The sequence below is a fragment of the Bradyrhizobium sp. CCGUVB1N3 genome (assembly GCF_024199925.1).
GTDB lineage: Bacteria > Pseudomonadota > Alphaproteobacteria > Rhizobiales > Xanthobacteraceae > Bradyrhizobium.
Window position 1 is genome coordinate 2,207,678 of sequence record NZ_JANADR010000001.1, and the last position, 114,835, is coordinate 2,322,512.

The 114,835-nt window shown below is 64.5% G+C and carries 106 protein-coding genes and 2 riboswitches (1 of these 108 only partly in view); of the genes, 45 read left to right on the forward strand and 61 right to left on the reverse strand.

Annotated elements, in window-relative coordinates:
* Positions 1-21: 21 nt before the first annotated feature.
* A complete protein-coding gene (locus NLM33_RS10560; RefSeq protein WP_254095987.1) occupies positions 22-654 on the reverse strand; it encodes a response regulator transcription factor in 633 nt (210 codons plus the stop codon).
* 321 nt (positions 655-975) lie between these two features.
* Here NLM33_RS10560 and NLM33_RS10565 point away from each other — a divergent pair, with 321 nt between their 5' ends.
* A complete protein-coding gene (locus NLM33_RS10565) occupies positions 976-1,659 on the forward strand; it encodes a helix-turn-helix domain-containing protein (protein WP_254095988.1) in 684 nt (227 codons plus the stop codon).
* On the opposite strand, the gene NLM33_RS10570 is transcribed toward NLM33_RS10565, so the two are convergent.
* The gene (locus NLM33_RS10570; protein WP_254095989.1) at positions 1,637-2,095 is read right to left on the reverse strand and encodes a potassium channel family protein; all 459 of its coding nucleotides are present in this window, start codon (positions 2,093-2,095) and stop codon (positions 1,637-1,639) included. The two genes, NLM33_RS10565 and NLM33_RS10570, sit on opposite strands and share 23 nt — an antisense overlap.
* Before the next feature lie 41 nt (positions 2,096-2,136).
* On the reverse strand, positions 2,137-2,484 hold the full coding sequence (locus NLM33_RS10575) for a phasin (protein ID WP_254095990.1): 348 nt from the start codon (positions 2,482-2,484) through the stop codon (positions 2,137-2,139).
* Between the two features lie 202 nt (positions 2,485-2,686).
* On the opposite strand from NLM33_RS10575, the gene NLM33_RS10580 reads away from it, so the two are divergent.
* The 8 genes from NLM33_RS10580 to NLM33_RS10615 all read left to right on the forward strand — a co-directional run bounded on the left by NLM33_RS10580 (position 2,687) and on the right by NLM33_RS10615 (position 14,542).
* The gene (locus NLM33_RS10580; RefSeq protein WP_254095991.1) at positions 2,687-3,259 is read left to right on the forward strand and encodes an alpha/beta fold hydrolase; all 573 of its coding nucleotides are present in this window, start codon (positions 2,687-2,689) and stop codon (positions 3,257-3,259) included.
* Positions 3,256-3,870 carry a hypothetical protein gene (locus tag NLM33_RS10585; RefSeq protein ID WP_254095992.1) on the forward strand — a complete coding sequence of 205 codons (615 nt, stop codon included), beginning with the start codon at positions 3,256-3,258 and terminating at the stop codon, positions 3,868-3,870. The genes NLM33_RS10580 and NLM33_RS10585 overlap by 4 nt, the downstream gene beginning before the upstream one ends.
* Before the next feature lie 77 nt (positions 3,871-3,947).
* A complete protein-coding gene (locus NLM33_RS10590; RefSeq protein WP_254095993.1) occupies positions 3,948-4,595 on the forward strand; it encodes a CoA transferase subunit A in 648 nt (215 codons plus the stop codon).
* Positions 4,596-4,599: 4 nt separating this feature from the next.
* Complete coding sequence (locus NLM33_RS10595) at positions 4,600-5,250, forward strand: 3-oxoacid CoA-transferase subunit B (RefSeq protein ID WP_254095994.1); 651 nt, start codon at positions 4,600-4,602, stop codon at positions 5,248-5,250.
* Positions 5,251-5,262: 12 nt separating this feature from the next.
* Entirely contained in the window at positions 5,263-5,721 is a 459-nt protein-coding gene (locus NLM33_RS10600; protein ID WP_254095995.1) for a MaoC family dehydratase, read from the forward strand.
* 464 nt (positions 5,722-6,185) lie between these two features.
* On the forward strand, positions 6,186-6,848 hold the full coding sequence (locus NLM33_RS10605; RefSeq protein ID WP_254095996.1) for a VIT1/CCC1 transporter family protein: 663 nt from the start codon (positions 6,186-6,188) through the stop codon (positions 6,846-6,848).
* A gap of 6 nt (positions 6,849-6,854) precedes the next feature.
* Positions 6,855-7,796 carry a TorF family putative porin gene (locus tag NLM33_RS10610; RefSeq protein ID WP_254095997.1) on the forward strand — a complete coding sequence of 314 codons (942 nt, stop codon included), beginning with the start codon at positions 6,855-6,857 and terminating at the stop codon, positions 7,794-7,796.
* A gap of 341 nt (positions 7,797-8,137) precedes the next feature.
* Entirely contained in the window at positions 8,138-14,542 is a 6,405-nt protein-coding gene (locus tag NLM33_RS10615) for an AAA family ATPase (RefSeq protein ID WP_254095998.1), read from the forward strand.
* Between the two features lie 234 nt (positions 14,543-14,776).
* Here NLM33_RS10615 and fabI read toward each other — a convergent pair whose 3' ends face one another.
* The 4 genes from fabI to NLM33_RS10635 are packed head-to-tail and all read right to left on the reverse strand — an operon-like array spanning position 14,777 to position 19,969.
* Entirely contained in the window at positions 14,777-15,565 is a 789-nt protein-coding gene (gene fabI / locus NLM33_RS10620; RefSeq protein WP_254095999.1) for an enoyl-ACP reductase FabI, read from the reverse strand.
* Positions 15,562-16,776: an acetate/propionate family kinase gene (locus NLM33_RS10625; protein ID WP_254096000.1), complete on the reverse strand. Its 1,215-nt coding sequence runs from the start codon at positions 16,774-16,776 to the stop codon at positions 15,562-15,564. Before NLM33_RS10625 ends, fabI begins: the two co-directional genes overlap by 4 nt.
* Before the next feature lie 5 nt (positions 16,777-16,781).
* The gene (locus NLM33_RS10630) at positions 16,782-17,759 is read right to left on the reverse strand and encodes a phosphate acetyltransferase (protein WP_254105725.1); all 978 of its coding nucleotides are present in this window, start codon (positions 17,757-17,759) and stop codon (positions 16,782-16,784) included.
* Between the two features lie 29 nt (positions 17,760-17,788).
* The gene (locus NLM33_RS10635) at positions 17,789-19,969 is read right to left on the reverse strand and encodes a DUF3141 domain-containing protein (protein WP_254096001.1); all 2,181 of its coding nucleotides are present in this window, start codon (positions 19,967-19,969) and stop codon (positions 17,789-17,791) included.
* Positions 19,970-20,184: 215 nt separating this feature from the next.
* Between NLM33_RS10635 and NLM33_RS10640 the strand changes: the two genes are divergently transcribed.
* A complete protein-coding gene (locus NLM33_RS10640) occupies positions 20,185-20,706 on the forward strand; it encodes a GNAT family N-acetyltransferase (protein ID WP_254096002.1) in 522 nt (173 codons plus the stop codon).
* Between the two features lie 3 nt (positions 20,707-20,709).
* On the opposite strand, the gene NLM33_RS10645 is transcribed toward NLM33_RS10640, so the two are convergent.
* From NLM33_RS10645 to NLM33_RS10705, 13 genes are all read right to left on the reverse strand, one after another.
* Positions 20,710-21,798, reverse strand: coding sequence for an AI-2E family transporter (locus NLM33_RS10645; protein ID WP_254096003.1), 1,089 nt, complete (start codon positions 21,796-21,798; stop codon positions 20,710-20,712).
* A 116-nt stretch (positions 21,799-21,914) separates the two neighbouring features.
* The gene (locus tag NLM33_RS10650) at positions 21,915-24,242 is read right to left on the reverse strand and encodes a TonB-dependent receptor (RefSeq protein ID WP_371929926.1); all 2,328 of its coding nucleotides are present in this window, start codon (positions 24,240-24,242) and stop codon (positions 21,915-21,917) included.
* On the reverse strand, positions 24,223-25,266 hold the full coding sequence (locus tag NLM33_RS10655; RefSeq protein WP_254096004.1) for a HoxN/HupN/NixA family nickel/cobalt transporter: 1,044 nt from the start codon (positions 25,264-25,266) through the stop codon (positions 24,223-24,225). The genes NLM33_RS10650 and NLM33_RS10655 overlap by 20 nt, the downstream gene beginning before the upstream one ends.
* A 68-nt stretch (positions 25,267-25,334) precedes the next feature.
* Entirely contained in the window at positions 25,335-26,843 is a 1,509-nt protein-coding gene (locus NLM33_RS10660; RefSeq protein WP_254096005.1) for a glycerol-3-phosphate dehydrogenase, read from the reverse strand.
* A complete protein-coding gene (locus NLM33_RS10665) occupies positions 26,840-27,598 on the reverse strand; it encodes a class II aldolase/adducin family protein (RefSeq protein WP_254096006.1) in 759 nt (252 codons plus the stop codon). Before NLM33_RS10665 ends, NLM33_RS10660 begins: the two co-directional genes overlap by 4 nt.
* Positions 27,599-27,617: 19 nt before the next feature.
* Positions 27,618-28,658 (reverse strand): 2-hydroxyacid dehydrogenase, encoded by a 1,041-nt coding sequence (locus NLM33_RS10670; RefSeq protein WP_254096007.1) that lies wholly within the window; start codon positions 28,656-28,658, stop codon positions 27,618-27,620.
* Entirely contained in the window at positions 28,651-30,231 is a 1,581-nt protein-coding gene (locus tag NLM33_RS10675; RefSeq protein ID WP_254096008.1) for an FGGY-family carbohydrate kinase, read from the reverse strand. Before NLM33_RS10675 ends, NLM33_RS10670 begins: the two co-directional genes overlap by 8 nt.
* Before the next feature lie 2 nt (positions 30,232-30,233).
* Positions 30,234-31,343, reverse strand: a complete 1,110-nt coding sequence (locus tag NLM33_RS10680) for an ABC transporter ATP-binding protein (RefSeq protein ID WP_254105729.1) — start codon at positions 31,341-31,343, stop codon at positions 30,234-30,236.
* 19 nt (positions 31,344-31,362) lie between these two features.
* Complete coding sequence (locus NLM33_RS10685; protein WP_254096009.1) at positions 31,363-32,469, reverse strand: ABC transporter ATP-binding protein; 1,107 nt, start codon at positions 32,467-32,469, stop codon at positions 31,363-31,365.
* A gap of 3 nt (positions 32,470-32,472) precedes the next feature.
* Positions 32,473-33,330, reverse strand: coding sequence for a carbohydrate ABC transporter permease (locus NLM33_RS10690; RefSeq protein ID WP_254096010.1), 858 nt, complete (start codon positions 33,328-33,330; stop codon positions 32,473-32,475).
* Between the two features lie 14 nt (positions 33,331-33,344).
* Entirely contained in the window at positions 33,345-34,271 is a 927-nt protein-coding gene (locus NLM33_RS10695; protein WP_371930113.1) for a carbohydrate ABC transporter permease, read from the reverse strand.
* 130 nt (positions 34,272-34,401) lie between these two features.
* Entirely contained in the window at positions 34,402-35,841 is a 1,440-nt protein-coding gene (locus tag NLM33_RS10700; protein ID WP_254096012.1) for an extracellular solute-binding protein, read from the reverse strand.
* A gap of 22 nt (positions 35,842-35,863) precedes the next feature.
* Positions 35,864-36,874: a sugar-binding transcriptional regulator gene (locus NLM33_RS10705; protein ID WP_254105731.1), complete on the reverse strand. Its 1,011-nt coding sequence runs from the start codon at positions 36,872-36,874 to the stop codon at positions 35,864-35,866.
* A gap of 161 nt (positions 36,875-37,035) precedes the next feature.
* On the opposite strand from NLM33_RS10705, the gene NLM33_RS10710 reads away from it, so the two are divergent.
* Genes NLM33_RS10710 through NLM33_RS10720 form a run of 3 tightly spaced genes read left to right on the forward strand, consistent with a single transcriptional unit; the run spans position 37,036 to position 40,219 of the window.
* Positions 37,036-38,316: an FGGY-family carbohydrate kinase gene (locus NLM33_RS10710; protein WP_254096013.1), complete on the forward strand. Its 1,281-nt coding sequence runs from the start codon at positions 37,036-37,038 to the stop codon at positions 38,314-38,316.
* Positions 38,313-39,182, forward strand: a complete 870-nt coding sequence (locus tag NLM33_RS10715) for a TIGR01459 family HAD-type hydrolase (protein WP_254096014.1) — start codon at positions 38,313-38,315, stop codon at positions 39,180-39,182. The genes NLM33_RS10710 and NLM33_RS10715 overlap by 4 nt, the downstream gene beginning before the upstream one ends.
* Before the next feature lie 8 nt (positions 39,183-39,190).
* On the forward strand, positions 39,191-40,219 hold the full coding sequence (locus NLM33_RS10720) for a class II aldolase/adducin family protein (protein WP_254096015.1): 1,029 nt from the start codon (positions 39,191-39,193) through the stop codon (positions 40,217-40,219).
* A 5-nt stretch (positions 40,220-40,224) separates the two neighbouring features.
* On the opposite strand, the gene NLM33_RS10725 is transcribed toward NLM33_RS10720, so the two are convergent.
* From NLM33_RS10725 to NLM33_RS10740, 4 genes are all read right to left on the reverse strand, one after another.
* Positions 40,225-41,181: an ornithine cyclodeaminase family protein gene (locus NLM33_RS10725; RefSeq protein WP_371929927.1), complete on the reverse strand. Its 957-nt coding sequence runs from the start codon at positions 41,179-41,181 to the stop codon at positions 40,225-40,227.
* A gap of 32 nt (positions 41,182-41,213) precedes the next feature.
* Positions 41,214-42,497, reverse strand: coding sequence for an FAD-binding oxidoreductase (locus NLM33_RS10730; protein WP_254096016.1), 1,284 nt, complete (start codon positions 42,495-42,497; stop codon positions 41,214-41,216).
* Between the two features lie 6 nt (positions 42,498-42,503).
* Positions 42,504-44,069, reverse strand: a complete 1,566-nt coding sequence (locus NLM33_RS10735; RefSeq protein WP_254096017.1) for an aldehyde dehydrogenase family protein — start codon at positions 44,067-44,069, stop codon at positions 42,504-42,506.
* 106 nt (positions 44,070-44,175) lie between these two features.
* A complete protein-coding gene (locus NLM33_RS10740; protein WP_254096018.1) occupies positions 44,176-44,322 on the reverse strand; it encodes a hypothetical protein in 147 nt (48 codons plus the stop codon).
* Between the two features lie 242 nt (positions 44,323-44,564).
* Here NLM33_RS10740 and NLM33_RS10745 point away from each other — a divergent pair, with 242 nt between their 5' ends.
* On the forward strand, positions 44,565-44,846 hold the full coding sequence (locus NLM33_RS10745) for a hypothetical protein (protein WP_254096019.1): 282 nt from the start codon (positions 44,565-44,567) through the stop codon (positions 44,844-44,846).
* Positions 44,847-44,896: 50 nt separating this feature from the next.
* Here the strand turns inward: NLM33_RS10745 and NLM33_RS10750 are convergent, their stop codons facing one another.
* The 9 genes from NLM33_RS10750 to NLM33_RS10790 all read right to left on the reverse strand — a co-directional run bounded on the left by NLM33_RS10750 (position 44,897) and on the right by NLM33_RS10790 (position 55,899).
* The gene (locus tag NLM33_RS10750) at positions 44,897-45,532 is read right to left on the reverse strand and encodes a response regulator transcription factor (RefSeq protein WP_027521051.1); all 636 of its coding nucleotides are present in this window, start codon (positions 45,530-45,532) and stop codon (positions 44,897-44,899) included.
* Positions 45,533-45,678: 146 nt separating this feature from the next.
* Positions 45,679-46,308, reverse strand: a complete 630-nt coding sequence (locus NLM33_RS10755) for a response regulator (protein ID WP_254096020.1) — start codon at positions 46,306-46,308, stop codon at positions 45,679-45,681.
* A 94-nt stretch (positions 46,309-46,402) separates the two neighbouring features.
* Complete coding sequence (locus NLM33_RS10760; RefSeq protein WP_254096021.1) at positions 46,403-47,212, reverse strand: sensor histidine kinase; 810 nt, start codon at positions 47,210-47,212, stop codon at positions 46,403-46,405.
* Positions 47,213-47,585: 373 nt separating this feature from the next.
* Positions 47,586-47,807: a hypothetical protein gene (locus NLM33_RS10765; RefSeq protein ID WP_254096022.1), complete on the reverse strand. Its 222-nt coding sequence runs from the start codon at positions 47,805-47,807 to the stop codon at positions 47,586-47,588.
* Between the two features lie 27 nt (positions 47,808-47,834).
* Positions 47,835-48,656, reverse strand: a complete 822-nt coding sequence (locus tag NLM33_RS10770; RefSeq protein ID WP_254096023.1) for an outer membrane beta-barrel protein — start codon at positions 48,654-48,656, stop codon at positions 47,835-47,837.
* A 208-nt stretch (positions 48,657-48,864) separates the two neighbouring features.
* The gene (gene arcA / locus NLM33_RS10775) at positions 48,865-50,127 is read right to left on the reverse strand and encodes an arginine deiminase (protein WP_254096024.1); all 1,263 of its coding nucleotides are present in this window, start codon (positions 50,125-50,127) and stop codon (positions 48,865-48,867) included.
* A gap of 56 nt (positions 50,128-50,183) precedes the next feature.
* Positions 50,184-51,617: a basic amino acid/polyamine antiporter gene (locus NLM33_RS10780; RefSeq protein WP_254096025.1), complete on the reverse strand. Its 1,434-nt coding sequence runs from the start codon at positions 51,615-51,617 to the stop codon at positions 50,184-50,186.
* Positions 51,618-51,760: 143 nt separating this feature from the next.
* A complete protein-coding gene (locus NLM33_RS10785; protein ID WP_254096026.1) occupies positions 51,761-54,799 on the reverse strand; it encodes an efflux RND transporter permease subunit in 3,039 nt (1,012 codons plus the stop codon).
* Positions 54,796-55,899 (reverse strand): efflux RND transporter periplasmic adaptor subunit, encoded by a 1,104-nt coding sequence (locus NLM33_RS10790; protein ID WP_254096027.1) that lies wholly within the window; start codon positions 55,897-55,899, stop codon positions 54,796-54,798. The genes NLM33_RS10785 and NLM33_RS10790 overlap by 4 nt, the downstream gene beginning before the upstream one ends.
* Positions 55,900-56,224: 325 nt before the next feature.
* Between NLM33_RS10790 and NLM33_RS10795 the strand changes: the two genes are divergently transcribed.
* The 7 genes from NLM33_RS10795 to NLM33_RS10825 all read left to right on the forward strand — a co-directional run bounded on the left by NLM33_RS10795 (position 56,225) and on the right by NLM33_RS10825 (position 61,120).
* Entirely contained in the window at positions 56,225-56,746 is a 522-nt protein-coding gene (locus NLM33_RS10795; RefSeq protein WP_254096028.1) for a Na+/H+ antiporter subunit E, read from the forward strand.
* Positions 56,747-56,756: 10 nt separating this feature from the next.
* Positions 56,757-57,020, forward strand: a complete 264-nt coding sequence (locus tag NLM33_RS10800) for a monovalent cation/H+ antiporter complex subunit F (protein WP_254096029.1) — start codon at positions 56,757-56,759, stop codon at positions 57,018-57,020.
* Positions 57,017-57,310: a monovalent cation/H(+) antiporter subunit G gene (locus tag NLM33_RS10805; RefSeq protein WP_254096030.1), complete on the forward strand. Its 294-nt coding sequence runs from the start codon at positions 57,017-57,019 to the stop codon at positions 57,308-57,310. Before NLM33_RS10800 ends, NLM33_RS10805 begins: the two co-directional genes overlap by 4 nt.
* On the forward strand, positions 57,307-58,251 hold the full coding sequence (locus NLM33_RS10810) for an MnhB domain-containing protein (protein ID WP_254096031.1): 945 nt from the start codon (positions 57,307-57,309) through the stop codon (positions 58,249-58,251). The genes NLM33_RS10805 and NLM33_RS10810 overlap by 4 nt, the downstream gene beginning before the upstream one ends.
* On the forward strand, positions 58,248-58,592 hold the full coding sequence (locus tag NLM33_RS10815; protein WP_254096032.1) for an NADH-quinone oxidoreductase subunit K: 345 nt from the start codon (positions 58,248-58,250) through the stop codon (positions 58,590-58,592). Before NLM33_RS10810 ends, NLM33_RS10815 begins: the two co-directional genes overlap by 4 nt.
* Positions 58,593-58,741: 149 nt before the next feature.
* Positions 58,742-60,358: a complex I subunit 5 family protein gene (locus NLM33_RS10820; protein WP_254096033.1), complete on the forward strand. Its 1,617-nt coding sequence runs from the start codon at positions 58,742-58,744 to the stop codon at positions 60,356-60,358.
* 258 nt (positions 60,359-60,616) lie between these two features.
* Entirely contained in the window at positions 60,617-61,120 is a 504-nt protein-coding gene (locus NLM33_RS10825; protein WP_254096034.1) for a DUF1269 domain-containing protein, read from the forward strand.
* Between the two features lie 17 nt (positions 61,121-61,137).
* Here NLM33_RS10825 and NLM33_RS10830 read toward each other — a convergent pair whose 3' ends face one another.
* Positions 61,138-61,848, reverse strand: a complete 711-nt coding sequence (locus NLM33_RS10830; RefSeq protein ID WP_254096035.1) for a Bax inhibitor-1/YccA family protein — start codon at positions 61,846-61,848, stop codon at positions 61,138-61,140.
* 235 nt (positions 61,849-62,083) lie between these two features.
* Here NLM33_RS10830 and NLM33_RS49595 point away from each other — a divergent pair, with 235 nt between their 5' ends.
* From NLM33_RS49595 to NLM33_RS10895, 14 genes are all read left to right on the forward strand, one after another.
* Positions 62,084-62,314, forward strand: coding sequence for a hypothetical protein (locus tag NLM33_RS49595; protein ID WP_371929928.1), 231 nt, complete (start codon positions 62,084-62,086; stop codon positions 62,312-62,314).
* A 183-nt stretch (positions 62,315-62,497) separates the two neighbouring features.
* Positions 62,498-63,937, forward strand: a complete 1,440-nt coding sequence (locus NLM33_RS10835; RefSeq protein WP_254096036.1) for a basic amino acid/polyamine antiporter — start codon at positions 62,498-62,500, stop codon at positions 63,935-63,937.
* A 33-nt stretch (positions 63,938-63,970) separates the two neighbouring features.
* Positions 63,971-64,207 (forward strand): hypothetical protein, encoded by a 237-nt coding sequence (locus tag NLM33_RS10840; protein ID WP_254096037.1) that lies wholly within the window; start codon positions 63,971-63,973, stop codon positions 64,205-64,207.
* Positions 64,208-64,240: 33 nt separating this feature from the next.
* Positions 64,241-65,377 carry an AI-2E family transporter gene (locus tag NLM33_RS10845; protein WP_254096038.1) on the forward strand — a complete coding sequence of 379 codons (1,137 nt, stop codon included), beginning with the start codon at positions 64,241-64,243 and terminating at the stop codon, positions 65,375-65,377.
* Positions 65,374-65,976, forward strand: coding sequence for a hypothetical protein (locus NLM33_RS10850; protein WP_371929929.1), 603 nt, complete (start codon positions 65,374-65,376; stop codon positions 65,974-65,976). The genes NLM33_RS10845 and NLM33_RS10850 overlap by 4 nt, the downstream gene beginning before the upstream one ends.
* A 1-nt stretch (position 65,977) precedes the next feature.
* The gene (locus NLM33_RS10855) at positions 65,978-66,463 is read left to right on the forward strand and encodes a DUF992 domain-containing protein (protein WP_254096039.1); all 486 of its coding nucleotides are present in this window, start codon (positions 65,978-65,980) and stop codon (positions 66,461-66,463) included.
* A 160-nt stretch (positions 66,464-66,623) separates the two neighbouring features.
* Positions 66,624-67,181, forward strand: a complete 558-nt coding sequence (locus NLM33_RS10860) for an HdeD family acid-resistance protein (protein ID WP_254096040.1) — start codon at positions 66,624-66,626, stop codon at positions 67,179-67,181.
* A gap of 18 nt (positions 67,182-67,199) precedes the next feature.
* A complete protein-coding gene (locus tag NLM33_RS10865; RefSeq protein ID WP_254096041.1) occupies positions 67,200-67,502 on the forward strand; it encodes a twin-arginine translocation signal domain-containing protein in 303 nt (100 codons plus the stop codon).
* 43 nt (positions 67,503-67,545) lie between these two features.
* On the forward strand, positions 67,546-67,785 hold the full coding sequence (locus NLM33_RS10870; protein WP_254096042.1) for a hypothetical protein: 240 nt from the start codon (positions 67,546-67,548) through the stop codon (positions 67,783-67,785).
* 45 nt (positions 67,786-67,830) lie between these two features.
* The gene (locus NLM33_RS10875) at positions 67,831-69,054 is read left to right on the forward strand and encodes an efflux RND transporter periplasmic adaptor subunit (protein ID WP_254096043.1); all 1,224 of its coding nucleotides are present in this window, start codon (positions 67,831-67,833) and stop codon (positions 69,052-69,054) included.
* Positions 69,051-72,203: an efflux RND transporter permease subunit gene (locus tag NLM33_RS10880; RefSeq protein WP_254096044.1), complete on the forward strand. Its 3,153-nt coding sequence runs from the start codon at positions 69,051-69,053 to the stop codon at positions 72,201-72,203. Before NLM33_RS10875 ends, NLM33_RS10880 begins: the two co-directional genes overlap by 4 nt.
* A gap of 3 nt (positions 72,204-72,206) precedes the next feature.
* On the forward strand, positions 72,207-73,277 hold the full coding sequence (locus NLM33_RS10885) for an HlyD family secretion protein (RefSeq protein ID WP_254096045.1): 1,071 nt from the start codon (positions 72,207-72,209) through the stop codon (positions 73,275-73,277).
* On the forward strand, positions 73,274-76,057 hold the full coding sequence (gene rbbA / locus NLM33_RS10890) for a ribosome-associated ATPase/putative transporter RbbA (RefSeq protein ID WP_254096046.1): 2,784 nt from the start codon (positions 73,274-73,276) through the stop codon (positions 76,055-76,057). Before NLM33_RS10885 ends, rbbA begins: the two co-directional genes overlap by 4 nt.
* Before the next feature lie 2 nt (positions 76,058-76,059).
* The gene (locus tag NLM33_RS10895; RefSeq protein WP_254096047.1) at positions 76,060-77,172 is read left to right on the forward strand and encodes an ABC transporter permease; all 1,113 of its coding nucleotides are present in this window, start codon (positions 76,060-76,062) and stop codon (positions 77,170-77,172) included.
* Between the two features lie 12 nt (positions 77,173-77,184).
* Here NLM33_RS10895 and NLM33_RS10900 read toward each other — a convergent pair whose 3' ends face one another.
* The 10 genes from NLM33_RS10900 to NLM33_RS10945 all read right to left on the reverse strand — a co-directional run bounded on the left by NLM33_RS10900 (position 77,185) and on the right by NLM33_RS10945 (position 87,700).
* Positions 77,185-77,952 carry an SDR family NAD(P)-dependent oxidoreductase gene (locus tag NLM33_RS10900; protein WP_254096048.1) on the reverse strand — a complete coding sequence of 256 codons (768 nt, stop codon included), beginning with the start codon at positions 77,950-77,952 and terminating at the stop codon, positions 77,185-77,187.
* Entirely contained in the window at positions 77,949-79,064 is a 1,116-nt protein-coding gene (locus tag NLM33_RS10905; RefSeq protein ID WP_254096049.1) for an ABC transporter ATP-binding protein, read from the reverse strand. Before NLM33_RS10905 ends, NLM33_RS10900 begins: the two co-directional genes overlap by 4 nt.
* Before the next feature lie 10 nt (positions 79,065-79,074).
* The gene (locus NLM33_RS10910) at positions 79,075-79,932 is read right to left on the reverse strand and encodes a carbohydrate ABC transporter permease (protein ID WP_254096050.1); all 858 of its coding nucleotides are present in this window, start codon (positions 79,930-79,932) and stop codon (positions 79,075-79,077) included.
* Positions 79,925-80,773, reverse strand: coding sequence for a carbohydrate ABC transporter permease (locus NLM33_RS10915; protein WP_254105737.1), 849 nt, complete (start codon positions 80,771-80,773; stop codon positions 79,925-79,927). Before NLM33_RS10915 ends, NLM33_RS10910 begins: the two co-directional genes overlap by 8 nt.
* A gap of 77 nt (positions 80,774-80,850) precedes the next feature.
* Entirely contained in the window at positions 80,851-82,137 is a 1,287-nt protein-coding gene (locus NLM33_RS10920) for an ABC transporter substrate-binding protein (protein ID WP_371930114.1), read from the reverse strand.
* Positions 82,138-82,196: 59 nt separating this feature from the next.
* Positions 82,197-83,363, reverse strand: coding sequence for an ROK family protein (locus tag NLM33_RS10925; protein ID WP_254096051.1), 1,167 nt, complete (start codon positions 83,361-83,363; stop codon positions 82,197-82,199).
* Between the two features lie 147 nt (positions 83,364-83,510).
* Positions 83,511-84,641 (reverse strand): iron-containing alcohol dehydrogenase, encoded by a 1,131-nt coding sequence (locus NLM33_RS10930; protein ID WP_254096052.1) that lies wholly within the window; start codon positions 84,639-84,641, stop codon positions 83,511-83,513.
* A gap of 16 nt (positions 84,642-84,657) precedes the next feature.
* Positions 84,658-85,689 (reverse strand): 4-hydroxythreonine-4-phosphate dehydrogenase PdxA, encoded by a 1,032-nt coding sequence (pdxA, locus tag NLM33_RS10935; RefSeq protein WP_254096053.1) that lies wholly within the window; start codon positions 85,687-85,689, stop codon positions 84,658-84,660.
* Positions 85,686-86,801 carry a four-carbon acid sugar kinase family protein gene (locus NLM33_RS10940; RefSeq protein ID WP_254096054.1) on the reverse strand — a complete coding sequence of 372 codons (1,116 nt, stop codon included), beginning with the start codon at positions 86,799-86,801 and terminating at the stop codon, positions 85,686-85,688. Before NLM33_RS10940 ends, pdxA begins: the two co-directional genes overlap by 4 nt.
* Positions 86,798-87,700: a dihydrodipicolinate synthase family protein gene (locus tag NLM33_RS10945; protein ID WP_254096055.1), complete on the reverse strand. Its 903-nt coding sequence runs from the start codon at positions 87,698-87,700 to the stop codon at positions 86,798-86,800. Before NLM33_RS10945 ends, NLM33_RS10940 begins: the two co-directional genes overlap by 4 nt.
* 230 nt (positions 87,701-87,930) lie before the next feature.
* On the opposite strand from NLM33_RS10945, the gene NLM33_RS10950 reads away from it, so the two are divergent.
* The 6 genes from NLM33_RS10950 to NLM33_RS10975 all read left to right on the forward strand — a co-directional run bounded on the left by NLM33_RS10950 (position 87,931) and on the right by NLM33_RS10975 (position 94,974).
* A complete protein-coding gene (locus NLM33_RS10950) occupies positions 87,931-88,728 on the forward strand; it encodes an IclR family transcriptional regulator (RefSeq protein ID WP_254096056.1) in 798 nt (265 codons plus the stop codon).
* Between the two features lie 224 nt (positions 88,729-88,952).
* Complete coding sequence (locus NLM33_RS10955; protein WP_254096057.1) at positions 88,953-90,389, forward strand: sodium:solute symporter family protein; 1,437 nt, start codon at positions 88,953-88,955, stop codon at positions 90,387-90,389.
* The gene (locus NLM33_RS10960) at positions 90,386-91,579 is read left to right on the forward strand and encodes an exo-alpha-sialidase (protein ID WP_254096058.1); all 1,194 of its coding nucleotides are present in this window, start codon (positions 90,386-90,388) and stop codon (positions 91,577-91,579) included. Before NLM33_RS10955 ends, NLM33_RS10960 begins: the two co-directional genes overlap by 4 nt.
* Position 91,580: 1 nt before the next feature.
* Positions 91,581-92,264 carry an SDR family NAD(P)-dependent oxidoreductase gene (locus tag NLM33_RS10965; protein WP_371929930.1) on the forward strand — a complete coding sequence of 228 codons (684 nt, stop codon included), beginning with the start codon at positions 91,581-91,583 and terminating at the stop codon, positions 92,262-92,264.
* Between the two features lie 81 nt (positions 92,265-92,345).
* The gene (locus NLM33_RS10970; protein ID WP_254096060.1) at positions 92,346-94,298 is read left to right on the forward strand and encodes an alpha/beta hydrolase domain-containing protein; all 1,953 of its coding nucleotides are present in this window, start codon (positions 92,346-92,348) and stop codon (positions 94,296-94,298) included.
* 301 nt (positions 94,299-94,599) lie between these two features.
* Positions 94,600-94,974 (forward strand): response regulator transcription factor, encoded by a 375-nt coding sequence (locus NLM33_RS10975; protein ID WP_254096061.1) that lies wholly within the window; start codon positions 94,600-94,602, stop codon positions 94,972-94,974.
* 29 nt (positions 94,975-95,003) lie between these two features.
* On the opposite strand, the gene NLM33_RS10980 is transcribed toward NLM33_RS10975, so the two are convergent.
* Both NLM33_RS10980 and NLM33_RS10985 read right to left on the reverse strand, forming a co-directional pair.
* On the reverse strand, positions 95,004-95,666 hold the full coding sequence (locus tag NLM33_RS10980) for a response regulator transcription factor (RefSeq protein ID WP_254096062.1): 663 nt from the start codon (positions 95,664-95,666) through the stop codon (positions 95,004-95,006).
* A 408-nt stretch (positions 95,667-96,074) separates the two neighbouring features.
* Positions 96,075-96,959, reverse strand: a complete 885-nt coding sequence (locus NLM33_RS10985; protein ID WP_254096063.1) for a LysR family transcriptional regulator — start codon at positions 96,957-96,959, stop codon at positions 96,075-96,077.
* Between the two features lie 131 nt (positions 96,960-97,090).
* On the opposite strand from NLM33_RS10985, the gene NLM33_RS10990 reads away from it, so the two are divergent.
* Both NLM33_RS10990 and NLM33_RS10995 read left to right on the forward strand, forming a co-directional pair.
* The gene (locus NLM33_RS10990) at positions 97,091-98,029 is read left to right on the forward strand and encodes a ring-cleaving dioxygenase (RefSeq protein WP_254096064.1); all 939 of its coding nucleotides are present in this window, start codon (positions 97,091-97,093) and stop codon (positions 98,027-98,029) included.
* Positions 98,029-98,682 (forward strand): alpha/beta hydrolase, encoded by a 654-nt coding sequence (locus NLM33_RS10995; RefSeq protein WP_254096065.1) that lies wholly within the window; start codon positions 98,029-98,031, stop codon positions 98,680-98,682. Before NLM33_RS10990 ends, NLM33_RS10995 begins: the two co-directional genes overlap by 1 nt.
* Positions 98,683-98,688: 6 nt before the next feature.
* On the opposite strand, the gene NLM33_RS11000 is transcribed toward NLM33_RS10995, so the two are convergent.
* Positions 98,689-100,137 carry a PepSY domain-containing protein gene (locus tag NLM33_RS11000; protein ID WP_254096066.1) on the reverse strand — a complete coding sequence of 483 codons (1,449 nt, stop codon included), beginning with the start codon at positions 100,135-100,137 and terminating at the stop codon, positions 98,689-98,691.
* A gap of 12 nt (positions 100,138-100,149) precedes the next feature.
* Positions 100,150-102,513, reverse strand: a complete 2,364-nt coding sequence (locus NLM33_RS11005) for a TonB-dependent siderophore receptor (protein ID WP_254096067.1) — start codon at positions 102,511-102,513, stop codon at positions 100,150-100,152.
* A gap of 116 nt (positions 102,514-102,629) precedes the next feature.
* Positions 102,630-102,830: riboswitch (cobalamin riboswitch) on the reverse strand.
* A gap of 76 nt (positions 102,831-102,906) precedes the next feature.
* On the opposite strand from NLM33_RS11005, the gene NLM33_RS11010 reads away from it, so the two are divergent.
* Positions 102,907-103,479: a histidine phosphatase family protein gene (locus NLM33_RS11010; protein WP_254096068.1), complete on the forward strand. Its 573-nt coding sequence runs from the start codon at positions 102,907-102,909 to the stop codon at positions 103,477-103,479.
* 6 nt (positions 103,480-103,485) lie between these two features.
* Here NLM33_RS11010 and cobT read toward each other — a convergent pair whose 3' ends face one another.
* The 8 genes from cobT to cbiE all read right to left on the reverse strand — a co-directional run bounded on the left by cobT (position 103,486) and on the right by cbiE (position 110,714).
* Positions 103,486-104,544: a nicotinate-nucleotide--dimethylbenzimidazole phosphoribosyltransferase gene (gene cobT / locus NLM33_RS11015; RefSeq protein WP_254096069.1), complete on the reverse strand. Its 1,059-nt coding sequence runs from the start codon at positions 104,542-104,544 to the stop codon at positions 103,486-103,488.
* A 31-nt stretch (positions 104,545-104,575) separates the two neighbouring features.
* On the reverse strand, positions 104,576-105,325 hold the full coding sequence (gene cobF / locus NLM33_RS11020; RefSeq protein ID WP_254096070.1) for a precorrin-6A synthase (deacetylating): 750 nt from the start codon (positions 105,323-105,325) through the stop codon (positions 104,576-104,578).
* Positions 105,326-105,364: 39 nt separating this feature from the next.
* A complete protein-coding gene (locus NLM33_RS11025) occupies positions 105,365-106,048 on the reverse strand; it encodes an energy-coupling factor ABC transporter permease (protein ID WP_254096071.1) in 684 nt (227 codons plus the stop codon).
* A 36-nt stretch (positions 106,049-106,084) separates the two neighbouring features.
* A riboswitch (cobalamin riboswitch) is annotated at positions 106,085-106,305 on the reverse strand.
* 48 nt (positions 106,306-106,353) lie between these two features.
* Positions 106,354-107,082: a uroporphyrinogen-III C-methyltransferase gene (gene cobA / locus NLM33_RS11030; RefSeq protein ID WP_254096072.1), complete on the reverse strand. Its 729-nt coding sequence runs from the start codon at positions 107,080-107,082 to the stop codon at positions 106,354-106,356.
* Positions 107,079-108,389 carry a cobyrinate a,c-diamide synthase gene (locus NLM33_RS11035; RefSeq protein WP_254096073.1) on the reverse strand — a complete coding sequence of 437 codons (1,311 nt, stop codon included), beginning with the start codon at positions 108,387-108,389 and terminating at the stop codon, positions 107,079-107,081. The genes cobA and NLM33_RS11035 overlap by 4 nt, the downstream gene beginning before the upstream one ends.
* The gene (gene cobM, locus NLM33_RS11040) at positions 108,389-109,171 is read right to left on the reverse strand and encodes a precorrin-4 C(11)-methyltransferase (protein WP_254096074.1); all 783 of its coding nucleotides are present in this window, start codon (positions 109,169-109,171) and stop codon (positions 108,389-108,391) included. The genes NLM33_RS11035 and cobM overlap by 1 nt, the downstream gene beginning before the upstream one ends.
* Positions 109,168-109,536: a cobalamin biosynthesis protein gene (locus NLM33_RS11045; protein ID WP_254096075.1), complete on the reverse strand. Its 369-nt coding sequence runs from the start codon at positions 109,534-109,536 to the stop codon at positions 109,168-109,170. The genes cobM and NLM33_RS11045 overlap by 4 nt, the downstream gene beginning before the upstream one ends.
* The gene (gene cbiE / locus NLM33_RS11050; RefSeq protein WP_254096076.1) at positions 109,533-110,714 is read right to left on the reverse strand and encodes a precorrin-6y C5,15-methyltransferase (decarboxylating) subunit CbiE; all 1,182 of its coding nucleotides are present in this window, start codon (positions 110,712-110,714) and stop codon (positions 109,533-109,535) included. The genes NLM33_RS11045 and cbiE overlap by 4 nt, the downstream gene beginning before the upstream one ends.
* Between cbiE and NLM33_RS11055 the strand changes: the two genes are divergently transcribed.
* The gene (locus NLM33_RS11055; protein WP_254096077.1) at positions 110,713-111,459 is read left to right on the forward strand and encodes a cobalt-precorrin-6A reductase; all 747 of its coding nucleotides are present in this window, start codon (positions 110,713-110,715) and stop codon (positions 111,457-111,459) included. The genes cbiE and NLM33_RS11055 overlap by 2 nt on opposite strands.
* Here NLM33_RS11055 and cobJ read toward each other — a convergent pair.
* The 5 genes in view from cobJ to cobN are tightly spaced (at most 2 nt apart) and all read right to left on the reverse strand, a layout consistent with a single transcriptional unit that may run on beyond the window.
* Positions 111,435-112,169, reverse strand: a complete 735-nt coding sequence (gene cobJ, locus NLM33_RS11060; RefSeq protein ID WP_254096078.1) for a precorrin-3B C(17)-methyltransferase — start codon at positions 112,167-112,169, stop codon at positions 111,435-111,437. The two genes, NLM33_RS11055 and cobJ, sit on opposite strands and share 25 nt — an antisense overlap.
* Positions 112,166-112,897 (reverse strand): precorrin-2 C(20)-methyltransferase, encoded by a 732-nt coding sequence (locus tag NLM33_RS11065; protein ID WP_254096079.1) that lies wholly within the window; start codon positions 112,895-112,897, stop codon positions 112,166-112,168. The genes cobJ and NLM33_RS11065 overlap by 4 nt, the downstream gene beginning before the upstream one ends.
* Positions 112,898-112,899: 2 nt before the next feature.
* The gene (locus NLM33_RS11070; RefSeq protein ID WP_254096080.1) at positions 112,900-113,529 is read right to left on the reverse strand and encodes a precorrin-8X methylmutase; all 630 of its coding nucleotides are present in this window, start codon (positions 113,527-113,529) and stop codon (positions 112,900-112,902) included.
* On the reverse strand, positions 113,529-114,692 hold the full coding sequence (cobG, locus tag NLM33_RS11075; protein ID WP_254096081.1) for a precorrin-3B synthase: 1,164 nt from the start codon (positions 114,690-114,692) through the stop codon (positions 113,529-113,531). Before cobG ends, NLM33_RS11070 begins: the two co-directional genes overlap by 1 nt.
* Positions 114,689-114,835, reverse strand: partial view of a cobaltochelatase subunit CobN gene (cobN, locus tag NLM33_RS11080; protein ID WP_254096082.1) — the final stretch only. 3,102 nt of this gene lie beyond the right edge of the window; 147 of the gene's 3,249 nt are visible here — the last part of the coding sequence; the start codon falls outside the window, past its right edge — the gene reads right to left on this strand; the stop codon is at positions 114,689-114,691. Before cobN ends, cobG begins: the two co-directional genes overlap by 4 nt.

Consider the following 114,835-nt stretch of genomic DNA (forward strand, 5'->3'; position numbering starts at 1 on the left):
CCTGCCTAAAATGCCGAGCGATCAACCGCGCCTATCGCCCCTGGGATCAAGCATGCCAAGGCGCTCCGCGATCGATACCAGTTCCGCGAGCGAATGAACCTGCATCTTTTCCATCACCTGGTGGCGATGCGCCTTTACGGTGCGCTCGGTGGTTCCGAGCTCGTGAGCAACCTGCTTGTTGATCTTGCCGCGCACGATCAGATCGAACACCTGCCGCTCGCGCGGAGTCAGTGCGGCCGCCAGCCCCATGAGCGAATCGAGCTTGCTGCGCTCGCTGCGTGCGACTTCGTGCCGGGCCATGGCGCGCTCGATCGCGTCGATCAACTGCTCCGACGAGACCGGCTTGGTCAGAAAATCCTCGGCGCCCGCCTTGATGGCGCGCACGGTCGTTGCCGTGTCGGCGTGCCCGGTGAGGAAGACGATCGGCAGCGTCGAGCCCAGCTCGATCAGACGGCGTTGCAGCTCCGGGCCGCTCAGCCCCGGTATTTGCACGTCGAGCAGAATGCATCCCAGCCTGTCGGGGCCAGGCAATCGATCGAGCAGCTCCTGCGCCGCTGCGTACGTTGCAACATCATAGCCGGCAAGCTTCAACCGGCGTTCGATCGCCGTCCGAAACGAAGCGTCGTCGTCGACCACGTGCACCAGCCCTGGCAAGCTCACCTCTCAAAGCAACGAGCGACATTGGAGACGCAAAGTCAGTCGGCGATCAAGTAACCCATATGGATGATACCGGGCACAGCGGGCAATCCATCGATAGAACCGCGAATCTCAAAATGATATTCTGCGACGATCGTGATTTCTCATTTTATGCAAGAGATATTCCAGCGCCTGTCCTTTGGTACAATGGCCCTGGAGACAATGGCTGGAAATACCGCCTTCGTCGTAAGTCAACCCAAGCGGGAATGGGATAGCGCGGCACATTCCTCGCCATGAATTGCCTGAGACCAATTCAGCGATGGATTGAGGAGTTGGCCCATGTTCGTACGCATCACGACCGACCCGCTGCCCCGCCCCAATTCACTGCAGGATCTCGGAATGAGCAGTGACTCAAATCCGATCGTCAGTTTAAGCGAATTTACCTACAAGAAAGGCAACGAGATCTACGGCGAGAAGGAGCCCGCCGAGTACATCTACCAGGTCAAGACGGGCGCGGTGCGAAGCTACAAGCTGCTGTCGGACGGGCGCCGTCAGATCGGCGCGTTTCACCTCGCCGGTGATATCTTCGGGCTCGAGAACGGCCGCACGCATCGCTTCACCGCAGAAGCTGTCGTCGATACCACCGTGCGCCTGATCAAGCGGCACAGCCTGGAGACCGTGGCAGAGAGCGACGCCGTGGTTGCCAGGAACCTGCTCCGCATGACCACGACCAATCTGCAGCACGCGGAAGATCACATGCTGCTGCTCGGCCGCAAGACGTCGCTGGAACGGGTCGCGGCCTTCCTGATCGAGATGGATACGCGGCTAACTGCCGCAGGGGTCCTGGCGCTGCCGATGTCGCGGCGCGACATCGCCGACTATCTCGGCCTCACCCTTGAGACGGTCTCGCGGGCGATATCGCACCTGCACGAGCTCGGCATCCTCGGCTTCGTCGGCAATACCCAGCGCCAGATCGTGCTGCTGGACCGCCGGCAGCTCGCTAACCTCGATCTTCAGAACTGAAACCTTCGGCCTTGATCGCCGCGAGGTGCTGCAGCGTCTTGCGCAGCACCTCGAACAGCACGGCGGTCGACCAGCCGAACAGCAGGATGCCGTTCATCGCGGTCATCGGGCCGACCAGCCGCCAGTCCGGCACCGGCGTGATATCGCCGTAGCCGAGCGTGGTGTAATTGACGAAGGCGAAATAGAGCAGATCGCTGCCCTCTGGCGCTGCGCCGACGATTCGGTAAGCGATCGCCCAGACGAGAATTTCGAGCGTATGAGCCACCATCAGAACAGCCGCGGTCGCGACCATCACGGCCATCAGATGCGATCGCGGCCAGATCGTGTGGCGTAAGCCGGCAGAGCGCGCGATACCGATGGCGCCGACGGTCACCAATGCGTGGATCATGATATTGGCGAGGCTGACGATGGTGCCGATCAGGAATTGAAGCGCCATCGTCCTCTCTCGTGTCGGGGGATGCCGTTTCTGTACGGTGCCTAGCTCTTCGGCGTGAACATGCCGCTCGCCGCCTTCATCGCGGACTCGCCCATGTTGCGCGTCTGGTCGGTCAGCGAGCGCATCTGGTCCTGGAAGAACTCGGACTGGATCCTGAGCGCCTCCTGCATGTCTTTGGCCTGGACGAGCTTGTCACCCAAGTCGAAGGTCGCGGAGACGTTGCGCTGCATATGGCTGCAGAACTCCTTGGCTTGATTCGCGATCGGCAGCGGCGAGGAGCTCAGGCCTCTCTCCAGCAGCTCAAAATACTCGGTGTTGGCCTTGCGCAGACGGCCAAGCGCTTCGCTCAGCATCGCACGCATATTCTCGGTCGATGGGATGTCCGCCATGATGTTGCTCCTTGAGGGTTATGCCGCAAGCCCGCCGAACTAAGCCCCAAAATAGCCGGCGTACAAGGCCGGCAGTTCGCCTCGGGGTGCTTTGATTTAGCTCAATGGAATCCCCGACCAGAGATCGAAGATCGCAGCGATCAGACACGGGAGCCGGTCGTCGCAATGCCCTTCCTCAATCACGGCTCACATCGGAGCGGCGATGAGCTGTTTTGCGGAGCTCTCGCCACAACTGCTCCTGATCGGCAACGCCTTGCGCACCGGGCTGATCCTTGGCGGCACCGGCTATCTTCAGGATCTGCTGCTGCCGATCAACCTGTCCGACCAGTGGCTGAAGCCGCTTTTGGACAGGCTCGATAGCGTCAAGCGGCAGGGCTGGCTCGTCAACGACGTCTACGCGCTCCAGAACCTGATGGAGTCCTTTCTCGACTTCCGACCGCTGACGCGGCAGCTCTCGTCCATCGCGGTCCCGACCATGATCCTCAACGGCGAGTTCGACTTCCTGACGCCGCGGGCGCTGCACGAAACCCTGCGGGTCGAAATCCCCAACAGCTCGCTGGTCATCATCCCAAAGGCCTATCACGCCTTCACGCTCGAGAAAGGAACCCTCACCGCCGATCTGCTCGCGCGCTTCGCCGAAGACGTGCTCGCCGGACGCTGGCAAGGCAACAAGGCGATCTGGGTCGCGCCAGAAGAGCCGGGTGGCGAGCTCGCGCCGTTTCCGGCAGACTACGACCATCTGCGTGCAATTCCCGTGAAGAGGACGCCGACATGAGCGGATTTTTCGGACCACTCGATGCCGAGAGCCGCGTACCACCGCACCAGCAGACGCGCGTTGCGGCATTCCTCATCTCCGCCCACGGCGCGCTGGCGCGACAGTCGGCATTCACCTTGCCCACAAAGCTCGATTCCGCATGGCAGACCGAGCTGAACACGCAGCTCTTCCGGGAGACCGAGATCGTCTCTCTTCTGATGCGCGCAACGAGTTGGGCGCCTGACCCTGGCCTGGGCTATATGACCGTGGCCTGGGAAAGCGCGTGGTTTCCGGCGCCGGTCTACGAGATTTCGGACTGGCCCCTGGCAGTGGCAGCCGGCCTTGCGACGCTCGCCCACGCTGTCCACGCGGCTATTCGGCCGGCAGCACTGTTACCGGCCGAAGCAAATCCCGAGGATCCGTTCGCAATGGCGCTGCGCCACATCGAGTTCGAAAGCGGCCGCCTGCTCCAGGCACAAATCCTGTCGCTGAAGGGTCCCGACCTCGTGCCATTTCGCGACGCCGTCAACTCCTCCCTCGAACGGCGTCACACCGAGGTGCGCAAGCTTTGGCACGACATGCTGCAAAGCATCGGCATCGCCGTCGGCAATTCAAATGATGGGGAGGCTTGATGCAAATCAAAGGCGCGCGGTGACAGCCGGAAAACATCCGCTCGCTGCTACCCACGCGCCGCATCGGAGTTGCCGCCATGAAGGCCGTTTCCGTCGAAGAAGCTGTTGCAATGATCCCGGCAGGCGCGAGTGTCATGGTCGGCGGGTTCATGGGGGTCGGAACTCCGGAGCGCCTGCTCGATGAAGTCGTCCGGCAGCAGAAGACCGGGCTGTCGCTCATCTGCAATGACGCAGCCATACCCGGCAAAGGCGTCGGCAAGCTGTTCGATGCCGCGCTGGTCTCACGGCTGACCGCGACCCATATTGGTCTCAATCCGAAGGCGCAGCAGCAGATGCTGGCAAACCAGGTCGCTGTCGATCTCGTTCCCCAGGGCACGTTCGTCGAGCGCATTCGCGCGGGCGGATGCGGCCTCGGCGGCGTTCTGACCCCGACCGGCGTCGGCACGCTGGTCGCCGAAGGCAAGCGCCAGATCGAGGTCGACGGCAAGCCGTTCCTGCTCGAGACTGCGCTACGGGCGCAGTTCGCGCTGGTGCATGCCTTTCTCGCCGATTATCTCGGCAACCTCGCTTATGCCCTCACCTCCCGCAACTTCAATCCCGTGATGGCGATGGCCGCCGACACCGTCATCGTCACGGCTGACAACATCGTGCCGGTCGGTGTCATCGCGCCCGATCACGTCGTGACGCCGGCGCCCCTCGTCGATTTCCTCATCACGAACGGGTGAGATCATGGATGCACAGACCATCATCGCCCGGCGCGTCGCCAAGGAACTGAAGAGCGGCAACCTCGTCAATCTCGGTATCGGCATTCCGACGCTGGTCGCGAACTACGTTCCGCCTGATCTGAAAGTGTTCTTTCAATCGGAGAACGGCCTCATCGGCACCGGACCGATCCCGGAGCAAGGCATGGCCCATCCGACGCTGACGGACGCCGGCGGGCGCCCGATCAGCGCCCTGCCCGGCGCCAGCACCTTCGACAGCGCGATGTCGTTCGGACTGATCCGCGGCGGCCACGTCGACATCACCGTGCTCGGTGGCCTCCAGGTCGACGCGCACGGCCACCTCGCCAACTGGATGATCCCCGGCAAGATGGTGCCGGGCATGGGCGGGGCGATGGATCTCGTCAGCGGCGCCAAACGCGTCATCGTCGCCATGCAGCACGCGGCCAAGGGCAAATCGAAGATCGTGGCCAAATGCACCCTGCCGCTGACGTCGGCACGGCCGGTGAGCTTGGTCGTCACCGACATGGCCGTGATCGGCTTTCCCGACGGCAGGGCGACGCTGCTTGAAACCGCACCGGGCGTCAGCATCGGCGAGGTAATGGCGGTGACCGATGCCGAGCTGACCGTTCCCGACAGCGTCCCGGAAATGAAGATCTGACGAGGTCGGGCCATGCGGGTATTCAGTGACTTCAAGGAGATCAAAGCCGCGGTTGGCACCGAAATCGGCGCCAGCGACTGGGTCGAGATCAGCCAGGATCGCATCAACCGGTTCGCCGAGGCGACCTGCGACGAGCAGTGGATCCATGTTGACCAGGAGCGCGCGAGCAAGGAGATGCCGGGCGGCAAGACCATCGCGCACGGGCTGTTGTCACTGGCGCTCGCGCCGCTCTTCATCCGCTCGGTGATCGGCCTGAAGGGCCTGCGTAACACCCTCAACTACGGCGCGGACCGGATACGCTACCTGGCCCCAGTCCCCGCCGGCTCAAAGCTGCGCGGCCGCGTCACGGTCGCCGAGGCCGAGGACGTGCCGCCGGATGGCCTGCGCGTGAACTATCATCTCGTGATCGAAATCGAAGGCGGCAAGAAACCGGCCTGCGTCGCCGAGCTGATCGCCCTGCACTACCGCTGAAAACAAAAACTGAAAAACAACCCCATGCAAAGTAGACCTGGGGGCTAGCGCGCTACGGAATTACCGAAAATAACTTGACGCGTCGGGCAAATCACCGGTACGATGCCATGATCAGCCCCAAATGTCCCGACCGGGCGTCCCAGGCCGTCCACCGACCCATAAATGGGTTGGTTGTGTCCAGTGGCACGCCTGATGTCCGCTGACAGCGGCTCAGCAGCGGTCGTTGCTGGAGGTCGCCGAAGGGGCCAGAAGAAGACATGCCAACGAGCATCAATCAGACTTCTTAGGTTGAGTAAGGCTGGCCGGCAGCTCAACCCTCAACACCATCGTGTAGCAATGCCCGATACTGTGCTTTGAGCCAACGTTGTGAAGGAAGGCCGACCTCCGCTGGCCGGGATCAGCCAGCGAGACGGCCCCTGAAGATTAAGCCTCTTCGAAGATAAGCCATGGGGTGTTTGACCACGATGTCAGAGGCTTCCGCTTCTCCGTTCCGTAACGTGCTGGATCCGATGGAGCGGATCTCAGAGACCTTGTTCGGCCTGATCATGGCTCTCACCTTCATCTGCTCGCTCGGTATCGCAACGGGAGCTAACATCAATATTCAAACGATGCTGATCGGAGCGCTCGGCTGCAATTTGGCTTGGGGTATTGTTGACGGCGGTCTCTATCTTCTGGCTCGCATCAACGACCGAGGAGACAAGATTTTGACACTCCGCGCGATACGGCAGGCGCCGGATCCCGAAACAGCGCGGCGCGTCATCGCCGGCGCACTGCCGCCAGAATTAGCGGCGATCTTACCTCTGGAGCAATTGGAATTGATGCGGCAAAAATTGCAACACTTGCCCGAGCCGCCTCCCGGTCCAGGACTGACGAAGGAAGACTGGACCGGAGCGCTGGGTCTATGCTTGTTGAGCTTTCTTTCGACTTTCCCGGTGGTAACCCCGTTCCTATTCCTGAGCGACGCCAGACTGGCGCTGCGCGTCTCCTACGCCGTCACTATCGTTATGCTGTTCTGCTGTGGTTACGTGTTCGGAATTCACAGCGGGCTGCGGTCCTGGGCGGCAGGTCTAGCGATGGTGGCTGTTGGTGGTGCGCTGGTTGGGATCGCGGTGGCTCTTGGAGGATAATCGACGGTGCTGCAGCAGAGCGTTGCATCGGTTCAGCGTGTGCGCGGTGCCTTGTTCGCTGCGTTGGTTGGGTTGTGGCTTGCGCCGATGACCGGCGCTCTGGCGCAGCCCGTTCCTCCAAGTCCAGGCGGTGCGCTCGGCCTTGGCAATCGCGGATGGTCCGCGGCCGACCCCAACCGCGAAACATCAGCAAACGAGCTCGAATTCAGCGCGCGCGCGGGCGTTGCATCCGATTACATTTATCGCGGGATTACGCTGTCCGATCATGGGCTCGCGGCGGGCGCCGCCTTCGAAACAAGATTTAGCCCGCTATACGTCGGTACCACGGTGGCCACCGTCAAACTACCGACCCAGCCAGCCGCCGAGTTCACCTTTGCAGGCGGTATCCGCCCGAAGATCGCAACGATCGATTTTGATTTTGGCGTCACCTATTTCGCCTATCCCGGCGAGAGGCTTCCCGGCGAGACCAACGGCATCAACTATTGGGAGGCGGTTATCCGCGGCGATCGGCGCGTCGGCGAACAGGTCCGCATCGCCGCTGGCTACGCCTATTCTCCCAACGTCTCGAATACAGGCGCCTGGAGTCAATATGTCGCGGCCGGCGTCGGCTATGATGTGCCGGACCGGCTGCTGCCGCAGAACCTGGCCGTATCATTCACCACCGCTGTCGGCTACTCCTGGTTCGGCAATCAGAGTCCGCAACTCGGCGGCTTCCAGTTGCCGGCCTATCTCAATTGGCAGGCGGGCGTAACCTTCACCCACAAGGCCTTCAACCTCGACCTGCGCTACTACGACACCAATCTGTCGAAGGAAAACTGCTTCGTCTTTACAGGCGATCCTAATGCGCGGCCAGGTGGCCGCGTTAATCTCGTCACGAATCCGGATGGCCTGGTCTCGAACTGGTGCGGCGCGGCGTTCGTTGCGAAGGCCTGGTTTGCATTTAACTAGCCCTAGCAGAGCATCGCATGTCGGTATTGGGTCCTGAACGTCAAAACTCCAAGTGATGCTTCAAGTTATCTGCTTTCAGGTAGGCATTGCCCTGTTGGTGAGCCTCATCGTCGCCATGCAGCACGCGGCCAGGCCGTGTGCCCCACAAATGGATTGGTCCATGCACCGCGGCCTGCGCCATGCCCGGATTGTGACCGTTCTACTCCGGCCGGCCTGCCGCTCCTGGCATTCTCGTTCTTCCTGCTGGTGCCGCTGTTCTACTTCGCGCCCGACACGCTGACCGACTTCGTGGGCCAGAAAGGACATCGTCATGCCGGCTCGCGAGTGATAAACTCCGGCATATGAACCCATCATCCAAGTTCGGCGCTGGTGGGGACGGCGGCCTCCGGGTGTTGTGGCAGGACAGCGAACGCGTCGTCTGCCGGGAATGGTGGCTGGGCGCCGATGGCCGGCGCAAGGCCGTGCTGGCCGTGCGGCCCGCCGCCGAGCACCCAACGCCCGCGAGCCTCGATCGCCTTGGCCACGAATTCGGATTGAAGGACGAGCTGGACGGTGCCTGGGCGGTGCGGCCGCTGGACCTCAGGCGCGATGGCCGGCGGACCATGCTGGTGCTCGAGGACTCCGGCGGCGAGCCGCTCGCCGCGCTGCTCGGCGGCCCCATGGAGGTGGGACGGTTCCTGCGCCTCGCCATCGGCATCTCTTCGGCCCTGGGGCAGCTCCACCAGCGTGGTCTTGCCCACAAGGACCTCAAGCCGGCCCACATCATGGTGAACGGCGCGGGCAGCGAGGTGCGGCTCACCGGCTTCGGCCTCGCCTCGCGCCTGCCGCGCGAGCGACAGGCGCCCGATCCGCCTGAGTCGATTGCGGGGACGCTCGCCTACATGGCGCCCGAACAGACCGGACGCATGAACCGCTCGATCGATTCCCGCAGCGACCTCTACGCGCTCGGTGTCACGCTGTACCAAATGCTCACGGGCTCGCTGCCGTTCACCGCTTCCGATCCCATGGAATGGGTGCACTGCCACGTCGCCAGAAAGCCGGTGGCACCGAGCGAGCGGTTGGAGAATGTCCCGACCGCGCTCTCCCAGATCATCATGAAGCTGCTCGCCAAGGCCGCTGAGGAGCGTTACCAGACAGCCGCCGGCGTCGAGAGTGATCTTCGGCACTGTCTGGCCGAATGGGAGCGTCAGGGGCGCATCGACCCGTTTGCGCTCGGCGACCACGACGCGCCGGACCGGCTTTTGATCCCCGAGAAGCTGTACGGGAGAGGACGCGAGGTCGAGACGTTGCTCGCCGCCTTCGATCGCATCGTCGAGAGCGGCTCGCCGGAGCTGGTCCTGGTCTCCGGATATTCCGGCATCGGCAAATCCTCGGTCGTCCATGAGCTGCACAAGGTGCTCGTGCCGCGACACGGCCTGTTTGCGTCAGGCAAATTCGACCAGTACAGGCGCGACATCCCCTATATGACGCTCGCTCAGGCTTTTCAGAGTCTCGTCCGGCCTCTTCTCGGCAAAAGCGACGCCGAGCTAAGCGGTTGGCGCGACGCCCTGCAGGAGGCGCTGGGCCCGAACGGACGGCTCATGATCGACGTCGTCCCCGAGTTGAAGCTCATCATCGGAGAACAGCCACCCGTCCCTGAGCTTGCGGCACAGGACGCGCAACGGCGCTTCCAGCTGGTGTTTCGGCGACTTATCGGTGTCTTCGCACGGCCGGAACATCCCCTGGCCCTGTTTCTCGACGACTTGCAATGGCTCGACGCGGCGACGCTCGATCTGCTCGAGGATCTGTTGACCCGGTCGGATCTGCAGCACCTCATGCTGATCGGTGCCTATCGCAACAACGAAGTCACTGCCGCCCATCCGTTGATGCGGAAGCTCGACGCCATCAAGAGCGCTGGCGGAAAGGTGGCGGAGATCACGCTTGCACCCCTCGCTCGTGAGCACCTTGGGCAGCTCATGGTGGATGCGCTGCGCTGCGAGCCGGAGCGCGCCGCGCCGCTCGCTCAACTGGTGCATGAGAAGACGGGCGGTAATCCGTTTTTTGCCGTTCAGTTCATTTCTTCGCTGGCCGAAGAGGGAATGCTCGCCTTCGATCATGATGCCGCGAGTTGGTCCTGGGATCTCGACCGCATTCAATCCAAACAATATACCGACAACGTCGTTGACCTTGTGGTCGGTAAGTTTACCCGCCTGCCAATCGAAACGCAGAACGCATTGCGGCGACTGGCTTGTCTCGGAAACATCGCCGAGAGCAAGACCCTTTCGCTCGTCCACGGGACTTCTGAGGAGCACGTCCACGCGGCCCTGCAGCCGGCCGTCCGCCAGGAATTTGTCGAGCGCCTGGCCGGCGGCTACCGGTTCGTCCACGATCGCGTTCAGGAAGCCGCATATTCGCTGATCCCGGAGGCGCTGCGCAGCGAAGCGCACCTTCGAATTGGGAGACTGCTCGCGGCGCACATCCCTCCCGAGAAACGCGAGGAAGCGATCTTCGACATTGTCAATCACCTCAACCGCGGCGCAACGCTGATCACGGCACCGGAGGAGCGCGAGCGGCTGGCCGAGCTCAACCTGATCGCGGGCAAGCGCGCCAAGGCCTCTACCGCTTATGCCTCGGCGCTCACCTATCTCGCCGCCGGCGCGGCACTGCTGCCGGAAGACCAGTGGGAGCGCCGGCATGAACTGATCTTCGAGCTGGAGCTGTACCGGGCCGAATGCGAGTTCGTGACGGGCGCTCTGACTGAAGCGGACGAGCGCCTGGCTGCGCTTGCTCCGCGCACCGCAACGACGGTGCAGCGAGCAACCGTGGCGTGTTTGCGCGTGGATCTGTATATGACCATCGATCAGAGCGACCGCGCCATAGCAGTCGGTCTGGACTACCTCCAGCACCTGGGCATCGACTGGTCCTCGCATCCAACAAAAGAGGAGGCACACCGCGAATACGAGCGCATCTGGTCGCAGCTCGGGAACCGCACGATCGAGGAGCTTGTCGAGTTACCCTTGATGAGCGATCCGGAATCGCTTGCGACAGTCGACGTCCTGATAAGGATCGCACTGCCCGCCTTCTTTACGTCGTCCCATTTGGGAACCTTGGCAACCTGTAGAGCCGTCAACCTCAGTCTCGAGCACGGCCACAGCGACGCCTCGTGTCCCGCCTATGAGCTGCTTGCCATGTTGGCCGGGCCGTATTTCGGCAACTACGATGCCGGATTTCGATTTGGCCGCCTCGGCTGTGAGCTCGTCGAACAACCGGAGCTGAAGCGCTTCCAGGGGAGGACACTCGAGGTTTTCGGGTTCATCGTGCCCTGGACGAGACATGTCCGGACCGGCCGTGATCTTTTGCGTCGCTCGTTTGAAATCGCAAACCGTGTCGGCGATCTCACTTATGCGGGATACGGCTGTGCACAGCTGAACACCAATCTCCTCATGGCAGGCGATCCGCTCGTAGAGGCGCAAATCGAAGCGGAAAAGAGTCTCGAGTTTGCGCAGAAATTCCGGTTTGGTGTTGTCGTCGGTTGGATCACCGGGCAGCTCGCCCTGATCCGGACGTTGCGTGGCCTGACGACGAAATTTGGTACCTTTGACGACAGGAGGTTCGATGAACGTGCGTTCGAGCACCATCTGTCGATTCACCCGGCATTGGAGCTTCCCGAATGCTGGTACTGGATACGAAAGCTGCAGGCACGCTTTCTTGCCGGCGACTATGCGGCTGCTGTCGATGCTTCGTCGAGGGCGCAACCGCTGCCCTGGCCATCGCTGGCACACCAGGAAACGGCGGAGTATCACTTCTACGGCGCCCTCGCGCGCGCCTCATCGTGGGACATCGCAGCGGCCGACGAGCGGCAGCAGCATTTGGAGCCCCTGGCCGCGCACCACCGACAGCTCGAGATCTGGGCAGCGAATTGCCCGGAGAATTTCGAGAACCGCGCCGCGCTCGTAGGGGCCGAGATCGCGCGGATCGAAGGCCGCGAGCTCGAGGCCGAGCGTCTATACGAGAAAGCGCTCCACTCGGCGCGCGCTAACGGCTTTGTTCATAACGAAGCGCTTGCGTACGAGCTGGCGGCGCGCTTCTACGCGGCGCGCGGGTTCGATGAGTTCGCGCGCGTGTATCTGACAAGCGCGCGCGATGGCTATCTCCGTTGGGGTGCCCTTGGCAAGGTGCGGCAGCTCGACGAGATGTATCCGAACCTTCGTAAGGAAGTGCCAGCGCCCGCTGCGACGGGCACGATCGGCACCCCAGTCGAACACCTCGACCTCGCGACCGTGATCAAGGTGTCGCAGTCCGTCTCGGGCGAGATCGTGCTGGATAAGCTAATCGACACACTCATACGCACCGCGATCACTCAGGCTGGCGCCGAGCGTGGCCTGTTGATTCTTTCGCGAGGGCTTGAGCAGCGAACCGCGGCAGAAGCCACGACCAGCGGCGACGCGGTCATCGTGCAACTGCGCGAGGAGACCGTAACTGCAGCAATGTTGCCGGAGTCGGTTCTACATTACGCCTTGCGCACGCAGGAGGGTGTGATCCTCGATGATGCCGCGGCCCAGAACCCGTTCTCCGCAGATCCGTATATCCATCAGCACCGTGCTCGTTCGATTCTCTGCTTGCCTTTGCTCAACCGGGGCAAGCTCATCGGGGCGCTCTATCTGGAGAACAACCTGACCCCTCGCGTCTTCGCGCCGGCCCGCATCGCGGCGCTGAAGTTGCTGGCCTCGCAAGCGGCGATCGCGCAGGAGAATAACCGTTTGTACCGAGATCTCGCTGAGCGCGAAGCGAAGATTCGGCGCCTGGTCGATGCCAATATCATCGGCATCGTCATCTGGGATTTCGACGGTCGGATCATCGAGGCCAATGACGCGTTTCTCCGCATCATCGGCTACGACCGAGACGCTCTCGTCTCGGGTCGCATACGCTGGACGGAGCTCACGCCGCCGGAATGGCTTGACCGCGATGAACAACGCTGGGTGCCCGAGTTGAAGAGGACCGGGAGTTCGCAGCCGTTCGAGAAGGAGTATTTCCGGAAAGACGGGAGCCGTGTTCCCGTGCTGATCGGCGCGGCGACTTTCCAGGAAGGCGGGAACCAGGGTGTCGCATTCGTGCTAAATTTGACGGAGCGCAAGCGCGCAGAGGAGCGCCTTCGGGTGCAGCACACGGTCGCGCAGATCTTGGCGGAGGCAGTCACGATCGAAGAGGCCACTCCGAGAATACTGCAGGCTATGGGCGAGTGTCTGGGATGGGACGTGGGCGCGCTCTGGCGCGTGGACCGAGAGGCCGAGGCGCTGCGCTGTGTCGAGCTTTGGCATAGATCATCGATAGCCGTCCCGGAATTTGAAAGAGCTGGTTGGGAGTTCACCTTCGTTCCGGGGGTGGGACTACCGGGCCGGGTGTGGTCCAGCCTCAAGCCCGAATACGTTCCCGATGTCGTTCCTGATCCGAACTTTCCGCGCGGGCTCATTGCCCAACGCGAAGGACTGCACGCCGCCGTCGGCTTTCCTATCCTGCTCGGAGGGGACGTCTTTGGCGTGATCGAGTTTTTCAGTCGCGAGATCCGGCAGCCCGATCAGGAACTGCTCAATATGCTGGCTACCATCGGCAGCCAGATCGGTCAATTTATCGAGCGCAAGCGCGCCGAGACGGAATTGCGCGAGTCGGAACAGAATTACCGCACGTTGTTCGAATCGATTGACGAGGGTTTTTGCACGATTGAAGTTTTGTTCGACCAGCACGAAAAGCCGCTCGACTATCGCTTCGTGCAAATCAGCCCGTCGTTTGAACGGCATACAGGAATCAAGAATGCCGCCGGCAGACGGATGCGCGAAATCGCGCCACAACACGAAGAACATTGGTTCGAGATTTACGGCAGGATCGCCCTGACGGGTGAGCCGATGCGCTTTGAAAATGAAGCCAAACAACTCGGACGCTGGTATGACGTCTGCGCGTTCCGGGTCGAAGACCCCAAGCGCAGACGCGTCGGAATCCTTTTCAATGATATTACCGAGCGCAAGCAGGCGGAAGCCGAAGCACGAAACAGCGAGCGCCGCTATCGCGAAGTGCAGGCGGAGCTGGCGCACGCGAGCCGCGTCGCGACAATGGGGCAGCTCATGGCCTCGATTGCCCATGAAATCAGACAGCCGATTACTGCGACTGTCACCAACGCACAGGCCGGGTTGAACTGGCTCGCTGCTCAACCGCCGGATCTGGCGGAGGTCCGAAAGACGCTCGGTTGGATCGTCAGCGACGGCAGGCGAGCCGACGACGTCATCAGCCGGATCCGGGCCCTTATGAAGAAGACGCCGCCGCGAAAGGAGGACCTGGACATCAACGAGGCGGTGCTTGAGGTCATAGCCCTGACCCGTGCCGAAATGGTGAAGAACGGCGTCTCGGTACGGACGGAACTCGCGGAGCGATTGCCGCTCATTCAAGCGGATCGGGTCCAACTGCAACAAGTGGTCCTCAACTTGATCGTCAACGCCGTCGAAGCAATGAGCGGCGTCGGCGAAGGGGCGCGGGAGTTGCTGATCAGCACCGACAGAGATGGGTTGAATGGCGTGCTCGTCAGCCTGCGGGATTCGGGTCCGGGACTGGATCCGGCGAATCTCGAGCACATCTTCAACGCGTTCTACACGACCAAGTCCGGTGGTATGGGCATGGGATTATCAATTTGCCGTTCGATCGTCGAAGCGCAGGGGGGACGCATATGGGCGGGCGCGAATGAGCCTTGTGGCGCAGTCTTTCAATTCACCCTGCTCTAGAGCATGATCCGGAAAAGTGTGGAGCGGTTTTCCCTCGCGACAAACGCGGTACGCGTTTGCGCGGAGATCATGCTCAAACAACAACCTAAAGCGCGACGACGATTCATCCTAATCTCATCGCGCTTTAGAACGAGACGAGATCGTTCCCGCTGAATACGCCGGCCAGTGCCGGCGGCATGAGAGAGCCGATGCGGGGAGATTGCCTCCTGCGGTCTGGTGTACGGTCGCCTCCCCTCAATCGATGATGTGATAGCCGCCGTCGATGTAGAGAACGCCGCCGGTCATCAGCTTGGCGCCGTCGAGCGCCAGGAACGCGGTGGCATTGCCGACGTCATCGATGCTGACGAGACTGCGTGAGGGCGCTTTCGACTGCGCCTTGTCCATGAGCTCGTCGAACTCCGGAATGCCTGATGCCGCACGCGTCGCCAGCGGTCCCGGCGAGATCGCGTGCACGCGGATGCCCTTCGGCCCGAGCTCCGCCGCGGCGTAGCGGACGGCCGCTTCCAGCGCCGCTTTCGCCACGCCCATGATGTTGTAGTTCTCCACGACCACCTGACTGCCATAATAGGTCATGGTAAACATGGTGCCGCCGTTCTTCATCAGCGGCTCCGCCAGATGGGCCATGCGCAGGAACGACCAGCAGGAGACGTCCATGGTCTTGAGAAAGCCCTCGCGGCCGACGTCGACCACGCGTCCGTGCAGCGCTTCCTTCGGCGAGAAGGCGATGGAATGCAGCAGGAAATCGAGTTGCCCCCATTCCTTCTGAATGCGCTCGAACACCTGCTCGATCTGGCCTTCGGCCATCACGTCCATCGGCATGAAGATCGGCGCCTCCAGCGCCTGCGCCAGCGGCTCGACATGCTTCTTTGCGCGATCATTCAGATAGGTCACGGCGAGCTCGGCGCCGAGCGCGCGAAACGCCCGTGCGCAGCCCCAGGCGATCGACTGATCGTTGGCGATGCCAACGACGAGGCCCTTCTTCCCCTTCAGCGCGACCTTCGTCTCCGGATACACGGGAATCATGACACCCTCTCAGATCTGGCGTTTTGCGATTTTCCGTTCATCAGCAGCGCCAACGTGTGCTGCGCGATCATCAGCTCCTCGTCGGTCGGCACGACGTAGACGGGAACGAGGCTGTTCGGTCGCGAAACCAGCCGCGAGTGGCGCGCGTTCTCGGCAGCATCGAGTGCGACGCCGAGCCAGCCGAGCTGCTCGGCGACGCGCGCACGAATGCCGGCTGAGTTCTCACCGATGCCGGCGGTAAAGACGAACGCGTCGAGGCCCTGCAAGGCGGCCGCGAGCATCCCGGCACTGAGGCCGATCCGGTAGACGAAGTAGTCGATCGCGAGCTTTGCGCGCGGGTCCGTGCTCGCTTCCAGCTCCCGCATGTCGTTGCTGACGCCGGACAGGCCCTTCAATCCGCAATCGCGGTAGAGGAAGTCCTGCACTTTCGCAGCCGACATGCCCTTCTCGGAGATCAGATAAAGCACCACGCCGGGATCGAGCTGACCGGGACGCGTGCCCATTGGCAGGCCGTCCAGTGCCGTAAACCCCATGGTGCTCTCGACGCTCTGTCCGCCCTTCATGGCGCACATCGACGCGCCGCTGCCGAGATGCGCAACGATCACCCGCCGCTTGGCGATGTCGGGCGCGATCTGCGGCAAGGTTTTCGAAATGTATTCGTAGGAGAGGCCATGAAAGCCATAGCGCCGCACGCCTTCGGCATGGAGCTGATGCGGGATCGCGTAGTGATCGGCAAGCGGCCCATGGCTGCGGTGAAACGCGGTGTCGAAGCAGGCGACCTGCGGAAGCGCGGGGAAATTCGCAAGGATCGAACGGATCGGCGCCAGGTTGTGCGGCTGGTGCAGCGGCGCCAGCGGGACGAAGCGCTCCAGGCGCGCCACCACGCCGTGATCGATCAGGACAGGCCGCTCAAACTCCGGCCCGCCATGCACGACGCGATGCCCGACAGCCAGCGGATGGACGCGAGCCTCGTTCCTTAGCCACTCGCCCGCGACCTCCATCGCGGCCGGTACGTCCGGGACCGCCTCGATCGGATAGGCGCGATCGGCCAGGGGATCGCCGCCCGCTCCGCTCGCCCGCAGGCGCGGCCGGCTGCCGATGCCATCCATCTGCCCCTTGATCTGTCGCCGCAGCGTGCCCTCGCTCTCGACCGAGTAGACCTGGAACTTGACGCTCGACGAGCCGGCATTGATGACGAGGATCGTATCCATGACATTCACGCAGCAACTGTCGGCGCCTTCTGGCGCCTTGCATAGGCATAGAGTGCGGCCACGGCGCAGGACGCCATCCGGGCCCGCGGACTGTCGGCCCGCGACGTCAGAACGACCGGCACGCGCGCGCCGAGCACGATGCCGGCGCCATCCGCTTTGGCGAAGTAGGCGAGATTCTTCGCCAGCATGTTGCCGGCCTCGAGATCTGGCACGACCAGAATCTGTGCCCGGCCCGCCACCTCGGACTTGATGCCCTTGATCCTCGCGGCCTCGACATCGATGGCGTTGTCGAAGGCCAGCGGACCGTCGAGCAGGCCGCCGGTGATCTGGCCACGATCGGCCATCTTGCAGAGCGCGGCGGCCTCGATCGTGGACGGAATTTTCGACGTCACCGTCTCGACCGCCGACAGGATCGCCACCCTCGGCATCTTGCCGAAGCCGGCAATATTGTAGAGGTCGATCGCGTTCTGGATGATGTCGCGCTTGGCGTCGAGATCGGGGAAGATGTTGATGGCCGCATCGGTGACGAAAATGGTCTCGGCATAGGCCGGCACGTCCATGATGAAGACGTGGCTGATGCGCCGGTCAGTGCGCAGGCCGCCGGTTTTGGCCGTGACGGCGCGCATCAGCTCGTCGGTATGCAGGCTACCCTTCATCAGCAACTCGCCGCGGGCCTCGTGGATCAACTCGACGCCCTTGGCGGCTGCCGCGTCGCTGTGCGGCGCGTCGACGATCTCATACCCGGCGATGTCGAGACCAAACCTGCTCGCAGTCTCCTTGATCTTCCGCTCCGGACCGACGAGCACGGGCCGGATGATACCGGCACTCGCGCTGTCGACAGCGCCGCGCAGCGATGTCTCGTCACAGGGGTGGACCACAATGGTCGGCGTGGGCGGCACGGCCTTGGCGGCTGCGATCAGGCGGTCGTATTTGCTGCCCGCATGCGTTTTCGTCGTGTCGGCCGACATGGTGCTGCTCCCAATTCTGCCAATCTGCGCTACGACGCTTTTGGCTATGACGCTTTTGCCTTCGGATCGAAAGGGGCGACGTTCGACTCGCCTTCCTCACCGACACCGAAGAGCTCGGCAACCTGCTTCAGGCGCTTTGCCCGCTCGCCGGTGATGTCCTCGCTCGCGGACAGCACCTCGCGCATCGCTGCGAAAGCCCCGCGCCGCTGATTGACGTCGTCAGGCAACATCTTCGGGATCGCAGCCAAGGCACGGTCCCGGTCGAGCAGCAACATGAAGAATTGCTCGCGAACCAGCATCTTGAACTCAGCCAGCGTCAACCGGGCTCCCGCATGGTCGCGCCGAACCTGGCGCAGCGCCTCGATGCTCCGCTCATCCACCATGCCGCGCGCCGATCCGACGTAGAGCAGCGCACGAATGGCCGCCTCGCGAAGGCCGCCTTCGCCGATCTTCGACTTCAGCTCGGCGATCCGCTTCTCCAGCATCGCTCGGTGTTCGGCCGTCATCTCCCGCCGGCCGGATGGCGCGGCGTTCGGATCCACTCCGACCGCAGCCTGCAAGGCGGGCGAGCCATAGACGTTGAGGAAGATGGCCTCGCTCAGCGCCTCCTGCGAATCCCGCCAGCTATCCAGCGCGTGAACGATCTGCTTGGACATCTGTTCCTGGAATGCCAGGAACGGATTGTCGTTCGAGACCGGCTTGCGCTTGTCCTCGACCGCGTCAGCGGCTGATTTCACCGCCGACATCCATGGATTCTGACTGCTGAAGGCTTCATATTGCAGTCGCAGCGGGTGCATGTTGCGCGCCAGCTCCGCCATTTGCGGGGTCACCATGCCCTTGATCCAGGGCTGAACGTACCTTTGATAGGCCGCGAGATTGAGTTCCGAGACGCGCTTGGCGGCGGCAAACCGGCGCTCGTCCTCCGGCGAGTTGCCACCCATGGCGCGGATATCGTCGAGCGTCCGCGCCTCGCAGCGCATGATCCATTGGCCGGTCGCGAGATCGGCATTGACGGTATCGGAACCCCTCGCCTCGAAGGTTGCTTCATAGAGCCCGGGTGGCAGCACGTCGATGAGGTCGATATTGCTCGAGAATTCGGCGTGCTCCTTCTTGGCGACGCCGCCTGACACGAAGATGCCGAGATGGCCGATACTTTCGTGCACGGTATAGACGACCGTCTGCCCATAGGCCCTGATCTCATCGACGTCGGCATAGCATTCGAAGATCCAGTCCAATGCCTGCTGCGGCGGGGTGATGTTGTCGCCCTTGGAGCAGAACACCACGATCGGCGAGCGGATGTTGCGCAGATCCACCTTCTGGCCGTCAGACATCTCGATCTTGCCGGCCGCGAGATTGTTGCCGACGAACAGCTCGTCGACGATGAACTGGATCTCCTCGGCATTGAGGTTGACGTGCCCACCCCACCAGCGCTCGAATTCGAGGTAGCGATCGGCCTCGGTGTCGACCTTGGAGTAGACGTTATATTGCTTGCTCCAGAGCGTGTTCGAGGGATTCTGGTTCTCGAAGTTCTGCACCAGCCAGGCGCCATCGAACTTGCCGCCGCCGAGATCGCTCGCCAGCGCCGTGAGCCAGCTTCCGCCGAGCAGCCCGCCCGAATAGCGCATGGGATATTTGCCATGCACGCCTGCCCAATAAGCGAGCGGCGCGCCCGCGATGATAAGCGGTCCGAAAAGTTCCGGCCGCAGCGAAGCCAGGATCATGACGGCCCATCCGGCCTGGCAGTTGCCGATCACGCAGGGCTTGCCGTCTGCCCCGGGATGACGGCTGATGACCGTCTCGATGAATAGTGCTTCTGCGCGGGCGATGCGCTCGATGGTTTGTCCCGGCATCGGTTCCGGAAGGAAGCCGATGAAATAGCAGGGATGTCCCGCCTTCATCGCCACACCGATCTCGCTGTCGGCCTTGAAACCGCCGATGCCCGGCCCGTGGCCCGCACGGGGATCGACCACGACAAATGGCCGCCGCCTCATATCGATTTCGACGCCCCTGGGCGGAACGATGCGAACGAGCGCATAGTTGACCGGCTCGTCCAGCTTGCGGCCGTCCATGATCAATTCGGCGGCATATTGCAGAACGTGTGGCGCGGTCTGCGCGACATGTTCCCGGTATTGGTCACCGCGCTGACGCATGATGTCCAGGAACAGGACGCTGCGCTGGCCCGCATCCACCAGATATTCGACGGCCGACGCAACCAGACCAGACATGGGACCGCCGGGGAGTTGTGGTTTGTCCAGTTGTGATTTGTCCAGTTGCTGTGCTTTGTCCATGGACATGTTCCGACCTCGCTGTCGCGCTGCGTCATTCAAGGTGCGTGGCCGCTGGCAAGCGTTGATCTAGGTCAACGTCGGGGGGCCTTCAAAGCGATGACGAGATATGGCGCTCGGCAGCGATCCCGGCCGAGGCGGTATTGGGACCCCCAATGGCAGAGCCCGCGAACTATTCAGCCCAGGAGTTTCTGAAGGACGGGAGCCCGGTCGAGATCAGGGCGCTCAGTCCTAACGATGAGGCGGAGATGCTTGCCGCGATCGAGCGGACGAGCCCGCAATCTCTGCAGCGTCGCTTCTTTGCCATGAAGCGCCACTTCTCGGACAAGGAGCGGGCCTTCTTCATGCATGTCGATTTCAAAAATCACGTCGCGCTCGCTGCCCTTGTCCGCGGAAGCAACGGCGAGATGATTGTCGGGGGTGGCCGTTACATCGTGTTCGAGCCCGGGGTCGCAGAGATGGCCTTCGTCGTGATCGATGCCTTCCAGGGACGCGGACTCGGCTCGCTCCTGATGCGGCACCTGATCCAGATTGCGCGCGACGGCGGATTGCGGGAGTTGACCGCGGAAGTCCTTCCCGAGAACACAGGCATGCTGAAAGTGTTCGAAAGGTACGGCTTCAAGCCGGCCGCGCGCCGTGACCCGCAGACGGTCCATCTCGCCCTTGAGCTCGGCTAAGCCTCAGCCGCTCGTCGCTTTTTCCACCGGCGCGCCGCTGTCGATGCGGATCCACGCTGCGGCGAGCTCCCAGGCCACCGACAGAATGATCGGCCCGATGAAAAGGCCGATGATCCCGTGCGCGAGCGTTCCTCCGATCACACCGATCAGGATCACGAGCGTTGGCGTGGTGAGGCCCCGCCCCATCACAAGCGGCTTCAGGATGTTGTCGAGGAAGCCGACAAGGACGAGGAACACCGTCAGGAGCAGCGCCGTCGTCACGTCCTTGTCCATCCAGATCCAGATGATCACGGGCAGCAGGACGATCAGGGGGCCGATCTGCACGATCGACAGCAGCAGGACGACGAAAGCCAGCAGGCCCGCGCTTGGAATATCGGCCAGCTTGAAACCGATGCCGGCCAGCAAGGCCTGAATGATCGCGACGCCGATCACGCCCTGCGCCACTGCCCGGATCGTCGCACCCGCCAATTCCAGAAAATGCTCGCTCTGCTCCGGCACGATCCGGGTCAGGAAACCACGGGTCACCGCCACGAGCTGCGGTCCGAAAGGAAGGAGAATGCCGGAGACGAGGACGGAGACCAGGAACTGCAGCGTGCCGAGACCGGCATCACCTGCAAGCGACAGCAGCGGTCCCGCGAGCGGCTTCAGATAGGGCGCAATCTCGCGCAATACCGCCCGTACGTTGGTGTAGGCCTGATTCCAGAGTTCGTAGAGCTGTGGGCCGATCAATGGCCAGCTCTTGACGCGTTCCGGCGCCGGCTGAAGCACGACATCACCGGTGCCGAGCTGGCTTGCCAGATCCTTCACGCCCTCCACCGCGCTTACGCCAAGCCAGGCTGCCGGACCGACAACGATACCGAGCGCGATGAGCGTCAGGATCGCCGCTGCCGTCCTCGGACGCCCGCCGAGCATTTTGGCGAGCCAGCTGAAGGCCGGATAGAACGCGACCGCTAGCACCGCGCTCCAGGTCAGGATCGACACGAAGGGACGGATGATGACGAACGTCCAGATGATCAGCAAAGCGAGCAAGCCAAGCCGGATCAGGAGCTGGATGATGTCTTCGGCGGACAAGAGCTGACGAAGCGTCTTCACGGCGGACTCTCATCTCAGGGCAGCTTTTGCAAAAATATCGATCGGCCTCGCGCGGCCCTGTTGACCCAGATCAATGATCGCCCCTCCGGCGAACGCGGATTCCGCCAGGACTGCCCCTAGAACGCGCCGGCCATCGTTACCCGAAAGGTCAGCGGCTCGACCGGGTGGATGATGTAGTCTATCACGCCATTCTGGCACACGGCCGCCGGCGCCGTCTGCTGCACGTAGCAGAGATTGTAGAGGGAGTCCGTCTTCAGCAGCGAGCCGTAGGCATAGGTGATCTGGTTGGCTTTGGTGTTGAAGAGATTGAGCACGTCGAGCTGGATGCGCCAGCCATTGTCGGTCCGATAGCCGAGCCGCGCATTGACGATGCTGGTCGGCTGCGAGCGGAACGCGTTGTCCTCGGTCAGCGGACTGGAGGCGAGATAGCGCCAGCGCACAGCGCCGAACCAGCCGGTCTTCTCGCCGAGCGTGATACCCGCGGACGCCACCATGGCCGGCGCGTTCGGAATGTAGTTGCCGGGCGCGTTGCCGATCTGCGCCTCGGGGAACCCTGCGAGCGAGGCATAGACCGCCGCCGGCTCGCCGTCATAGCCGCGAAAGCGCGCATGCGTCATCGCCAGATCGGCGTCGATGTCGATCCAGGATCTTGGGCGATAATGGTTGGTCCATTCGAATCCGTAACGCCGGCTCGCGCGGCTCGCCGAAGTATCGCCGGCATCGCCCGAGAACAGGATCTCGGAATCTTGGTCGAGGATGAAGACGCTGAGCGAAGTGTCGAGATCGGGAACGATCCTGCTGCGCACGCCGACCTCCGCGCCTTTGGTGCGCACCAGCAGCGGCGACGGCGACAATTTTGTGCCGGGATCGCTGGGGTCTTCCGTCGTCGTCGCGCCGCGCGCGTCATTCGAATGCATGCCGTAGCCGACGCCGAGGGAGAACTCGGTCTTGTCAAAGGGACCAAGAACCATCCGGAACTTGGGACTGCCGAGCGCCGCATTGGCGCGGCCGCTATTGTTAGCGTCGTACAGCGAGGTGACGTCGGCCGCATAGTAATCGCCGCGCCAGCCGGCCGTGGTCCGAAGCCAGTCTGTCCAGCGCACGGTGCTCTCGGCATAGACGCCGACGCTGCCCTCGCCGACCTTGTCGCTGCGGATGTTCGACAGGAAGTCGCGCTGAAACGTTCGCGTCAGCGCGAGGTCGATCGCATCGTAGCGCGATTGCAGACCGATGCTGGTCTCGACGGGCAGGCCCGCAAGCGAACCGTTCAACGTGCGCGCGATGTTGGCGCCGGCCATCAGCCGGTCGTCGTGCTGGTGGAACTGGTCGCCAAAAGTCTGGTCGCTGAGGACATAGGTGAAGTTGTTGTAGAGATCGAGCTCGCTCTTGACGACATAGGCATTCGCCTTCCACACCCCCTTGTCGTCGCTTTGCGCAAGGCGCGCCGACAGCGCGAAGCGATTGGTGTTGCCGCCATCGCTCGGATCCTCCGATCCGAACCGGTCGAGCAGGCCCGAGGTGATCGCGCGCTGCGGCACCTGGTCGGTCGAATTCCATTTGTTGGCATAGGCCATGCCGGTGATCGAGACGCCATCGGTCGCCGTTCCCTGGCTGTAGCGCATGAGCCCGTTGAGCTTGCGCATTTTGTCGGGATTGTCCCACGGGCCATCATAGGTGCCGGCCTCGCCTGCGATCAGCAGCGAGCCATCGCCCAGCTTCACCGAATTCATGCCAAGGAAGCGGCGATAGCCGAAGCTGCCGGCGGTCATCTGCGCCAGGCCCTTCACGGTGCGATCGATCAGGTCGATGTGCACGCTGCCGACCGAAGAGAAATCACCTTCATCGGCGAAGTACGGCCCCTTGCGCACATCCATCGCAGCGACCGTTTCCGGGATCAGCCAGTTGAGATCGGCGTAGCCCTGCCCGTGGGCATGGGTGCGCATGTTGACGGGCACGTCGTCGACGTAGATCGCCAGATCAGTGCCGTGATCGAGATTATAGCCACGCAGAAAATACTGGTTGGCTTTACCCTCGCCGGAATGCTGGGTCACGATCAGGCCGGGCACCGCCTCCAGCACTTCGCCGGGACGCGTCACGGGGCGTGCGTTGAGATCTTCGCCCGAGACCGTGATCTCACTCGCCATGCTCGGCGGCGCGTATGCACCGGAGGCCACGTTGCGCACGTCCGATCCCGCCGCAGCTGTCGGCTGCGCCACGATATTTCGATTGGCGGCGGTCGGCTTGCTGGCGCGATGCGGCGATGGCCGCTTCTTTGGCCGCACGGCTTCTCCGCTCGTCACCTGGATCGGCGGCAGCTCGCGTGCCGCGGTGCTGTTTTGCGCCTCGGCGCGGCCGCCGTCGCAAGCCAGAACGCAGGCAGAGAGCAGCAATCGCGTGCCGTATCGCCGACCGCGCGCGATGAGATTAGGCCACCTCGACGGCATCGACGGGCCCGGCGCGGGCGAACGCGACGCGATAGGTGACGATGGAGACGACCCAGGCGAGCACGAACAGCGCGATCACCGCGAAGCCGAAATTGGCGAGTGAACCGTTGAGGCTTTCGATCAACGTCCACAGCGCGCCGTCGAGGCCAAAACGCTGGCCGATCAGGCCGAGCGCCTCGACGCCCCCGATGAACAGCGCGACCACCACGGAGGCACCGGTGATGGTGAGGTTGTACCAGAGCTTGCGCAGGGGATCGACGAAGGCCCAGCGATAGGCGCTCACCATCAGCGTCGAATCGGCCGTGTCGACCAGTGCCATGCCGGTGGCGAACAGTGCGGGAAACACCAGCACCTCGGACAGCGAGGCGCCGCGCGCGGCTTCCGTCGCGGAGATGCTGAGCAAACCGACCTCGGTCGCGGTGTCGAAGCCGAGCCCGAACAGGAAGCCGAGCGGATACATGTGCCATGATTTCGAGACCATGCGAAACATCGGCGCGAGCAGCCGCGCCAGGAGGCCACGGCCGGCCAGCAGCGCCTCAATGCCTTCTGCATCATGGGTGCCATGGGCGCGCACCGCGCGCAGCGTCCGCCACAGGCCGACGAAGATCGCAAGATTAAGCACGGCGATCAGCAGCAGGAAGAGCGCGGACACCGAGGTGCCGATCACGCCGCCGACGGTCTTGAGCAGGCTGTCGCCGCCGAGCCTCACGACGCCAAGGCAGAGCAGCAGCGTGGCAACGACGACCACCGTGGAATGGCCGAGCGCAAAATAGAGGCCGGCGCTTTTCGGCGCATCGCCCGCGTGCATCAGCTTGCGCACGACGTTGTCGATCGCCGCGATGTGATCGGCATCCACGGCGTGGCGCAGGCCGAACACCCAGGCGAGCAGCGCGGTCGCCATGATCGCGGGCCGGTCGGCGAACAGCGCGAAGGCCCAAGCCCATGCGGCGATATTGGCGAGGATAAGTCCCGCGAACAGCAGCAGGGTGCCGGATTTGCCCCCCTGCCCAGACCCCTTCGTCACGCGACCCGCTCCGTCCTGCCGTACCCCGGTATGATCTTTCTATCGAACTATCATACCCGGGGGCAAGCCTAGATATTGCTCTCAAACGCGTCCCGCTGGGCTGGCGTCAGATGCAGGCCATGCTTGGTGCGACGATCCAGGAAGTCGGCCGGACTTTTGGCCCATTCTTTTTCGCGCAAATACGCGGCTTCGCGTTCATAGAAGTCGCCGCCGAAATGACGCCCGAGATCGGCGGAGATGCGGGCCGAGCCCAACAGCTCACGCGCGCGCGTCCCGTAAAGGCGCGCATAGTGATGGATCAGCTTGCGCGGAAGGTCGGGATAATCGCGCGCGAGGTTGACGACGAAACTATCGAAGGGACCGCCGATGTCGCCGCCCGGCAGCGGCGCTCCCGCTGTCCATGCCGGCGACATTTTTGGAAACCAGGCCTCCAGACGCCCGAGCGCATGCTCGGCGAGCCGGCGATAGGTCGTGATCTTGCCCCCGAAGATCGACAGCAGCGGCGGCGTGTCGGGCGTGCCGTGAACCTCGAAAACATAGTCGCGCGTCACCGCGGACGGATTGTCCGCGTTGTCGTCGTAGAGCGGCCGTACGCCGGAGAAGGCATGGACCACTTCGCTTGCGCGCGGCGGAGCCCGGAAGTAGCGGCTCAGGACCTTGAGCAGATAGTCGATCTCGCCGTCGTCGATCGCGACGTCCTCGGCGCGGCCGTCGTAGGGAATGTCCGTGGTGCCGATCAGCGCGAGATCGTCCTCATAGGGATTGACGAAGATGACGCGGCGATCCTCGTTCTGAAGCAGGTAGGCCTGCGGCCCGCTCCAGAATTTCGGCACCACCACATGGCTCCCCTTGACCAGCCGGACATTGTGCGACGAGTTCAGGCCGGCGACGCCCTGCACGACGTCCTGCACCCAGGGACCTGCCGCATTGACGAGCGCACGCGCGCGAACGAACTCCGGGCCGCCGTCCTCGCCCTGCATCTCCAGACGCCAGGCGTCCCCTTCCCGGCGCGCGCTCACCGCGCGGGTGCGCGGCAGGATTTTGGCGCCGCTCTGCGCAGCATCGATCAAATTGAGGATCACAAGCCGGGCATCGTCGACCCAGCAATCCGAATATTCGAAGCCGCGGCGGAATTCGGCGCGCAGCGGCGCGCCCTCCGGCTCATGCGCAAGGTCGAGACCGCGGCTCGGCGGCAACCGCTTGCGCCCGCCCAGATGGTCGTAGAGGAACAGACCGGTGCGGACCAGCCAGGCCGGCCGCTGCTCCGGCGAGTGCGGCAGCACGAAGCGCATCGGCCAGATGATGTGCGGGGCCGACGCAAGCAGCACCTCGCGCTCGATCAGGGCCTCGCGGACCAGGCGGAACTCGTAATATTCGAGATAGCGCAGCCCGCCATGGACGAGCTTGCCGGAGCGCGACGAGGTCCCTTCGGCGAAATCGTCCTTCTCGCACAGCAGGACCTTCAGCCCGCGCCCCGCCGCGTCACGGGCGATACCGGCGCCATTGATGCCACCGCCGATGATGGCGATGTCGACAAGCCCGTGATCCCTGCCCGCCTCAGGCGTAGCGCCCGTCATCGCTTTCCGCTGTGCTTCTTCTCGATCCGTTGCCGTGCCGCCGCCTTCGCAGCGCGCGCCTTTGCCGGCTTTTGACTCGACTTGGCCATGGACTTGGGCTTGGGCGCCTGCAGGCCGTAAGTCGAGAATCCCTTCGCCGTGTCTGCGATCTCCGCCTCGCTGAGAATGTGCGGCGCGCCGAGTGCGAGCGAGAGATAATACTGGCGCGCGATGGTCTCGAGCTCGACGGCAAGCCACATCGCCTTGTCGAGATTCGCCCCCACCGCAATCATGCCGTGATTGGCGAGCAGGCAGCCGTTGCGGCCTTCGAGCGCTTGCAGGGCGAGTTCGGACAGCTCAGCCGTGCCGTAGCGCGCATAGCCGGCGCAGCGGATATCGTGGCCGCCGAACGCCGCCATCATGTAGTGGCAGGCGGGGATCGGCTTACGGGCGATAGCGAGCACGGTCGCGTAGGTCGAGTGGGTGTGGACGACACCGCCGACATCCGGCCGCCCGCGCATGATGTCGCGATGAAAGCGCCATTCGGTGGACGGCTGCAGCGGTCCTTCCCAGGAGCCGTGTTCGCCATCGAGCGGCATCGAAGCGATCATCTCCGGCTTCATCGCGTCGTAGGGCGTCGCCGACGGCGTGATCAGCATCCGGTCCTTGTAGCGGGCGGAGATATTCCCCGACGTCCCCTGGTTCAGACCCGAGGCGTTCATCCACCGGCATTTGGCGATGATCGCTTCGCGTAACTGTCGCTCCTCACGGGTCATGTCGAAACACCTTTCGTCTTCAGCACGGGTTGAGCGGCGGCTCGCCGGCGAGATAGCGGCGAACCTCTTCCGCGGCCTGATCGGCAGCAATGGTGACGGTGCGCAAGGAAGCGCCGGCGATGTGCGGCGTCAGCGTGACGTTCGGCAGTTGCAGCAGCGGCCAGTCCGGCGGCACCGGTTCGACCGCAAACGTATCGAGCATGGCGCCACCGAGGCGCCCCGAGGACAACACCTCGAACAGCGCCTTGTAGTCAACCAGCGGGCCGCGCGCCGTGTTGATCAGCAACGCGCCGGGCTTAACCCGCGCGAGCGCTGCGCTATCGATGAAGCCCGTCGTCTCGCTGGTGACCCGCGCATGCAGGCTGATGACGTCAGCGCGCGCCAGCAGGTCCGCGAGGCCGACGTGCTCGACGCCGTCATTGCGGTCCTGCGCGCTGAGCTGGACGTAGGGGTCGGCGACCAGGATCTTGCAGCCAAAGGCCTTGAGCAGCTTCACCACGCGGGTGCCGATCGCCCCATAACCGACGATGCCCACCGTCATCTCGCCAAGCTCCCGCCCGGTGCGGTCGGCGCGATAGAGGTCGCCGCGCCACTCGCCGCCGCGCAAGGATTCGTGTCCGCTGCGGATCAGGCGCGTTTCGGCGAGGATGGCGCCGATGGTGAACTCGGCCACCGCGCTCGCGTTGCGACCGGGCGTGTTGACCACGATCACCCCGTGATCGCGCGTGGCCTGCATGTCGATATTGACGGGACCGCCACGCGAGACCGCAATGAACTTCAGGTTCGGCAAGCGCTCCAGCATCGACCGCGAGATCGGCGCGAGATGCGTCACGAGCAGCGCGGCGTCGCCGATGAAGTTGGCGACCTCGTCCGGATCGCCCATGAACTCCTTCAGCCCATCGAGCTTCGAGCCGGCATAGCCGTGCTCCATCGGCTCGTCCGGCCAGGGCTGCTCCAGAAGGCGGATATCGACGCGGTCGCCGCAGGCAGCCGTGATCTTCTCGGCGAACACCGACGGCAGCATGAAGCGGTCACCGACGATGGCGATGGAGCTAGACATGACCGGCTCCCACACGCAGGGCCGCGAGCTGCTTCCAAACCGGCCGCGACGCGAGCCTCGCCTCCAGATAGGCCGGGAACATCTTTGCGTAGCGCGCGGCCAACGCCGGATCCGGCGTCTGTGGTTCGTTCAAATATGGTCTCACCCAGTCCTCCGCGCAGGCCGTCATATCCGGATAAAGTCCGGTTGCGACGGCAGCGATCATCGCGGCCCCTCCTGCTCCGGCTTCGCCGCGGCTGCAGACGCGCACATTGCAGTCGAGCACAGCCCCAAGGATGGTCCCGAGCGCGCGGCTGCGCGCTGCGCCGCCGGTGATCCGCACCTCGCCCGGCAACGCGCCCATCGCGGCATAGCAATCGCGCGCGGCGAAGGCGAGCCCTTCCATCACGGCGCGCATCAGGTCCCAATAGCCGTGACGCGACCGCAGGCCGATCAGTTGCGCGCAAGCCTCATGGGCGACGAAGGGCCCGCGCTCGCCGGCATCGGAGATGAAGGGATGAAACAGGAGCTCGCCGGCTTTTGCTCCCAGCACCTTCGCGTCGAGATGTCGGATCAGATCTGCACGCGAGCGCACCACGCCCTCGGCGGCCAAGAGATCGCGCGCGAGATCGAGCAGCCAGTCGATGTTGAGCGTCGCTGCCATGTTGGACTGCATCTGGGTGTAGTGACCGGCGACCGGGAACGGCATGGTGTAGCCGGTCGCCTCCGCATTCAGCGTCACCGCGTCGGCGCTGGTCGCGAGCCGCATATGCATGCCGGTAGACCCGATGATGGTGCAGCCGACGTCGGGTGAGGGATCGTAGAGGCCCGCGCCGAGCGCGTTGCAGACCACGTCGACATAGCCGAGCGAAACCGGCACGCCCTCAGGCAGTCCGGTCTCGATGGCGGCGGCCGCACTCAGCGGATGCGTCGTCGCGACCCCGTCGACGACCTCGGGAAACAGGGCTGCGCAATCGGCGATGCCGATCAGTCGCGCGGTCTCCGCGTCAAAGCGGCGCTTGCGGAAATCGCCACATGTAAAGGTCGATTCCGACGGATCGGTCGCGCGCTGGCCGGTGAGCAGGAAGTAGAGCCAATCCTTGCAGTGAAAGGCGGTCCTGGCCCGGGACAGCGTTTCGGGCGCATGCGCCTGTAGCCAGGCGAGCTGCGGCCCCTGCTGGCAGGCATTGAGTCCGGAACCGGTGCGCCGATAAAGTGCGGCGTTGCGCTCGCTGGAGCGGATCTCCTCGACGAGGCTGGCGGCCCGGGAATCCAGCCACAGCAGCGCCGGCGCGACTGGGCGGCCGTCACCGTCGATGAGCCAGGTGCCATCGCCCTGCCCCGTGACCGCGACGGCAGCAAGGCGTGTGGAAATATCCGGCACGGCCGCAATCAGCCCACGCAACGCGGCAACAGTGTCGGTCCAGGTCCGCGACATGTCCTGCTCGACGCGGCCGCCGGGCGAAGTCGTGTATGTATTAGGCAGGGAGAAATCGCCGAGCTGCCGCCCGTCGCGCGCGAACGCCACGGTCTTGATCAGAGACGTGCCGGCATCGATGCCGATGATGACGTCGCGGCCCGGCGAGGTCTGCATGGTCAGCCCCCCTCCGCATGGCGAATGCAGGTGCCGTCCGCGCCGAAGATGTGGAGGTGACGCGGCTCCAGCCCGAGTGGAATGACGTCGCCCGGCCGCGCCGCGATCCGGTTCGGTGTCACCGCGATCAGGAGATGGCCGGCGCATTCGCCGGCGACATGCGACTGGTCGCCGAGCCATTGATTGGATACGACGCGCACGCGGACCTCTCCCGTCCCGACTGCGACCTTCTGCGGGCGGATGCCGACCCGGACCCGCCTGGTCTGCGCAAGCGCCTGCCGCGCTGCTTGATCGAGCGTTTCACCCGAGATGTTGAACGCGATATCGGAGCCGACCGACAGGCGGAAGCCGCCATCGGCGGGTGCGACCTCCGTCTCCAGCAGATTCATCGGCGGCTCGCCGATGAAGCTGGCGACGAAGAGATTGGCCGGACGGTTCTTCAGTTCCTTTTCGCTCGCAAATTGCTGAAGGACGCCGTCCTCCATCACCGCGATGCGATCGGCGAGCGCGCTCGCCTCGGTCTGGTCATGGGTGACGAAGATCGCCGTCATGCCCCGTTCGGCCAGCAAGCCCTTGATCCGCCCGCGCAGCACCGCCCGCAGTTGCGGCTCGAGCTGGCCCATGGGCTCGTCGAGCAGATAGAGGTCGGCGTCCCGCACCAAGGCACGCGCCAGCGACACACGCTGCTGCTGCCCGCCCGAGATGGCGCGCGGAAAGCTGTCGAGAATATCTTCGATCTCGACCAGCCGCGCGATCGCTTCGACCCGGCGCGAAATCTCGCTGCGCGAGAGCTGCTGCGCCTTGAGCGCAAAGGCAATGTTCTCGCGCACCGTCAGCGGCGGATAGAGCGAATAGCCCTCGAATGCCATTGCCACTTTGCGCTTCGCCGGCGGCAGCTCGTCGATCCGCCGTTGCGACAGCGCGATCGCGCCCGAGGTCACGCTCTCGAAGCCTGCGATCATCCGCAAGGTCGAGGTCTTGCCACAGCCGGACGATCCCAGCAGCGCAACGATCTCGCCCTTCTTCACTTCCATGTCGAGCGCGCGCACGGCATGAACCGGCGGCTTGCCGCGGCTGCTGTAGACCTTGTCGACGTTCTTGATTTCGAGCATGGCCATCGGTCCGCTCTCCTCACGCCGCCTGACGCCGGTGCGGCAGACCAACCCGGAGTCCCGTCGCACGATCGAACAACAGTGCCGCCTCCGGCGCGAAACGGACGAAGACGCCGTCGTCAGCACTCGCCATCGGTGAATCCGGCGGCAGCGCCGCGAGCCATTCGGAGCCATCGGCAAAGCGCAGCAGCAGCACGGCCCGTTCGTGCATCGGTGTGACCGCGACGACGCGCGCGGGAACGGCGTCTTCGCTGGCTGACCGGGTAATGACGAGATCATCGGGGCGAACGCCGAGCCAGCACTGACTGAGGTCGGCCGCCTGCTGATCCACGGGATCGAGCCTGACCTTTGTCCCGGCAATTTCGGCCGTCAGGCCCGCCTGTTCGGTGTGGGGCGAGACTTCGGCGAGATTGATGCTAGGATCGCCGAACAGGCGCGCCACCGCGACGGACGCCGGCCGGGCGTAGATTTCTTCGGGGCGTGCGACCTGGACGAGACGGCCCTCGATCAGCACCGCGATGCGGTCGGCGATCGCCATCGCTTCGCGATAGTCCTGGGTGACGTAGAGCACCGCAGCGGAGCTGCGGCGCAGCAGGCTCGGCAGCTCGAGCCGCATTTCATAGCGAAGTTTTGCATCGACGTTGCGCAAGGGATCATCCAGCAGCAGCACCTCTGGATTGCCGATCAGCGCACGCGCCAGCGCCGTGCGCTGCTTTTGCCCGTTGGACAATTCGCGCGGCATATGGCCGAGCACATGCTCGATCTTCAACAACCGGCTGATCGACGTGACCCGCGAGGCCAACTCTCCGCCCTTGGCCTTCGCCCGTAGGCCGCTCGCAATGTTGTCCTGCGCGCTCATATGCGGGAACAGCGCGAAGTTCTGGAAGGCCATGCCGATGCCGCGCTGCTCCGGCGGCGCGCCGACGATCGATCGCCCGCCAACCAGAATATCGCCCTCGTCGGGCTCGAACATGCCCGCGATCATGCGCAGCAGCACGGTCTTGCCGCTACCTGACGGCCCGAACACCGCAACGATCTCGCCGGGCTCGACCACCAGCGACAAGTTGTCGGCGCAACGCACCGCGCCGAAAGCCTTGCCGACGGAATTGAGTTCGAGACGCGCCATGTGTCAGCCTTTCACCGCACCGAGCGAGAGCCCCTCGACCAGATAGCGCTGCGCATAGAGCGCAAGCAGCAGCGTCGGCGTCACCGAGAGCACGATGGCGGCTGCGATCTGGCCGTACTGGATGCCGGAAGCCGTGACGAAGGCGAGCGCACCCACAGTCACCGGCTGCTTGTCGGCGGAGGCCAGGATCAGCGCGAAGACGAAATTGTTCCAGCAGAAGATGAAGGACAACAGACCCGCCGCCGCGATGCCGGGACCGGCGAGCGGCACCGCGATGCGGGTGAAGGCCTCGCGCCAGGAATGGCCGGCGAGCCGATAGGCGTGCTCGATGTCCGGGCTGATGTCCTCGAAATAGCCGCGCACGATCCACAGGATCAGCGGCAGCGCGATGAGCTGATAGACCCAGACGATGCCGAAATACGTGTCGCTGAGCCCGAGCTGCTGGTAGTACAGAGACAACGGCAGCAGCACGAGCAGAGGCGGCGCAAAGCGGAACGACAGCAACGTGAACGCGATGCTTTCGCCGAGCCGGAACTTGAACCGCGCGAACGCGTAGGCCGCGGGCACGCCGAGCAGCAGGGCCAGCAGCACCGCCGCACTCGACAGCACGAAGCTGTTCATGAGGTTGCGCATGAACGGAATCTCGAGATTTCCGGCCGTGGTTCGGAGCTGGCCAGAGATCAAGGCCTGATAGTTGGAAAGCGTCGGCTCGAACAGGATGTGCGGCGGAATCCGAAGGATCTGTTCATTCGTCTGGAACGACATCATGAGGATCCAGACGATCGGGAACATGAAGAAGATTAGCACCAGCGCCAGCGCCATGCCCCGGAAGATGCGACCTGCGAGACTGGAATGATCCATCGCCGCCTCCGCCCTTACGCGTGACCGTGGGCGCGTGCGCGCAGCCGCAGCCAGTTCTTGATGAAGATGTTCGACAGGATGTTGGTGATCAGCCACAGGATCATCAGCAGCGCCGCCGAACGGCCGACGTTCGTGTACTGGAAGAATTCGAGATAGGCCTGGACCTGGAACACCATCAGCCGGTCGCCGGGCCCGCCCTGCGTCATCGCATAGATGATGTCGAACTGCTGGATCGAATCAAGCAGGCGGAACAGCGAGGCCGTGATGATGTAGGGCGCGAGCATCGGCAGCGTGATGCGGAAGAACACGAAGCTTGCCGGAACGCCGTCGAGCGCCGCGGCCTCGAACGGCTGGCGCGGCAGCGAGCGCAGGCCGGCGAGCAGCAGGATCATGATGAAGGGCGTGTAGACCCAGATGTCGACCAGCACGACCGTGAACAGCGCGCTCGACGGGTCCGACGCCCATTTGAAATCGTGCACGCCGAACAGGCTGACCAGATAGGACAGGATGCCGAAGCTCGGATTGGTCATCAGCTTCCACATCAGCGCGGCGATTGCGGGCGCCGTCATCAGCGGCAGCAGGAGCACGATCGACACCGCATTGTGGAAGCGCGTCGGCCGCCGCAGGAGCAGCGCGATGCCGAGGCCAAGCAGAAGCTCGAGCACCACAGTCAAGGCGGTGTAGACGAGCGAGATGCGCAGCGTATTCCAGAATGCGGGGTCGGAGAGGAAGTCGATGTAGTTGTCGACACCGATGAAGCCGCGCAGATACGGCAGGTTCAGCCGATAGCGCTGGAGCGAATAGACCGCGGCCGTCACGAACGGCACGAGGATGGCGATGCAGACCAGCAGAGCCGGCAGGCTCAGCAGGTAAGGCAGCATGCGCCCGCGCAGCCTCGTGGTGCGGCGCGGAAGCGCGTTGGTCTGAAGGAGTTGAACCATGCTCATGATGATACGGGATCACATACTCTCTGCAACACCGCCGGCCCGGATCGGGTAGGCGTTCCGAACCGGCGGGTTGTCGTGGCGCGGAGGAATTGAGGCACCACGAAAGGCATCAACCGAGGCAAGCTTAACCAAGACCTGCCTGTTTCAGCTGACGGTTGATGCTGTCGGCGAGCTTGTCGAGGCCTTCGTCGACGCTGATCTCCTTGGCGACCATCTTCTGGAGCGAGGCCGCCCATTCGGTGGTCAGGTCGAAGAACAGCGGCTGCGCCGTGAAGTAGATCTTGGCGCCCGGGGCGGAGACGTCATGCTGTTCCAGATAGCCGGGATAGGATTTCGCGATGCGGTCGCGGAACTCCGAGTCCTTCCAGACCGAGGCACGCACCGGGTTGACAAAGTCCATCTTGCGGGCACCGAACAGGCCGTGCTCGGTCGAGGCCGCCCATTGCATGAACACCCAGGCCGCATCCTTCTGCTTGGAGAAGCTCGACATTGCGAGCGACCAGATCCAGACGTTTGGCGTCGGCGCCTTGGCCGCCGGGTTCGCGGCGAAGGGCGCGTAGCCGAGATGGCCCTTCTCCTTGTTATCGCCGCCGTTCATGAAGTAGCCGAGAATATCGGCATCGAAGATCATGCCGGATGCGCCGGCGCCGAGGTCGGTGCCGACCTGGTACCAGGTGTAGGTCGACCAGTTCTTCGGACCCGAGCCCTGGATCATCTTGACCCATTTCTCGTGGAAGTCCTTCGAAGCCTTGGTGTTCATCGCGGCCTTCAGCTTGCCGCCTTCCATCACAAAGTCCTTCTGGCCGAAGTTCGAATAGGCCGAGAGGAATCCGGGATGGATCGTCGCCCAGGAGCGCGAACCACGAACGCCGACGCCGTATGGCCCGCCTGCGTCCTTGGTGATCTTCGCCGCGACCTCGAGCATTTCGTCGAGGTTCTGCGGCGGCTTGACCCCGACCTTGTCGAAGATGTTGCGATTGTAGGCGATGTTATTGAGCTCGTAGCCCCAGGGGATGCACCACTGCTTGGCCTTGCCCGAACCGAGCTCGGAGCCCGCGACGCCGTCCCATGCGGTCGAGGACCGCAGGCCCGGCAGCACGTCGTCCCAGGCGAAGGCCGGGTTGGTCTTGGCGGGATCCTTGATGTAGGTGTTGAGGTCCTCGATCCAGCCGGCCGGACCGTAGGTCCAGGTCATGTACGCGCCGGTCATGAAGGCGTCGTACTGATCCGACTTCGACGACAGCGCCGCCGTCACCTTGTCGAAATAGACGTCCTCCGGGAAGATGTCGTACGTAACGTTCATGCCCGTCAGCGCCTTGAACGCTTCGAGGTCGCCGATCATGGCATCGACGTAGGGATGCTTGTTCAGCAGCAGTTTGACGGACTTGCCGCTGTAGGCCTTCCAGTTGAAGTCCGCGGCCATCGCCCGCGACATCGCGGAGGCGAAGCCTGCATTGGCCGCTGCGCCGGCGATGCCGAGCTTGGCGGCTCCATCCAGTAGATCACGCCGGCTAATACGTTTGCCGGCGTAGGAATCGAACAGATTCTTCTCGCGGTCGTGCATAGTAACCTCCCATGGTGCGCGTTTACGTTCCCTTCCGACCCTTGTTCTTGGTTTTGCCGGATGTTGCCTCCGGCTTGTCGGTAGCGAGTGCCTGCGCTGTCACCTCATCGATGATGAGGCCGTGCAGGAGGCTGCTGCGCAACACCGCGCGCAGCGCCGTGACTTTTGCCCGTCCGCCGCCGATCGCGACGATGCGGTGTTTCCTCAAATCGGCCGCCTCCATCGAGGTGGCGCGCGCCGAGAGGTCGATGTCGAGCATCGCGCCATCGGCATTGAAGAAGTGGCCAAGCAGATCGGCGCAAGCGCCATTGCGCTTCAGTTCCACGACCTCGTCCGGCTTGATCATGCCGCTCGAGACCAGAAAGCCCTCGGCGTGGATCTGGCCGACGCCGACGAACAGCAGCGAGGCCTTGCGGGCGAGCGCGAACACGTCGGCGATGCCGTACTGCTGCATCAGCACCGCACGGTCGGCGACGGAATTGGCGAACACCGGAACCGGCAGAAGATAGGCCTCCGCGCCGGTGCGCTCGGCGAGCCGATGGATGACGTCGAACGGATTGGCGGCAAATTTCCGCGTCAGTCCACCGAGCAGCGACACGAATTGCACGCCGCGAGCCGGCGTCTGCGGCAATTGTTCCACCATCGCGGCGAGCGTGCGGCCATGGCCGACGCCGATGATCTTGTGCTCGCCGCGCTCGAGGAGCTGCCGCAGGTAGCTGGCACCCTCCAGCGCCAGCGCCTTCAGCGGCAGGTCGCCCTCGCCGAGGTCGGGCGCGACCCGGCAGAAGGAGAGCCCGTAACGCTCGACCAGCGTGTTCTCCAGCGCGACGCATTCGGCCACCGGCCCTTCCACGAAGACCCGGATCATGCCCTCGCGGCTGGCGCGCGCGATCAGCCGGTGCGCCTTGGTGCTCTGGATATTGAGGCGGTCGGCAACCTCCGACTGCGTCAGCCCGGCGGCGAAATAGAGCCAGGCCGCGCGTGTCGCGAGCGAGGCTTCGCCGTCAATCGTCGCCAGCCTGTCGGGTTGCATCACCACGGCGAAAAAGCCCGCTTGCAAATTTCTTCATCTCTTGCAAAAAATTGCAGAGGCCGGCCGGGACGTCAATCCCCAAAACGTGCTGCAGTGCAATCGGGGGCCGCGATTGTGATCGCAGCCGCAACGGTCACAGTGTGAAAGGGAGGTGAGAGCGCATGACCGGTGTGTTCCTCGGCATCGACGTCGGAACCAGCGGCGTCCGCGCCTGCGCCGTCGATGCGCGCGGCGACATCCAGGGCATGGCGTCTGCCACCCTGCCCCCGCCGCGGCAGGACGGTGATGCGATCGATCAGGATCCGGAAGTGTGGTGGCACGCGAGCGTTGTTGCGATCAGCAAGCTCGGACGCAGCATCGATCTCGAAGCCGTCGAGCGCGTTTGCGTTGACGGCACGTCCGGCACGCTGCTCCTGATCGACGCGGCCGGCCGGCCCTGCACGCCGGGGCTGATGTACAATGATGCCCGCGCGACAAAGGAAGCGCAGCGCATTGCAACGATCGCGCCGAAGGAAAGCGGCGCTCACGGCGCCAGCAGCGCATTGGCGAAACTGCTTCATTTGCTGGGCCACAGCGAAGCGATAGGCGCGCGCTTTGCCGTGCATCAGGCCGATTGGATCGCCGGCCGGCTGGCGGGAACTCAAGGCGTCAGCGACGAGAACAACGTCCTCAAGCTCGGCTACGATCCCGTCACGCGCAACTGGCCGGCCTGGCTCGATCAGCTCGGCGTGCCCCACACGCTCCTGCCGCGCGTGTTGGTGCCGGGGACGCCGTTTGCCGAGATCGATCCGGGGATTGCCTCAGAGCTCGGCCTGTCGAAAACGGCGCGCATCACGGCCGGCACCACCGACGGCGTCGCCGCTTTCGTTGCGACGCGCGCCGATAGCCCCGGCGATGCCGTGACCTCGCTCGGAACGACGCTGGTCGTCAAGCTGCTCGCAACGCAGCCGATCTTCGCTGCCAACCAGGGCGTCTATTCGCACCGCCTTGGCGAGCGCTGGCTCGCCGGCGGCGCCTCCAATTCCGGCGGCGGCGCGCTGCTCGCGCATTTTTCGGCGGCAGACATGGAACGGCTGACACCGCAACTGCGGCCGGAGGAACCAACCGGGCTCGACTACTATCCTTTGCCAAAACCCGGCGAGCGCTTTCCGATCGCCGATCCGACGCTGGCCGCACGCATCGCGCCGCGCCCGGCGGAAGATCATCGCTTCTTCCAGGCCCTGCTCGAAGGCATCGCGTCGGTCGAGGCCCTCGCCTATGAGCGTCTCGCCGCTCTCGGAGCACCGCGACTGCGCCGCGTCGTCAGCATCGGCGGCGGTGCGAAAAACGCGGCATGGACCGAGATCAGGCGCCGCGCGCTCGGTGTTGCCGTCACGACGGCCGAGCAAACCGAGGCAAGCTATGGCGCAGCGCTGCTGGCCTTGCAGGGCAGCCCGTCATGAGAGCCGGCACCATCGAAATCGATGCGTTGAGCGCGATCGCCGACCGGTTCGATCACGTGCTGCTCGACCAATGGGGCACGCTTCATGAAGGCGGCACCGTCTTTCCGGCCGCACGGGACTGCGTGGCAAGACTCAAGGCGGCGGGCAAGCGCGTGCTCGTGCTGTCGAACTCCGGCAAGCGCGCGCGCAGCAACGAAGAGCGGCTGACCCGGCTAGGCCTGCCGCCGACGGCCTATGACGGCATCCTGACCTCCGGCGAAGTGACCTGGGCGGGATTGCTTCAACGCGCGCGCGCCCCGTTCGCCGATCTCGGCCGATCATGTCTTCTCATCACGCGCGGCGGCGATCATTCTGTTGTCGATGGTCTCGACCTTTCGATCGTGACCGAAATCGAGAAGGCCGATTTCATTCTGCTGGCCGGCCTCGATGATGACGTCGCCGAACCCGAGCAATGGCGCGCGCGCTTCGGCGCGGCGGCAGCGCGCCGATGCCCGATGCTGTGCGCCAATCCTGATATGACCATGTTCAGCGCGAACGGATTGATCCCGGCGCCGGGCGCCTTGGCGCGGTTCTACGAGAAGCTTGGCGGCGCCGTGGCATTCGTCGGCAAGCCGCACGCGCCGATCTTCGAGGCAGCGCTGGAGCAACTCGGCCATCCCGATCCGAAGCGGGTCCTGATGATCGGCGATTCCATCGATCACGATGTCGCCGGCGCGCGGGCCAAGGGAATGCTGACCCTGCTCCTCGGCGCGGGCGTGCACCGGGACGCGCTCGCCGGCGCGCCCGATCTGCCGGCGGCGATCCGCATGCTGGCGGGGTCGCCGGAGATGACACCGAATTGGCTGATGAATCACTTGACCTGGTGAGGCCTGCGATGCGGGAGCCTGCACAACTCGACGATCTCCGCCACATGTCGGCGCGCGTCGGCCGCGACATCCTGCTGGTGCAGGGCGCCGGCGGCAACTCCTCGATCAAGGATGGCGACGTGCTCTGGGTGAAGGCGTCCGGCACCTGGCTTGCGGATGCGGAAGCCAAGGACATCTTCGTGCCGGTCTCGCTTGGCGCAGCGCGCGCCGCGCTCATGCAAGGCGACGAAAAGGTGCCTCTCGCTCCCGACGCCAACACGCCATTGCGCGCCTCGATCGAGACCTCGCTCCACGCGCTCATGCCGCATCCTGTCGTGTTGCACGTCCATTCCGTGAACACGATCGCCTGGGCAGTGCGGTCCGACGCGCGCGAGGAGCTTGCCGGGCGCCTGGACGGATTGGCCTGGCGCTGGCTCGACTATCATCATCCGGGACTGCCGCTGGCAAAGGCCGTGAATGATGTTCTGGCGGAGGACGCCGTGGATGTCCTGATCCTCGGCAATCATGGGCTGGTGGTCGGCGCTGACAGCTGTGTGGCAGCAGAGGCGCTGGTGCACGAAGTGGAGAGGCGGCTCGCGCTTACCCCGCGCAACGCCATACCTGCCGATGACGAGGCACTCCGCTCAATCTGCGCCGGCACGGACTATCGTTCACCAAAAGATCCGCTGTGCCACAGCATCGCGATCGACCGCTACAGCCGTGCCATTGCGACCAGCGGCTCGCTGTATCCGGACCATGTCGTCTTCCTCGGTCCCGGCCTGCCCGTGCTGGACCATGGCGAGGATCTGCGCGTCCTGACGTCGCGACCCCGGTCGGACCGGTTGCCGCCTCCGGTCGCGCTCCTCGTTCCCGGGCTCGGCTGCGTCATTCGCAAGGATGCGAGCGATGGTGCCGAAGCCATGCTGACCTGTCTCGGACTGGTGACCTGCCGCGTGCCCCTTACGGCAGAGGTCCGCTATCTCTCAGCCGAGAACGAGCATGCATTGCTGAACTGGGACGCCGAACGCTATCGCCAGCAATTGACCGCCGATCGCTGACCCGGTCAGCCGCCAATCCCGGAATCCCATCCGCCGACGAGGAGCGATGCGGCCGCGAGATCCTCGGACGCCGCCCCGACCGACTTGAACAACGTGATCTCGCTCTCCTCCAGACGGCCGGGCCGCGCGCCGCTGGTCAGCTCATGCAGATCACCACAAATCCTGCCGGCGTCCCAACGTCCGGCGGCGATCGGCTGGAGCAGATCGCCGGCCTCCGCGAGCGCGCCGCCGTAGGTATCGACGAAAACGCGGCTGCGGCAGATGGCCTCGTCGTCGCTCTCCCGCATGTTGGGCGTGAACGCGCCGACGAGATCGAGATGTGTGCCCGGCCTCAAGTATCGGCCCAGGATGATGGGCTCGACCGATGTCGTCGCGCAACTGACGATGTCCGCCTCGGCCAAAGCCGCCGGCAGATCGGCAACCCCCTCGGCGGCGAACCCTTGCCGGGAGATCTCGCCTGCAAAAGCCTGCGCGCGCTCCGGGTTACGGCCCCAAACGAGCACGCGCGCGATCGACCGCGTGGCGCGATGCGCTGCCGGCAGACAGGCTGCGATGCGACCCGTCCCGATCACGAGCAAAGTGCTGCTGTTCGGGCGCGAGAGATAGCGCGATGCAAGCGCAGACGCTGCCACCGTCCGCCGATTGGTCAGCGCCTCGCCGTCGATCAAGGCACGCGGCTGGCCGGTCGAGCCGTCGAACAGCGTGTAGAGCGACGACACGGCGCCCAGGCCAAGGGACGCGTTCGCAGGGAATACCGTGACGAGCTTCACCCCGAGCGCCTTGCCTCTCTCCCAGGCCGGCATGGTCAGGAGATGACCGGGCTTGTCGGGCGTTCCGACGTCGTAACTCTGCCGAACCGGCATCGCCTCGCCGCCTCGTCGGAAGGACTCGGCCAGCGCGTCGATCAGTCTGACGTAGTCGAGGCCGGCCTCGACCTCTGCGGCGGTATAGTAGCGCAGCAAGATTCCCTCATTTCATCTATGGTGCATGGAATTCACAGCCGCGCTTCGGTCAGATGAACGAGCTGGGATCCGGCGCGGTAGAGAGCCTCCTGCGCGAGGCGGAAGCGCGGCTCCTCGCAAGCTGCGACCGGCAGCGGAAGGTCGCTTTCAGCGACATGGCCGAGCACGTAGGATGCCAGCACACCGCCAAACACCGTGCCCGGCGCGATGCCCCGGCCGTTGTAGCCGCTGAAGGCAATGACGTTGCGGTCGAGCTTGTGAAAGCGCGGTAGATTGTCCGAGGTCATGCCGATCATGCCGAACCAGCCCGCCTCGAACCTGATGTCGGCAAGCTGCGGAAACAATTTTCGCAGCGAACGAATGGCCCACGCTCGGTGGATCGCGGCGCCGCTTCCCTCGAGCGCACCGACGCTGCCGAACACCAATCGGCCCGCGCGATCGAAGCGGAACGAGGAGAGCACCTGCTTGGTGTCCCAGGCTCCCTGCCGCTCCGGCAGGATCGACGCCTTCAGATTGTCCGACAAAGGCTCGGTCGCAAAGTTGAAATAAGGCAGATGAATCTGCTCCTGCCGAACCTGCGACCACGGTCCCTGCGCATAGGCATCGGTGGCAACGATCACCCAATCCGCGCGGACTGATCCCGCTCCGGTGTCGATCTTCCAGCGCGAGCCGTCCTCGTGCGCAGCAAGAACCGGACTTTGGGTGAATATCATCGCGCCCGCCGCCAGCGCGACACGCGCCAGGCCGCGGACATAGGCGAGCGGCTGAATGGTGCCGGCGCGCTTGTCCAGCAGCGCACCGGCGTAGTCGCCGCCGCCGATTTTGCGGCGCGTTTCCTCGGCGTTGAGCACCGCGACCGGTGCACCGCGCCGCTGCCATTGCTCCGCGCGGGCCTCGATCTCGGCCAGGCCCTTGCTTCCGACGGCGCAATGCAGCGTGCCCGCGCGCTCCGGCTCGCAATCGATGCCGTGTCTCTCGATGAGATCGAACACTCGCTGTGGTCCTTGACCGAGAAGGTCGATCAGGCGCTCGCCAAAGGTCTGCCCCAGCGTCGCGGTGAGAGCATCGGGCATGACCCACATGCCCGCATTGACGAGACCGACATTGCGCCCCGAGCCGCCGAACCCGATTTCGGACGCTTCGAGCACGGCGACGCGCGCGCCTCCCTCGGCGAGATGAAGCGCAGAGGACATGCCGGTATATCCGCCGCCGATGACGACGACATCGACATCCAGCTCGCCCAGGAGCGTCATGGTCTCGGGCGCGGCCGGCGCCGTCAGCGCCCAAAGACCGTGCGATCGGGGATCATCGTGCATCAGGTCTCACACCACGTCGAACTTGACGCCCTGGGCCAGCGGGAGCGTCCGGCCATAATTGATGGTGTTCGTGGCCCGGCGCATGTAGGCCTTCCACGCATCGGACCCGGACTCGCGTCCGCCGCCGGTCTCCTTCTCGCCGCCGAACGCGCCGCCGATCTCGGCGCCGGACGGACCGATATTGACGTTGGCGATGCCGCAATCGGAGCCGCGCGCCGACAGGAACGTCTCGGCCTCGCGCAGGTCGTTGGTGAAGATCGACGAGGAGAGCCCTTGCGGAACGGCATTGTGCAATTCGAGCACGGCATCGAGATCGCTGTATTTCATCACATAGAGGATCGGCGCGAAGGTCTCCTGCTCGACGGGCCCAGTCTGTGCTGCGATCTCGACCAGCGCGGGACGAACGTAGTGCGCGTCCGTGGCGCCCTCGACGGCAATCCGCTCGCCGCCGTGAATGACGGCTCCTGCCCCCTTCGCGGCCTCGAGCGCGCCCTGCATTGCACGATAGGCGGCGCCGTCGATCAACGGACCAACCAGCGTGCCGGCTTCCAGGGGACTGCCGACGGCAACAGAGGCGTAGGCCCGCTTCAGCCGCGGAACAAAGCTGTCATACACGCTCTCATGGACGAAGAGACGGCGAAGCGTCGTGCAACGCTGGCCGGCGGTTCCCATCGCGGCAAAGGCAACGCCGCGCAGCGTCAGGTCGAGATCGGCCGTCGGCGCGACGACGGCCGCATTGTTGCCGCCGAGCTCGAGAATTGCGCGCGCGAAACGCTTGGCGAGCCGCGGTCCCACGGCGCGGCCCATCGCGGTCGAGCCCGTGGCCGACACCAGCGGGACCTTCGCATGATCGACAAGCACTTCGCCGAGGTCGCGGCCGCCGATCAGCAGCGCCGCTAGCCCTGCGGGCGCGCTTCCGCCTTCCTTCGTAAAGCGCGTCAGCGCGCGGTCGAACAGCGCCTGCGTCGCCAGCGCAGTCAGCGGGGTTTTCTCGGACGGCTTCCACACGATGCTGTTGCCGCAGACGAGGGCGAGCGCCGCGTTCCATGCCCAGACTGCCACCGGGAAATTGAACGCGGAGATGATGCCGGTCACGCCAAGCGGATGCCAGCTCTCCATCATCCGGTGCTCGCCGCGCTCAGTGGCGATGGTCAGGCCGTAGAGCTGGCGGGACAGCCCGACGGCGAAGTCGCAGATGTCGATCATCTCCTGGACTTCGCCGAGGCCCTCGGACACGATCTTGCCGACCTCGATCGAGACCAGCCAGCCCAATGCCTGCTTGTTGGCGCGCAGCTCTTCGCCGAACAGCCGGACCAGCTCACCGCGCTTCGGTGCCGGCACGAGCCGCCAGACCTGGAACGCCGCGTGCGCCTTCGCAATCAGCGCGGCGGCATCGGCCGCGCTGACTTCCCTGACCTTCCCGACGATCTTGCCGGTGATCGGCGTCTGCACGGCCAGCGTGCCTTCCGCGTAGCTCGCGCGGCTCACGCCGAGGTCGGCGAGGAGCCTGTCGACCTCAGCGGCAAGATCGGCGGTGTGAGCTTGTGTCTGAGGAGCGGATTTGACGGACATGACAGGCTTTCCGAAGTCGGCGTTGATTTGGACGGCGCGACCGTTTGGCTGCGCAGGACGGCTCTTGATCGAACTGAAGTGGCTGCTGGTCAATGGCTAATTCTCATCAGGCCACAGCTCGGACATGCCGCGCAGCCATCGAAAACTCGTTGCTGCCCGCCCAAGGAGGCGCCACCAGGACATCATGCGAGATTTGCATGAACTTGCCGAAGTATTCCTGCCTTTTCAAGGCCGTCAAACGACGATTGCTCAACAGGTCATTCCTACGCGGAATAATCAGCCGTCCCGCCGATTCCTGCCGTCCACCGCCCTCCTCGCCGCCTTTGAAGCGGAGACGTACGCATCGGCAGGACCTGGTTCAGCCGCGCAACGCTTAACGAAAATTCATCGACGACGGCTGCAATTCACGCCGATTTGTCTACCCGCGTGAACTATCAGCCCAGATAATTTGCGCTGCGCCGTAGTTGGGGCCGGGCAAGTTGAACGGAGGCTAGCATGCAGAAAGCCACGGTGCATGTCGCAGCGGTGATCCTCGTTCTGGTTGCGGCGGCCGCAGCGTATGCAAAAGGCAGCGCGCACGGCGGAGGATTGGCGGCACCAGCCAACCCGGCGGTCCCGCCGACCCTGACGTCCAACTCGCACCTTTTGGATTATGCACCTCTGCCCGCCGAGCGGCAGGTAACACGGAGCGAGGACCCGTCTCTCGCGCGCGACCTTGGGCCCACACGCGAAGAGAGCGACCTCGACAGCAAGCTGGCGATCTGTCGAGGCTGCTGATCGCGCTATGAGGCGCCATCACCGAGATGCGGCCTCTCCGCGGGTTTCCTTCACGGCGCCACCAGTCTCTTGCGAATGGCATAGCGGACCAGCTCAGCCGTCGACGACATCCCGAGCTTGCGCATCGCCGATGCGCGATGCGTCTCAACCGTCTTCACGCTCAGCTTCAGGATGGTGCTGATGGATCTGTTGGTATGTCCTTCGGCAATGAGCTGAACCACGCTCTGCTCGCGCGAGGTGAGCAGCATGGCCGACTTGTTCTGCTTGTTCAGCTGGTAGTCGTGGAGCAGCTTTTCCAGCAGCAGGCTGGTGAAGTAAGGTCTGCCGTCGAGCAGCGCCTCGATGGCGGAAATCAGGTGGTTCCTGGCATCCGACTTGAACAGGAACCCGCGGACTCCCGCCAGGATGGCTTCGGTCAGCAGTTCCTCATTCTCGTGCATCGTCAGGATCAGCACTTCCGTGCGCACATGCAGCGCCTTCAGGCGACGGCTGACCTCCAGCCCGTTCATGAGCGGCATCGAATAGTCGACGATCACGATATCGGGCCGCGTCTCCAACGCCAATGCGACCGCCTGCTCGCCATTGGTCGCCTCTCCGCTGACGATCCAGTTGGAGCGGGTTTCGACGATCGCCCGCAGCCCGGAGCGCACGACTTCATGATCATCCGCAATCACGATGCGCTTCACGACGTCGTTCCCGTATGCCGGCCCGCGGGGCCCATCGAGCGATCGATGGAGGCGACCGGCAGAAAGATCGAACAATCATACCGGCCGCGGTCCAGCGGGTTATCCCACAAAACCCTGAAATCCCTCGGCGATTGTACCCAAAGGCCTCATACCTCGATCAGCCCGGCCCGCACCGCGTAGCGGACCAGCCCGGCCGTCGAATTCACGTCGAGCTTGCGCATCGCGGCCGCCCGGTGCGCTTCCGTCGTCTTGACGCTGAGGTTCAGGATGGAGCTGATCCCCTTGTTGCTGTAGCCCTCCGCAACCAGCTTCACGACGAGCTGCTCCCGCGGGGTGAGCGCCTGCCTGCTGTCCAAGCCGGGGGTCAGCCCGCAATCCAGATCGTCCTGACAGCTCCTGGTGCAGAACGGCTTGTGCGCCAGAAGCGCCTCGACCGCCGCCAGCAGCAGCTTGTTGGCGTCGGACTTCAGCAGGAACGCGCGCGCACCTGCCTGGAACGCCTCCTGCGCGAGCAGGCTGGAATTGTGCACCGTGAAGATCAGCACCTCGGTTTGAAGCGGGTATTCCCTGATCCGCCGTGCGACTTCCACTCCGGTCATGCGCGGCATGGAAAAATCGACGATGGCGACGTGGGGCTGGTTGGCGATTGCAGCGGCAACGGCCTTGCTGCCGTCATTGGCTTCAGCGACCACCTCCCAATCCGCCCGCTGTTCGAGCACGGCGCGCAGACCCGATCGCACCGCCTCGTGATCATCTGCGATCAAAAACCGCTTCATGGCAGCCCACTCCAAGTTTTTTGACACGGTGGCAGCCCCAGGCGCCAGGCGCGATAGACGATTTCGGCCACCACCGGTGATCAGTTTTCTTCTTTCACGATGTGCCTACGTGGACCCTCGCGACTGTTGTGGCCTTCCTGCTACGTTTGTTTCCGACGACATCGCGCGGCAACACCGCCAGCAATGTGGTGCCGGAATGTCGCGCCGCCGAGTCGGATTGGATGTGAAGCGTGCCTCCGATCTGCTGCAATCTGGCCCGCATGGCCGGAATCCCAACGCCCATCACGGCCTTCGTGCCGGACCTCGCACGGTCAACCGGAAAGCCCCGCCCGTTGTCGCTGACCGTCAGTTGAAAATGGTTGCCGCTCGAGGCGACGGCGATTTTCACTTCCGTCGCCTTCGCATGACGAAAGACGTTCGTGAGGGCCTCCTGGATGACCCGAAGCAGCGCATGCTGCTTGTCACGCGACAAGCGATCGATATCCGACGAAATCCTGGTCGTGACGCGCAGGGATGTCCGCGCGGCAAACCCCCGCGAATACCGCTCGATCGTCGCTTTAAGACCGTCAACGGTGAGATTCTGCGGGTGCAGCAGATAGGCAAATGCGCGGATCTCCCGCAGCGCTTCGTCGATCGAACCATCGATCTCGTCACATAACCGCGCAGCACCGGCCGGGTCGTTCAGGCAGGTGCGCAGGCGCATCAGCCCGAGGCTCGCCGCGATCAAATGCTGACAGGTCGAATCGTGAAGATCGGACGCAATCCGCTGCTGGATGCACTCCTGGAGCGACACCAGGCTGGCGTTCGCATGACCGTCGGCCAGTTCTTCTTCCGGACCAATCGGCAGCCACTCCCTGACGCCGGACCGTTTCGACTCGCAGGTGGGGGAGCCATGTAGCTTCATGGTACGCACTCACTCTTGGAGTGACTCCCGGCATCGAAACTCACTGCCGAGTCTTCAACGGTCCCGAACGCGAGAGTCGCTCCCTGCCCCGTCGACGCAACGTCGGATGATCATCTCAGGATCAAGACCCGCGCCTCGGCGTTGCTCGATTATACACCCCGGGATCAGGTGCACTACCAAGTAGAACTCGATGCGGATTGAAATCTCGAATATGTGAGATGAAGTCCGGAGCGGTATGACTATGCAGCCCGTGCCAGATCGGTTGCGAACCGACGCTCAACATCAATGCAACAGAGACTAAAACGCCTTCCATCAGGCTCCACGGGCGCACCGGCGGAACAAAACTCCGCCACGACTCCCCAAGCGCTCAGGACTAGCGTTTGCTGGCGCTGGACTTCTTCTTCCCTTTTGCGGGCGGTACGAGCTGCTGGGGCGGCACGATCACGAGGGGATGATGCGGCACCTCGAGGCGATTCGTGGCGGCGTCGTCCCTGAGGGCATCGGTATCCAGGCGCTGACCCCGGTCCACCGAATCGCGCGGTTCCGCAACCGCAGTCGACGCCGTCATGAGTCCAACGACTGTTCCCAGCACCATGCGTCTCGTGATCAACTGACCGACCTTTCAAAAAGCAAAATCCAGTCGCGGACCGATCCGGAGATCCCTGTAACGCCGCACCGCAACGTTGGACGTCCGCACCTCGTAAAGCACGGTGGTCGTCAGCGACAGGTTGCTCGCGAAATTGTACTTCAGCCCGACATCCGCCGAGTAGATCTGATCCCGGCGGCCGGTATTGAGTCCGTCGGTGAACCAGAAGGCTTCGAACAACGGCGTGCTCACGATCGACCATTTCGGGGCGAGCATGATCTCGATGCCCAGCACGGCATCGAAGCGCCAACGGCGCGCCTCCGCGAGATCAGAGAACCGATAGGTCAACAGCAACAGCGGCGACAGGGTCACGTTGTCGACGCGGAAATCTCGTGCCACCGATCCCATCACGTCGTGCGAGATGAAGGCCAAATCACGGTACACGCCATCGAAGTCGTAGCGGTTCTCGTAGATCGCGGAGAATCGCCAGCCGTCCCAGTTCTCGGTCAGCCGCGCGCCCAGGCGGGCCACGGCGGCATTGCCGTCCTTCTCGGTAGCGAACGCATCGTACTGCGTGCGGGCATAAAACCGGTAGGACAGATCATTGGTCAGGTTGCCGTCCAACCTGAGGCTCACGTCGGGCTCATAGTATAGGTCGGATCTGCGGTTGTCGCGACTGAACAGGGCATTGTCGGTGAGTGTCGGGGAGAGCGAACCGACGACACTCCACGAGGGAGCCGCGTAATACGGAACGGGCGCGCTCGCCGCCTTGAATTCAGTGAGGTCGAGGTCCGACGCCCATGCGCCACCAGCGCCGACCAATCCCAAAGCCGACAAGAGAATTGCGGCCTTCTGCATGTCGCTCCTCGATGGCCTCTGCGTACACTGCGAATCTTTTCATGCTGTTCTACGATTGTGGCGTGTCGGTGATTTAATTTTAAATCTCGAGTTGAAACGGCTAGTCGGGTTTTCACGGAAGGCCGGCGTACTGCCGCACGCACGGAACCCCGCGCTGCAACAACGCCCGGCCGAGCAAGGCGTCGCGGCCGGACTTCGCGCGATCCGCCTAATAATCCACCGCGTCCCGAGTGATCGGACAGGTCATGCAATGACCGCCGCCGCGGCCGCGGCCGAGCTCCGCGCCGACGATGGTGATCACCTCGATACCCTCCTTGCGCAGCAAGGTGTCGGCGTAGGTGTTGCGATCGTAAGCGAACACGACGCCGGGAGACGCGCAGACCAGATTGGCGCCGCTGTCCCACTGCGTGCGCTCGCGCATATAGGCGCTGCCGCCGGTCTCGACGACGCGCAGCTTCTTCAGGCCCAAGGCTTCCGCAATGACCTGCACGAACGGCTTGTCGTCCTTGCGCAGCTCGATGCCGGTGGCGTTGTTTGCGGGCCGGTACGAGAACGCCCTGATGGTATCGACGATGTCGGGATAGATCAGCACGCAATCACGGTCCGCGAAGGTGAAGACGGTATCGAGATGCATCGCCGCACGGAGTTTTGGCATCGCGGCCACGATCACGCGCTCCGCCGCTTTCTTCTTGAACAAGGCCGCAGCAAGCTGGCTGATCGCCTGCCGCGAGGTGCGCTCGCTGAGGCCGATCAGGACGTTGCCCTTGCCGATCGGCATCACGTCGCCGCCTTCCAGCGTGGCAAGGCCATGATCCTGGGTCGGGTCACCCCACCAGACGTTGACCTTCCCCGCAAAGTCCGGATGGAACTTGTAAATCGCCGTGGTGAGGATCGGCTCTTCATGCCGCGCCGGCCAATAGAGCGAATTGAGGGTGACGCCGCCATAGATCCAGCAGGTCGTATCCCGCGTGTACAGCGTATTGGGCAGCGGCGGCAGCAGATACTCGGTCATGCCGGCTGCCTCGCGAATGAGCCGCAGCGTCTCGCCGCCATGGGCGTCCGGAAAATCGTAGGTGGAAACACCGCCGATCAGGGTTTCGGCCAGGTCACGCGGCTTGAGGCTCTCCAGATAGGCGCGCAGGTCGTCGACGATATCTGGCCCGACCTGGTTGGGAACGACCTGGTTGTCGAGGATCCATTTCCTGGCCTCGGGGATCGCGACGGTCTCGGCAAGCAGATTGTGCATCTCCACCACTTCGATGCCGCGATCGCGCATCTTCTGCACGAAATCGAAATGATCGCGCTTGGCATTGTCGACCCACAACACGTCGTCAAACAGCAGCGTGTCGCAATTGGAGGGCGTAAGACGCTGATGGGCGCGGCCCGGCGAGCAGACCATCACCTTGCGCAACTGTCCGACCTCAGAGTGCACGCCGAAAGCAGTGGAGGAGTCCGAAGCTTGCTTTGCCATGGGAACTGCCTTGCTTAGATGGTCTTGCTTAGGTGGTCTTGCTTAAGTGGTCTTGCCTAGATGGTGATGTAGCCGGTCGCCAATCCGTGAATCCCGACCACGGCGCCGATCACGGCCACGATGAAGATGATCCATTCGACCGGCTTGAAGACCTTTGCCCTCTGCTCCAGGCGAGCCCAGAAATACAAGACCGTACCGGGCGCATAGAGAATCGCGGCCAGCAGCAGGTATTTCATCCCCGCCGCATAGATCAGAAACAGCGTGTAGACGACGGCGATTCCGGTGAAGATCAGGTCGCGCCTGCGCTGGTCCGGACGCTTCTCATAGGTCTCGCCCCGCCTGACCAGCAAGAGCCCGTAGGCGGCGACCAGGAAAAACGGAATGAGGTTCATGACGCTCGTCAGATTGAGCATGAATGCGAATGCGTCGCGCGACCAATAGGTGCTGATCACGAAGAGCTGGACGACCACGTTCGTCAACCACAGCGCGGCCGCCGGCACCTTGTTCGCGTTCTCCGTGCCGAACACCGCCGGCATGTCTCTCGTCCGGCCGGCGGCGGAGAGCACTTCGGCGCAGATCAGCGACCACGCGAGATAGGCGCCCAACACCGAAATCAGAAGTCCAATGCTGACGAAGACGGCGCCCCAGTGCCCGACCACCGCCTCCAGCACCGTCGCCATCGAGGGCTGCCGCATGTCCGCGATCTCGGCGCGCGGGAGCACGGCATAGGGCAGCATGGTGACGAACACCATCAGGCTCGTCACGATCACGAAGCCGAGGATCGTCGCAGCTCCGACATGGGCACGCTCGCTGGCATAGCGCGAATAGACGCTGGCGCCCTCGATGCCGAGAAAGACGAACACCGTGACCAGCATGGTCGCCCGGATCTGCTCGAACAGGCTCTTGTCCGGCGTGCCCTCGCCGCCCCAGAAATTGGCGCGGAACATGTCCGCCTTGAAGGCGAAGATCAGGATCGCGATGAAGACCAGGATCGGCACGATCTTGGCGATGGTGACGATGGTGTTGATCGCGGTCGCCTGCTGCACGCCGCGCAAGATCATGAAGTGGAACAGCCAGATGCCGATGGAGGCGACGATGATCGCGGTGACGGTGTTGCCATCGCCGAACACGGGAAAGAACGCACCCAGCGTGGACTTGATCAGGACCCAGTAGGATACGTTGCCGATGCAGCTCCCGGACCAGTAGCCGAGCGCGGACAGGAAACCGGGATAGTCGCCAAATCCCGCTTTCGCATAGGCATAGACGCCGGCGTCGAGATCGGGCTTGCGTTCGGCCAGCGACTGGAAAACACGGGCCAGTGTGTACATGCCGCCACCCGCGATGCACCAGGCAAAGATGGCTCCGAATGGACCGGTTGCGATGCCGAAGGTCCGCGGCAACGAGAAGATGCCCGAGCCGACCATCGAACCGACCACCATCGCGGTCAGCGCGAAGAGTGAAAGCTTCTGGGTCGATGACGTCGCGGTCATGGAGGCCTCGCGCAGCCTGCAGTGTCTTCCTTCACCTTCGGGTTGCGACTATGCGCCGTCAATGTCACAGGGAACATCGGGTGATTACCTAATCGCGGATCAGGATTCCCCTCGCTGGACACCGGCTTCAGGCGATCGCAATCCTAGCTTCGTCGCTGTTGACCGAACCAGGTCACGTACAATGTCGGCAGGAAAACGAGTGTCAGAACGGTCGCAACCAGAAGCCCGCCCATGATGGCAACGGCCATCGGTCCCCAGAATACGGTCGGCGCAATGGGGATCATGCCGAGAACGGTCGATACGGCCGTCAGCATGATCGGCCGAAATCGCGAGCTGCTGGCATCCACGGCCGCCTCCCAGGGACCCTTGCCTTGCGAACGCTCCGCGTCGATCTGGCTGATGAGGATCACGGCGTTCTTGCTGATCATGCCGAGCAGAGCGAGCACGCCGAGAATTGTGACAAAGCCCATCGGCCTGCCCGAGAGCAGCAAGGCGGCTACCACGCCGATCATCCCGAGCGGCGCTACGCTCAAGACCATCAGCAATCGCGGGAAGCTCTGCAACTGAACCATGAGAACCGTGAGCATGACGAACAGCATCATGGGTACGACCGCGATGACGGACGCCTGCGACTTCTGACTCTCTTCCACAGTCCCGCCGACGACCACATCGTATCCAGGGAGAAGAGTGGTCCTCAGCTTCTCCATGGCGGGCGACAGTGAGTCCACGACCGCGCCCGGGAGTACGCCGCCGGTGATGTCGGCACGGACCGTCAGGGTCGGAACGCGATTGCGCCGCCAGATCAGTGGATATTCCTGCTGGTATTCGAATGTCGCAAACTGGTTGAGTGGCACCGTCTTCCCGCTCGGGAGCGGCACCTGGAGCGTACGCAGGGTCGACAGCGAGACCCGCTCTTCATCGAGTGCTCGTGCCACGACATCGACCAGATAGATATCGTCCCGGACCTGGGTCACGGTTGCACCGGATATGACGGTGTTCAACACGCTGGCGATCGCCTGCGAGCTCAATCCAAGCAAGCGCGCCTCATCCTGATCGACGCGGATGCGAACCTGGCGGTCGGGCTCCATCCAGTCGAAATTGACACTTTTCGCGTTGGGGTTGGAGGCGATGGTCTGCCCGACCTTCAGCGCGATCTCCCGTACCTTCTCCACGTCGGGACCGTTGACCCGATATTGCAGCGGCCAGCCAACCGGCGGACCAAGCTCCAGAGGAGACACGGCCGAAACCGCGCCTGGAAACTCTTCCGCCAGGAAGCGCTCCAGTTTCGCGTGCAGGCGCTCGCGCGCCGCAACATCCTTTGCCACCACCACGGCCTGGGTGAAGAAATTGTTCGGCAGCTCGACGTTGAGCGGCAGATAGAAGCGGATCGCGCCGCGTCCCACATTGGTGCTCCAATGATGGACGTCAGGATCTCCAGCCAAGGCCGCATCGAGGCGTTTCGCCGCCGTTTCGCTCGCGTAGATCGACGCATTCTGCGTCAGGCTGAGATCCACCAGCAATTCTGGCCGATCGGACGACGGAAAGAATTGCTGCGGGATCAATGGCAGCGCCAGAATGGACGCAACGAACAGCGCAAGCGATATCGCGATCGTCAGCCATTTGGCGCGCATGGCGACCGAGAGAAAGCTCCGGTAGAAGCCGTATATCCTGCCGGGCGCCGCCGCACTCCTCTGCTTCGGTGGAACGAGGATGACGACGCCGATCAACGGCGTGAAGATGACCGCCACGAACCACGACACCAGGAGCGCGATCGCAACCACGGCAAACAGCGAGAACGTGTACTCGCCGGCCGAGCTCGCGGCAAAGCCGACCGGTATGAAGCCCGCGATCGTCACGAGCGTGCCCGCGAGCATGGCAAAGGCGTAGCTGCGATACGCGAACGTCGCCGCCTCCATCTTGCTGTCGCCTTTCGCGAGCCGGTTGAGTGTGGCGTCCGTGGTCGTCATCGCATCGTCGACCAGCAACGCGAGCGCGATGATGAGAGCGCCAAGCGATATCCGCTGCATATCAATGCTGATCAGCTTCATGATCGGAAAGACGATCGCGAGCGTCAACGGGATGGCAAGCGCGATGATGAGGCCTGGACGAACGCCGAGGCTGATGAAGCTCACGGCGAGGATGATGGCGATTGCCTGCAGGAGCGACGTCATGAACTCGCCGATCGCCCCGTCCACCACGACCGCCTGATCGGCCACCAGGCTCGGCTCGATTCCGATCGGAAGGTTTGCCGTGATCTCGGCCATCGCCTTCTTAATGTTCCTGCCGAGCGCAAGAATGTCGCCGCCGTCACGCATGGCGATCGCGAGCCCGATTGCCGGCTGACCATTGACTCGAAACATCGGTTGCGGAGGATCGACGTTGCCGCGCCGCACCCGCGCAATGTCGCTCAGGCGGATCGTGCGGCCGCCGGCCACGAAATTGACGTTCGCGATATCCTGTTCCGACGAGAAGCCGCCCGTCACCCGGACCGAGATGCTCTCCTTGCCCGTCTGAATCGTGCCTGCGGGCCGCACGATGTTCTGCGCCTGCAGTGCGGCGAGCAGTGCCGCACGATCGATACCCAGGGTGGCGAGTTCCTGCTTGGAGAATTCGACGAGGATCACCTCGTCCTGCACACCGAGCAGCTCGATCTTCGACACGTCGGGGACCTGCAGCAATCGGGAGCGGATGTCCTCGACACGGTCGCGCAACTCGCGCTGCGTGAAGCCGTCGCTGGTAAAACCGTAGATGATCCCGAAAGTATCGCCGAAATCGTCGTTGAAGCCCGGACCGATCACGCCGGCCGGCAGGGTGTGGCGCATGTCGCCGACGCTCTTTCGCACCTCGTACCAGGTATCGGAGACTTCCCTCGCGCTCGCGCTTCCCTTCAGGTTGACGAAGATCGTGGTGAGACCTGCCCGGGTGAAGCTGCGCAGGAAATCCAGATGCGGCGTTTCCTGCAACTGGCGTTCGAGCCGCTCCGTGACCTGTTTCATGGTCTCCTCGGCCGAGGCTCCCGGCCAGGCGGCCTGGACGACCATGGTCTTGATGATGAAGGACGGATCTTCGTTCCGGCCCAGCCGGAAATACGCCAGGCACCCGGCAATCACCGCGACTATCATGATATAGACGACCAGCGAGCGGTGCTTGAGCGCCCATTCAGAGAGGTTGAAACCGGTCATGGCTCCGACCCGAGCACGCGTACCTTTTGGCCCGGGTGCAGCGCCTGAACGCCCGCGGTGACGATGATGTCGCCGGCGGCCAGGCCCTGCGAGATGATCACCTGCGCCTGGTCGTAGCGCAGGACTTCGACGTTGCGCGCCGAAACCACGTTGGTCGCGGGATCGACGATCCACACAGCGGGCTGCTGGTTCAGCCGGGTCAGCGCCGATGCCGGTATGTCGATCACCGGTCCCGAGCTGGTTTCGACGCGTCCGTTCACGGTTGCGCCAAGCTGCATCGCCGCGGGAGGATCGGTCAAGCCGACTTTGACCTCGAACGTCCGGGTGACGGGATCGGCTTGCGCGGCAATCTGGCGAATGCGTCCCCGCGCCGTGACCCTCGGATCGTCGGCCAAGCTCACAATCACCTCCAGGCCGGCCGGTGCCGACCTGACCAGTTGAGCGGGAACGTCGAAAACCGTGTCACGGCCATCCTGCCGCGCGATCCTCGCTATCATTTGCCCGGCCTGAACAACCTCGCCGGCCGACGGTCCTGTCGCGGTGATCTTGCCCGGCGCGTCGGCGCGAAGCTCGGTGAAACTGACGAGGTCGTTCGCGGAGTTCAGTTGGGCTTCGGCCGCATCGACCTGCGCCTGGGCAGTCTGTTGGGCCTGCGTCGCCGCCTCGAAGTTCGCCCGCGTGGTCCAGCCCTGCGCCAGCAAGGTCTCTTGGCGCTCATAGTGGTTGCGCGCCTGCGTCAACTGGCCCTGGGCCGCAGCAAGACCAGCCTTTGCCTGACGCAGCGCGTTCAGCTCATTCTGAGGCTCCAGTCGAGCCAGCAATTGTCCCGCCTCGACCCGATCACCGATTTTGGTGTCGTTCGCGAGCAGGCGCCCCGAGATGCGGAATGCGACGCTCACTTCGTCCTCGGCCTCGATGCGCCCCGTGAAGGTCACTAGCGAACGGGCCTCGCGCTTTTCGACCGTCTCGGTGCGAACCGGGCGCGGCTGCGGCACATTTTTCGTTTCGTCTTCCCTTCCGCAGCCCGCCAGCAGCAGCGACGATGCTGCCGCAACCGTCAACAGGAAGACCTGACGAGGCGTCACTCGGCTGCCGCACATGAAGCTGGGCCCTTCGCGTTCCGGAATCGAGTGGTTGCCGGGGCGATCAGCCGTTCCGAGGGCTACAGGTTCCCGGTGTCGGCATTTTTGCTGAAAGGCCCGGCTGTCAATATCGGTAATTCTACTCGGAGTGGCCGGATGGAATCGTGGTTAGCCAGGGTTCGGACCCTAGGAGATTCCCGGGACGCGATCAGGAAATCACCCAATATTCCCCGGTTCCACCGACAGCGCATGATGCAATCGTCCGTCGTTGCAGCGTGCATGGCCGGTTCAAGACAGGGGCCGAGCCCGGTGACGTGATGCGCGGGCGATCGAGGAAGCCGACATGACGGGATCCTCAGGCGATCAAGATGCACGCTCGGGCATCACGAATGGTGGCGTGTGGTCGAGTGCGATCTCGCGGGCCGCATTGTTCCTCGGTCTCTGGCTCGTGCTGGCCGGTGCCAGGCCTGCCGATCTTCCCGCCGCGGCAGCCGCCGTGGCGGCCGCAACCTGGACGAGCCTGCACCTGCTGAAGCCGAGCCCATCGCGGCGTTCGCTCAATGCGATTGCCCGACTGGCGCTGCTCTTCCTGTACCACTCCGTCGTCGCCGGATTGGACGTTGCACGACGCGCGCTCGATCCCCGGCTGCCGCTCCGCCCGGGATTCGTGGCTTACCCAACCAGTCTTTCGCCCGGCATGCGACGTAACGTGTTCACGACGCTCACCAGCCTGCTGCCGGGAACGGTGCCATCCGGGCAGAGGAACGGAGATATCCTCTATCATTGCCTCGACGTCGAACAGCCCGTGCTTGCCGACCTTGCCGCAGAGGAGGCGGCGCTTGTTCGAGCTCTCTACAATGACTGATTTTCTAACAGTGGCAGTCGGCTTCATCCTGACGATGCTGGCGCTCGGGCTGGTGTCGATCCTGCGCGGTTCGAGCGACGCCGATCGCATGATGTCGGCGCAGTTGATCGGGACCGGAGGGATCGCTGCGCTGCTGCTGCTTGGCACGGTCACTGGCGTGCCGGCTGCCGTCGACGTGGCGCTGATCCTGGCATTGCTAGCCACCTTCGCATCCATCGCGTTCGTCAAGAAGGGGCTTGCGCGCCTCGAAGCCGATTCAACGGACAGCACATGAGCCTCGCAGGCGACATCGTGACAATCGTGAGCGTATCGGCGGGCGCCTTCTTCTTTCTGGCCGGCACCGTCGGCCTGCTTCGCTTTCCCGACACCTTGACCCGTCTGCATGCGCTCACCAAGGCGGACAATCTCGGCCTGGGCTTCGTCGTGCTCGGATTGCTCCCGCAGGCAGCAAGCCTGCGTGACGGGTTGAAATTGATCAGCATCTGGTTGCTGGCGCTGCTGGCAGGCGCAACCGTCTCCCAATTGATCGCGCGTAGCGCGCGCCAAAGCGGATCGGCAAGATGAGCATCGCGACAGTCTTCGAGATCGTGCTCGCCGCCGTGGTGCTAGGCCTCGCCGTCTGGACGATTGCCGTACGCGAGACCTATTCGGCAACGGTCGGCTTTGTCGCCTACGGACTATTGGTTGCGCTGGTCTGGGTGCGTCTGGACGCCGTTGACGTCGCCCTGACGGAGGCCGCAATTAGCGGAGGCCTGGGTGGAATCGTGCTGTTGGGTGCCGCAGCCCGGCTACGGGACACCGAGGCGACGACCACGGAAACACCGAGCCGGATGGTGCGTCTCGGCGGGGCTGTACTCTCCGCGGCAGTCGCTGCCGCACTGGCGATCTTGATCCTGCTCTTGCCTGATCCCGCACCAACGCTCGCGCCGGCAGCCGCCGCGAATGCCTCGGCGACAAGCCTCGCCAACCCCGTAACCAACGTGCTGATGGCGTTCCGCGGGATGGACACCATGCTCGAGAAGGTCGTGCTCCTGCTCGCCATCGTCGGTGTCTGGTCGCTTGCATCGGATCAGGCCTGGGGTGGCCGTCCGGGACCCCGCCACGAAGCCGATCCGAATGGCGTTCTCGCCTTTCTCGCGCGGCTGTTGCCGCCCGCCGGTATCGTCATCGGCATCTACATCCTGTGGACCGGAGCCGATCATCCGGGCGGCGCGTTTCAGGGCGGCGCGGTTCTGGCATCGATGTGGCTCCTGGTCATCATGGCGGGATTGGCGGACACGCCGCCTGCGAGCAGCCGACGGTTGCGGCTTGTCCTCGTGGCCGGGCCCGGCCTGTTCCTCCTCATCGGTCTTGGCGGGCTCTGCTTCGGCTCGGCGTTTCTTGCCTATCCGATCGCCTTCGCCAAGCCGCTGATTCTGAGCATCGAGATCGCGATGCTGCTGACGATTGCGGTCACGCTCGCCCTGCTGCTCGCCGGCGCACCGGAACGGAGAGTGCAGCGATGAGCGCCGTGACGGTATTCGGATTGAGCGCGGCTACCGCGGTCGGACTAGGGCTCTACGGCCTGATCACGAATACGCAGCCGCTGCGCAAGATCATCGCGTTCAACCTGCTCGGCAGCGGCGTATTCCTCCTGTTCGGCATCATCGGACGCCGGGGCGCTGCAGCGGGCTTTGGCAACGATCCGGTGCCTCAGGCCCTGGTGATTACCGGAATCGTCGTCGCTTTCTCCGCGACAGCCCTCGCGATCGCCCTGTTGTTGCGGCTGTACCAGACCGCTGGCTCAACGACGCTGCAAAGCGGCGCGCCGCGCGCGGGCTCGCGCGCCGATCCCGCCGGTGGCTGATGCTGCCCCCTGTCCCCGCACTGGCGACGACCGCGGGCGGCTTCCTGCTCGTGCTGTCGATCGTCCTGCCCGTCGCGGGCGTCCTGCTGGCCTTCGCTCTCGGCGACCGCTACGTCCGGCTGGTTGCCTTCGCGGTCTTGCCGATCGGGTTGGCGATCGCCGCGGCTATCCTGCTGGCGCTGCCGCAGAGCGATGGCCACCTCGTCTATCTGCTCGGCGCCTGGCCGCCACCGCTTGGCGTAGCGCTGCGTGCGGACGGACTGTCAGCTGTGATGATTGCAGCGACGGCGGTCGTGATTTCTGCGGTCGCCATCTATGCCGCGTCTGATTTTCGGCCTGCAGCTGCGGCGCGGGCACCGGCCGCATTCTGGATTCTGCTGCTGGCAATATGGGGGGCGCTGAACACGATCTTCGTGGGGGGAGACCTCTTCACACTTTATGTCGCCCTGGAACTGTTGACATTCGCCGCAGTGCCCTTGGTCTCGCTCGACGGCCGTTCGGAGACACTCCAGGCGGCGTTGCGATATCTGCTCTTCGCGCTGCTTGGGTCGGTGCTTTATCTGGCGGGCACGGCCCTGCTCTATGGTCTTTATGGCACACTCGACGTCGTGCTGCTGTCACGTCGCGCCAACGCGCAGCCGGGCACGCTCATCGCCGCTGCATTGATGACGACCGGTCTTCTTGCCAAGACTGCGCTCGTTCCCTTGCATCTGTGGCTGCCGTCCGCCCACGCGGGCGCTCCGGCAACCGCCAGCGCGATCCTGTCGGGCCTCGTCGTGAAAGGGTCTTTCTTCATCATCGCGCGACTTTGGTTTCAGTTGATGCCGGCACTGCCCGGCTTTGCGGCTACGCAGCTACTCGGAGCACTGGGAGCAGCGGCAATCGTGCTCGGAAGCTTTGTCGCTCTACGGCAGGAGCGGCTGAAACTCCTGATCGCCTATTCGACCCTGGCCCAGATCGGCTATCTCTTCCTGATGTTCCCGCTGGCACTGGATGCGTCGGACAGGCTGGAGGCCGGCGATGCCCTGGCAGGAGGAATGCTACAGACCATCACCCACGCCATGGCAAAGGCGGCGATGTTCATGGCCAGCGGATCGATTTACGCAGCACTTGGTCATGACCGCGTCGCAGGGTTAGGTGGTGTTGCGCGAGCACTTCCCCTCAGCACCCTGGCTTTCGCGTTCGGCGGAATTGCGCTGATGGGCGTACAGCCGAGCGGCGCTTCCGTTGCCAAAGATCTGCTGTTGCAAGCCGCGGCTGAAAAGGGACAATGGTGGTGGGCAATTGTGCTCCAGGCCGGCGGGATCTTCACGGCCGCCTACGTTGTGCTTGTCCTGGCGCATGCGTTCGCACCTTCGCCGAACCTCATCGCTCTTGCGAGCCCGGTGCCACGAATTCGGGACTTGGCGCCGCTTGTGCTGGCTTTCGGCTCGCTCCTGCTCGGCCTCGTGCCCTTCGGAAGTTACCTTCCGGCTGCGTATGACACGGCGCCAAGCGGATTGAACTTTGCGCCGCTGTCGAAAGCTATTGTCCCCGTTTTCGGAGGCACCGTACTGGCATTCCTCGCCCGCCCGGGGGCTCATTCGCCCGCGTCTCCCACAGCCCGGCTCCTCATGCGCCCGGTTTGTTCGCTCCGGGAAGGCTGCATCGCGCTCGGCGACCTCATCGAACAGGGCAACGATCTTCTTTGCCGATGGCCGACGGCAAGTATTTCCCTTCTTTCACTCGCTGTGCTCTTCAGTGCTTTGATGCTTGCAACCGTGTAAAGCAACGGCAGACCGAAGTTCGGATCGCTCGGTCGGCCAGGAACTTACCCAATTTGCCACCTAGTCGAGGATCAGGATTTCCCCACTCGCCAGGGACCCGGCCGGTTGCCTTGCGCGAGCCTTTTCGCGCATCGGAACATTCATCCTTTGAGCCAAGGGTTTTCTCCGATGCCGCGCACAGCGCCGGCGGACTACCTTCACTCCGGAGCGCACCATCGGCAACATCCCGCCCAGCCGACAAAGCGTAAGGAGGTTTCGATGTCCGATCTCGTCGCGATCGTGTACCCGACCGAGGCAAAAGCCGAGGAAGTGCGTCAGCGGCTCCTCAAATTGCAGAAGGAATACCTCATCACAATCGGCGACGCCGTGATCGCCGTCAAAACCGATACCGGCGGCATCAAGCTCAACCAGCTCGTCAACACCACGGCCGTGGGAGCGATGACCGGAAGCTTCTGGGGGCTGTTGATCGGCGTCTTGTTCCTGAACCCGATCCTCGGTGTCGCGGTCGGCGCGGCGTCCGGCGCCCTCGGCGGCGCACTGTCCGATTTCGGCATCGACGATGCCTTCATGAAGGAGCTGTCAGCCAACCTCCACACCGGCAATGCTGCCCTGTTCGTCCTGATCAAGCACATGACGGCGGACAAGGTGCTCAAGGAGATCAAGGACGCCGGCGGCGTCGTGCTGAAGACGTCACTGGACGAGAGCAAGGAAAAGATGCTGCGTGACGCACTCGCCAGCGCAGCGGAGCGGCCGGCGGCTTGACGCCGCCTTCCACCGCTTTAGCGACGATTGCCGAAAAGGCGCAGCAGCATCATGAACAGGTTGATGAAGTTGAGATAGAGCGACAGCGCGGCGAGAACGGACTTGCGGCCTGCCGACGTCTCATCGTCCGTGCTGTCGTACATCGCCTTGATGCGCTGCGTGTCATAGGCGGTGAGGCCTGCAAAGACACCGACACCGACGATCGAGATCAGCCAGTCGAGCCCGGTCGACCTCAGGAAGAGGTTGACCAGGCTTGCGATGATGATGCCGATCAGGCCCATGAACAGGAAGGTGCCGACCCCGGACAGGTCGCGCCTCGTCGTATATCCGTACAGGCTGAGCGCGCCGAAGGTCGCAGCCGTGATGAAGAACACGCGGGTGATCGAGGAGCTGGTGTAGATGTGGAGCAGGATCGAGAGCGAAATGCCGACGAGGGCGGCATAGACAAAAAACAGCGTCCTCGCCGTCGAGACCGACAGCGTATTGATGCGCGATCCCAGGAAGAATACCAGCGCGAGCGGCGCCAGAATGAAGACCCACATCACCGGACTTTGCAGCCAGGCGGGATCAACCAGCTGGTAGGTCAGCCACGCCGCGACCGCCGTCACGCCGACGCCCGCGGCCATGTGATTGTAGATCCGCAACATGTAGTCGCGCAGTCCGACGTCAAACGCAATCGCGCGGCCTGCCTGGCCTGAGTCCGCCAGGTTCTGATCATAGTTCGACATCGCTCTCCTCCTCTCGCACGTCGGCGGGATGAGATCAGGCTATTCCGGTGTGCAGGTTCCAGACATCAGCTGATCACCCGAGGATTCGGGGTGAATTTCCCCTGGTCGGACGGCGTGGCGATCGCCTCGACCTTACCAGAGCGCAATCTGCCAGACCGCTCGTCATCCCTTTGGCGGATGAGCCTTACGGGTTTGTCACTGGCAGCCGTCCACGCTGCGGCCTAATGCAGCCAGGATGCGCTACTTCTTTCACATTGTCGACAGATATGGCCTGTTCCCGGACAGGATTGGATGCGAGCACGGCGACCAGGATGCGGCACTGGAGCATGCCCGGCGGATTGCCGCCGAGCTCGCCAAGACTGGAGAGTTCTTTCGGTCCAGCTTCGTATTTGTGGCGCGGGCTCCGGCACCCGGTTCGCTGTCGAGTTCCGATCGACCCTCGGCTGCGCAGGTCAGGGAAGCCTGAGGACGGCTCTTTCGCAAGCGTCCGGCGATGCCGATTTACGGCCATTGCCCTCTACAGAGAATCCCTGATGTGCGGGCGGGAAAGCCGCCCTAAGGTCGTAGGCCTCAAGGGTCGGCCGACATTCCGCGATTCCCCGCGATCTGTCGTATCAGGCTCATTTCCGATCGGGAGGCCATTGCTGTCATGGCTCCTTCGTCGAACGAGGCCGCTCAGACGCTGTCACGCAGTGCGCTCACCGCGCTCGTGATCGGGTCGATGGTCGGTTCGGGCATCTTCGCGTTGCCCGCATCCTTCGGCCGGGCAACGGGCGTGCTTGGGGCCATCATCGCCTGGATCATTGCCGGTACCGGCATGCTGATGCTGGCGCTAGTGTTCCAGGCACTCGCCCGCCGCAAGCCGGAGCTGGATGCCGGCATCTACGCCTATGCGAGGGCCGGGTTCGGGGATTACATCGGCTTTGCCTGTGCCGCCGGTTATTGGATCGGCTGCTGTCTTGCCGACGTCGCCTGTCTCATCCTGATCAAGGCCACGCTCGGACAGTTCTTCCCCGTGTTCGGCGACGGCACGACGCCGACGGCGATCGCGGCGGCATCCGTGCTGCTGTGGGGCGTTCACGTCCTGGTGCTGCGCGGCATCAAGGGAGCGACCACCCTCAACACGATCGCGACCTACGCCAAGATCATCCCGATCCTGGCGTTCATCATCGTAGCGATCTCCGCCGTGGACGCCGAACGGCTCTCGCAAAGCTTCTGGGGAACGGACGAGCCATCCCTTCCCGACGTCTTTGCGCAGGTCCGCGGCACGATGCTGCTTACCGTCTTCGTCTTCGTCGGGATCGAGGGCGCAAGCGTGTACTCCCGCTATGCCATGGATCGCTCCGACGTCGGAGTTGCGACCGTCATGGGCTTCCTCATCGTCCTGAGCCTTCTTGTCCTGGTCACGCTGCTGTCCTACGGCGTGATGCCGCGCGAGGCGCTGGCGGCGCTTCCAACGCCGTCGATGGCCGGCGTGATGGAGGCGATGGTCGGCCGCTGGGGCAGCATCTTCATCAGCATCGGGCTCCTGATCTCGATCCTCGGAAACTACCTGTCATGGTCGCTGCTGGCGGCCGAGGTCCTGCATTCGGCCGCGATGAACCGCACCATGCCCTCCTTCCTGGCGCACATGAACGCGCACCAGGTCCCGGCCGGCGCGCTCTGGCTCACCAACTGCGTGATCCAGGCCTTTCTGCTCATCACCTGGTTTGCGGAATATGCCTTCACGCTCGCGCTCAAGATGACCAGCGCGATGACTCTGATCCCGTATCTCTTCGTTGCCGCGTATGGGCTAAAGCTCGCCTCTCTCGGCGAGACCTACGATGCAGGCGAGCGCGCCCGCACCGTCGACTGGGTTCGCTCGGCGGTCGCAACGCTCTATGCGGCCGGCATGATCTACGCGGGCGGGCCAAAATTTCTGCTGCTGTCGTCCATCCTGTATGCACCCGGAACGGTGCTGTTCTTTCTCGCAAAGCGCGAGCGCAAGGAGACGACGTTCAGACCATTCGAAGCCGTCACATTCGCAGCGCTGGCGGTCGCCGCATGCGCCGGCATCTACGCACTGACCGTCGGAGCTATCTCGATCTGAACTCATTCGTTTGGTTGTCAACTGGAGGCGAGCATGAACATCCGGGCCATCTGCGGCGTTCTGATCCTTGGACTGGCAGCAGCGATTGCACCTTCGGCGCTCTCTCTTGCGCAGTCCGACACCAAGGGCGTAGCCGCGCCGAAAGAGCCAGGCGCGGCCGCGCCCAGCACCACCGCACCCAATACCAACATGAACCCGACGAAACACCGCTACTGGCGCCATCGCGGCGGCACGCATCCGCACTATGGCAGCCGTCGGGTTCGCACCTAGAAAAGGGATGAGATCCCGCGAATTGGTCGATCGATGAGCGACACCCGGATCGGACAGGACAGGCTGCGCGAGGTGGTGCGGCGCGACGAAGCCGACCCTGCCGGAGGCGGTGGCCGGCGCAGCCTGCTCACGACCGGACTCACCCTGCTCGCCGCATGCGTCACACTGTTCCTGGCATGGCAATCCGTTTCGAGCCTCCTCGTCGTCTTCGCGGGCGTGCTGTTTGCGGCGCTCCTGGATGCTGCCGCGCGGGCGCTCGCGCCTGCCCTCCCGCTTAGGCGGGTCTGGCGCTTGACGCTCGTGCTTCTGTTCCTCACCGCCCTGTCGGGACTTGGTCTCGTTTGGGGTGCGCGCAAGCTGCCGGAGCAGACGCGGATATTGCTCAAGGTGATGGACGCCCAGCTCGACATCCTCCAGCAGCACCTGTTGTCGTACGGCGTCGATCTGCTCGGTCCGGAATGGGGCCGGGATTTCGCGCAATGGCTGTTCTCCGATCAGGGCCGGCTCCTCAGCCACGCCCAGTTCGTGCTGGGAGGCGCCTCGAGCGTGCTGACCGCCACGCTGGTGATCCTGTTCCTCGGAATCCTCTTTGCGTTCGATCCCACCAGCCATCGCGAAAGCCTGGTCATGCTGGTGAAGCCGCCCTATCGCGCACGAACGCGCGAGGTGATGGACGAGATGGGCAACGTCATGCGACTCTGGTTCGTCGGACAGCTCATCCGCATCATCCTGATGACGCTGTGCGTCTGGGTAGCGCTTTACCTCATCGGGCTGCCCGGTCCGTTCGTGCTTGGACTCCAGGCGGGGTTGTCGAACTTCATCCCGTATCTCGGGCCTATCGTTGCCGCCATTCCGATCGCGCTCGTCGCGATGCCGCTCGGCGGTTCGCTGCTGATCTGGGCCGTCGTCGTCTATACGATCATCCAGTCGATCGAAGGCTATGTGATCGGCCCGTTGATCCAGCGCCAGGCCGTGGAAATCCCGCCGGCCTGGACTCTGGTTGCGATCGTCCTGCTCGGCGCGCTGTTCGGCGTCATGGGCATTGCACTGGCGATGCCGCTGGTTGCGATCGGCCGGGTCGCAATCGTCAGATTCTATGTCGAGGATTACCTCGGCGATGGTCCCGGACTGGCACTCAACAACGGCAAATCACGCGTGGGTGACCCATGAACGACACTGAGCGCGAGATGGATACACAGCAGGCGGAGAGCGGCGAAGCTTATTCGGGTATGGCCCATTTCCTGTGGCGGCAGCTTCCCTATGTCGTGGCGTTGGTGCTGGCGATTGCCGGCGTCGGCTACACCAATGTCTCGCACCAACCCCTCGTCGGCTATTGGGAGTTCCTGGCACTCGCCATCGGTGTGGTCTGTGTCATCACCAAATGGCCGGAGGTCGACGGCAAGGAAGCCCGGTTGCGGTTGATCTGGACACAGGCGCTGCACTGGGTCGCCGTCCTGGTCACGATGAACATCATCCTGGTGTCGGGCGTGCAACAATTGCTTCCGACACCGGCAACAGGTCTCGTTTTGCTGACATTGCTCGCGCTCGGAACGTTCCTGGCGGGCGTCAGTCTTCTGTCGCTGCAGATTGCCTTCCTCGGCCTTGCAATGGGCTTGGCCGTTCCGGCGATATCCTGGCTGAAGCAGTCCTTCTTCTTCTTCCTGCTGGGCGCCGTGCTCCTCATCGGCCTCGCCCTCACCTTCTGGCTTCGCCAGGACCGGCGGCCGAGGAGCGCGCCCGCCGACACCAAGACGCACATGGAGGCCTGACATGCGAATGACACGGATCGTTGCACTGATCGGCGTATCGGCGCTGCTATGCGCGCTCACCCTGCCCGCGCGCGCGGAGACCTTCAGGGTCGGCCGTCTCCTGTGCTTCAGCAACCCGCGCGTCGGGCTGGTGCTCGGATCGGCGCAGACGCTGCGTTGCGTGTTCCATGCGCGAAACCCGGCCCGACAATACATCTATGAGGGGCGGATCCGGCGCGTTGGCCTTGATATCGGCGTGACCAGCGCAGGCACCCTCTCCTGGGCCGTGCTCGCCAAGAACTCGCGCATCGGCCCCGGCACCCTGCGCGGCAACTACGTCGGCGCGAGCGGCAATCTCGCACTGGGACCCGGCCTCGGCGCCAATGTCCTGGTCGGCGGCTCACGACGCAGCGTCATGCTGCAGCCGCTCTCGATTGAGCGATCGATCGGGCTCAATCTCGCAGCCGGCGTCACCAATCTCACGCTGGGGCCGAGGGGACAGCGATAGCGATAGCCGGCGCCTGTCGCGCGCGATAGCGGCGCCGCCGTTCAAGCTAGATGGGAATATTCCCGTTCCGACGCTCAGGGTTTCGTCCGATATCGGCGTTGCGGGTTCCAAGCTAGCATTCAGGCGTGTCGATCGAGCCATTGCCGATGAGGAGAATGGCATGACAGCCTATGACGGCCGAACCGAGATCGAAGGTCTCGTTCCGCCCCCATTCTGGGTGTGCGCGCTGCTTGGCATCGTGCTGATCGCCGCCGGTCTCTTTGCTCTCGGCGACGTCGTGTTCGCGACCCTCATCAGCGTCAAGCTGATCGGCGTGATCGCGATCGCGGCCGGCGCGTTCGAGATCATGCACGCCTTCTGGACCAGGGGATGGGGCGGCTTCCTGTGGCAGGTTGTGCTTGGCGTGCTCTATCTGGCGCTCGGTTTCCTGCTGCTCAGCCAGCCTGTGTCGGGTGCTCTCATCCTGACCTACTTCCTCGGCGCGATACTGTTCGCCTCGGGCGCCATTCGCTGCGTGCTGAGTTTCGCGCATTGGCGGCAGAACGGATGGATGATGCTCATCTCCGGCGCCTTTGCAACGCTCGCAGGTCTCGTGATCCTGCTCGGATTCCCCGACATCAGCATCTGGGCCCTTGGATTCCTGCTGGGCGTCGACCTGATCTCGCACGGCCTGGCGTGGCTGCTCTACGCGCTGCAATCCGTGCGGCGAACTGCGTGACAAGAAGAGGAGAAGATGATGAACGCTCCCACCCGCCGTGCTTTCCTCGGCTTTGCCCAGAATGCCGTTGCCGCCGCAGCGATCGGCGCCATCGGCGTTCGCTTGATCGAGAGCGCGGAAGCCATGCCGATCGCTCCCGATCTTGGCCTCGCCGGCAAGCCGGACGACCTCGTCACGACTCAAGGGTGGGGACCATCGCCCGCTCCCGGCTGGGGATCTCCCGGTTGGGGGCGACCGCCACCGCCGCCGCCGCGACGCAGGCGCCGCTGGGTTTGCTGGTGGCATCGCGGCCGTCGTCATTGCGGATGGCGGTGGAGGTAGCACCGCCTTCTCGCACGTCCGTAACCCAGCGATGGAGGACACCGTGCGCACCAACAACCAATGGCTCCTTGCGGCCGTGCTGGCCGTCCTTCTCATTGCAGCCACCTGGTACTGCGTGTCGGTATGGCAGGCGACGCCCATGCCGCTCTACGGCAACATCATCCTGGCCGGCGCCGCGATCATGATCCTGGTGTCCGGCTGCGGCCTGATCGCGCTGATGTTCTACAGCCGTCGCAAAGGCTACGACGAGCCTGCACGCAGCAACCGGACAACGCATGAGTGAGCGCGGCCTGAGCCACTGATCCAGGGCCTGGGCAAGGAGCGGACGATGGACCTTGCACAAGCCTCGGTCAGAATCTTGGTGGCAAGCGTTGTGACGATCTTCACCGGCGAGACAGCCTGGACGCAGGCTGCTCCCGCCGGTCCTCCTGCGGTCGGCGTCGTGGAAGCGACCAAGCGGCCGATCACCGAGACCAGCGAATTCATCGGGCGGATCGAGGCGATCAATCGCGTCAACGTCGTCGCACGCGTCACCGCGTTTCTGGAAAAGCGCCTGTTCGTCGAAGGTGCGGAAATCAAGACCGGAGATCAGCTCTATCATCTCGAACGCGGCCCCTTCGAAGCCGACCTCGAGGCAAAGCAGGCACAGGTAGCGCAGCTCCAGGCGACGCTCGAGAATGCCAAATTGACCACCGAACGCGCACGCACGCTGCTCGGAGGACCGGCCGGACAACAATCGACCTATGACGCGGCGATCGCGAACCAGCGCAGCCTGGAAGCGCAGGTTCAGGCCGCGCAGGCACAGGTCGAGGCTTCCCGGATCAATCTCGACTACACTGTGGTCAGCGCGGCGATCGAAGGCAAGATCGGACGCACGTCGGTCACCGAAGGCAATGTCGTCAGTCCGAGTTCAGGCGTGTTGACCACCATTGTCAGCCAGGATCCGATGTACGTCACCTTCCCCGTGCCGCTGCGCCAGGGCCTGGAATTGCGCGAGCGCTATGGCCCGAAAGGCGGCCTGGAAGCCGTGGTGATCAGGCTCCGGTTGCCCGACGGCCGCATGTACGGCCAGGCTGGCAAGCTGAATTTCGTCGACAACACCATCGCGCAGAACACCGACACGGTTACCGTGCGCGGCGAGATCGCCAACCCGATCCTGCGGGCACCTTCGGCCGCGGGCGTGACCGTCCACGAACTGACCGACGGCGAATTCGTCACCGTTGTGCTCGAAGGCGTCCAGCCGGTCGAGGTGCTGGCGATTCCCCGCTCCGCCGTGCTCTCGGACCAGCAGGGTGACTATGTTCTCACCGTCGGTCCCGACAACAAGGCCGAGCAGCACCGCATCAAGCTCGGACAATCGACGCCGATCATTGCCGCCGTGATCAGCGGGCTCACCGCCGGCGACAAGGTCATTGCCGAGGGCCTGCAGCGGGCCCGTCCCGGCCAGGTCGTCGCGCCCGGTCCGGCAAGCCCGCTGATCCTGTCGAGCATGAACGCCGCTACGGGCGGCGACGCCGACACGTCCGGCAAAGCGGTGGGCAAAAAGCCATGATATCCGCGGTCTTCATCGATCGTCCGCGACTGGCGATGGTGATCGCATTCATCATCACCATCGCCGGTGCGCTCGCGCTGATGCAGATCCCGGTGGCGCAATTTCCGGACATCGTGCCGCCGCAGGTCTCGGTCTCCGCTACCTTCCCCGGCGCGTCCGCGGAGGTGGTCGAAGGCAGCGTCGCCCAGCCACTGGAGGCGCAGGTCATCGGCGTGGACCGCGCCCTCTACATGAAATCGACCAGTGCCAATGACGGCACCTATACGCTCACCGTTTCCTTCGCGCTCGACACCAACCCCGACATCAATACGGTCAACGTCAACAACCGCGTCCAGAGCGCGCTGTCGCAACTGCCGACGGAAGTCCAGCAGCAGGGCGTGACGGTCCGCAAGCGGTCCTCGGCGATCCTGCAATTCCTGGTGCTATACAGTGCCGACGGACAGCAGGATCCGCTCTTCATCACCAACTATGCCATCATCAACGTGCTCGATGCCCTCGCCAGCACGCCGGGGGTCGGTCAGACCAATCTGTTCGCCAAGATGAACTACTCGATGCGGATCTGGTTCGATACGCAGCGGCTGACCAGCCTCAATCTGACTCCGTCGGACGTCATTGCCGCGATCCGTGCACAAAGCGTCCAGGCGCCGGTCGGCCGCATCGGCGCGCGGCCGATCAGCGATGACCAGCAATTCCAACTCAATGTGCAGACCCTCGGCCGGCTCGCCACCACCGATCAATTCGCCAACATCGTGCTGCGCGCCAATCCGGACGGCTCCTCGCTAGTGGTGAAGGACGTTGCGCGGGTCGAGATGGGCGCGCAAACTCTCGACAGCGAAGCGCGGATCGATGGACGCGCTGCCGTGCCGATCGCGATCTATCTCGCACCGGGCGCCAATGCCGTGACGACCGCGAAGGCGGTCGCGGCGACGATGCAACGCCTGTCCAAGCGATTCCCGACCGGACTCAGCTATCTTGTGCAATACGACTCCACGAGCTTCGTGTGGGATACGATCACCGAGGTCCTGCGGACACTTGCCGAGGCCTTCGTCCTGGTCGTGATCGTGGTGTACCTCTTCCTCGGCAATCTCCGCGCCACCGTGATCCCGGCCGTGGCCGTTCCCGTGAGCCTCATCGGCACTTTCGCCGTGCTGCTGGTGCTCGGCTATTCCGCCAACACGGTGTCGCTGCTCGCAATGGTGCTCGCCATCGGCATCGTGGTGGACGACGCGATCGTCGTCGTCGAGAACGTCGAGCGCGTGATGGAGGAAGAGCCGGATCTGTCGCCGACCGAGGCCGCCAAGAAGGCGATGACGCAGATCACCGCGCCAATCATTGCGATCACGCTGGTGCTGCTCTCCGTGTTCGTGCCGATCGCGTTCATTCCAGGCATTTCCGGCACGCTGTTTCGTCAGTTCGCGGTGACGATCAGCGCGGCGATGATCATCTCGGCATTGAACGCGCTGACACTGTCGCCGGCGCTGTGCGCGCTGTTCCTACGCCACACCGGGCCCCGGCGCGGCATCATCGGGCGCGTGCTTGATGGCATCGACTGGTTGCGCGACCGCTACAGCAGCGGCGTGCGCCGACTGTTGCGCGTGGCTACCCTCTCGCTCCTGCTCGCGGCCGTCTTCGCCGGTGCGATCTTCGGCATGTCGCTGATCACGCCGACGGGGTTCCTCCCCGAGGAAGACCAGGGCGCCTTCTTCACGTCGGTGCAGCTCCCGGACGGCGCGTCGGTCGCGCGCACCAGCGAGGTCACTCAACGGATCGAAGACATCCTGAAGAAGATGCCGGCCGTCGATCACGTTCTTGCCGTCATCGGCTTCTCACTGCTCGACGGCGCATCCGAGCCGAACAGCGCGCTGGTCGTGACCCGGCTCAAGCCTTTTGCCGATCGCAAGGCTGCGGCCGATTCCGCACAGGCCTTGATCGCGCAAACCTTCGCAGCCGGCGCGCAGATCCCACAGGCAAACGTGCTGCCCTTCAACATGCCGCCGATCATCGGCCTCTCCACCTCCGGCGGGTTCGAATACCAGCTCGAGGCGCTGGAAGGACAGAGCCCCGCGGCGATCTCCAGTGTCACCAGCGCACTGATCGGCGCCGCCAACGCAGATCCAAGGCTGACGCGCGTCTTCTCGACGTTCACGGCGACCAATCCTTCGATCTTTCTCGACATCGACCGCCGCAAGGCGCAGGCGCTCGGCGTCACCGTCAGCGACATCTTCACCGCCTTGCAGGCGACGCTCGGCGGCATCTACGTCAACAACTTCAACCTGTACGGCCGCACCTGGCAGGTTAACGTCCAGGGCGAGGCGTTCGATCGCGCCGATATCTCCGACATCTGGCGGATCTACTTGCGCAACGACACCGGCCAGATGGTGCCGATACGGTCGCTGGCCGGCATCAAGATCGTGACCGGACCGCAGGTGATCACCCGCTACAACAACTATCGCTCGGTGACGGTGAACGGCAGCCCGGCGCCAGGCATCTCGTCCGGCACCGCGATTGCAACCATGGCGGAGATCTCCAACACCGTGCTGCCGGCGGGCTACGGTTTCGAATGGACTGGCACCGCCTATCAGGAGCAGCAGGCCGCCGGCCAGACCGGCATCGTGCTGATGCTCGCCGTATTGTTCGCCTATCTGTTTCTGGTCGCGCTCTACGAAAGCACGGTGATCCCGATCCCGGTGCTGCTGTCGGTCGTCGTCGGCGTGCTCGGCTCCTATGTCGGCATCAAGATCGCCGGGCTCAATCTCGATCTCTATGGTCAGATCGGCCTCGTGGTCCTGATCGCGCTCGCCGCCAAGAACGGTATCCTGATCGTGGAGTTCGCAAAGGAGCAGCGCGAGGCGGGCGTGGCGCTCCACGATGCGGCGATCCGGGGGGCGCACATGCGCTTCCGCGCGGTCATGATGACATCCGTTGCGTTCATCCTCGGTCTCCTGCCGCTCGTCATCGCAACCGGCGCCGCCGAGCTCAGCCGCCGTGCCGTTGGCACCGCCGTGTTCGCCGGCATGCTCGCCGCAAGCTCGATCGGGATCTTCATGGTGCCGATGCTCTACGTGACGTTCCAGCGCCTGCGCGAGCGGGTGAAGACGAAATCCGGATCAACCACCCACCTGACGCCCCCCGTCGATGAAACGGCCTAGACCATGACGCGCAATCGAAAACGCTGGCTGCTAGCCCTCCTTGTCGCAGCCCTCGGAGTGGGCGGCTACTTTGCCTGGCAGAAGCTGGGAGGCGACAGCCTTCCGCCCGGCTTTGCCAGCGGCAACGGCCGCATCGAGGCGGTCGAGATCGACATTGCGACCAAGACACCGGGGCGCATCAGGGACATCCTGGTGAGGGAGGGTGATCTGGTCTCAGCCGGACAGGCGCTGGCGCAAATGGATACCGTGCAGCTCGAGGCGCAGTACCGCCAGGCCCAGGCGCAATTGCGCCGCGCCACGATCGGGATCGAGACCGCCAAGAGTGTCGTGACCCAGCGCGAGGCCGAGAAGAAGACGGCAACCGCCGTGATCGGACAGCGCAGCGCCGAGCTGGATGCGGCCGATCGAAAGCTGCAACGTTCGGAGCAATTGATCAGGACCAACGCCGTGTCCCAGCAGGTGCTCGACGACGACCGGGCGGCCGCCAACGGCGCGCGCGCGGCCGTGGCCGCGTCAGAGGCCCAGCTCGCCGGCTCGGAAGCCGGGATCAGCGCCGCCGAGGCCCAAGTCGTCGATGCCGAGGCTGCCGTCGAGGCGGCGAAGGCGGCCATCGAGAGCATCAAGGCCGACCTCAACGACTCGACGCTGCGCGCGCCGCGCGATGGACGCGTCCAGTTCCGCGTCGCTCAGCCGGGCGAAGTGCTCTCCGCCGGCGGACGCGTGCTCAACCTCGTCGACCTCGGCGACGTCTACATGACCTTCTTCCTGCCGACGGCGCAGGCCGGCCGCGTCGCGATCGGCTCGGAGGTCCGCCTCGTGCTCGACGCCGCGCCGCAATGGGTCATTCCGGCCAAGGCGCCGTTCGTCGCCAGCGTTGCTCAGTTTACGCCGAAGACCGTCGAGACCGAGGAGGAGCGCCAGAAGCTGATGTTCCGCGTCCGAGCCCATATCTCGCCGGACCTGCTGCGGAGAAATATCGAGCAGGTCAAGACGGGCTTGCCCGGCCGCGCCTTCGTCCGGCTCGATCAAAACGCCGAGTGGCCGGCGCAACTGACGGAACATCTGGTCAAATGAGCGACGCGTCGAACGGCGATCAGCCAGCTTCTTCGGCGCCGGTCATACGCCTGGAAGCGGTCGGGCTGTCCTATGACAAGACTCGCGCACTGGACGGCATCACGCTCGACGTTCCCTCGGCACGCATGGTTGGATTGATCGGACCTGACGGTGTCGGAAAGTCCAGCCTGCTTTCGCTCGTCGCCGGGGCGCGCGCGATCCAGGAGGGCCGCGTCCACGTGCTCGGCGGCGACATGGCGGACGCTGCGCACCGGCGGCGGACCTGCCCGCAAATCGCCTACATGCCGCAGGGCCTGGGCAAGAACCTCTACCCCACCCTCTCCGTGTTCGAGAATGTCGATTTTTTCGGGCGCTTGTTCGGACACGACCGGCATGAGCGCGAAGAGCGCATTCAGCAACTCCTGGAAGACACCGGCCTTGCTCCCTTCACAGACCGGCCCGCCGGCAAGCTTTCCGGCGGCATGAAGCAGAAGCTCGGCCTCTGCTGCGCTCTGATCCACGATCCCGATCTCCTGATCCTCGATGAGCCCACCACGGGCGTCGACCCGCTCTCGCGGCGGCAGTTCTGGGAGCTGATCGAGACAATCCGAAAGGATCGTCCCGGCATGAGCGTGATCGTCGCCACCGCCTATATGGAGGAAGCCGCGCGCTTCGACTGGCTCGTGGCAATGAACGACGGCCGGGTGCTGGCCACCGGCACGCCGGCAGAGCTGCTGCAGCAGACCGGCGCCGACAATCTCGATGCCGCCTTCATCGCCCTGCTGCCTGAGGAGCAGCGACGGGGTTACAAGGAAGTGGTGATCCCGCCGCGCGCGAGCGAGCATGACGACGACATCGCGATCGAGGCCGAGCAGCTGACCGTCAGGTTTGGCGACTTCACGGCCGTCGATCGCGTCAGCTTCCGCATCGCGCGCGGCGAGATTTTCGGCTTCCTCGGCTCCAACGGCTGCGGCAAGACCACGACGATGAAGGTGCTGACCGGACTGCTACCCGCCAGCGAAGGCGAGGCCAGGCTGTTCGGGCACGAGGTCGATCCCAACGACATGGATGTCCGCCGGCGGGTCGGCTACATGTCGCAGGCCTTTTCGCTCTATTCCGAGCTGACGATCCGGCAGAACCTCGAGCTGCACGCACGCCTGTTCCGCCTCGCGCCTGACACCATCGAAGACCGCGTCCGCCAGATGGTCGAAGACTTCGACCTCACCGACGTCATCGACGCGCTGCCCGACGCACTGCCGCTCGGTGTGCGCCAGCGTCTGTCGCTGGCAGTCGCCATGATCCACGCGCCCGACATTCTGATCCTGGACGAGCCGACGTCGGGCGTCGATCCGGTCGCGCGCGACGGCTTCTGGCAGATCCTGTCCGACCTGTCGCGGCGGGACAACGTCACGATCTTCGTGTCCACCCATTTCATGAACGAGGCCGAGCGCTGCGACCGTATTTCGCTGATGCATGCCGGCAAGGTGATGATCAGCGATACGCCGGTGCGAATCGCGGAGCGTCGCGGCGGCGGCAACCTGGAGGAAGCCTTCGTCGCCTACCTGAAAGACGCGATCGCCGCGACAGACGCGCGTGAGGCGCGCACCACGCCGCATGTCGCGACCGAACCTGCCGCCGCCAAGGCGCACGGCGCCGTCCATAGTGCATTGAGCTTCTTCGATCCCCGACGCGTGTTTGCCTACACCAAGCGCGAAGCGCTCGAGCTCAGGCGCGATCCGATCCGCGCCACGCTTGCCGTTCTCGGCAGCCTCATCCTGATGTTCGTGATGGGCTACGGCATCAACATGGACGTCGAACATCTCTCCTTCGCCGTCATGGACCGCGACGACACCACCATCAGTCGCGACTATGTCCTGCAGATCGCAGGGTCCCGCTATTTCACCGAGCTCGCGCCGATCACCGATTATGACGACCTCGACCGCCGCATGCGCAATGGCGAGCTGAGCCTGGCCATCGAAATTCCACCCGGTTTCGGGCGCGACGTCGCGCGCGGCAGCAACGTCCAGATCGGCGCCTGGGTCGACGGCGCGATGCCGTCGCGCGCAGAGACGGTGCGCAGCTACGTGCAGGCGATGCATGCGACCTGGCTGGCGCAGCGCGCCCGGCAACTCCTGGGCAATGCCGCGACCACCGGCGACTACCAGCTCGAGGTCCGCTTCCTGTACAACCCCGATATCAGAAGCATCGTCGCGATGGCGCCCGCCGTGATCCCGATCCTGCTCCTGATCATCCCGGCGATCCTGGCGACGCTGAGCGTCGTACGGGAGAAGGAGCTGGGATCGATCATCAACTTCTACGTCACGCCTGTGACCCGGATCGAGTTTCTGCTCGGCAAGCAGCTCCCCTATGTCGCGCTCGCCATGCTGAACTTCTTCCTGCTGACGGCTTTCGCCGTGTTCGCATTCGGTGTTCCCTTCAGGGGCAGCTTCGTGGCCTTCACGGCGGCCACCCTCCTCTACGTCGTCATCACGACGGCAATGGGGCTGGTGATCTCGTCGTTCATGACGAGCCAGATCGCGGCGATCTTCGCGACCGCGCTGCTCACCATGATTCCGGCCACGCAATATTCGGGGCTGGTCGATCCGGTATCATCGCTCCAGGGCGCAGGCGCGATCATCGGGCGAATCTACCCGACGGCCCATTTCGTCACCATCACGCGCGGCACCTTCTCGAAAGGGCTCGCCTTCGGCGATCTTTCAGAACCGTTCCTTGCGCTTCTCGTCACCATCCCTGTGCTGCTCGGGCTCGGGGTGCTGCTCCTGAAGAAACAGGCGAACTAATCATGCGCGCAGGCAACATCGTCCAGCTAGGTGTCAAGGAACTGCGCGGCCTGTTGCGCGATCCGATGATGCTGGCGCTGATCGTCTATGCCTTCACGGTCTCGATCTATACCTCGTCCAGGGCGCAGCCGGAGACGCTGAACCAGGCGGCGCTGGCCATCGTCGATGAGGACAGGTCGCCGGCCGCCACCCGCATCGTCACCGCGTTCAGTCCGCCCTATTTCACCGTCCCGCAGCTGATCCCGCAGTCGGAGATGATGTCCCGCATGGACGCCGGGCTCGACACCTTCGCGCTCAACATCCCGCCCAACTTCCAGCGCGACCTGCTGGCGCAGCGATCGCCCGCCATCCAGCTCAACGTCGATGCGACGCGCATGTCGCAAGCTTTCACGGGAAGCGGCTACATCCAGTCCATCGTCAGCGACGAGGTCAGCGAGTTCCTGTCCCGCTACCGTTCGACCGCGCCGCTGCCGATCGATCTGGCAATGCGCGCGCGCTTCAATCCAGAACTCAACAAGGGCTGGTTCGGCGCCATCAACAATGTCATCTCCTCGGTCACGATGCTCTCGATCATCCTGACCGGCGCGGCGCTGATCCGCGAACGCGAGCACGGCACCATCGAGCACCTGCTGGTCATGCCGGTGACGCCGTTCGAGGTGATGGCGAGCAAGATCTGGTCAATGGGGCTCGTCGTCCTCATCGCCGCCAGCGTCGCGCTCATCTTCATCGTGCAGGGACTGCTCGCGGTCCGGGTCGGCGGCTCCGTCCCGCTGTTCCTGTTCGGCACGGCGCTCTACCTCTTCGCGACCACAAGCATGGGCATCTTCCTCGCCACATCCGCCGGCACCATGCCGCAATTCGGCCTGCTCCTGATGCTGGTGCTGATGCCGCTCCAGATGCTGTCAGGCGCGACAACGCCAAGAGAGAGCATGCCGCAGATTATCCAGGACATCATGCTCGCCGCGCCGAACACCCATTTCGTCATCCTCGCGCAAGCCGTCCTGTTCCGGGGTGCGGGGCTGACCGTCGTCTGGCCGCAATTCGCGGCCCTGCTTGCGATCGGCGGGATCCTGTTCTTCGTGTCACTTCGCCGCTTCCGGCAATTCCTGCGATGAATGCACTCTTTCCTAGCCGAGGCCGCCGTCGACCTGGAAGCACTGGCGCGTCACGCGTTTGCTGTCGTCGGACGCGAGAAACAGTGCCATTCGCGCGATATCCTCGGGTGTCACTGCGTCAGGAATGGCCTGCCGCGTGCGGAGTTCAGCGATCGCCTGCTCGTCGGGATACCAGAGCCGGCGCTGACGCTCCGTGATCACCATGCCGGGCGCAATCGCATTGACGCGGATGCGGTCCGGGCCGACCAGCCGAGCCAGCGAGTTGGTGAAGCCGACGATCGCCGCCTTGGCCGCAGCGTAAACCGGCAGCGCCGGCGCGCCGCGCATCCATGCGATCGACGACATGTTGATGATCGAACCGCCGCCGCGTGCCCGCATCTGCGGCACGATCGCCTGCGCCGTGAAGAAGACGTGCTTGAGATTGGCCCCGATCATCCAGTCGAATTCGGCCGGCGTCACCTCGGACAGAGACTGGCGCTGGTCGTTGGCGGCATTGTTGACCAGCACCGCGGCATCGCCAAGCGCGCCGTGGACGCGCGCCATCGCCTCGCGCAGGGCGTCGATGTCGAGCAAATCGCACGGCACGAACAGCGGCGCCGCGCCGCTTGCGCCCGTCACCTCCCGCACCAGCGCTTCGCCGGCTTCGGTGTCGATGTCGAGGAAGGCGACGCGGGCCTTTTGGGCCGCGAAGGCTCGCACGAAGGCCGCGCCGATGCCGCTGGCGCCTCCGGTGATCAACACCACCTGGCCCGCAAGGCCCGGATAACTCGTCTCGGTCATGCGATCAGCCGCTCCGTCTCGGGGTCGAACAGGCAGATGCGGCGCGTGTCGAGCGCGAAAGCGGCGCGCTCGCCGGGCACCGGCCGGATGTCCGGCGCGATCCGCGCCAAAGCGGACTCGCCGCCGAGCCGCAACAGCACGATGGTCTCCGCGCCGGTGGGCTCGACCATCTCGACCGGCGCATTGACGACGACGGGCGCCCCGGCGCCGTTGGAGAAACCGCGACTTCCCTCGGCGATGCATTCCGGCCGAATCCCGACCACGATGTCGCGGCCGACAAAAGAGGCGGCCGCGTCATACCCTTGCAGCCGCAGGCGGGCCTCGTCCGGCCGCCCTGCCCCGATGACGACGACCGGCCCGCCATCTTCGGCTTCCAGCCGCGCCTTCATCGTGTTCATCGGCGGCGAGCCCATGAAGCGGGCGACGAACAGATTGGCCGGATAGCGGTAGACGGTGTCGGGATCGGCGAACTGCTGCACCTCGCCCTGGTGCATGACGGCGATCCGCGTCGCCATCGTCATCGCCTCGATCTGGTCATGGGTGACGTAGACGATGGTCGCGCCGATGCGCTGATGCAGCCGCTTGATCTCCATCCGCATCTCGACGCGCAGCTTGGCATCGAGATTGGAGAGCGGCTCGTCGAACAGGAACAGCAGGGGGTCGCGCACCAGTGCGCGCCCCATCGCCACGCGCTGGCGTTGGCCGCCGGACAGTTGCGACGGCTTGCGGCCGAGCAGCGGCTCGATCTGCAACAGGCGCGCGACATTGGCCAGCGCCTTCTCCTGCTCTGCCCGCGAGACGTGGCGGCATTCCATGCCGAACGTGATGTTCTGGCGCACCGTCATCGACGGATAGAGCGCGTATGACTGGAACACCATGGCGATGTCGCGGTCCTTCGGCGGAACGTCGTTGACGATCCGGCCGCCGATTTCGATCGTCCCCGCGCTGGGGCGATCGAGCCCGGCCACGATATTGAGCAGCGTTGACTTGCCGCAGCCGGATGGCCCGACCAGCACGGTGAACTCACCGCTCTCGATGTCGAGATCGATCCCCTTCAGCACCTCCAGATTGGCGTAGCGCTTCGACAGGGCGCGAATGCTCAAAGCTGCCATGACGTCTCCATTATTTCACGGCGCCGGCGGTCAGGCCGCGTACGAAGTATTTGCCACCGATCAGATAGATCAACAGGGTGGGCAGGGCAGCGATCACGACCGCGGCGCTTTGCACGCCATGCTGCGGGATATCGGCGACCGCGGCTGAGAGCGCGATCAACGCGGCGGTGACCGGCTGCTGTTGGCCGGTCGTGAACGTCACGCCATAAAGGAACTCGTTCCAGATATGCGTGAACTGCCAGATCACGGTGACGACCAGGATGGGCGGCGAGAGCGGCAGAATGATCCGCCAGAAAATGCGAAAGAACCCCGCGCCATCGATGCGCGCGGCCCTTATCAATTCCTGCGGGATGGCAACGTAGTAGTTGCGGCAGAACAAAACCGTGAAGGAGAGCCCCTGGATCGTGTGGATCAGCACCAGTCCCGTGAGCGTGTTCATCAGGCCCGTATCGCGCAGCACAATGGTCCAGGGCAGCAGACGCATCTGCTGCGGAAGGAAGATGCCGAGCGTGACGACGCCATAGATCCACTGATCGCCGCGAAAGCGCCAGAGCGAAACCGCGTAACCGGCGACCGCACCGAGCAGGGTCGAGAAGATCGTCGCAGGAATGGTGACGAGCGCGGAGTTCAGCATGTACGGCCGGATGCCTGCGCAGGTTTGCGCCACGCAGAAGTCGGACCAGGCCGTGAGGTAGTTGCCGAAGGCCCAGTGCAGCGGCCAGCCGATCATCGAGGTCTGCGCGATTTCCTCGTTGCTGCGCAGCGAGTTCAGCACGACGACGATCAGTGGTACGAGCCACGCCGCCGCGACCAGCGAAACGACGAGATAGATCAGCATGCGGCTCGGCGCAAAGTTTCGCTCACGCATGAGCCGCCCGCCGTCGCTGGAGATATCGCCACGCGGCGTACGGCAGCAGCACCGCGAGAAGAATCAACAACATGAGCACAGCCGCCGCCGCACCGCGACCGAGCAAGCCCCGCTGGAACATCAGGTCGTAGACGACGAGAGCCGGCAGCTGGGTCGCAAGTCCAGGACCGCCGTTGGTAAGCGCGCGCACGAGATCGAAGGTCGAAATGGCGAACTGCAGCTGGATGACGATGACGGTGACGGTGATCGGCCAGAGTGTCGGCAGGATCACGCGCCGGTACATGCGGACCGGCCCGGCGCCGTCGATCTGCGCGGCCTTGATCAGGTCGGCATCGACGGACCGGAGGCCGGCGAGGAACAGCGCCATGGCGAAGCCCGAGGATTGCCAGATCGCAGCGATGACGATCGTCCAGATTGCCATGTCGCGGTCGACCAGCCAGTCGAAGCGGAAGGAGGTCCAGCCTAGGTCCTGGACGAGCTTCTGGATCCCAAGGCCGGGTTTGAGCAGCCAACTCCAGACCGTGCCGGTGACGACGAACGATACCGCGAGGGGGTAGAGGAAGATGGATCGCAGCACGTTCTCGCCGCGAATGCGCTGGTCGATCAGGATCGCAAGCATGAGGCCGGTCACCAAACTCAGCAGCACGAAAGCGCTGCCAAACAGCAGAAGATTGTCGAAGGCGATGTTCCAGTTCCGGGTCGCCAGGACCGACGTGTAGTTGCGCAGACCCACCCAGCCCGAGACCGGGACAAGCGTGGATGGCGTGAACGAGATCCAGATCGTCCACAGCGAAAACGAAACTAGGTGCGCCGCCGATAACAGAAGCGGCACCCAGATCATCAGATACTCGGGCAGCCGGCGCACCACGCCAGGTTTCGTCAGCCGCCCTGTTCGCGGTGCCGCAGCGACGGTGACTGTCAACGCGCCCCCTCGACGGCCTCGGCGAGGCGGGTGACCGCCTGCTCCGGCGTAATCGTCTTGTTCTTCACATACTCTGTGATCACGTCGATCATCGCCGCGGTCAGGCCGTTTTCCTGCGCCATGTTGTGCGCGAGGCTCAGGACGGCCTGATTATTGGCGACAGCGTCTTTCAAAGCTGCAGCAGTTCGCCGTTGACCGTCCGACCAGCCGGCGCCAGAGAGGTCGACATCGGTGCGCACGGGTATCGATCCCGTGATCTGCGAATACATTGTCTGGATCGCCGGATCCATGACGAGCTGGGCCATCAGCGTCTGACCGGCCTGTAGATCGGGCTCACTGCGCTGCCAGAATATGAAGGCATCGGCATTCAACAGGAACACCGGCTTGCTGTTGTCGCTGGGGCCCGGGGCGATGACAAAGTCGTCGAACTTGAAACCGGCATTGCGCAGCACGCCCTGCGCCCACCCGCCCTGGATCATCATGCCCATGTCGCCGTCGACGAAACGCTTCAGGTTGGTGGCAAAGGGTTGGGCGCCCACATTGGGGTCCATCCAGTCCGCGATCTTGCGCACCTGAGCGAAGGCAGCTCTTATCTCGGGGCCCTTCAAGGCCTTCTCGTCGAGATTCATGAGGGCTGCGCGGTATGAAGTCGGACTGATGCCGGCGAAGGAGGCCTCGAATTTCTGCCCGTCGTCGGGGCGGGTGCCGCCGTTGGCGATGGGATATGCGACACCGCCCGCTTTCATCTTCTCGGCGAGATCGTTGAAGTCAGCCCAGGTGACGGGGATCTTGTCGGCCTTGGCCTTGTCCATCGCACGTTTGGAGAGAAACAGCATATTGGTGCTGTAGATTTGCAACGGCAGCGAAATCCACTTGCCCCCCGGCTTATGCAATCGTGCAAGATCTGGAGCCACAACCTTTTCGTAGCCGGCGGCAGCGACAAGGGCATCGAGATTGACGGTCGGGGCTATTTTCGACCAGGCGGCAATCTCGGGGCCCTTGAGTTGCGAACAGGCTGGCGGATCGCCGGCTATGATCTGAGCACGTAGCTTGTTCATCATCTCGGTGGTGAACCCGGGGACGGGCGAGTGCTGCCAAACCCCGCCCTTCTCCTCGAATTTCTTGCCGAGCGCCGTGATAGCCGCGCCATCGCTGCCTGCGGACCATTGCGAGATGACGGTCAGTCTCGGCTTGACCGCGCTTTGCGCGCGAGCAAATGCCGGCAGTGCCAGCGCGGCAGCGGATCCAGCGAGCAGACGACGCCTTGTTGTTGTGATCGGCATAGCAAGTTCCTCCCGGGTGTAATTTTTTGGCGCGAGCGAGCCACGCGGCTTAGTGCATTTCAGGCAGCCTCCGTCGATGCGGCCGGCATGCCGCCGCGGCACGCCAGACAACAGGCGGCAAAGGCGAGCGCGGCATTCGGATCGTTACCGTTCGAAGGCGGTACGAAAGCGAGCGACACCTCGGCAAGCTTCCGCCCCCCGAGCAGGCTGGTATCGATCCCCTCGACCACGGACTTTCGGTCGTCCTCTGCGAGAAGGGATGGCCAGCCACTAATGACGACGCCAGGACTTGGTTTCACGTTCAGCGTATTGCCAATCGCAAGGCCGAGCCGGAACAGCCGGCGCCGCAACTCCTGACGCACGCGCAACGGAATCGGGATTTGATTGACCCAATTGTCGCCGAGCTGGAGCAAATCCGCCTCGGCAACACCGAGAAGCTCGGCCTGCGCAGGGAGCGACGTGTAGGCCTCGACACAGCCATGATGGCCGCAGCGGCATCGCGGACCGCCCTCGCCGAACACCATGTGCCCCAGTTCGACCGGCCGCGAGGCATTGGCCTCGACCGCGTCGTCCACCCATGCGCCTGCGACACCCTGACCGACAAACACGAACAGATGGGCGCCTGTAAACGGATAATCTCCGGTGCGGTAGCGATGAAACATCGCATGCGCCACAACCGAGTTCGTGAACTCGACCGGCGCATCCGCGAACATCTCGCCAAACATATTGCGAACGAGTGCGACGTCACAGGGAATGATCGGATTGTCGCTCGAACGGCCGAGCCCCGGAACCGAAATACCGATCTGCGCGAGGTCGATCCCGCGCCGCCGCGTCCAGCTCCGCAGCAATTGCCCCGCATCGCGAAACACGCCGCCGACGGATTCGACGGTCAGCGTCGTCGGCAGTGGCAGACGCTCGACAGAACTCAGCTCGCCCGAAAGCGTGCCGACGCCGACGCTCAGCCGCTGCGCGGTCAGCTCGAACGCGCCCAATGCCACGGACTTGTCGAGCGACACGAGGCCAGTCGGGCCACCGAAGTAAGGCGCAGGTCGCCTCACTTCCTCGATCAGGCCTTCCGCCTTCAGGTCAAACAGGATGCGCGACAGGCTCGCCTCGGACAGGCGCACCGCCCTCGCCAGAGGAGGCCGAAACATGCCGCCTGACTTGAGCAGATGCCCAAGAATGGCTGCACGCGTCTGCCGCCGACTTCTCGGCTGCTCCGACATTTCCGTCCCTGTCGTCATTCTTACTTAGTGTAAGAATGTGCGCGCGGAGCGTTTCGACTGTCAAGCCGCTTGCAGGCCAGATGCGGGACTCAGTGTTGTGCGAGGCAGCAAAGTCTCTCGCAACGGACTCGTCTTCCGAAGGAACAATCAGAACGCCGTCTGGTACATCTTCAGGATCGCATCGCGACCGAGATCGCGCGGATTGTTGTCGAGAAGGCGACGGATCGCGTGGGCCTCGTCGGCCATGGCGCCAAGGTCGTCCGCGGGCACGCCGAGCGCTGACAACTTCATCTCGATGCCGAGATCCGCGCAGAACTTGTAGGCCGCCTCGAACGCAGCCGCAGGATCCTTGGTCGCCGGCGCGCCCAGCGCCTCCAGCACGGCCTCCGTCTTCGCTTCCACCGCCGGCATGTTGAACGCCAGCGTGTGCGGGAAGATCACCGCGCAGGCGAGGCCATGGGCGATGTGATGGCGGGTGCCGAGCGGATAGGCCACCGCGTGGCCGGCGGTGGTGTTCACCGGACCCAGGCAGAAGCCGCCATAGAGCGACGCCAATGACAGCGCAGCCCGCGCCTCGCGATCCGCACCGTCCTTGACCGCGCGCGCGAGATAGCGGCCGACGAGGCGGATGCCTTCGAGCGCATAGAGATCGATGGTCGGATGTGCCTTGCGGCTGGTGAAGGCCTCGGCGCAATGTGCGAGCGCATCGACGCCAGTCGCAGCCGTAACCGGCGGCGGAACGGTCATGGTGAGGTCGGGATCGACGACCGCGAGGTCGGCCAGCATGAAGCGGCTCTGCACGGCGAGCTTGTTGCGGGTCGCGGGATCGGTGACGAGTGCGCGGATGCCGCCCTCGCTGCCGGTGCCTGAGGTGGTCGGCACCTGGATCAGCGCGACGGCGCGACCCGCCACCTTGTCGGGACCGACGACATCGGCGAGCTTCTGCTCGCCGGTGCAGAGCACGGCGACGAGCTTGGCGAGATCCATCGCGCTGCCGCCGCCGAAGCCGACCACGAGATCCGGACGCGCCGCGCGCGCGACGCCAAGCGCCTTCTCCAGATTGGGAACGTCCGGCTCCGGCTTGACCTCGCCGAACACGGTCACCTCGCCCGGCAGCCCGAGCAGGTCGACGCGCGCGGCGTTGAAGGCGTCGGCGACGACGAGCGGACGCCGCACGCCCTTCTCGCGTGCGAACCGCGCCACCGCAGCGATGGTGCCGGATCCGAACTCGATCACTTCCGGACGGATGATTTCGATCGGTGCAGACAAGCTGGTCATGGTTCTCTTTCCGGGCTCACGCGCGCGTCGCGCTGGCAGCAAGACGTTCGGCATATTCGATCGCCTCGATCAGGCTGCGCTCGTTGGCGATGCCCTTGCCGGCGATATCGAAGGCGGTGCCGTGGTCGACCGAGGTGCGAATGATCGGCAGCCCCAGCGTGATGTTAACACCGGACAGCTCCTGCCAGCGGCCGGTAGCAGGATCGACCTCGAAGCCGAGCAGCTTGACCGGGATGTGTCCCTGGTCGTGATACATCGCAATCACGGCATCGTATTGGCCGGCGCGCAGTTTCACGAACACGGTATCGCCCGGCACCGGGCCGACGATATTCAGTCCATCGGCAACGGCCTTCGCGATCGTCGGCTCGGAGACGTCGATGTCCTGGCGTCCGAACAGTCCGCCCTCGCCGGCGTGCGGATTGAGCGCGGCCACGGCGATCTTCGGCCTCGATAGGCCAAGACCACGCAGCGCCTTGTCGGTGAGATCGATGACGTAGCGCAGACGCTCCGGCGTCAGCCGCTTCGGCACGTCCTGGAGCGCGACATGGGTGGAGACATGGCTGACGCGCATGTTGCCATGGGCAAGCATCATCACGGAGCCCTTGACGCCGGTAAGCTCGGCCAGCATCTCGGTATGGCCGGGATAGTGGAAGCCGGCCTTGTTGAGCGCCTCCTTGTTCAAGGGCGCGGTGACGATCCCACCGATCCGCCCGGCCTGTGTCAGGCGCACGCCCTGCTCCACCGCCTTGAAGGCGAAGCGGCCGCCGTCGGCCGTCAGCACGCCAGGCTTGATCGGCTCGCCTTCATCATCGGCCTGGAGAAAGCACAGGTTCGGCCAGTCCCTGTCCGACGCGCGCACCTCGGGGATGTCGAGTTTCGCGGCCAGTTGCACGGCCGCATTCTTCAATGCTGCGCCGCTGCCGATGATCAACAGCCGGAGATCACCGGCTTCGATCCGCGATCGCAGCTTCTCGCAGGCCTTGATGATGATCTCCGGACCGATCCCGGCGGGATCGCCCATGGTGATGGCGAGATGCGGATGGGTCATATGTCATGTCTTTCGTTGATCAACTGACTGTCCTGCAACAGCGTGCGCCACAAGTTCGGCGCGCCGAAGGCGCCTGATTTCGAGATCACCGCGACGCCGTCCCAGCGGCCGCCGCGAATGATCGAGCATGGCAGACCCGGCATGATGCGTCCGGTCACCTCGAGCGCGTTTGCGCCTAGCGCAAGGCACAGCGCCCGTAAGGTCTCGCCGCCCGCGACGATCAGCGTGCCCGGCGGCTCCAGCGCCGTCGTCAGCAACGTGAGTCCGCGCGCGATGCGGCGCGCCGCCTCACCGCGGGACAGACCGGACGGGAGGTCGAACTTCGCCAGCGCAACGCCTTCCGTACCGAGCTTGCGGCGAACCAATCCGGCGTTGTCTTCGCGAGTTTCCGCAAGCGCGACGACGGCCTCGCCGCAAGCCGCAAGCTGTGCGGCCGTCGCAGGCTGGTCCGATCCGAACAGCCCGAGGACCGGCTTGCGCAATACCGACGGCGCTGACGCATCGCTGCCGCGTGCGAGCGCGCCTGCAAGCCCACCGCTGCCGCACCACAGGACCGGCTGCGACGCGCGGCGTCCGATCGCGACGATGCGATCGAGATCATCCTCGCTCTCGGCGTCGAAGACGCTGATGCCGGCCGGCAAATCGGTATCAAACCGCCCGGTCTGCGCGTCGAGCCCCTCGGCCGTGAGTTGCGCCAGCAGGTTCTCGCCGACCCGCGACCAGCTCCCGTCATGCGCGCGCGCATATTGCTGGCCGCCAAAGGTGCGACGACCCTGATAGGCGAAAGCCGGAGCCACGATGCAGGATCTCCATGGCCCCGATCGCAGGCACGCCCCGAGCTCGGCCGCCCAGGCGCCGCGCAACAGGCTATCGACCTTCTTGTAGGCGATCGCCCCGTCGCGCAGCAGCGGCGCGAGGCGCTCGACGATCGCAACACTCTCCGCCCTGTCGCGCTCCCGCGTGCCGGTATCGATCGCGAGGCAGGCGGGACGTTGCGAAGGCAGCGCCTCTGCCCATGTCACTTGAAGCGGTCCGCACACGCCAACGAACTCGGCGGCCGTATCCAGCGCACCGGTCAGATCATCGGCGAGAAGGCGGAGCGATGGCCTCACACCTGCTCCTTGACGAGCCCTGTGGCCAGAAGCTTGTCGGCGTTCTCCTGCGACAACGGCAGCAGCGGCGGCCGCAGCCGGCGCCAGCCGGCGTGCCCCGTCTCTTGCGCCAGCAGCGTCTTCAGCGAAGCAATCTGCGGGAACACGGACACGCGCTCGCGCGCCTTGATGATGCGGTTCTGCGCCGCCTCGAGCGCGGCGTCATCGTCGTTATAATGACGGAATACGTAAGCGAGCTCACGCGCCACCAAATTCGAGGTTGCAGTGATGCAGCCCGCACCGCCCTTCTTCAGAAGCGGCAGCAGCAGCGGATCGGCGCCTGCAAGCACCGCAAAACCCGGGAACTTCTCGATCATCGCGGTCATGTTGGCGAAGTCGCCGGAGGAGTCCTTGATGCCGACGATGACGTCCGGATAGGCCGCGCGCAGCCGGGCGATCACCGCGTGCGGGATCGGCTGATGCGACATCTGGGGGATGTGATAGAGCACGACCTTGAGTCTGACATCAGCGACACGCTGAATGACCTCGCTGTAGGAGGCATACAGCCCCTCGTCGGTGATGTCCTTGTAGTAGAACGGCGGCAGCATCACGACGGTGGTGACACCGAGCGAGAGGGCATGTCGCGTCAGTTCGACGGTCTCGGTCAACGCCGGCACGCCGGTTCCGGGCAGGAGCTTTGACGGCGCGATCCCCGCGCGGACGACGCTCTCGATCAGCGCCTTGCGTTCGCTCGCCGAAAACGAGTTCGCTTCACCGGTCGTGCCCAGCAACGCGATGCCGTCACAGCCTTCGCTGAGGAGACGGAGACAATGCTTGACGAAGACGGCATGATCCGGCGCAAGATCGGCATCCAGCGGCGTCAACGCCGCGCAAAATACGCCTTTGGGCTGAACGTCCATGACGAGAGCTCCTCCATTGGCATCCGGCCGATCCATTGATCGGATTCCGAACAATTGTTGTCAAACCTTGAGGAGGTGATTAGACTTCGCGGTCGCGGCCGTCAAGCGCGCAGCCCATGCCCTTCCATTCGGGACGGCTTCCCTGCTTGCCTGGCAAGCCGAAATAGAGCGCGGATTCGCGAGGAGTTCCAACTCTTTCCGCCGGGCGTCAGACGAGGGGGAAACGAACATTGGCCAAAACCACATCGCCAGCCGACAATCCCAAGAATTTCGTGAACTCGGTGGCCAAGGCCTTCGCAGTGCTGAAGAGTTTTTCGGCCGAAGAGTTCGAACTGACGATCACGGAGATTGCCGAGCGCGCCGAGATGGACCGCGGCACGGCGTTCCGCCTGGTGCAGACGCTGGTCAAGCTCGGCTACCTCCATGCCAATGAGGCGACGCGCCATTATCGTCTCAGCCTGAAGTGCCTCGATCTCGGCTACACGGCGCTCTCCGCCGGGAATTTGCGCGGCCAGGCCGAACCGCTGCTGCGCGAACTTGTCCCGGCGCTCGGTGACGCCGCCTCGCTCGGCGTTCTCGACGGCAGCGACGTCGTCTACCTCGCGCGCGTCAGCGCCGGCCTCGACCGCCACAAGATCGATCGCAGGCCGGGCAGCCGGATCAAGGCCTACGCCGCCGCGCTCGGCCACGTCATGCTTGCGGGCCTGCCGAAAAACGAGCAGATCGCGCGGCTCGAGGCCACCGAGCGGATCAAATTGTCGGAGCGCACGGTGACGGATCTGAAGGCGTTGCTCACGCGGCTCGATCAGGTGCGCAAGCAAGGTTATGCCGTCTCAGACGGCGAAAACGCCTATGGCCTGCGCACCCTCGCCGCACCCGTGTTCGGCCCCGACAAATCCATCGTGGCCGGTATCAGCCTCACCGTCGACGCCAACCGCATCGATATCAAGACGTTCGAGAAATCGGCGCTGCCAGAGGTGCTGCGCGTCGCCAAGCTCCTGACCAACGCGGTCCAGATGAGCGGCTAATCCTTCTTCCAAACCGGGAACCCATTGAACGCGCCGCAGCAATGCATACGCGGCGGGGTGCGACCCAGCGCCGCGTCAACGCGTGCGCTTGACGGAAGGCGCTCGGGCAGGTGTAATAGCTACTAACAACATTTGTTCGCATTCCGATCAAATAGCAGTCGGACAAAACCGGACATAGCGGGCTTCACAACACCGCGTCCGTGTCACCAGAGGAAACACCAACGATGCAAGCCATCCTCAATGGAGAAAGCACGCTCATCGTCACGATGATCGCCGCCTACACCGCCTTCACGTCGTGGCTCACGATCAAGCTGCGAAGCAAGACGAGCGATCAGTTCATGACCGGGGCGCGCGCCATGCCCGCGGTGGTCGTCGGCGTGCTGATGATGTCCGAGTTCGTCGGCGCCAAGTCGACCGTCGGCACAGCGCAGGAAGCGTTTCAGTCCGGCATGGCCGCCGGATGGGCCGTGCTCGGCGCCTCGATCGGCTTCCTTCTGTTCGGGTTCTTGATGGTGAAGAAGCTCTACAATTCCGGCGAATACACGATCTCGGCCGCGATCGCGCAGAAATACGGCAAGTCGACCATGCTCACCGTGTCGGTGATCATGATCTACGCGCTGCTGCTCGTGAACGTCGGCAACTATGTCAGCGGCGCAGCAGCCATCGCCACCTCGCTGCATATCAGCCTGCCCGTTGCAATGTGCATCATCGCCGTGGTCTCTACGTTCTATTACGTGTTCGGCGGCCTGAAGGGCGTGGCCTGGGTCACGATCCTGCACAGTGCCATCAAGGTCGTCGGCATCCTCATCATCTTCGCGGTCGCAATGTCGTTGACCGGCGGGATCGCGCCGATGCAGGCGAAGCTGCCGGCCTATTACTTCAGCTGGGACGGCAAAATCGGCTTCACGACCATCTTTGCCTGGACCTTCGGTACGGTCGGCGCGATCTTCTCGACGCAGTTCATCGTGCAGGCGATCTCCTCGACGCCGAGCGCCGATGACGCCCGCAAGGCGACCTTCTACGCGGCCGCGTTCTGTCTCCCGCTCGGCTTCCTGCTCGCCCTGATCGGCGTTGCGGCCAAATTCCTCTATCCGGACATGAACAGCCTCTACGCGCTGCCGGTATTCTTGGAGAAGATGCCGCCGCTGGCCTCCGCCTTCGTGACGACCTCGCTGGTCGCCTCGATCTTCGTCAGCGTCTGCACGGTCGCGCTCGCGATCGCCTCCCTCGTGGTGCGCGACTTCTATGTCCCCTACTGGAAGCCGACGCCGGAGCGCGAGCTGAAGATGACCCGCGTATTCTCGGTCGTGATCGGCATCGCGCCGCTGGTGTTCGTGTTCTTCATTCCCGAGATCCTCAAGCTGTCGTTCTTCACGCGCGCGCTCAGGCTGTCGATCACCATCGTCGCCATGATGGGCTTCTATCTGCCGCTGTTTGCCAGTAACCGCGGCGCGACCGCGGGCCTGATCGGGGCCGCGGTCTCGACGACGGTCTGGTATCTGCTCGGAAATCCCTTCGGCATCGACAACATGTACATCGCAGCGGCGACGCCCCTGGTCGTGATGGCGATCGAGCGTCTCGTGCTCGGCCGCCCGCCCGCTGAGCGCGCCGCGCCGACGGCCGCGCAAGCCAATACTCTCGTGGAAAGGACTTCAGCATGATCGCGGATACCGAGATCGCGGCCGACGGTGTCGTGCGCCGGGCGGCCGGCGATCCCGACCGGTTCGACGCCTTCATTCCGTCGCCCTGCGTGCAGAACCACGCGGCCAATCGGATGCCGCTTGCCAACGGCGATCTCGGCTGCGTCTGGTTCGGCGGCACGCAGGAAGGCATGTCGGACATATCAGTCTATTTCTCCCGCCTGGCCCGTGGCGCCACGCAATGGTCGACGGCCGAAAAGTTGTCCGATGATTCCAAGCGTTCCGAGCAGAATCCGATGCTGTTCCCTGCCCCGGATGGCGCGCTGTGGCTGATATGGACGGCGCAGCTTGCGGGAAACCAGGACACCGCCTTCATCCGCAGACGCCTCTCACGCGACCACGGCCGGACCTGGGGCCCGATCGAAACGCTGTTTCCGGAACAGCGCGGCCGCGGCACCTTCATCCGGCAGCCGATCGTGGTGCTCGACAATGGCGACTGGCTCCTGCCCGTCTTCTATTGCCACAGCACCCCGGGACGCAAATGGAACGGCGACGAGGACACCAGCGCGGTGAAGATTTCCTCCGACGCGGGCGCGACCTGGCGCGACGTGGACGTGCCGGGAAGCCGCGGCTGCGTGCATATGTGCATCGAGCGCCTTGACGACGGCTCGCTGCTCGCACTGTTCCGCAGCCGCTGGGCCGACAACATCTATCAGAGCCGGTCGGCAGATCACGGCCGCACCTGGTCGGCGCCGGTCGCAACCAGCCTTCCGAACAACAACTCCTCGATCCAGTTCACGCGTCTTGCGGACGGGCATCTCGCGCTCGTCTTCAATGACAGCAGCGCCAATGCCGCGACCGAGCGCCGTCTTTCGCTCTACGACGAGATCGAGGACGAACTGCCGCCAGTGATCGCAGAGGACGGCAGCAAGGCGGACGGACGCACCGCCTTCTGGGGTGCGCCGAGAGCGCCGATGACGCTCGCCGTCTCGGCCGACGGCGGACGGAGCTGGATCAAGCGCGACGTCGAGACCGGCGACGGCTATTGCATGACGAACAATTCGCGCGACCAGACCAACCGCGAGCTGTCATATCCCTCGGTCAAGCAGACCTCCGACGGCGCACTTCACATGGCTTTCACCTTCCATCGGCGGGCGATCAAGCATGTTCGCGTGACCGAGCCATGGGCCAGGCGCGCGGCCGGGGACTAGGATGATGCGAGGGCGGCCCCACGCGCTCGTCACAGGCGCGAGTTCAGGGATCGGCGCCGCGATCGTCGAACGCCTGCTGCGCGACGGCTGGCGTGTCACCGGCATCAGTCGCCGCCCCGCGCCCTTCGACCATCCGGCGTTTGATTATCTGTCGCTTGATCTCGGCGACGTCGATGCCATTGCGCCTGCCGTCGCAGGCATCGCACCGACGGCTCTCGTTCATGCCGCAGGCGTTCTCAGGGTCGGCCAGCTTGGCGCGCTCAACCATGACGACGGCGCCGCGATGTGGCGGCTGCATGTCGATGTCGCCGAGCGCCTCGCCAATGCGCTGGCGCCGCGCCTGCCCGAGGGCGGGCGTATCGTCTTCATCGGCAGCCGGACCGCATCGGGCGCATCCGGCCGGGGACAATATGCTGCGACGAAAGCGGCGCTGGTTGCGCTCGCGCGTTCATGGGCGGCCGAGCTCGCCCCACGCGGCATCACGGTCAACGTCGTTGCACCCGCCGCGACCGAAACGCCGATGCTAAACGATCCGACGCGCGCCAATGTGACGCCCAAGTTGCCGCCGATCGGCCGCTTCATTCGCCCCGAGGAAGTCGCTGCCAGCGTCGCGTTCCTGCTCTCGGCGGAAGCAAGTGCAATCACCGGGCAGCAACTCGTGATCTGCGGCGGCAGCTCGCTCTGAGAGCGACGCTCGCGCGCGGCTTGCCAGATCACACCTGCCGCGCTCTACTCATCATGTCCTGACTCTGGGAGGAGACACGACATGGAACGCTGCGCCGCTCTGTTGAGCGGGCTGATTGCCCTCGCCTGCTCTGCGCCCGCCAGCGCAGAGGTCACACGGTTCAACGTCCTCGATCGCACCACCTCAGCCCTGCAAGGCCGCAGCTTCGGCCCCGCCGGTCAGGTCGAGAAGATCTCGGCCAGCGCCACCATCGCGCTCGATCCGGCCAATCCCCACAACGCCGTGATCGCCGATCTCGACCGCGCGCCGCGCAATGGCGACGGCAAGGTGGAGGCCACCAGCGACGTCGTCATCCTCCGTCCTGCCCATCCGAACGGCATCCTGCTGTTCGAAATACCGAACCGCGGGCGCAGGCTGATCTCAGCCTGGTTCGACAACAGCTCGATCCAGGGAAGTATCCGTCTCGATCAAGCCGACGACGCCGGCCGCGGCTTCCTGCTGTCGCAAGGCTACACGCTGGTCTGGGCCGGCTGGCAGGCGGATGCACCCACGGGCGCCGGCATGCTTGGCCTACAGGTGCCGGTCGTTACAGGGATCACCGGGCCGGTCCGCGAGGAGTGGAGCTTCGGCGACACGACCAGCCCGCATCGCGCGACACTGAGCTATCCCGTCGCGGAGCGGGCCAGCGCGCAATTGTCGGTGCACGCCCGCGCTGACGATCCGCGGCAAACACCGCCAGAGCTCAAGTTCACCTTCATCAACGACACGACGATCGAGATCACGCGCCCGCCCGGCCTTATCCCGGATGCGCTGTACGAGCTGACCTACACGGCGCGCGATCCCAAGGTGACCGGCATGGGTCTCGCCGCGATCCGCGACGTCACCGCTTTCCTGCGGCGCGAGCGCGGTCCGACCGATCCGCTCGCGGCCGACGGCCAAAGCGGCATCTCGCGGGCGATCGGGCTCGGCATCTCGCAGTCCGGCCGCGTGCTTCGCGACGTGCTTTATTACGGAATGAACGGGGACGAAGCCGGACGTCTGGTGTTCGAGGCGATGATGCCGATCATTCCAGGCGCGCGGCGAAGCTTCACCAACGACCGCTTCGCCGAGCCTGGCCGCAATCCGGGCCCGGAGTTCGACCGGCTCTATCCCGTGCTGCGCTTCCCCTTCACCTATGCCGTCACGGAGGATGTCTACACTGGCCGGCGCGACGGGCTGTTGCTCCGCTGCAGCCAGACCAACAGCTGTCCGCGCATCATGCAGATCGACTCCGAGTTCGAGTTCTGGGGGTCCGAAGCGAGCCTGCTCGTCACCGACACGCGCGGCCGCAATCTGGAGCCACCGCCCGAGGTGCGTCTCTACATGGTCGCAGGCAGCCCACACGGCAATATCGCGAGCGCCGTCGTCACCCATAGACCGACTTGCACGCTGCCGCTCAATCCCGTCTATGGCGGCCCGGCCTTCCGTGCGCTGCTGACCGATTTGCGCGCGTGGATCACCGAAGACGTGCCTCCGCCCGCAAGCCGCTACCCGACACTCGCGCAGAATACGCTTGCAACAGCCGACGATGTCTATCCGGTGCCGATCCCAGGCCTCGGCTATCGCGCCCAATATGCGCGTGCGCAGGCAATCGAACAGGCAGCTCCATTGCCGAAGGTGCACGGCGAATACCCGCTCTATCTGCCGCGCGCCGGCGCTGATGGCAACGCGCTGGCCGGCGTCCGGCTGCCGTTGCTTGCTGCGGCTCGCGCGACCTACACCGGATGGAATGCGATCGCCGGGGCAGACGGGGCGCAGACGCTGTGTACCCAGATGGGCGGTACGCTGGCGTTCGCCGGCACGCGCGCAGAGCGCCTCGCCGCCCGCGATCCCCGCCCCTCGATCGAGGAGCTCTATCCCACGCCGGATGCTTATGTGGCCGCAGTCAAGGCGGCAAGCGTGCGAATGGTCGACGACCGCCTGCTCCTCCCCGAGGATGCAGCCGATGCCATCGCCGCGGCACAAGCCGGCACGCTGGCCCGGCTCGCGCCTTGAAGCGCGATGAGATTGGGATGAATCATCATCGCGCTTTAGGTTATTGTTTAAGCATGAACTCCGCGCAAACGCGTTCCGCGTTTGTCGCGAGGGAAAACCGCTTCACACTTTGCACTAAACGCGGCCCTTCGGGTCCGGATCATGCTCCAGCGATTCCTGCGCGAGCGAAGTGCCGGCAAGCCGGCAGCGGCCGAGTATACATCTGTATAGTCGCCGCGATTGGCGGTTGGACCTAAGCTCCTATCAACGGTCGGGATCATCGTTGTCGTCCCGACGATGCCCGTTTTCGGGATTGCGGATCGTGCAAGTGCCCCATGCAGGACGACTCGTTGCGATCGTAGACGACGACAACTCGGTTCGTACCGCAGTTGGCGGGTTGCTGCGCTCCATTGGTGTTCCTGCGCAGGTCTTTGCGTCTGCGGAGGAGTTTCTGCGCTCCGCGAATATGGATCAGGTTGGTTGCCTGGTCGTCGACGCCAATATGCCGAACATGAGCGGACTTGATCTGCATCAGACGCTGCTCGGCCAGGGAAATTTGATCCCCACGATCGTGATAACCGCCTACCCGAGCGACCATGTTCGTGCTCGCGCCGAGCAGAACGGCGTGCGTCGCCTGCTCACCAAGCCGTTCAACGATGACGATCTGCTCAGAGCCATTCATGATGCCTTGTCATGATGCCTTGGCCTGAAGCGGCCTGCTGACCCTCAGGCCACCTTGCCGCTGCCGTCCGGCTTCCCCAACGCAAGAAAAACCCGGTCGGCCATGCGCGACAGCTCGGGCAGCGACTTCGCGTGCATCTTTCGCATCACCTGGCCGCGATGAACCTTGACGGTGATCTCGCTGAGGCCAAGCTCGGCCGCGATCTGCTTGTTCAGTCGGCCGCTCACCACCAGCGCCATGACTTCGCGCTCCCGCGGCGTCAATGTTTCGAAGCGGGCCTTCAGCTCGGCGGCGATCTTCTCCTGCTCGAGCCATGCCCGGTCGCGGGCGTGGCCGAGCTGGATCGCATCGAGCAGATCCTGCTCGCGAAATGGCTTTGTCAGGAATTCGATTGCGCCGCCCTTCATCGCCTGAACGGACATCGGGATATCGGCATGGCCGGTGATGAAGATGATCGGCAACTGCCGCTTGCCGGTGCCGAGCTCGCGCTGCAGCTCGAGTCCGCTCTGTCCGGGGAGACGCACATCGAGCACCAGGCAGGTCGGTCCTTCCGGTCGCCCCGCATCCAGAAACTCGCTGACCGAACCCATCAGGCTGACCCGGAATCCCGCCGACCGCAGCAGATTTCCAAGCGATTGCCTTATGCTCGGATCGTCGTCGATCACGACCACTGTCGCGGGTTGATCCTTGTCCTTGGGCTCCGTCACAAGCGTACCCTGACACGAGCTTCGACCGAGGAGTGTAGCGGGCACCCCATGACGAGGGAAGCGCTCGATCAGCCCGCATTGCCCTCCGTCCCCGACGTTCAGGTCGAATAGGCTGAACCATTCAGCACGCTCGGCTATGCCATTGTATATCTAGCGAAGCGAAACGAATTCAGTAAGTTAGTAGCATGAGCAGCGAAACCGCATCACTTGTCTTCCCGGCGCTCGGCGTTACGATGCTGATGGCCGCGATCGTCCTGCTCGCCGGCGTGTAGCCCGCCTCAACGGGCGCGCCTTCTGACGGACGCCGAGCGCGGGCAGCGTCGGCACTCGTTAAGCAAACTTGGCGCACGACCGTCGCTCTGCTACGAGCCATCACCCGCTGCATTGCACCGAAACCCGCCCGGCGTATCAGCCCTCGAACCGTTCCACCAGAAAATCGATGAACAGACGCACCTTGAGTGCGAGATGGCGCGTCGGCGGATAGAGCGCGTAGAGCGCCAGCGGCGGCGCATGATAGTCATCGAGACAGGTCCGCAGGCGCCCCGTCTGCAATGCGTCCTCGCCGATGAAGACCGGAAGCAAGGCGATCCCCCGCGCGGCGACCGCGGCATCGCGCAGCACTTCGGCATTGTTGACGCATAGCGTCCAGGACGGCTGGATCCAGTGATCGCCATCCTTGCCCGACAGCTTCCATTGATTGCCGGTGGAGAGGAATCCGTAAGTGAGGCAGTTGTGATCGCGCAAATCGTTGGGATGCGTTGGCACGCCGTGCCTTTGGAAGTAGTCGGGTGAGGCACAGATCACACGGGCGATCGGCACGATCTTGCGCGCGATCAGGCTCGACGACTCCAGGTCGGCAATGCGCAAGGTGACATCGAGGCCGTCCTGGAGCGGATCGACATTCTCGTCGCTCAGCACGAGCTGGATGCGAAGCTCCGGATAGCGCTGCATGAACTCGGCGATTGCCGGTCCGAGCCGAAGCGTACCGAACGACATCGGCGCATTGACCCGCAGCAATCCGCGCGGTGCCGCCTGCGACTGGGTGACGGCCTGGTCCGCGGCCTCGAGCTCGCCGATGATCCCGAGCACGCGCTCGAAATAGGCCTGGCCGTTTTCGGTCGGGCTGACGCGGCGCGTGGTGCGGTTTAACAGCTGCACGCCTAGCTCGTCCTCGAGCTCGCCGACATATTTGCTCACCGCGGAGCGCGACAGGCGCAGCGCCCGGCCCGCTTCGGAAAAGCTGCCGAGTTCGACCACCTTCGCGAAGGTCCGCAGGCTTGCCAGCTTGTCCATTCCGATCACCGTCCGATTGTCTCCGATTCATAGACAGTGATGCCATGAATGGCCAGATTGTCTTTGAAATGGGGCAGAACAATATTTCCGGCATGACGAGCCGACAGGCTCACAGGCAATGGAGACAAGCTATGGCCGGCCTTCACCACGTCACCGCGATTTCCGGTAACCCGCTGCGGAACCTGAAGTTCTATCGAGATCTTCTGGGCCTGCGGCTGGTCAAGAAGACCGTGAATTTCGACGATCCCGGCACCTATCACTTCTATTATGGCGACGAGAGCGGCACGCCCGGCACCATCCTCACCTTCTTCCCCTGGGAGCATGCGGCACCGGGCCGGGGCGGCGTCGGCCAGACCCAGCAAACCGCCTTCCGCGTGCCGGCGCGCTCGATCGGCTACTGGACCCATCGCTTCATCGAGAAGGGTGTCGCGCACGAGGCGCTGGAGAAGCGCTTTGGCGAGAGCGTGCTCTCCTTCACCGACCCTGATGGCATGAGCCTCGCTTTGGTCGGCGTCCCCGGTGCCGAGAACGAGCCCGCCTGGAGCAGTAGTGACGTCCCGGCCGAGCACGCGATCCGCGGCTTTCACGGCGTGACACTGCTGCTCGATGATGCGGCGAAGACCGGCGCCATCCTGACCAATGTGCTCGGCTTCGAGGCCGCCGGCCGCGAAGGTTCGATCAGCCGCTATCGTTCGCCGAACGCAGTCGGCGGCATCGTCGATATCTACGAGGCCAAGGGCTTTCTGCCCGGCCGCATGGGTCGCGGCTCCGTGCATCATATCGCCTTCCGCGCCGCCGACGATGCGAGTGAAGCGGAGATGGCGCGCAAGCTCGTGAATGAGCACGGCATGCAGCCGACCGAACAGAAGGACCGCAACTACTTCCGCTCGATCTACTTCCGCGAGCCCGGCGGCATCCTGTTCGAGATCGCGACCGACATTCCGGGCTTTGCCGTGGACGAGCCGCTCGCAACGTTGGGCGAGGCGTTGAAGCTGCCGCCCTTCCTGGAGCCGCACCGCAAGGACATCGAAGGCGTGCTGGCCCCGTTGGACGATGCAGAGGCGGCGTGATGAGCAAGCTCTCTTTCATCCACCGCTTCGAGAAGGGCACGCGGCGCGATCTCGCGCCGCTGCTGCTCCTGCACGGTACCGGCGGCGACGAGAACGATCTGATCCCACTTGGCCGCATGGTCGCCCCCGACCGCGCGCTGCTATCGGTGCGCGGTCAGGTGCTCGAAGGCGGCGCACCGCGCTTCTTCCGGCGACTTGCCGAGGGCGTGTTCGACGAGGCGGACGTCGTGCGCCGCTCACATGAGCTCGCCGACTTCATCGATGCCGCGCGCAAGGCGTACGAGGTCGCGGCACCAGTAGCGCTCGGCTATTCCAACGGCGCCAACATCGCAGCCGCCATGCTGCTGCTTCGGCCGCAAACCCTGCGCGGTGCCCTGCTGTTGCGCGCAATGGCACCGCTGGCAGAGCCTCCGCAAGCTGACCTCGCCGGCAAGTCGGTGCTGCTGCTCTCCGGCCAGCATGATCCGATCGTTCCGCCCGGCAATATCGAGGGCCTTGCCAAGACTCTCGCCACGTCAGGCGCGCGCGTGGAGGTCCGCGTCTTGCCGGTCGGCCATCAACTCTCCCAGCTCGACGTCAATCTGACGCGCGAATGGCTGGCGGAGGAGGGATTGTCCGACGGCTCACGCCGCAACGAAGTCGCGAGCGCGTGAGGTCTGTCACGGCCGCAACATCCCGGCGCCGATTGTGTAACGCAATCGGCGCCAGCCGATGACAATGCCGGTGAGTGAGAACAGGAAGCCCAGGGCACACAAGCCGACGATCAAGATGCTGCGCGCATGCGGATGCTTCAGCAGGATAGGCAAATCCAGCGTGTGCAGCGCGCCGTACAGCCAGCGATAAGCCCGTCGCGACCGATCCAGTCGTTGCAGCGTCACCCCGCTTGCACCGTCGATGTCGAACCAGACGTCGCCGCATCTCGTGCGATAGACGGGACCACCTGGCTGCACAGATGATGCCGGGTAGTCATCGTTCCCCTGGACGAGCGATGGACGGCCGCACCCGGTCGCAAGGCGCTCCGTCAGTCCAATGATGTCGCGTGGGGTTAGAAATGCCGATGGGTCATCCGATGCTGCGCCGCCTGCCCTGAACAGGATCTGCTGGTCGAGACCGACGCGATCCCGCCGATACAATCTCCCATTGAAAGCGAACCATTCGACCTCGCGGGCGGACGGCGAGACCAGCGGCCAGTTCACCTCTGCCAGCGTGCGCCAGTCAGGCACGGCAGCGGCGATGTCCGCCTCGACCTGCGTCAACTGCCCGCGCGAGAACAGGCGCCCATGGTCCATGGACAGCCAGCCGCTGAAGATCCAGGTCACCACGAAAGTTGTCGCCAGCAGTCCGATGACGTGATGCAGGGCATGCCATCCGAGATAGGGTGAGCGCATTCGCCCTTCCCGAACCCTGATCCGCGCGATGCCAAGTGCTGCGCCAAGCACGGCTGCGATCAATGCGAGCAGAGAGAGGCTCCAGACCACCCCATCCCACAGCGACCAGTTGCGCCTCAGCACAGTCGGATAGATCCAGTGCACGACGCTGCCGACGAGATTCCACCCGCGCTCACGTCGCCTCGTATCCAACACGATCTCGCCCGTGACCGACGACACGTAGAGCTCCGTCCCATCGGCGTCGTCGAGTGCCACGCGGAACAACGGCCGATGCCGGTCGAAGCCGTTGGGCACGCTCCATTGATCGTACTCGGCAAGCGCGACGACTGACGCGCGGGCAACAGCAAGCCCGCGCCGGCGCGCGTGATCGATCGCGATGGCAAGTGCAACGTCCGGCGACGTCACGGCGGCGTCGGTGCCGTCCGTTGTGCGGATCGCTCGCAACCGCGACGCCCGCGCGACGACGTAGACGGGACCGTCGCTCCGCCGGATCAGCCGCACGCGAGCGGTGTCAGACAGTCCGCTCGCTACGACGGCGTCCGATGGCCCGATCGCCGTGCCCATATTTCCTAATGGTGCGAGACCCTCGAAGCGCTCCGCTTCACTGAGCGAGAGAAACGGAACGAAGTGCATCACGATCCCGCTTGCGAACCACATCGCAAACAGGAGGCAGAATGCGATCCCGAGCCAGCGGTGCAACAGGATCATCGCGCCCAGCATGCTATCAGTGCCTCACCACTTGAATGCGGCGGAGATCTCGTAGGTGCGCGGTGCGCCCAACAGGACCTGGTCGGGGTAGAACGGATCGCCCCAGATCGCATAGCGTTTGTCGGTGATGTTGCGCACGCGGAACGTCAGGCGCGTCTGCTCGACGGCGGAGAACACCGATTTCGGGATGTCGACGAAGGCGTAGACGTCCGCGATCGTGTAGGCGTTCAGCGTCACCGTGTTTGCATCGGTATTGTAGCGATCGCCGACGTGACGTCCGACGACACCGAGCTCCACCGGCCAAGACATGAAGAAAGGCGTGAAGAACCGGTAGGATGCGCCGGCATTGGCGACGATGCGCGGCACGTTCGGCGGCGTATTGCCAGAGAACGAGCCGCCGGCGAAGTCGTAGTTGGCATAGCGCGCGTCGACATAGGCGATATTGCCCCACAGCCGCAGGGCGTCCGTCACGCGCACGGCACCGGCGAGCTCAACGCCCTTGGACTCCTGCCGCCCGGCAATGTTGAGCTGCATGCCGCCGGCGGCTGCGTAGACGTTCTTGCGCAGGATGTCGTAGACCGAGAACGACCACTCAGCCCTGTTGTCCCAGAACAGATGCTTGACGCCGGTCTCATAGGTGCGTGAGGTCGTCAGATCGAGAGGTTGGGTGGGCGCGAGTAGGAAGATGTTGTTGGCCGAGACATCGGCGCCGGTCGCGTACTGGCTGAAGAAGGTCAGGCCGGGCACCGCTTCCCAGGTGTAGCCGATGCGGCCGGTCACCGGCGCCCAGTCTTTCGAGAACGGGAAGCCCGCCTTCTCCAGACCGCTGACGTTGGTCGAATTGCGGTCGAGCCCGATATGCTCGACACGCAGCCCGCCGATCAGCGCGAAGTTTCGGGTGATCTTCAGCCGATCCTCGAATGACAGCGCCTCGTTGTCGATCCGCGCCGTCTGCTGCTGCGTCGTGAGCAGGCCATAATAACCACGCGCGGGATCGACCAACGTAACGAGATCATGCGGGAAATTCGCGGCGCCCGGCCGGACGAAATCGAGATCGCTGGCGGCAAAGGTCGTCACCAAGCGATTGTCAAACCCTGCGATATTCGTATCCCAGGTCAGATCGGTGATGTTGCCGACCAGCCGCTGGCTGTGCGCGACATAGAAGCGCTCGCGATCGACCAGGTTCGAATTGGCGTTGAACGCCTCGACCTCGTTGTTGAACCAACTACGTTCCGCGCCATAGCCGTAGGCCTGGCTCTTCAGGGTCAAGCCTTGTGCGAGCTTGAGCTCGAAGCCGCCGCGCAGCCACACCTCCTGCGCCACGTTGCGATTGTCGAGCACATTGTAGTTGGTGTTGAAGGTGCGGTCGTCGATCGTGACGGGACCGAGATTCGACCCATTGTAGTTCGAGACGTAGCTGCCGGAGACAATGCCGGTCGTGGCATGCGACCCGCTATAGGCGACCGGCACCAGCGGCACACCCCAATAGGCCTTGGAGCGATCCTCCCGGTACTCGATCGCGCCCCAGATCTTGAGATTGTCGGAGATGCGGTAGTTGAGCTGGCCCGACACGTCGAGCGTTTTAGTGTTGGTATCGTCGGCAAACCCGTTGAGCGAGGAGCGGCTGACGTCGAAGCGGTAGTCGAGGCCCTGCACATTGGTGCTGCCGCCGGAGCCGTAATAGCTGCGGAACGAGTTGAGGGAGTCGTACGAAAAGAATGCCTCGTTCTGGACCGGTCCGGTGTGCGGCTGCTTGGTCACGAGATTGACCGCGCCGCCGGTGGCGCCCTCGCCCGACATCAGCGACGCCGGCCCTTTCACAAATTCGATCGCCGAGAGATTGGCCGTGTCCATGATGCGCGACGTCATGTTCTGCGGGCCGATATTGATGCCATTGTAGAGAATGTTGATCTGGCTGTTGGTGAAGCCGCACATCGAGAAAGCCGAGGGCTCGGCCGGGTTGTCGCCGGCCGTCACGCCGACCGCGCCTTGGGCGACATCCGAAACGGTCCGGTAGCCCTGCTCGCGGATCGTCTTGGCCGAGATCACCTCGATGGTCGCGGGCACCTCGCGCACGGTCAGCCCCAGGCGCGAGGCGCTTTCGGCCACCACATTGGTGTTTAGCGGCGTCTGCGCCGCGTTTTGTGCGACGGGCTTTTGCGCCGGCGCGGCGGTTGCTGCTCTCTTCGGCGCCGCACGGCGGGTGCCCTGCCCGTCACGGCTGGTTACCGGCTTGCGGTTCTGGCCGCCCTGCGGGGCGACCTCGATCGGCGGCAATTGTTCGCGGGTCGCTTGCGCCAAGGCTGCGGGGATATCGAAGGCAAATGACGTAAGAATGCTGGACGCGAGCAGGAATTTGCGCGGGTAGACCGCACGGACGGAAGACATGGTTCGAACCTCGGTATGACGTCAGTGGCACGTCACAGCGAACCAAGTCTCAACCTTCAGCGCGTTTCTCGCCTCCGGCAAAGCCAAATGTCTGTACTCCCCGACCGACATCTTCGCGTGTGACCACGGCTGACGGCAGGTCTCCTGGCTCGCGGGTCGTGACCTCTTCGCCGCCTTCCCGGGACCGAGAGCCCAGTGGCTTGTGGCGAAGGATTCACCGCTTACAGTTGCGGGGGCAGCCGCGGCATTGGGGAAAATCCCCGCACCGCATTCCCTTTTCATCCCCGGATGGGGAAACCGTCACGAGCATCTAGGATTAAGTCCGGCACGGAGTCAATGTGAAGAGGTGCGGCGTTCTTGTCGCAGCGGAGCAAACGTCTGTGGAGATGTTGAATGGAAGGAGACACCTTCCTCTGGTTGGTCAGACACGCGGTCGTCGACGGCGTCGCGGGAACGATCCACGCGTTGGACGCGCCGGCCGATCTCGGCGACCGGACGCGATTGGACGCGCTACGACGGCGCCTGCCGCAGGAGGCCGCGAGCTACGCGAGCCCGGCGCGACGGACCGTCGATACGGCGCGCGCACTCGGACTTGATCCGATTCTCGTGCCCGCCTTCAGCGAGCAGGATTTTGGCGAATGGACCGGACGACGCCACGATGATCTCGCCGCTGCGGACGCTGAGGCCTATGCCGAATTCTGGGCAGATCCGGCCGGCTCAAAGCCCCCGGGCGGCGAAAGCTTTGAAGATCAGATCGCCAGAACCCGCGAGGGCCTCTGCCACATCGAAAGAGGATCAGCGATCCTGATCGTCCATTCCGGCACCATCCGCGCCGCGCTGTGCGTCGCGCTCGACCTCGCGCCACGGGCAGCGCTGCGCTTTGCGATCGATCCGCTCTCGCTCACCCGCATCGACCGGCTGGCAGCCGGCTGGCGCGTCGTCTCGGTCAATCAAACGATCGCTTGAGCCCTATCAAGCCGGACGATCCGGAACATTGGCCTGCGCGAATGTCGCCATGCCATTGTGCAGGGCGCAGGCAAGCCGCACCAGCGGCAGCGCGATCGCGGCACCCGATCCCTCCCCGAGCCTGAGATCGAGGCTGACCAGCGGCTGAACGTTGAGCGCACGAAGCACCAGGCGATGGCCCTGCTCCGCCGACTGGTGCGACGGCAGCAGGAACGGCTGGCATGACGGATTGAGGCGCATGGCCGCCAGCGCGGCAACCGACACGATGAAGCCGTCGATCAGCGTTGGGATGCGCCGCTGCGCCGCCGCGATGATCGCGCCACAGATCGCCGCGATTTCGAGGCCGCCGACCGTGCGGAGCGTTTGCTCGGGCGATGCACTCGCCTTCGTCAGGCCATGCCGCGCAAGCGCAGCGTCGATCACGCGCGCCTTGCGTGCACGCCCGGCGGCATCGACACCGGTGCCGCTGCCGGCGATCTCGTCGGCGCTCACGCCAAGCAGGCTCGCCGCGATCGCCGCCGACGTCGTGGTATTGCCGATGCCCATCTCGCCGAGGATGAGGAGATCAGGCTGCTTCGCCGCCGCGCGCGCCACCGCGCGCTGTCCGCATTCGAACGCAAATGCCAGCTCCGCCGGCTCCAGCGCAGCTTCCACGCTGAAATCGCGGGTGCCGCAGCGCGGCTTGTCCGCGACGATCCCCGCGACCTCCGACTGCGCCAGCGAGCCGGCATCGACGACCTCGAGACTTGAGCCCAGTTCACGCGCCAGCACCGAGATCGCAGCGCCGCCCGCTGCGAAGTTCGACATCATCGCGATCGTGACTTCCTGCGGATAGGCCGAGACACCCTGGGCAACGATGCCGTGATCGCCGGCAAACACGATGATCGGCACGCGCGCGGCGCGCGGCTGCTCCGTCTCCTGCAGACCCGCAAGGTCGATCGCGACCTGCTCGAGCCGGCCGAGCGCGCCAGTCGGCTTGGTCAATTGCGCCTGCCGCGCCACCGCGGCCTCGCGGTGCGCGGTGGAGATACCCGGGCATTTCTCGTAGACCCAATTGGGGAGCATGTCGTCCTCCGTTCACACGACCGCGGTCGCGTCACGCACTGCGTTTGAGAATGTAGCTGTCCATGATCCAGCCGTGCCGTTCGCGCGCCTCCTGGCGTAGCGCGACGATGCGCGGGCCGATCTCGGCCAACGCACCCGACATGACGACCTGGTCGGGCATGCCGAGATAGGCGCCCCACCAGATCTGCAGGCCTTCCGGATCGAGCGACTGAAACGCCGTGCCGCCGTCGAGCATCACCACCACGGTGTCGGCGCCTTGCGGCCAGCCGCCTTCGCGCAGTCGCCGCCCTGTCGTCACCAGGAAAGGCTCGCCGATATCGTTCAGCGGCAGCGCATGCGCCGCGCATAGCGCCTGGATCGAGGTGATGCCGGGGACGACTTCGATCGCGGGCGAAGGATCAAGCCGTCGCGCGATCCGCAAAGAGGAGTCATAGAGCGACGGATCGCCCCAGATCAGCAGCGCAACGCGGCCATCACGTCCGAGATGGGCCGCGATCGCCTCCGACCACGTCGCCGCGACCGCATCATGCCAGTCATCGACGCCCTTGCGGTAGTCGGCCTCGCCGGCGTCACGCACCGGCAGGTCGAACTCCGCGATACGCGTCTCTTTGCTGGTGAGCACATCGGCGCAAATCATCCGCCGCAGGTCGGCGAGATCGGACTTCTGCGTCCCCTTGCGCGGAATCAGGACAAGGTCGGCCGCGTTGATGGCACGGATCGCGGCGAGCGTGAGCTGCTCGGGATCGCCGCAACCGATACCTATCAGGGAGAGCGTGAGCATCACGAGTGTGAAGGGCGACCATGACGGCCGCCCTTCAAATCATCCCTGCGCCGCGTTGTGCAGGCGCGGGGTGACGAGGCCGGGCGCGGTAACGCCGCGCAGCGACTTCGCCAGCGCCAGCACCGCGAGATCGGCGAGCGGCTCGATCACGATGACCAGCGCATAGGATGCGGCAAAGGTCGCGATGTTGGCGAGGTTCGCAGCACCAAAGCCCGCGCCGTAGATGGCCCAGAACGCAACCCAGGCGATGATGCCGGACTGATACGCCGTCGAGAGCGCCAGCGCCTGACGATACTGCAGGTCGACATAGGCCGTGTTGCGGGGAATGATGCGGGTCGCGAGCGCCTGGATGGCGAACAGCGGCACCAGCAGCGTGGTGACGTTCATGCCGTATTGCGGCAGGTCGGTCGGCACGAAGAACAGGCCTTGCAGCAACAGGCCGAGCGCCAGTCCCAAGGCCGCCGGCGCTGCGCCGAACAGCAGGAACAAGGTCGAACCGAGAATGAAGTGCACCTCGGACACCCCGACCGGGAAGTGCGGCAGGATTTCGAAGAAAGTGAAGACCAGCGCGGTCGTGGCAGCCGTCCGTACCGCAAACGAGCTGATGCCCTGCTCGCGCACGGTCTCGGCCGCGAGCTTCAGCGCGACGCCGCCGGCGGCGATGCCGGTTGCGTAACTCAACACGAGCTTGGCGCCCGTCACGATTCCCGGTTCGATATGCATGGTTCAAGTCCTTCCTGCCGTCACACCCGACGGCCTTGGCGTCCAAACGTGCAGGGCCGGTCTCCTGGCTCGCGGATCGAAGGGGATCTCCGGCCTTCCCGGGCCTTGCGGCCCAGTGGCGGATCGGAGGCCCTCACCGCTTACAGTCGCGGGGGCGGCTGGGGTTTGGGGCGCCGCAACTGGGTCCGCCCACCCCCATTCCCGATTATGCTCCGGCGCTTTGCGCCGCATCGAGCACCATGCCCCTCTTGTGTGCCTCTTTCGCAAGCCGGGCGTCAAGGGTGGAACGACGGCTGCGGACATCATCACGACGATTCTCCCGCCAGCGCGCCAAACAGGATGACGGCGGCCGTGGTCGCGGGCGCGGCCTGCGCGAGTTCTTCGGCGAGTTTCGCGATGGTCGTGCGGACCAGCCGCTCATCGGCGCGGCCCAGGGATTCCGCAAACAGCGCCGGGGTTTCCGGCGAAAGACCTTGCGCGATCAGCTTCGAGGCCAGGGCCGGAAACGTGCGCCGGCCCATATAGACCACCGTCGTGGCATCCGGATCGGCCAGCGCCGCCCAGTTCAGATTTTGCGGAAGCTGCCCGGTCACATCGGCCCCGGTCACGAACTGCACCCGGCGCGCGGTGTTCCGCCGGGTCAGGGGAATGCCGGCTTGGGCCGCCGCAACGCAGGCCGAGGTGACGCCGGGCACGATCTCGTAGCCGATCCCGGCCGCCCGAAGCGTCTCGATCTCCTCCTCGAGCCGGCCGAAGATGCCGGCATCGCCGGATTTCAGCCGCACCACGCGCGCGCCGGTCGCGGCATAATCGACCAGCAGGCGGTTGACGTGCTGCTGCTTGGTCGAGGGCCGGCCGGCGCGTTTTCCGACTGCCACGAGATTGGCGCCGGGCCGGGCAAGCTCGAGGATCGCGCCGGAGGCGAGATCGTCATAGAGCACGACGTCGGCCTCGCGCAGCCGCGCGGCGCCCTTGAGCGTCAAGAGCTCGGGATCGCCGGGACCGGCGGAGATGAAGGAGACGAAGCCGCTCACCGGTCCTCCGCAATCAGGTGAAAGAAAGTCCCTGTCGCATGTCCGCGTCGCGATCCGGTCTCCGCGACGGTCGCCCCTGTCGCGTCACGCACGATTGCAAGCGGCGTATCGGGCTGCGCGAGAATCGTCGAATAGTGGAATTCATGACCGCGCAGGCGGACGCCCGGATGATGGCCCGGCATCGGTGCCGCGAGCTCGGCCAGCCGATAGCCGAGATGCATACGACGCTTGGCAAAGCTCGTCTCCAGACCCAACAGGCCAAGCATCTCGTGCCGCGCACCATCGGCGTCGGTCAAGGCCGCGCCCATCACCATGTAGCCGCCGCATTCGCCATGGACCGGCCGCGTCTCGGCGAATGCGCGCAAGTGCTCGCGAAAGCGCGCATTCGCGGCGAGCCGGCCGGCGTGCAATTCGGGGTAGCCGCCGGGCAGCCAGCAGATATCGGCGCTCGGATCAGGTCCTTCGTCGGCGAGTGGCGAGAACGGCAGGATCTCCGCACCGGCGGCGCGCCAGGCCTCCAGCATATGCGGATAGACGAAGGAGAATGCGGCATCGCGCGCCAGCGCAATGCGCTGGCCTGGCGGCGTGACGTTGAGCCTATTCGTGGCTGGACGCGCCGACCATGCCGACGCCGCGCCCAGAACGGCATCGAGATCGACATGCGAGCTGACGAAACGCGCAGCCTCGGCGATCAGGGCGCCGATCTCCGCCTGCTCCTCGGCCTGCACCAGGCCGAGATGCCGCTTCGGCAGGCTGATCTCGGCATGGCGCGGCAGCGCGCCGAACACGGCAATGCCGGCATCATTCAATGCGCGTCGCACCAGATCCTCATGTCGCGGGCTCGCGACGCGATTGAGCACGACGCCGGCAAGCCGCACACCGGCGCGAAAATCGCGCAGTCCCGCGGCAATCGCGGCGGCCGTCTGGGCCTGGCCGGACGGATCGATCACCAGGAGCACCGGCCAGCCCATCATCTCCGCGAGGTCGGCCGTCGCCCCCGTCCCCGAGACACCGCGCGCAGCGACGCCGTCGAACAGGCCCATCGAGCCCTCGGCCAGTACGAGATCGGCGTTCGCACCACGGCTGACGAAATGTTCAATGGTCGCGCGATCCATCGCCCAGCTATCGATGTTGACCGAGGGGCGTCCCGTGGCGGCCGCATGAAAGGCAGGATCGATATAGTCGGGGCCGCTCTTGAAGCACTGCACACTGAGTCCGCGATCGCGATAGGCGCGTGCGAGCGCCAGCGTCAGCGTCGTCTTGCCGACGCCAGAAGCCGGCGCCGAGATGACGAGACCTGCCGCCATCACGATGCCTCCGGAAAGCGCGGCGCAGGACCAACCGGCCGGTAGCGGCGGTCGTAGTCGGCCGCATAAAGGCGGCTCTCGGAAAACTCCTCCGAGCCGAGTGTTTTGCCGACCAGGATGAGCGCGGTGCGCTCGAGCTCGGCGCCGACGGCCGCATCGAGCGTGGCGAGCGTCGCGCGCACGATGCGCTGGTCCGGCCAGCTCGCGCGCCAGACGATCGCCACCGGGCAGTCCGCGCCATAATGCGGCGTCAGCTCGGCGACGACCTTGTCGAGCAGATGGATCGAGAGATGGATTGCGAGCACCGCGCCGGTCGTGGCAAAGGCGGCGAGCTTCTCGCCCTCGGGCATCGCGCTCGCGCGCCCCGGTGTGCGCGTTAGCACCACCGATTGCGCAAGCCCCGGCAGCGTCAGCTCGGCCTCCAGCGCTGCGGCTGCAGCGGAGAACGAAGGCACGCCGGGCGTGACGGTGAAGGGAATGCCGAGCGCGCGCAGGCGGCGCAATTGCTCACCCATCGCCGACCAGATCGACAGGTCGCCCGAATGCAGCCGCGCTACATCCTTCCCTTTCGCATGCGCGTTGGCGATCTCGGCGATGATCTCGTCGAGCGACAGCGGCGCCGTGTTGACGATCCGCGCGCCCTTCGGGCAATGCGCCAGAACGCCTTCGGGCACGAGCGAGCCCGCATAGAGGCACACTGGTGAGGCCGCGATCAGGTCGCGCCCGCGCAAGGTGAGGAGATCGGCGGCGCCCGGCCCTGCCCCAATGAAATGCACGGTCATTCGCCGTCTCCTTCCGCAATCGCCGCCGTCGCGGTCCGGTCCTGCGAGACCACGCGCGTCGCAATCAGCCGCGCGTCGCGGCCCGCTGCTGCGAGCGCGACGGCTTCCGCCACCGATCCGGTACCGAATTTTTCCTGGATGAGCTCTGACTGCGTCGGCGTCGCGATGCCGGCGAGCATGTCGGCGGAAATGGCCTTGATCGGCACGTTGAATTCGCCCGCCAGCAACTTCAGCGCCGCGCTGTCCGCCTTGTCGCTGACCGTTGCAACGGCCGTGAGACCTTCCACGCCGCCCGCGGCGAGAAGGGCCTCGCGCAGCGCGGCGAGGCTAACGTCGTGCTTGAAGCCGAGCCCTGCGACCTTCATCGCACCACGCTCCATTGCACGACCGGCCGCGCCGCCTCCCAGGAACGATAGCGCCCCAACGGACCCGCATGTGCGATCTCGACCCGCATCAATTCGCCGCCATGGCGCTGGTTCAGCTCCACCAGCAACGTTTCCGTCTCCAGCGTCACGGCATGAGCAACCAGCCGCGTGCCCGTGGCAATTCGCGACCAGACGGCATCGAACATCGCGGCGTCGAGGCCGCCGCCGATGAACACGGCATCAGGCGTCTCCAGGCCCGCCGTTGCGCCGGGCGCAACTCCCACGACCACCGCGATCCGGTGCGCCAATCCAAAAGAAGCGGCGTTGCTGCGGATGTTCGCGGCGCGATCCGCGCGCGCCTCGACCGCAATCGCCGCGCCGCCGCACAAGGCCCATTCGACCGAGATCGAGCCGGAGCCCGCGCCGATGTCCCAGAGCCGTTCGCCCGGCCGCGGCGCCAGCGCGGACAAGGCCAGCGCACGTATCGGCCGCTTGGTGATCTGGCCGTCATGCGCGAAGAGATCGTCCGCAAGCCCCGAGCTGCGCGCAATGCCCCGCGATCCCCTCGCCTCCAGCGCGACGGTGACCGGGCCGTCGCCGGATTCCGCCGCGAAGCTGTTTGCACGATGCGCTCTGACGTTTTCGCGCGGGCCGCCGAGCGCCGTGAGCACCCACAGCTTTGAAGCACCCCAGCCTCGTTCCGTCAGCCAGCTCGCGAGATCGCCGGCCGCCTTGCCGTCGCGCACGAGGCAAATGACGCGCGTGCTATTTGCGAGATGCGGCACCAGGCGCTCGAACGGCGCGGCGTGCAATCCGAGACAGACAACATTCTCCAACCGCCAGCCCAACCTCGCCGCGGCGAGCGAGAACGTCGACGGCGCGGAATGCGCGATCCACTCACCCGCCTCCAGCCTCTCGGCGAGGCTCGCGCCGGCGCCGTGCCAGAATGGATCGCCGGACGCAAGCACCGCGGTGGGCCGGCCGCGGCAGCCCAGCACGACATCTGCATCGAACGGCACTGGCCACGGGCGACCACGATCGGTTATGCCTGCCAGCGCAAGATGGCGCTCGCCGCCGAACACGGTCTCGGCCCTGGCAAGCGCCTTTCGGCTTGCCTCGGAGAGGCCAGCGAGGCCATCTTCGCCGATACCGATGATGGTCAGCCAGGGATCAGCCATGACGCGCGCCCTCATTCTGGGCGGAACGAGTGATGCGAATACGCTCGCCGCGGAGATCGCGCGCGCCGGCGTCGATGCGATCTATTCCTACGGCGGCCGCACCCGCGCGCCCGCCGGACAGCCGCTGCCGATCCGCGCTGGCGGCTTTGGCGGCGTGAGCGGACTTGCGAATTACATCCGGCAAGAGGGCATCACGCATGTCGTCGACGCCACCCATCCCTTTGCAGCGGAGATGAGCCGCAACGCGGTCACGGCCTGTACGGAAACGGAGACGCCCCTGATCGCGCTCGAGCGTGCGCCCTGGGCTAAAGCCCCTGGTGATCACTGGATCGAGGTCGCGGATCTCGCTGCCGCGGTCGCGGCCCTGCCCGAGACGCCGGCGCACGTCTTCCTCGCGATCGGCCGCCAGCATATCGCCCCGTTCGGCGAGAAACCGCAGCATGCCTATACGCTCAGGTTCGTGGATCCGCCCGAGGGCGCGCTGCCGTTCGAAGCCGAAATCATCGTATCGCGCGGCCCGTTCACCTTCGAGGACGAACTGGAGCTGCTGCGATCGCGCCGTATCGCATGGATCATCGCCCGCAATTCCGGCGGCGATGGCGCTCGCGCCAAGATCGACGCGGCACGCGCGCTCGGCTTGCCCGTCATCATGATCGCCCGGCCGCAACTGCCCGAGCGGCTGCAGGTGGAGAGTGTGGCCGAGGTCTTGGCGTGGCTCGGTCATGGTGCCTGCCTCGGCGCATAGACCCAGCGGCCGACACGGCGCGTCAGCGAATTGCCGACGATGACGAGCGTGCGCATGTCCGCCATCTCAGGCGTCGCCTCGTTCAGCGTGACCGTCTCGATCCGCTCGTCCGGCGCACTGATCGCGCGGGCGAAGATCACCAGACGCTCGCCGCAGCCGGCCTCCTTCAACACCGCGAGCGCGCGGCGAAAGCCTTCCGGCCGGCTCGCCGAGCGCGGATTGTAGAGCGCCATCGCGAAATCGGCCTCGGCAGCGAGCCGCAGGCGCTTTTCGATCGCCGCCCACGGCTTCAGATTGTCGGAGAGATTGATCGCGCAGAAATCATGGCCGAGCGGCGCGCCCGCGCGCGCCGCCGCGGCCAGCATTGCGGTCACACCGGGTAGCACGCGGATCGGAAGCTCTCGCCATTGCGGGGCTTGTTCAAGCGCCTCGAACACGGCCGACGCCATCGCGAACACGCCGGGATCTCCCGAGGACACCACGACGACCTGCCGTCCTTCGGACGCAAGCCGCAGGGCTTCGCTCGCGCGCTGAAGCTCCACGCGATTGTCGGATGGATGCAGCGTGAGCCCATCACGGGGAGAGACGCGCGCGACATAGGGCGCGTAGCCCACCACGTCGGTCGCAGCCGCGAGCACTGCGGAGACTTCCGGCGTCACCAGCGCCTCGTCTCCGGGCCCAAGTCCCGCAATGGTCAGCGTTCCCGTCATTCGCCGGCGTCCATGCGCCGTCCCCGCCCATGTACCAGCACGATCGCAAAATAAGGGCAGTCGGATTCGTCCGTCTCGGCGAGCCGCGCGACACGCTCGCCCGGCATGGTGCCACGCTCGACCAGCCAGGCATCGTCCAGCCTGCCGGCGGAGGCGAGCGCACGGCGTACCTTCTGCAAATTGCGCCCGGTCTTCATGATCACGAGCGCATCGGAATTGCACATGCGCTGCTCAAGCTCGCTCTCCGCGAGCGTGCCCATCAGGACCGTCGTCACGTCGTCGCCGAGCGCGATCGGCTGGCCGACCGCGTTCCAGCAGCCGGCCATGCCGGGAATGCCCGCGATCACCTCGATCTCGACGCGCCCCTGCAGGCGTGCGTGCAGATGCATGAAGGAGCCATAGAAGTAAGGATCGCCCTCGCAGAGCACGACGACGTCGACCGCGCGCGCCAGCCGCGCCAGCCGCTCGACCCACTCATCGTAGAATCCGGCGAGCAGGCGCACATATTCCGGGCTGTCGAAGGCAATCTCCGTCGTGACCGGATATTCCATCGGATACTCGGTGACATCGGCCGCAAGCATGCCCTCGACGATGCGCCGCGCCTGGCCTGGACGGCCTCTCTTGCGGAAATAGGCAACATGCCTGGCCGCGCGCACCTCGCGATCGGCGCGCACGCTCATCAGGTCGGGATCGCCAGGCCCAAGGCCGCAGCAGATGATACGCCCCATCTCTATTCGCTCCGGCTCGCCAGCGCATTCACGGCGGCAACGGTGATCGCCGAGCCACCGAGGCGTCCCGCGACAGTCAATGCCGGCGCCGGCGGATTCGCCATCAAGGCCGCCTTGGATTCGGCCGCTCCGACGAAGCCGACCGGACAGCCGATAATCGCCGCCGGCCGTGGACAATTTTCGTCCTCCAGCATGTTGAGCAGGTGGAACAACGCGGTCGGCGCGTTGCCGATCGCGACGATCGCGCCTTCGAGATGCGGCCGCCAGAGTTCGAGCGCCGCCGCCGAACGCGTGTTGCGCATGGATCGGGCCAGCGCGGGCACGGCGGGATCGCCGAGCGTGCAGATCACGGCATTGTTCGCCGGCAGCCGTGCGCGCGTGATTCCTTCCGACACCATGCGCGCATCGCACAGGATCGGCGCGCCGTTCTCGAGGGCGGCGCGCGCCGCACGTGCCATGCCCGGCGTAAAGCGAATATGGGCCTCGAGCCCCACCATCCCGGCGGCATGAATCATGCGCACGGCGACCTGCTCCTCGTCCGCCGTGAAGCGCGCGAGGTCCGCCTCCGCCCGGATGGTCGCAAAGGATTGCCGATAGATCGTCGCGCCGTCGGTCTCATAGATGTGCGGCATCAGCGCCCTCCCATCAGCACGGAGGGATCTTTGACGATCTCGGCGCCGCTCAGTCCGCGCAGCACCGGCATATCGCGTGTCGAGCCAAAGCGGACAAGGTCAAATCCGTCGCGGGTTGCAACCAGCGTGAGCGCGGCCGGTCCGGAATGCGCACAACCCTTGGCGCAACCGGAAACGTGAAGCCGCGCATCGGGCGCGATATGCGGCGCGAGCGCAGCCGCAAGCGCGCGCGTATCGGCATGCGCCTCGCGGCAGCGCGGCGCGCCACTGCAGGCAATCACGCGCAGCGCCGGGTCGTCGGCCTCGGTGATGAAGCCCTCGCCGCCTGGCATCTCGCGCGCTCCCTCCACCAAAATCATCCGCCACGGCGTCATGCGCAGCGCCGGCGCGCAGGACGCGAGATGAGTGAGCGCCGCATGCGGCAACTGCCCGAACGCAACACCAACCATCGCACCATGCGGATGAAGGCCGGGACGTGGCCCAACCGCCACTGCTGCAGGCTCGGCGTCGCCGCGCAAGCCCTCAGGCAACTTCGCGCCGGTGGCGATAAGCGTCGCCATACGCCCTCGCCCGCCCTTGGCTCCGCCGGACGCCACGAACCAATTTGCCAACGCCAGCACGTTGCTCACGACTTCTCCGCGCGTGACGGAGCGGCCGAGTTCCGCGCCATCGGCACGCAGCAGGAGTCCGCCGGTGCCATCCCGCTCGATCCGGATGTCAGCGGATGCACCCATCAGCACGCGCTCTCTCCCGTCGTCGATAGCGAAGCCAAACTTGGTTGGAAGGTCGAGCGCGCCGTCAGCAAGAGCCTGCTCGAGATCGCCAGCGAGCAGGCAGCTCTCGTCGCCCACGTTCCAGAACGGAGTCACCAGGATATTGCGCCGCGACTCCGTCTCCGGATCGGGATCGAGCAGACCGAGTTGCGCGAGCCCATTGAGAACAGGCAGATGGCCTTGATCGCTCACGCCCCTGATCTGGAGATTGGCCCGGCTGGTCACGTCGATCAGTCCATTGCCATAGCGCGCGGCAAGCTCCGCAATGCCTGCCGCCTGCTTCGCCTCCAGCCGGCCGCCATGCGGGCGCACGCGCACCACGAGACCGTCGCCCGACAGCATCGGCCGCAGCGCGCCGGGACACCAGCCCTTGATCGCGACCGCGCTCATGAGGCCTCCTTCAGCGCCGCCGCAATCGAATTGCGGCGCGTCTTCCAGAGCGAGGCTTCATGCAGCCGGATGAAGCAGGTTTCCATCGCGGCCAAGGCGACCGGATTCTCCCGCGCCATGAATGCGCGAACCTCGTCATTGCC

Bases quoted from the DNA above. Each gene is read 5' to 3' on its own strand.
- NLM33_RS10565 (WP_254095988.1), top strand. From the start codon at position 976: ATGTTCGTACGCATCACGACCGACCCGCTGCCCCGCCCCAATTCACTG.
- NLM33_RS10570 (WP_254095989.1), bottom strand. From the start codon at position 2,095: ATGGCGCTTCAATTCCTGATCGGCACCATCGTCAGCCTCGCCAATATC.
- NLM33_RS10575 (WP_254095990.1), bottom strand. From the start codon at position 2,484: ATGGCGGACATCCCATCGACCGAGAATATGCGTGCGATGCTGAGCGAA.
- NLM33_RS10580 (WP_254095991.1), top strand. From the start codon at position 2,687: ATGAGCTGTTTTGCGGAGCTCTCGCCACAACTGCTCCTGATCGGCAAC.
- NLM33_RS10585 (WP_254095992.1), top strand. From the start codon at position 3,256: ATGAGCGGATTTTTCGGACCACTCGATGCCGAGAGCCGCGTACCACCG.
- NLM33_RS10590 (WP_254095993.1), top strand. From the start codon at position 3,948: ATGAAGGCCGTTTCCGTCGAAGAAGCTGTTGCAATGATCCCGGCAGGC.
- NLM33_RS10595 (WP_254095994.1), top strand. From the start codon at position 4,600: ATGGATGCACAGACCATCATCGCCCGGCGCGTCGCCAAGGAACTGAAG.
- NLM33_RS10600 (WP_254095995.1), top strand. From the start codon at position 5,263: ATGCGGGTATTCAGTGACTTCAAGGAGATCAAAGCCGCGGTTGGCACC.
- NLM33_RS10605 (WP_254095996.1), top strand. From the start codon at position 6,186: ATGTCAGAGGCTTCCGCTTCTCCGTTCCGTAACGTGCTGGATCCGATG.
- NLM33_RS10615 (WP_254095998.1), top strand. From the start codon at position 8,138: ATGAACCCATCATCCAAGTTCGGCGCTGGTGGGGACGGCGGCCTCCGG.
- fabI (WP_254095999.1), bottom strand. From the start codon at position 15,565: ATGATTCCCGTGTATCCGGAGACGAAGGTCGCGCTGAAGGGGAAGAAG.
- NLM33_RS10625 (WP_254096000.1), bottom strand. From the start codon at position 16,776: ATGGATACGATCCTCGTCATCAATGCCGGCTCGTCGAGCGTCAAGTTC.
- NLM33_RS10635 (WP_254096001.1), bottom strand. From the start codon at position 19,969: ATGTCTGGTCTGGTTGCGTCGGCCGTCGAATATCTGGTGGATGCGGGC.
- NLM33_RS10640 (WP_254096002.1), top strand. From the start codon at position 20,185: ATGGCAGAGCCCGCGAACTATTCAGCCCAGGAGTTTCTGAAGGACGGG.
- NLM33_RS10650 (WP_371929926.1), bottom strand. From the start codon at position 24,242: ATGCCGTCGAGGTGGCCTAATCTCATCGCGCGCGGTCGGCGATACGGC.
- NLM33_RS10660 (WP_254096005.1), bottom strand. From the start codon at position 26,843: ATGACGGGCGCTACGCCTGAGGCGGGCAGGGATCACGGGCTTGTCGAC.
- NLM33_RS10665 (WP_254096006.1), bottom strand. From the start codon at position 27,598: ATGACCCGTGAGGAGCGACAGTTACGCGAAGCGATCATCGCCAAATGC.
- NLM33_RS10670 (WP_254096007.1), bottom strand. From the start codon at position 28,658: ATGTCTAGCTCCATCGCCATCGTCGGTGACCGCTTCATGCTGCCGTCG.
- NLM33_RS10675 (WP_254096008.1), bottom strand. From the start codon at position 30,231: ATGCAGACCTCGCCGGGCCGCGACGTCATCATCGGCATCGATGCCGGC.
- NLM33_RS10680 (WP_254105729.1), bottom strand. From the start codon at position 31,343: ATGCTCGAAATCAAGAACGTCGACAAGGTCTACAGCAGCCGCGGCAAG.
- NLM33_RS10685 (WP_254096009.1), bottom strand. From the start codon at position 32,469: ATGGCGCGTCTCGAACTCAATTCCGTCGGCAAGGCTTTCGGCGCGGTG.
- NLM33_RS10690 (WP_254096010.1), bottom strand. From the start codon at position 33,330: ATGGATCATTCCAGTCTCGCAGGTCGCATCTTCCGGGGCATGGCGCTG.
- NLM33_RS10695 (WP_371930113.1), bottom strand. From the start codon at position 34,271: ATGGTTCAACTCCTTCAGACCAACGCGCTTCCGCGCCGCACCACGAGG.
- NLM33_RS10700 (WP_254096012.1), bottom strand. From the start codon at position 35,841: ATGCACGACCGCGAGAAGAATCTGTTCGATTCCTACGCCGGCAAACGT.
- NLM33_RS10705 (WP_254105731.1), bottom strand. From the start codon at position 36,874: ATGCAACCCGACAGGCTGGCGACGATTGACGGCGAAGCCTCGCTCGCG.
- NLM33_RS10710 (WP_254096013.1), top strand. From the start codon at position 37,036: ATGACCGGTGTGTTCCTCGGCATCGACGTCGGAACCAGCGGCGTCCGC.
- NLM33_RS10715 (WP_254096014.1), top strand. From the start codon at position 38,313: ATGAGAGCCGGCACCATCGAAATCGATGCGTTGAGCGCGATCGCCGAC.
- NLM33_RS10720 (WP_254096015.1), top strand. From the start codon at position 39,191: ATGCGGGAGCCTGCACAACTCGACGATCTCCGCCACATGTCGGCGCGC.
- NLM33_RS10730 (WP_254096016.1), bottom strand. From the start codon at position 42,497: ATGCACGATGATCCCCGATCGCACGGTCTTTGGGCGCTGACGGCGCCG.
- NLM33_RS10735 (WP_254096017.1), bottom strand. From the start codon at position 44,069: ATGTCCGTCAAATCCGCTCCTCAGACACAAGCTCACACCGCCGATCTT.
- NLM33_RS10745 (WP_254096019.1), top strand. From the start codon at position 44,565: ATGCAGAAAGCCACGGTGCATGTCGCAGCGGTGATCCTCGTTCTGGTT.
- NLM33_RS10755 (WP_254096020.1), bottom strand. From the start codon at position 46,308: ATGAAGCGGTTTTTGATCGCAGATGATCACGAGGCGGTGCGATCGGGT.
- NLM33_RS10760 (WP_254096021.1), bottom strand. From the start codon at position 47,212: ATGAAGCTACATGGCTCCCCCACCTGCGAGTCGAAACGGTCCGGCGTC.
- NLM33_RS10765 (WP_254096022.1), bottom strand. From the start codon at position 47,807: ATGGTGCTGGGAACAGTCGTTGGACTCATGACGGCGTCGACTGCGGTT.
- NLM33_RS10770 (WP_254096023.1), bottom strand. From the start codon at position 48,656: ATGCAGAAGGCCGCAATTCTCTTGTCGGCTTTGGGATTGGTCGGCGCT.
- arcA (WP_254096024.1), bottom strand. From the start codon at position 50,127: ATGGCAAAGCAAGCTTCGGACTCCTCCACTGCTTTCGGCGTGCACTCT.
- NLM33_RS10780 (WP_254096025.1), bottom strand. From the start codon at position 51,617: ATGACCGCGACGTCATCGACCCAGAAGCTTTCACTCTTCGCGCTGACC.
- NLM33_RS10785 (WP_254096026.1), bottom strand. From the start codon at position 54,799: ATGACCGGTTTCAACCTCTCTGAATGGGCGCTCAAGCACCGCTCGCTG.
- NLM33_RS10790 (WP_254096027.1), bottom strand. From the start codon at position 55,899: ATGTGCGGCAGCCGAGTGACGCCTCGTCAGGTCTTCCTGTTGACGGTT.
- NLM33_RS10795 (WP_254096028.1), top strand. From the start codon at position 56,225: ATGACGGGATCCTCAGGCGATCAAGATGCACGCTCGGGCATCACGAAT.
- NLM33_RS10805 (WP_254096030.1), top strand. From the start codon at position 57,017: ATGAGCCTCGCAGGCGACATCGTGACAATCGTGAGCGTATCGGCGGGC.
- NLM33_RS10810 (WP_254096031.1), top strand. From the start codon at position 57,307: ATGAGCATCGCGACAGTCTTCGAGATCGTGCTCGCCGCCGTGGTGCTA.
- NLM33_RS10815 (WP_254096032.1), top strand. From the start codon at position 58,248: ATGAGCGCCGTGACGGTATTCGGATTGAGCGCGGCTACCGCGGTCGGA.
- NLM33_RS10825 (WP_254096034.1), top strand. From the start codon at position 60,617: ATGTCCGATCTCGTCGCGATCGTGTACCCGACCGAGGCAAAAGCCGAG.
- NLM33_RS10830 (WP_254096035.1), bottom strand. From the start codon at position 61,848: ATGTCGAACTATGATCAGAACCTGGCGGACTCAGGCCAGGCAGGCCGC.
- NLM33_RS49595 (WP_371929928.1), top strand. From the start codon at position 62,084: ATGCGCTACTTCTTTCACATTGTCGACAGATATGGCCTGTTCCCGGAC.
- NLM33_RS10835 (WP_254096036.1), top strand. From the start codon at position 62,498: ATGGCTCCTTCGTCGAACGAGGCCGCTCAGACGCTGTCACGCAGTGCG.
- NLM33_RS10840 (WP_254096037.1), top strand. From the start codon at position 63,971: ATGAACATCCGGGCCATCTGCGGCGTTCTGATCCTTGGACTGGCAGCA.
- NLM33_RS10845 (WP_254096038.1), top strand. From the start codon at position 64,241: ATGAGCGACACCCGGATCGGACAGGACAGGCTGCGCGAGGTGGTGCGG.
- NLM33_RS10850 (WP_371929929.1), top strand. From the start codon at position 65,374: ATGAACGACACTGAGCGCGAGATGGATACACAGCAGGCGGAGAGCGGC.
- NLM33_RS10855 (WP_254096039.1), top strand. From the start codon at position 65,978: ATGCGAATGACACGGATCGTTGCACTGATCGGCGTATCGGCGCTGCTA.
- NLM33_RS10860 (WP_254096040.1), top strand. From the start codon at position 66,624: ATGACAGCCTATGACGGCCGAACCGAGATCGAAGGTCTCGTTCCGCCC.
- NLM33_RS10865 (WP_254096041.1), top strand. From the start codon at position 67,200: ATGAACGCTCCCACCCGCCGTGCTTTCCTCGGCTTTGCCCAGAATGCC.
- NLM33_RS10875 (WP_254096043.1), top strand. From the start codon at position 67,831: ATGGACCTTGCACAAGCCTCGGTCAGAATCTTGGTGGCAAGCGTTGTG.
- NLM33_RS10880 (WP_254096044.1), top strand. From the start codon at position 69,051: ATGATATCCGCGGTCTTCATCGATCGTCCGCGACTGGCGATGGTGATC.
- NLM33_RS10885 (WP_254096045.1), top strand. From the start codon at position 72,207: ATGACGCGCAATCGAAAACGCTGGCTGCTAGCCCTCCTTGTCGCAGCC.
- rbbA (WP_254096046.1), top strand. From the start codon at position 73,274: ATGAGCGACGCGTCGAACGGCGATCAGCCAGCTTCTTCGGCGCCGGTC.
- NLM33_RS10895 (WP_254096047.1), top strand. From the start codon at position 76,060: ATGCGCGCAGGCAACATCGTCCAGCTAGGTGTCAAGGAACTGCGCGGC.
- NLM33_RS10900 (WP_254096048.1), bottom strand. From the start codon at position 77,952: ATGACCGAGACGAGTTATCCGGGCCTTGCGGGCCAGGTGGTGTTGATC.
- NLM33_RS10905 (WP_254096049.1), bottom strand. From the start codon at position 79,064: ATGGCAGCTTTGAGCATTCGCGCCCTGTCGAAGCGCTACGCCAATCTG.
- NLM33_RS10910 (WP_254096050.1), bottom strand. From the start codon at position 79,932: ATGCGTGAGCGAAACTTTGCGCCGAGCCGCATGCTGATCTATCTCGTC.
- NLM33_RS10915 (WP_254105737.1), bottom strand. From the start codon at position 80,773: ATGATCTGGGTGCCGCTTCTGTTATCGGCGGCGCACCTAGTTTCGTTT.
- NLM33_RS10920 (WP_371930114.1), bottom strand. From the start codon at position 82,137: ATGCCGATCACAACAACAAGGCGTCGTCTGCTCGCTGGATCCGCTGCC.
- NLM33_RS10925 (WP_254096051.1), bottom strand. From the start codon at position 83,363: ATGTCGGAGCAGCCGAGAAGTCGGCGGCAGACGCGTGCAGCCATTCTT.
- NLM33_RS10930 (WP_254096052.1), bottom strand. From the start codon at position 84,641: ATGACCAGCTTGTCTGCACCGATCGAAATCATCCGTCCGGAAGTGATC.
- pdxA (WP_254096053.1), bottom strand. From the start codon at position 85,689: ATGACCCATCCGCATCTCGCCATCACCATGGGCGATCCCGCCGGGATC.
- NLM33_RS10945 (WP_254096055.1), bottom strand. From the start codon at position 87,700: ATGGACGTTCAGCCCAAAGGCGTATTTTGCGCGGCGTTGACGCCGCTG.
- NLM33_RS10955 (WP_254096057.1), top strand. From the start codon at position 88,953: ATGCAAGCCATCCTCAATGGAGAAAGCACGCTCATCGTCACGATGATC.
- NLM33_RS10960 (WP_254096058.1), top strand. From the start codon at position 90,386: ATGATCGCGGATACCGAGATCGCGGCCGACGGTGTCGTGCGCCGGGCG.
- NLM33_RS10965 (WP_371929930.1), top strand. From the start codon at position 91,581: ATGATGCGAGGGCGGCCCCACGCGCTCGTCACAGGCGCGAGTTCAGGG.
- NLM33_RS10970 (WP_254096060.1), top strand. From the start codon at position 92,346: ATGGAACGCTGCGCCGCTCTGTTGAGCGGGCTGATTGCCCTCGCCTGC.
- NLM33_RS10985 (WP_254096063.1), bottom strand. From the start codon at position 96,959: ATGGACAAGCTGGCAAGCCTGCGGACCTTCGCGAAGGTGGTCGAACTC.
- NLM33_RS10990 (WP_254096064.1), top strand. From the start codon at position 97,091: ATGGCCGGCCTTCACCACGTCACCGCGATTTCCGGTAACCCGCTGCGG.
- NLM33_RS10995 (WP_254096065.1), top strand. From the start codon at position 98,029: ATGAGCAAGCTCTCTTTCATCCACCGCTTCGAGAAGGGCACGCGGCGC.
- NLM33_RS11000 (WP_254096066.1), bottom strand. From the start codon at position 100,137: ATGCTGGGCGCGATGATCCTGTTGCACCGCTGGCTCGGGATCGCATTC.
- NLM33_RS11005 (WP_254096067.1), bottom strand. From the start codon at position 102,513: ATGTCTTCCGTCCGTGCGGTCTACCCGCGCAAATTCCTGCTCGCGTCC.
- NLM33_RS11010 (WP_254096068.1), top strand. From the start codon at position 102,907: ATGGAAGGAGACACCTTCCTCTGGTTGGTCAGACACGCGGTCGTCGAC.
- cobT (WP_254096069.1), bottom strand. From the start codon at position 104,544: ATGCTCCCCAATTGGGTCTACGAGAAATGCCCGGGTATCTCCACCGCG.
- cobF (WP_254096070.1), bottom strand. From the start codon at position 105,325: ATGCTCACGCTCTCCCTGATAGGTATCGGTTGCGGCGATCCCGAGCAG.
- NLM33_RS11025 (WP_254096071.1), bottom strand. From the start codon at position 106,048: ATGCATATCGAACCGGGAATCGTGACGGGCGCCAAGCTCGTGTTGAGT.
- NLM33_RS11035 (WP_254096073.1), bottom strand. From the start codon at position 108,389: ATGGCGGCAGGTCTCGTCATCTCGGCGCCGGCTTCTGGCGTCGGCAAG.
- cobM (WP_254096074.1), bottom strand. From the start codon at position 109,171: ATGACCGTGCATTTCATTGGGGCAGGGCCGGGCGCCGCCGATCTCCTC.
- NLM33_RS11045 (WP_254096075.1), bottom strand. From the start codon at position 109,536: ATGAAGGTCGCAGGGCTCGGCTTCAAGCACGACGTTAGCCTCGCCGCG.
- NLM33_RS11055 (WP_254096077.1), top strand. From the start codon at position 110,713: ATGACGCGCGCCCTCATTCTGGGCGGAACGAGTGATGCGAATACGCTC.
- cbiE (WP_254096076.1), bottom strand. From the start codon at position 110,714: ATGGCTGATCCCTGGCTGACCATCATCGGTATCGGCGAAGATGGCCTC.
- cobJ (WP_254096078.1), bottom strand. From the start codon at position 112,169: ATGACGGGAACGCTGACCATTGCGGGACTTGGGCCCGGAGACGAGGCG.
- NLM33_RS11065 (WP_254096079.1), bottom strand. From the start codon at position 112,897: ATGGGGCGTATCATCTGCTGCGGCCTTGGGCCTGGCGATCCCGACCTG.
- NLM33_RS11070 (WP_254096080.1), bottom strand. From the start codon at position 113,529: ATGCCGCACATCTATGAGACCGACGGCGCGACGATCTATCGGCAATCC.
- cobG (WP_254096081.1), bottom strand. From the start codon at position 114,692: ATGAGCGCGGTCGCGATCAAGGGCTGGTGTCCCGGCGCGCTGCGGCCG.